Annotated in this window: 104 protein-coding genes and 2 riboswitches (2 of these 106 only partly in view); of the genes, 56 read left to right on the top strand and 48 right to left on the bottom strand. The window is 71.7% G+C overall.

Going from position 1 to position 114687, the window contains the following annotated elements:
* On the bottom strand, window positions 1-197 hold the start of the coding sequence (locus ACFZBU_RS08505) for a hypothetical protein (RefSeq protein WP_391582719.1). 505 nt of this gene lie to the left of the window's left edge; the window shows 197 of its 702 coding nt (coding positions 1-197); the start codon lies at window positions 195-197; its stop codon lies beyond the left edge, outside the window.
* Between the two features lie 388 nt (window positions 198-585).
* Between ACFZBU_RS08505 and ACFZBU_RS08500 the strand changes: the two genes are divergently transcribed.
* On the top strand, window positions 586-1956 hold the full coding sequence (locus ACFZBU_RS08500) for a regulator (RefSeq protein ID WP_391582718.1): 1371 nt from the start codon (window positions 586-588) through the stop codon (window positions 1954-1956).
* Between the two features lie 132 nt (window positions 1957-2088).
* Here the strand turns inward: ACFZBU_RS08500 and ACFZBU_RS08495 are convergent, their stop codons facing one another.
* Entirely contained in the window at window positions 2089-3333 is a 1245-nt protein-coding gene (locus ACFZBU_RS08495; RefSeq protein WP_391582717.1) for an NAD(P)/FAD-dependent oxidoreductase, read from the bottom strand.
* A gap of 320 nt (window positions 3334-3653) precedes the next feature.
* Between ACFZBU_RS08495 and ACFZBU_RS08490 the strand changes: the two genes are divergently transcribed.
* Complete coding sequence (locus ACFZBU_RS08490) at window positions 3654-4646, top strand: HNH endonuclease (protein ID WP_391582716.1); 993 nt, start codon at window positions 3654-3656, stop codon at window positions 4644-4646.
* Window positions 4647-4673: 27 nt separating this feature from the next.
* On the opposite strand, the gene ACFZBU_RS08485 is transcribed toward ACFZBU_RS08490, so the two are convergent.
* The 3 genes from ACFZBU_RS08485 to lpdA form a co-directional block, all read right to left on the bottom strand.
* Window positions 4674-5567: a TIGR01777 family oxidoreductase gene (locus ACFZBU_RS08485; RefSeq protein WP_391582715.1), complete on the bottom strand. Its 894-nt coding sequence runs from the start codon at window positions 5565-5567 to the stop codon at window positions 4674-4676.
* Between the two features lie 115 nt (window positions 5568-5682).
* Entirely contained in the window at window positions 5683-7533 is a 1851-nt protein-coding gene (sucB, locus tag ACFZBU_RS08480) for a 2-oxoglutarate dehydrogenase, E2 component, dihydrolipoamide succinyltransferase (RefSeq protein ID WP_391582714.1), read from the bottom strand.
* 71 nt (window positions 7534-7604) lie between these two features.
* Window positions 7605-8993: a dihydrolipoyl dehydrogenase gene (lpdA, locus tag ACFZBU_RS08475; protein WP_391582713.1), complete on the bottom strand. Its 1389-nt coding sequence runs from the start codon at window positions 8991-8993 to the stop codon at window positions 7605-7607.
* Window positions 8994-9269: 276 nt separating this feature from the next.
* Between lpdA and ACFZBU_RS08470 the strand changes: the two genes are divergently transcribed.
* Window positions 9270-9593, top strand: coding sequence for a hypothetical protein (locus ACFZBU_RS08470; protein ID WP_391582712.1), 324 nt, complete (start codon window positions 9270-9272; stop codon window positions 9591-9593).
* Between the two features lie 184 nt (window positions 9594-9777).
* Here ACFZBU_RS08470 and ACFZBU_RS08465 read toward each other — a convergent pair whose 3' ends face one another.
* From ACFZBU_RS08465 to ACFZBU_RS08450, 4 genes are all read right to left on the bottom strand, one after another.
* A complete protein-coding gene (locus ACFZBU_RS08465) occupies window positions 9778-11286 on the bottom strand; it encodes a leucyl aminopeptidase (protein ID WP_391582711.1) in 1509 nt (502 codons plus the stop codon).
* Between the two features lie 157 nt (window positions 11287-11443).
* Window positions 11444-12226, bottom strand: coding sequence for an adenosylcobinamide-GDP ribazoletransferase (locus ACFZBU_RS08460; protein WP_391582710.1), 783 nt, complete (start codon window positions 12224-12226; stop codon window positions 11444-11446).
* Window positions 12223-13263, bottom strand: a complete 1041-nt coding sequence (locus ACFZBU_RS08455; protein WP_391582709.1) for a nicotinate-nucleotide--dimethylbenzimidazole phosphoribosyltransferase — start codon at window positions 13261-13263, stop codon at window positions 12223-12225. The genes ACFZBU_RS08460 and ACFZBU_RS08455 overlap by 4 nt, the downstream gene beginning before the upstream one ends.
* Before the next feature lie 222 nt (window positions 13264-13485).
* Window positions 13486-14799: a bifunctional adenosylcobinamide kinase/adenosylcobinamide-phosphate guanylyltransferase gene (locus ACFZBU_RS08450; protein ID WP_391582708.1), complete on the bottom strand. Its 1314-nt coding sequence runs from the start codon at window positions 14797-14799 to the stop codon at window positions 13486-13488.
* 93 nt (window positions 14800-14892) lie between these two features.
* Between ACFZBU_RS08450 and ACFZBU_RS08445 the strand changes: the two genes are divergently transcribed.
* Window positions 14893-15099 carry a hypothetical protein gene (locus ACFZBU_RS08445; protein ID WP_391582707.1) on the top strand — a complete coding sequence of 69 codons (207 nt, stop codon included), beginning with the start codon at window positions 14893-14895 and terminating at the stop codon, window positions 15097-15099.
* 82 nt (window positions 15100-15181) lie between these two features.
* Here the strand turns inward: ACFZBU_RS08445 and ACFZBU_RS08440 are convergent, their stop codons facing one another.
* From ACFZBU_RS08440 to ACFZBU_RS08430, 3 genes are all read right to left on the bottom strand, one after another.
* Window positions 15182-16180 (bottom strand): aldo/keto reductase family protein, encoded by a 999-nt coding sequence (locus ACFZBU_RS08440; RefSeq protein ID WP_391582706.1) that lies wholly within the window; start codon window positions 16178-16180, stop codon window positions 15182-15184.
* A 119-nt stretch (window positions 16181-16299) separates the two neighbouring features.
* Complete coding sequence (locus ACFZBU_RS08435; protein WP_391582705.1) at window positions 16300-17070, bottom strand: class I SAM-dependent methyltransferase; 771 nt, start codon at window positions 17068-17070, stop codon at window positions 16300-16302.
* Window positions 17067-17672: a DUF3043 domain-containing protein gene (locus ACFZBU_RS08430; RefSeq protein ID WP_391582704.1), complete on the bottom strand. Its 606-nt coding sequence runs from the start codon at window positions 17670-17672 to the stop codon at window positions 17067-17069. Before ACFZBU_RS08430 ends, ACFZBU_RS08435 begins: the two co-directional genes overlap by 4 nt.
* A gap of 187 nt (window positions 17673-17859) precedes the next feature.
* Here ACFZBU_RS08430 and ACFZBU_RS08425 point away from each other — a divergent pair, with 187 nt between their 5' ends.
* Entirely contained in the window at window positions 17860-18633 is a 774-nt protein-coding gene (locus ACFZBU_RS08425) for a PspA/IM30 family protein (RefSeq protein ID WP_079026675.1), read from the top strand.
* Window positions 18630-18908 carry a hypothetical protein gene (locus tag ACFZBU_RS08420; protein WP_391582703.1) on the top strand — a complete coding sequence of 93 codons (279 nt, stop codon included), beginning with the start codon at window positions 18630-18632 and terminating at the stop codon, window positions 18906-18908. Before ACFZBU_RS08425 ends, ACFZBU_RS08420 begins: the two co-directional genes overlap by 4 nt.
* Window positions 18909-19008: 100 nt before the next feature.
* On the opposite strand, the gene nadA is transcribed toward ACFZBU_RS08420, so the two are convergent.
* The gene (gene nadA, locus ACFZBU_RS08415) at window positions 19009-20193 is read right to left on the bottom strand and encodes a quinolinate synthase NadA (protein WP_391582702.1); all 1185 of its coding nucleotides are present in this window, start codon (window positions 20191-20193) and stop codon (window positions 19009-19011) included.
* 195 nt (window positions 20194-20388) lie between these two features.
* Between nadA and ACFZBU_RS08410 the strand changes: the two genes are divergently transcribed.
* Window positions 20389-20742, top strand: a complete 354-nt coding sequence (locus tag ACFZBU_RS08410) for an iron-sulfur cluster assembly accessory protein (RefSeq protein WP_020553010.1) — start codon at window positions 20389-20391, stop codon at window positions 20740-20742.
* Window positions 20743-20836: 94 nt separating this feature from the next.
* On the opposite strand, the gene ACFZBU_RS08405 is transcribed toward ACFZBU_RS08410, so the two are convergent.
* Both ACFZBU_RS08405 and ACFZBU_RS08400 read right to left on the bottom strand, forming a co-directional pair.
* Window positions 20837-21445, bottom strand: a complete 609-nt coding sequence (locus tag ACFZBU_RS08405; RefSeq protein ID WP_391582701.1) for a hypothetical protein — start codon at window positions 21443-21445, stop codon at window positions 20837-20839.
* 46 nt (window positions 21446-21491) lie between these two features.
* Window positions 21492-21704: a hypothetical protein gene (locus ACFZBU_RS08400; protein WP_391582700.1), complete on the bottom strand. Its 213-nt coding sequence runs from the start codon at window positions 21702-21704 to the stop codon at window positions 21492-21494.
* Window positions 21705-21883: 179 nt separating this feature from the next.
* Here ACFZBU_RS08400 and ACFZBU_RS08395 point away from each other — a divergent pair, with 179 nt between their 5' ends.
* On the top strand, window positions 21884-22861 hold the full coding sequence (locus ACFZBU_RS08395; protein WP_391582699.1) for a carbohydrate kinase family protein: 978 nt from the start codon (window positions 21884-21886) through the stop codon (window positions 22859-22861).
* A gap of 90 nt (window positions 22862-22951) precedes the next feature.
* Here ACFZBU_RS08395 and ACFZBU_RS08390 read toward each other — a convergent pair whose 3' ends face one another.
* Window positions 22952-24349 carry a cysteine desulfurase/sulfurtransferase TusA family protein gene (locus tag ACFZBU_RS08390; RefSeq protein WP_391582698.1) on the bottom strand — a complete coding sequence of 466 codons (1398 nt, stop codon included), beginning with the start codon at window positions 24347-24349 and terminating at the stop codon, window positions 22952-22954.
* 235 nt (window positions 24350-24584) lie between these two features.
* On the opposite strand from ACFZBU_RS08390, the gene coxB reads away from it, so the two are divergent.
* The 5 genes from coxB to ACFZBU_RS08365 all read left to right on the top strand — a co-directional run bounded on the left by coxB (window position 24585) and on the right by ACFZBU_RS08365 (window position 30514).
* Window positions 24585-25448: a cytochrome c oxidase subunit II gene (coxB, locus tag ACFZBU_RS08385; RefSeq protein ID WP_360304925.1), complete on the top strand. Its 864-nt coding sequence runs from the start codon at window positions 24585-24587 to the stop codon at window positions 25446-25448.
* A 3-nt stretch (window positions 25449-25451) separates the two neighbouring features.
* Window positions 25452-27170 carry a cytochrome c oxidase subunit I gene (ctaD, locus tag ACFZBU_RS08380; protein WP_391582697.1) on the top strand — a complete coding sequence of 573 codons (1719 nt, stop codon included), beginning with the start codon at window positions 25452-25454 and terminating at the stop codon, window positions 27168-27170.
* Entirely contained in the window at window positions 27167-27565 is a 399-nt protein-coding gene (locus ACFZBU_RS08375; protein WP_020553003.1) for a cytochrome c oxidase subunit 4, read from the top strand. Before ctaD ends, ACFZBU_RS08375 begins: the two co-directional genes overlap by 4 nt.
* 281 nt (window positions 27566-27846) lie before the next feature.
* On the top strand, window positions 27847-29052 hold the full coding sequence (locus ACFZBU_RS08370) for an Ig-like domain-containing protein (protein ID WP_391582696.1): 1206 nt from the start codon (window positions 27847-27849) through the stop codon (window positions 29050-29052).
* Between the two features lie 235 nt (window positions 29053-29287).
* A complete protein-coding gene (locus ACFZBU_RS08365; protein WP_391582695.1) occupies window positions 29288-30514 on the top strand; it encodes an Ig-like domain-containing protein in 1227 nt (408 codons plus the stop codon).
* 154 nt (window positions 30515-30668) lie between these two features.
* On the opposite strand, the gene ACFZBU_RS08360 is transcribed toward ACFZBU_RS08365, so the two are convergent.
* The 4 genes from ACFZBU_RS08360 to ACFZBU_RS08345 are packed head-to-tail and all read right to left on the bottom strand — an operon-like array spanning window position 30669 to window position 34870.
* Complete coding sequence (locus ACFZBU_RS08360) at window positions 30669-32312, bottom strand: cytochrome bc complex cytochrome b subunit (RefSeq protein WP_391582694.1); 1644 nt, start codon at window positions 32310-32312, stop codon at window positions 30669-30671.
* The gene (locus ACFZBU_RS08355; RefSeq protein WP_391582693.1) at window positions 32312-33397 is read right to left on the bottom strand and encodes a Rieske 2Fe-2S domain-containing protein; all 1086 of its coding nucleotides are present in this window, start codon (window positions 33395-33397) and stop codon (window positions 32312-32314) included. The genes ACFZBU_RS08360 and ACFZBU_RS08355 overlap by 1 nt, the downstream gene beginning before the upstream one ends.
* Window positions 33394-34194 carry a cytochrome c gene (locus tag ACFZBU_RS08350; protein ID WP_355542237.1) on the bottom strand — a complete coding sequence of 267 codons (801 nt, stop codon included), beginning with the start codon at window positions 34192-34194 and terminating at the stop codon, window positions 33394-33396. Before ACFZBU_RS08350 ends, ACFZBU_RS08355 begins: the two co-directional genes overlap by 4 nt.
* Before the next feature lie 46 nt (window positions 34195-34240).
* A complete protein-coding gene (locus tag ACFZBU_RS08345) occupies window positions 34241-34870 on the bottom strand; it encodes a heme-copper oxidase subunit III (protein WP_391582692.1) in 630 nt (209 codons plus the stop codon).
* Window positions 34871-34945: 75 nt separating this feature from the next.
* Between ACFZBU_RS08345 and ACFZBU_RS08340 the strand changes: the two genes are divergently transcribed.
* From ACFZBU_RS08340 to ACFZBU_RS08320, 5 genes are all read left to right on the top strand, one after another.
* Window positions 34946-36061: a cytochrome c oxidase assembly protein gene (locus ACFZBU_RS08340; protein ID WP_391582691.1), complete on the top strand. Its 1116-nt coding sequence runs from the start codon at window positions 34946-34948 to the stop codon at window positions 36059-36061.
* A 57-nt stretch (window positions 36062-36118) separates the two neighbouring features.
* The gene (locus tag ACFZBU_RS08335) at window positions 36119-36481 is read left to right on the top strand and encodes a hypothetical protein (RefSeq protein ID WP_391582690.1); all 363 of its coding nucleotides are present in this window, start codon (window positions 36119-36121) and stop codon (window positions 36479-36481) included.
* Between the two features lie 194 nt (window positions 36482-36675).
* Entirely contained in the window at window positions 36676-37089 is a 414-nt protein-coding gene (locus tag ACFZBU_RS08330) for a response regulator transcription factor (RefSeq protein WP_020552994.1), read from the top strand.
* 85 nt (window positions 37090-37174) lie between these two features.
* A complete protein-coding gene (trpD, locus tag ACFZBU_RS08325; RefSeq protein ID WP_391583072.1) occupies window positions 37175-38257 on the top strand; it encodes an anthranilate phosphoribosyltransferase in 1083 nt (360 codons plus the stop codon).
* 208 nt (window positions 38258-38465) lie between these two features.
* A riboswitch (SAM riboswitch) is annotated at window positions 38466-38582 on the top strand.
* Between the two features lie 254 nt (window positions 38583-38836).
* Complete coding sequence (locus tag ACFZBU_RS08320; protein ID WP_391582689.1) at window positions 38837-40231, top strand: aminotransferase class V-fold PLP-dependent enzyme; 1395 nt, start codon at window positions 38837-38839, stop codon at window positions 40229-40231.
* Between the two features lie 370 nt (window positions 40232-40601).
* Here ACFZBU_RS08320 and ACFZBU_RS08315 read toward each other — a convergent pair whose 3' ends face one another.
* Window positions 40602-40880, bottom strand: a complete 279-nt coding sequence (locus tag ACFZBU_RS08315; RefSeq protein WP_360304948.1) for an Lrp/AsnC ligand binding domain-containing protein — start codon at window positions 40878-40880, stop codon at window positions 40602-40604.
* Between the two features lie 109 nt (window positions 40881-40989).
* Entirely contained in the window at window positions 40990-41586 is a 597-nt protein-coding gene (locus ACFZBU_RS08310; RefSeq protein WP_391582688.1) for an exonuclease domain-containing protein, read from the bottom strand.
* A 300-nt stretch (window positions 41587-41886) separates the two neighbouring features.
* On the opposite strand from ACFZBU_RS08310, the gene ACFZBU_RS08305 reads away from it, so the two are divergent.
* From ACFZBU_RS08305 to ACFZBU_RS08280, 6 genes are all read left to right on the top strand, one after another.
* Complete coding sequence (locus tag ACFZBU_RS08305) at window positions 41887-42123, top strand: hypothetical protein (RefSeq protein WP_020552989.1); 237 nt, start codon at window positions 41887-41889, stop codon at window positions 42121-42123.
* Window positions 42124-42710: 587 nt separating this feature from the next.
* Window positions 42711-44012, top strand: coding sequence for an NYN domain-containing protein (locus ACFZBU_RS08300; RefSeq protein ID WP_391583071.1), 1302 nt, complete (start codon window positions 42711-42713; stop codon window positions 44010-44012).
* 96 nt (window positions 44013-44108) lie between these two features.
* A complete protein-coding gene (locus tag ACFZBU_RS08295; RefSeq protein WP_391582687.1) occupies window positions 44109-44450 on the top strand; it encodes a hypothetical protein in 342 nt (113 codons plus the stop codon).
* A 154-nt stretch (window positions 44451-44604) separates the two neighbouring features.
* On the top strand, window positions 44605-45669 hold the full coding sequence (locus ACFZBU_RS08290) for an NlpC/P60 family protein (RefSeq protein WP_391582686.1): 1065 nt from the start codon (window positions 44605-44607) through the stop codon (window positions 45667-45669).
* Window positions 45670-45760: 91 nt separating this feature from the next.
* The gene (locus tag ACFZBU_RS08285) at window positions 45761-47149 is read left to right on the top strand and encodes a hypothetical protein (protein ID WP_391582685.1); all 1389 of its coding nucleotides are present in this window, start codon (window positions 45761-45763) and stop codon (window positions 47147-47149) included.
* Between the two features lie 16 nt (window positions 47150-47165).
* On the top strand, window positions 47166-48434 hold the full coding sequence (locus ACFZBU_RS08280) for a M48 family metallopeptidase (RefSeq protein WP_391582684.1): 1269 nt from the start codon (window positions 47166-47168) through the stop codon (window positions 48432-48434).
* A 25-nt stretch (window positions 48435-48459) separates the two neighbouring features.
* Here ACFZBU_RS08280 and ACFZBU_RS08275 read toward each other — a convergent pair whose 3' ends face one another.
* From ACFZBU_RS08275 to ACFZBU_RS08255, 5 genes are all read right to left on the bottom strand, one after another.
* Window positions 48460-48693: a hypothetical protein gene (locus ACFZBU_RS08275; protein ID WP_391582683.1), complete on the bottom strand. Its 234-nt coding sequence runs from the start codon at window positions 48691-48693 to the stop codon at window positions 48460-48462.
* Window positions 48656-49081: a hypothetical protein gene (locus ACFZBU_RS08270; RefSeq protein ID WP_391582682.1), complete on the bottom strand. Its 426-nt coding sequence runs from the start codon at window positions 49079-49081 to the stop codon at window positions 48656-48658. The genes ACFZBU_RS08275 and ACFZBU_RS08270 overlap by 38 nt, the downstream gene beginning before the upstream one ends.
* A gap of 295 nt (window positions 49082-49376) precedes the next feature.
* Window positions 49377-50561 (bottom strand): ArsA family ATPase, encoded by a 1185-nt coding sequence (locus ACFZBU_RS08265; RefSeq protein WP_391582681.1) that lies wholly within the window; start codon window positions 50559-50561, stop codon window positions 49377-49379.
* Window positions 50562-50568: 7 nt separating this feature from the next.
* Window positions 50569-51003 carry an SRPBCC family protein gene (locus ACFZBU_RS08260; RefSeq protein ID WP_391582680.1) on the bottom strand — a complete coding sequence of 145 codons (435 nt, stop codon included), beginning with the start codon at window positions 51001-51003 and terminating at the stop codon, window positions 50569-50571.
* Between the two features lie 126 nt (window positions 51004-51129).
* Entirely contained in the window at window positions 51130-51897 is a 768-nt protein-coding gene (locus tag ACFZBU_RS08255; RefSeq protein ID WP_391582679.1) for a metallophosphoesterase, read from the bottom strand.
* Between the two features lie 356 nt (window positions 51898-52253).
* Between ACFZBU_RS08255 and ACFZBU_RS08250 the strand changes: the two genes are divergently transcribed.
* Window positions 52254-54059 (top strand): AMP-dependent synthetase/ligase, encoded by a 1806-nt coding sequence (locus ACFZBU_RS08250; RefSeq protein WP_391582678.1) that lies wholly within the window; start codon window positions 52254-52256, stop codon window positions 54057-54059.
* Window positions 54060-54161: 102 nt separating this feature from the next.
* On the opposite strand, the gene ACFZBU_RS08245 is transcribed toward ACFZBU_RS08250, so the two are convergent.
* Window positions 54162-55310 carry a glycosyltransferase family 4 protein gene (locus tag ACFZBU_RS08245; RefSeq protein ID WP_391582677.1) on the bottom strand — a complete coding sequence of 383 codons (1149 nt, stop codon included), beginning with the start codon at window positions 55308-55310 and terminating at the stop codon, window positions 54162-54164.
* Between the two features lie 247 nt (window positions 55311-55557).
* Between ACFZBU_RS08245 and ACFZBU_RS08240 the strand changes: the two genes are divergently transcribed.
* From ACFZBU_RS08240 to ACFZBU_RS08225, 4 genes are all read left to right on the top strand, one after another.
* Window positions 55558-56859: a glycosyltransferase 87 family protein gene (locus tag ACFZBU_RS08240; protein WP_391582676.1), complete on the top strand. Its 1302-nt coding sequence runs from the start codon at window positions 55558-55560 to the stop codon at window positions 56857-56859.
* Window positions 56860-57006: 147 nt separating this feature from the next.
* Window positions 57007-57456: a DUF5304 family protein gene (locus ACFZBU_RS08235; RefSeq protein WP_391582675.1), complete on the top strand. Its 450-nt coding sequence runs from the start codon at window positions 57007-57009 to the stop codon at window positions 57454-57456.
* 203 nt (window positions 57457-57659) lie between these two features.
* Window positions 57660-58598, top strand: coding sequence for an ROK family glucokinase (locus ACFZBU_RS08230; protein ID WP_391582674.1), 939 nt, complete (start codon window positions 57660-57662; stop codon window positions 58596-58598).
* A 300-nt stretch (window positions 58599-58898) separates the two neighbouring features.
* Complete coding sequence (locus tag ACFZBU_RS08225; RefSeq protein WP_391582673.1) at window positions 58899-59609, top strand: endonuclease/exonuclease/phosphatase family protein; 711 nt, start codon at window positions 58899-58901, stop codon at window positions 59607-59609.
* A gap of 67 nt (window positions 59610-59676) precedes the next feature.
* Here ACFZBU_RS08225 and ACFZBU_RS08220 read toward each other — a convergent pair whose 3' ends face one another.
* From ACFZBU_RS08220 to ACFZBU_RS08210, 3 genes are all read right to left on the bottom strand, one after another.
* On the bottom strand, window positions 59677-61479 hold the full coding sequence (locus ACFZBU_RS08220; protein ID WP_391582672.1) for a protein kinase: 1803 nt from the start codon (window positions 61477-61479) through the stop codon (window positions 59677-59679).
* Window positions 61480-61563: 84 nt separating this feature from the next.
* Entirely contained in the window at window positions 61564-62406 is an 843-nt protein-coding gene (locus ACFZBU_RS08215; protein ID WP_391582671.1) for a hypothetical protein, read from the bottom strand.
* 7 nt (window positions 62407-62413) lie between these two features.
* Window positions 62414-63193 (bottom strand): alpha/beta hydrolase, encoded by a 780-nt coding sequence (locus ACFZBU_RS08210; RefSeq protein ID WP_391582670.1) that lies wholly within the window; start codon window positions 63191-63193, stop codon window positions 62414-62416.
* Between the two features lie 358 nt (window positions 63194-63551).
* On the opposite strand from ACFZBU_RS08210, the gene ACFZBU_RS08205 reads away from it, so the two are divergent.
* The 4 genes from ACFZBU_RS08205 (at window position 63552) to ACFZBU_RS08190 (ending at window position 67440) form a co-directional block, all read left to right on the top strand.
* Window positions 63552-64337 (top strand): lysophospholipid acyltransferase family protein, encoded by a 786-nt coding sequence (locus tag ACFZBU_RS08205; RefSeq protein ID WP_391582669.1) that lies wholly within the window; start codon window positions 63552-63554, stop codon window positions 64335-64337.
* Between the two features lie 32 nt (window positions 64338-64369).
* Window positions 64370-65518, top strand: coding sequence for a MacS family sensor histidine kinase (gene macS, locus ACFZBU_RS08200; protein ID WP_391582668.1), 1149 nt, complete (start codon window positions 64370-64372; stop codon window positions 65516-65518).
* Entirely contained in the window at window positions 65515-66219 is a 705-nt protein-coding gene (locus ACFZBU_RS08195) for a response regulator (protein WP_391582667.1), read from the top strand. Before macS ends, ACFZBU_RS08195 begins: the two co-directional genes overlap by 4 nt.
* Before the next feature lie 195 nt (window positions 66220-66414).
* Window positions 66415-67440 carry a 6-phosphofructokinase gene (locus ACFZBU_RS08190; protein WP_391582666.1) on the top strand — a complete coding sequence of 342 codons (1026 nt, stop codon included), beginning with the start codon at window positions 66415-66417 and terminating at the stop codon, window positions 67438-67440.
* Between the two features lie 24 nt (window positions 67441-67464).
* Here ACFZBU_RS08190 and ACFZBU_RS08185 read toward each other — a convergent pair whose 3' ends face one another.
* From ACFZBU_RS08185 to ACFZBU_RS08170, 4 genes are all read right to left on the bottom strand, one after another.
* Entirely contained in the window at window positions 67465-68817 is a 1353-nt protein-coding gene (locus tag ACFZBU_RS08185; RefSeq protein ID WP_391582665.1) for a hypothetical protein, read from the bottom strand.
* A gap of 122 nt (window positions 68818-68939) precedes the next feature.
* The gene (locus ACFZBU_RS08180; RefSeq protein WP_391582664.1) at window positions 68940-69389 is read right to left on the bottom strand and encodes a nitroreductase family deazaflavin-dependent oxidoreductase; all 450 of its coding nucleotides are present in this window, start codon (window positions 69387-69389) and stop codon (window positions 68940-68942) included.
* 33 nt (window positions 69390-69422) lie between these two features.
* Complete coding sequence (locus ACFZBU_RS08175) at window positions 69423-70316, bottom strand: phosphotransferase family protein (protein ID WP_391582663.1); 894 nt, start codon at window positions 70314-70316, stop codon at window positions 69423-69425.
* Between the two features lie 319 nt (window positions 70317-70635).
* On the bottom strand, window positions 70636-72498 hold the full coding sequence (locus tag ACFZBU_RS08170) for an anthranilate synthase family protein (protein ID WP_391582662.1): 1863 nt from the start codon (window positions 72496-72498) through the stop codon (window positions 70636-70638).
* Between the two features lie 295 nt (window positions 72499-72793).
* Here ACFZBU_RS08170 and ACFZBU_RS08165 point away from each other — a divergent pair, with 295 nt between their 5' ends.
* Entirely contained in the window at window positions 72794-74128 is a 1335-nt protein-coding gene (locus ACFZBU_RS08165) for a class II 3-deoxy-7-phosphoheptulonate synthase (protein WP_391582661.1), read from the top strand.
* Window positions 74129-74204: 76 nt separating this feature from the next.
* Complete coding sequence (locus ACFZBU_RS08160; protein WP_391582660.1) at window positions 74205-75230, top strand: threonine aldolase family protein; 1026 nt, start codon at window positions 74205-74207, stop codon at window positions 75228-75230.
* A gap of 78 nt (window positions 75231-75308) precedes the next feature.
* Here the strand turns inward: ACFZBU_RS08160 and ACFZBU_RS08155 are convergent, their stop codons facing one another.
* The gene (locus tag ACFZBU_RS08155) at window positions 75309-75635 is read right to left on the bottom strand and encodes a bacterioferritin-associated ferredoxin (RefSeq protein WP_391583070.1); all 327 of its coding nucleotides are present in this window, start codon (window positions 75633-75635) and stop codon (window positions 75309-75311) included.
* Window positions 75636-75815: 180 nt separating this feature from the next.
* On the bottom strand, window positions 75816-76298 hold the full coding sequence (gene bfr, locus ACFZBU_RS08150; protein WP_126638323.1) for a bacterioferritin: 483 nt from the start codon (window positions 76296-76298) through the stop codon (window positions 75816-75818).
* Between the two features lie 259 nt (window positions 76299-76557).
* On the opposite strand from bfr, the gene ACFZBU_RS08145 reads away from it, so the two are divergent.
* Window positions 76558-77202, top strand: a complete 645-nt coding sequence (locus ACFZBU_RS08145; protein ID WP_391582659.1) for a sulfite oxidase-like oxidoreductase — start codon at window positions 76558-76560, stop codon at window positions 77200-77202.
* Window positions 77203-77303: 101 nt separating this feature from the next.
* Here the strand turns inward: ACFZBU_RS08145 and pknB are convergent, their stop codons facing one another.
* The 4 genes from pknB to thiO all read right to left on the bottom strand — a co-directional run bounded on the left by pknB (window position 77304) and on the right by thiO (window position 81589).
* Window positions 77304-79340 (bottom strand): Stk1 family PASTA domain-containing Ser/Thr kinase, encoded by a 2037-nt coding sequence (gene pknB, locus ACFZBU_RS08140; RefSeq protein WP_391582658.1) that lies wholly within the window; start codon window positions 79338-79340, stop codon window positions 77304-77306.
* 80 nt (window positions 79341-79420) lie between these two features.
* Window positions 79421-80215: a thiazole synthase gene (locus tag ACFZBU_RS08135; RefSeq protein WP_391582657.1), complete on the bottom strand. Its 795-nt coding sequence runs from the start codon at window positions 80213-80215 to the stop codon at window positions 79421-79423.
* 4 nt (window positions 80216-80219) lie between these two features.
* A complete protein-coding gene (gene thiS, locus ACFZBU_RS08130) occupies window positions 80220-80429 on the bottom strand; it encodes a sulfur carrier protein ThiS (RefSeq protein WP_391582656.1) in 210 nt (69 codons plus the stop codon).
* On the bottom strand, window positions 80426-81589 hold the full coding sequence (gene thiO / locus ACFZBU_RS08125; protein WP_391583069.1) for a glycine oxidase ThiO: 1164 nt from the start codon (window positions 81587-81589) through the stop codon (window positions 80426-80428). The genes thiS and thiO overlap by 4 nt, the downstream gene beginning before the upstream one ends.
* Before the next feature lie 10 nt (window positions 81590-81599).
* A riboswitch (TPP riboswitch) is annotated at window positions 81600-81711 on the bottom strand.
* A gap of 116 nt (window positions 81712-81827) precedes the next feature.
* Here thiO and ACFZBU_RS08120 point away from each other — a divergent pair.
* From ACFZBU_RS08120 to thiE, 3 genes are all read left to right on the top strand, one after another.
* Complete coding sequence (locus tag ACFZBU_RS08120) at window positions 81828-83012, top strand: NAD(P)/FAD-dependent oxidoreductase (RefSeq protein WP_391582655.1); 1185 nt, start codon at window positions 81828-81830, stop codon at window positions 83010-83012.
* Window positions 83013-83080: 68 nt separating this feature from the next.
* Window positions 83081-83446, top strand: coding sequence for an Rv2175c family DNA-binding protein (locus ACFZBU_RS08115; RefSeq protein WP_391582654.1), 366 nt, complete (start codon window positions 83081-83083; stop codon window positions 83444-83446).
* Window positions 83447-83456: 10 nt separating this feature from the next.
* Window positions 83457-84101 carry a thiamine phosphate synthase gene (gene thiE, locus ACFZBU_RS08110; protein WP_391582653.1) on the top strand — a complete coding sequence of 215 codons (645 nt, stop codon included), beginning with the start codon at window positions 83457-83459 and terminating at the stop codon, window positions 84099-84101.
* A 667-nt stretch (window positions 84102-84768) separates the two neighbouring features.
* On the opposite strand, the gene ACFZBU_RS08105 is transcribed toward thiE, so the two are convergent.
* Window positions 84769-85860 carry a polyprenyl synthetase family protein gene (locus tag ACFZBU_RS08105; RefSeq protein ID WP_391582652.1) on the bottom strand — a complete coding sequence of 364 codons (1092 nt, stop codon included), beginning with the start codon at window positions 85858-85860 and terminating at the stop codon, window positions 84769-84771.
* 144 nt (window positions 85861-86004) lie between these two features.
* On the opposite strand from ACFZBU_RS08105, the gene metF reads away from it, so the two are divergent.
* Window positions 86005-86970, top strand: a complete 966-nt coding sequence (gene metF / locus ACFZBU_RS08100; RefSeq protein WP_391582651.1) for a methylenetetrahydrofolate reductase [NAD(P)H] — start codon at window positions 86005-86007, stop codon at window positions 86968-86970.
* 72 nt (window positions 86971-87042) lie between these two features.
* Complete coding sequence (locus tag ACFZBU_RS08095; protein WP_391582650.1) at window positions 87043-87336, top strand: hypothetical protein; 294 nt, start codon at window positions 87043-87045, stop codon at window positions 87334-87336.
* Window positions 87337-87421: 85 nt separating this feature from the next.
* Here ACFZBU_RS08095 and ACFZBU_RS08090 read toward each other — a convergent pair whose 3' ends face one another.
* Window positions 87422-88915 carry a phytoene desaturase family protein gene (locus ACFZBU_RS08090; RefSeq protein WP_391582649.1) on the bottom strand — a complete coding sequence of 498 codons (1494 nt, stop codon included), beginning with the start codon at window positions 88913-88915 and terminating at the stop codon, window positions 87422-87424.
* Window positions 88916-89481: 566 nt separating this feature from the next.
* On the bottom strand, window positions 89482-90348 hold the full coding sequence (locus ACFZBU_RS08085; protein ID WP_391582648.1) for a 1-aminocyclopropane-1-carboxylate deaminase/D-cysteine desulfhydrase: 867 nt from the start codon (window positions 90346-90348) through the stop codon (window positions 89482-89484).
* Window positions 90349-90675: 327 nt separating this feature from the next.
* Between ACFZBU_RS08085 and ACFZBU_RS08080 the strand changes: the two genes are divergently transcribed.
* The 5 genes from ACFZBU_RS08080 to ACFZBU_RS08060 all read left to right on the top strand — a co-directional run bounded on the left by ACFZBU_RS08080 (window position 90676) and on the right by ACFZBU_RS08060 (window position 94471).
* Window positions 90676-90963, top strand: a complete 288-nt coding sequence (locus tag ACFZBU_RS08080; RefSeq protein ID WP_355534641.1) for a DUF6504 family protein — start codon at window positions 90676-90678, stop codon at window positions 90961-90963.
* Between the two features lie 12 nt (window positions 90964-90975).
* Window positions 90976-91485, top strand: coding sequence for an SAV_6107 family HEPN domain-containing protein (locus ACFZBU_RS08075; protein WP_391582647.1), 510 nt, complete (start codon window positions 90976-90978; stop codon window positions 91483-91485).
* A gap of 306 nt (window positions 91486-91791) precedes the next feature.
* Window positions 91792-92550 (top strand): methyltransferase domain-containing protein, encoded by a 759-nt coding sequence (locus tag ACFZBU_RS08070; RefSeq protein WP_391582646.1) that lies wholly within the window; start codon window positions 91792-91794, stop codon window positions 92548-92550.
* A 39-nt stretch (window positions 92551-92589) separates the two neighbouring features.
* A complete protein-coding gene (gene dinB, locus ACFZBU_RS08065) occupies window positions 92590-93798 on the top strand; it encodes a DNA polymerase IV (protein WP_391582645.1) in 1209 nt (402 codons plus the stop codon).
* 280 nt (window positions 93799-94078) lie between these two features.
* The gene (locus ACFZBU_RS08060; RefSeq protein ID WP_026218737.1) at window positions 94079-94471 is read left to right on the top strand and encodes a DUF3040 domain-containing protein; all 393 of its coding nucleotides are present in this window, start codon (window positions 94079-94081) and stop codon (window positions 94469-94471) included.
* A gap of 193 nt (window positions 94472-94664) precedes the next feature.
* Here the strand turns inward: ACFZBU_RS08060 and ACFZBU_RS08055 are convergent, their stop codons facing one another.
* The 4 genes from ACFZBU_RS08055 to ACFZBU_RS08040 all read right to left on the bottom strand — a co-directional run bounded on the left by ACFZBU_RS08055 (window position 94665) and on the right by ACFZBU_RS08040 (window position 100453).
* On the bottom strand, window positions 94665-97097 hold the full coding sequence (locus ACFZBU_RS08055; protein WP_391582644.1) for a transglutaminaseTgpA domain-containing protein: 2433 nt from the start codon (window positions 97095-97097) through the stop codon (window positions 94665-94667).
* Complete coding sequence (locus tag ACFZBU_RS08050; protein WP_391582643.1) at window positions 97094-98497, bottom strand: DUF58 domain-containing protein; 1404 nt, start codon at window positions 98495-98497, stop codon at window positions 97094-97096. The genes ACFZBU_RS08055 and ACFZBU_RS08050 overlap by 4 nt, the downstream gene beginning before the upstream one ends.
* 1 nt (window position 98498) lies before the next feature.
* A complete protein-coding gene (locus ACFZBU_RS08045) occupies window positions 98499-99680 on the bottom strand; it encodes an AAA family ATPase (RefSeq protein WP_391582642.1) in 1182 nt (393 codons plus the stop codon).
* 248 nt (window positions 99681-99928) lie between these two features.
* Window positions 99929-100453: a beta-class carbonic anhydrase gene (locus ACFZBU_RS08040; protein ID WP_391582641.1), complete on the bottom strand. Its 525-nt coding sequence runs from the start codon at window positions 100451-100453 to the stop codon at window positions 99929-99931.
* Window positions 100454-100802: 349 nt separating this feature from the next.
* Between ACFZBU_RS08040 and mraZ the strand changes: the two genes are divergently transcribed.
* The 10 genes from mraZ to murG all read left to right on the top strand — a co-directional run.
* Window positions 100803-101243, top strand: coding sequence for a division/cell wall cluster transcriptional repressor MraZ (gene mraZ / locus ACFZBU_RS08035; RefSeq protein ID WP_391582640.1), 441 nt, complete (start codon window positions 100803-100805; stop codon window positions 101241-101243).
* A 300-nt stretch (window positions 101244-101543) separates the two neighbouring features.
* Window positions 101544-102497, top strand: a complete 954-nt coding sequence (gene rsmH, locus ACFZBU_RS08030) for a 16S rRNA (cytosine(1402)-N(4))-methyltransferase RsmH (protein WP_391582639.1) — start codon at window positions 101544-101546, stop codon at window positions 102495-102497.
* Between the two features lie 28 nt (window positions 102498-102525).
* Window positions 102526-103137 (top strand): hypothetical protein, encoded by a 612-nt coding sequence (locus ACFZBU_RS08025; RefSeq protein ID WP_391582638.1) that lies wholly within the window; start codon window positions 102526-102528, stop codon window positions 103135-103137.
* Window positions 103138-104769: 1632 nt separating this feature from the next.
* The gene (locus tag ACFZBU_RS08020) at window positions 104770-106533 is read left to right on the top strand and encodes a peptidoglycan D,D-transpeptidase FtsI family protein (protein ID WP_391582637.1); all 1764 of its coding nucleotides are present in this window, start codon (window positions 104770-104772) and stop codon (window positions 106531-106533) included.
* Between the two features lie 96 nt (window positions 106534-106629).
* The gene (locus ACFZBU_RS08015) at window positions 106630-108303 is read left to right on the top strand and encodes a UDP-N-acetylmuramoyl-L-alanyl-D-glutamate--2,6-diaminopimelate ligase (RefSeq protein ID WP_391582636.1); all 1674 of its coding nucleotides are present in this window, start codon (window positions 106630-106632) and stop codon (window positions 108301-108303) included.
* A complete protein-coding gene (gene murF / locus ACFZBU_RS08010; RefSeq protein WP_391582635.1) occupies window positions 108300-109721 on the top strand; it encodes a UDP-N-acetylmuramoyl-tripeptide--D-alanyl-D-alanine ligase in 1422 nt (473 codons plus the stop codon). Before ACFZBU_RS08015 ends, murF begins: the two co-directional genes overlap by 4 nt.
* A complete protein-coding gene (mraY, locus tag ACFZBU_RS08005; protein ID WP_355537423.1) occupies window positions 109718-110776 on the top strand; it encodes a phospho-N-acetylmuramoyl-pentapeptide-transferase in 1059 nt (352 codons plus the stop codon). Before murF ends, mraY begins: the two co-directional genes overlap by 4 nt.
* A 6-nt stretch (window positions 110777-110782) precedes the next feature.
* Window positions 110783-112282, top strand: coding sequence for a UDP-N-acetylmuramoyl-L-alanine--D-glutamate ligase (murD, locus tag ACFZBU_RS08000; RefSeq protein ID WP_391582634.1), 1500 nt, complete (start codon window positions 110783-110785; stop codon window positions 112280-112282).
* A gap of 11 nt (window positions 112283-112293) precedes the next feature.
* Entirely contained in the window at window positions 112294-113613 is a 1320-nt protein-coding gene (ftsW, locus tag ACFZBU_RS07995; RefSeq protein ID WP_391582633.1) for a putative lipid II flippase FtsW, read from the top strand.
* A gap of 5 nt (window positions 113614-113618) precedes the next feature.
* Window positions 113619-114687, top strand: partial view of an undecaprenyldiphospho-muramoylpentapeptide beta-N-acetylglucosaminyltransferase gene (gene murG / locus ACFZBU_RS07990; RefSeq protein ID WP_391583068.1) — the 5' portion only. 26 nt of this gene lie beyond the right edge of the window; the window shows 1069 of its 1095 coding nt (coding positions 1-1069); the start codon lies at window positions 113619-113621; its stop codon lies off the right edge, out of view.

Here is a 114687-nt window from a genome sequence, read left to right as displayed (position 1 = left end):
GAGCCGATGCCGGGCAGCGGGTACGCGGGTGCGGGCAGCGGCAGGTTCAGGTCGTTCGGGAGCGAGCGATGGCGGCTCTTGTCGTCGTCCGAGCCGGAGAACAGGAAGACCCCACTGGTGAGCAGCAGGCACACGAGCGCGACCACGGCCAGGGGGATCACGATCCCACGAGCGGTGTCGTCGGGCTGGCGGGTCACGCGTGCGTTTCCTTCGAGTCGGGGCGAGCCGCGGGGGGCGGGCGGGTCGGCCGTGTGGTGCGGTTCGGGTTCCGCCACGTGGGTGTTGATCACCCCATCGGGTGAACTGACTCGCGCATGTTCCACCACGGCTCCGCGCACCGCAAGCGACGCACCGGTGGTGACGCCGCATCGGATCGGTCCCGAGGGTTCGGCAGGTTCTGCCGAACTCGACCACCACGGACCGCCGTCGGGCCGGATTCGCCACTCGATTGGCCGGACTCGGGCCGGTAACTCGAAAGGGTCATTGTTGCGAGCGTTCGGGTTGTAGCGCTCCAGAAATCGCTAGATTCTCGCGCGATCACCCACCCACACCGAACCACCGCACCAGCGGGAGGCGTTCATCTCCATGGCAGCCAGGGTCGAGCGGCGCCCCAATCACCGGCTGGCGGCGCTTGTCGAGGAAGCCGGCTTCTCGCATGCCGGTCTGGCCCGACGCGTTGACCAACTCGGTGCGGAACAGGGCATCGATCTCCGGTACGACAAGACCTCCGTGGCGCGCTGGCTGCGTGGCCAACATCCGCGCGGGATCGTCCCGATACTGCTTGCCGAGGTCTTCACCCAGCGGCTCGGCCGCAAGCTCAGCGCCGAGGATCTGGGCATGGCCGGTTGCCGGCCGGACTATGCCGGGCTCGAATACGCGTCGGGGCCGCCCGAGGCGGTCGAGATCGTCACGGGCATGTGGCAGGCCGACTCGGCGCAGCGATCGGCGCTGGTGGAGGCCGCGTTCACGCCCGGGGCGCTGGTGGTGCCCAGCCGGGACTGGCTGATCGGCGCCGGCGACGAGCGGCCCGCCCGGCAGGACGGCGATCGGGTCGGGCTCGGCGACGTGGCCGCGGTGCGCGCGGTCGGCGAGGCGTTCCGGCGGTTGGACAACTCGTTCGGCGGCGGGCACGGCAGACAGGCGCTGGTGCGCTACCTCGACACGGAGGTGACCGCGATACTGCGCGGGACGTACGACTCGCGCACCGGCAGCGCGCTGTTCGGCGCGGCGGCCACGCTCACCCGGCTGGTCGGCTGGATGGCGTACGACGTGGGCGTGCACGGGATGGCGCAGCGCTACTTCGTCCAGGCGCTGCGGCTGGCCCAGGCGTCCGGGGATCGGGCGCTGGGCGGCTTCGTGTTGTCCACGATGAGCCGACAGGCGGTCTACCTCGGCCACGGGCGCGAGGCGGTGCAACTGGCGCGGGTGGCCCAGCAGGGCGCCTCGGTGGTGGCCACGCCCCGGGTCCGGGCGTTGTTCCACGCGGTCGAGGCGCGCGGCCACGGGCTGCTCGGGGACGCCCGGGCGTGCGGCGCGGCGCTGCTGCGTGCGGAGCAGGCGTTGGAGTGCGTCGCCCCGGGGGACCAGGAGCCGGAGTGGGTCGCGTTCATGGACGAGGCGCAGCTGACCGACGATCACGCGCACTGCTACCGGGACTTGGAGGACTACGACAAGGCCCGCGAGTATGCCGAGCGGTCGCTGCTGTTGCGCGGCAGCGAGTACACCCGCAGCCGGCTGTTCTGCCAGACGATCCTGGCCACCGCGTTGTTGGAGTTGGGCGAGGTCGAACAGGCGTGCCGGATCGAGGCGGAGGCGACGGAGCAGGCGGAGGGCCTGCGCTCGTCGCGGGCGGTGGACTACGTGCGCGAGTTCACGCATCGGTTGGCGCCGTATCGGGATGTGCCGGCGGTGCGCGAGTTCGAGGCGCGGTCGGGGTGCTTTGTCCACACGGCCTGAGGGCTTTCGGGCGGAACGCTCGAGCGCGAGCTGCGGCCGCGTCCCGGTCGGCTCGCGCTGTCGGCGCCCGCCCGTTGCCCAAGGCTCGGATGCCGCGGAATTCGGGCCTCGGGCGGGCGCGTTGGGGCCGTCCTAGGCCGCCAGGACGCCCAGGTCGGCGAGGGCGGAGCGGGCGGCTCGGCGGCCGGAGGCCAGGGCGCCCTGGATGGAGCTGGAGTCGCGATGGTCGCCGCAGACGTACAGGCCGCCGATCAGGCGGACCGGGCGGCGGAAGTTGTGGCCGGGTTCGACCACGGGGACGGCGCGGGCGATGTGACAGGTGGTCAGGTGCGCCCACTCGGTGGTGGGCGTGTCGTACACGACGGCCAGCCGTTCGCGGACTCGCAGTTCGAGCTTGGCCGGCTCCGTGCCGTCGTGGCCCAGGACGGTCGTGGCGATCAGGGCCCGGCGGTCCGGCGCGTAGGTGGGCGCGACCTGGCTGACCACCGTGGTGTGGGTGAAGGGGCTGCGGGGGTCGGCGTCCAGGAGCAGTGACGGGTCGGGCCGGGGGGCGCCGCGGGCCACGTGGTACAGCGTGGTCACCGGGTGGAACGCGGGCATCCGCAAGCCGGGCAGCAGCGCCACCGCCGTGGTCGGATCGGTGGCCACGATCACCGCGCCGGCGCGGATCTCACCCGCCACGTCGGTGAGTACCCGGTCGGCCGAGACGGACAACACCCGCACGCCGTGGCGCACCGCCCCGGCCGGCAGCCCGGCCGCGAGCTGCGCCGGCACGGCCGCCATGCCGCGGGCGGGCAGCGCCACCCGGCCGCGCAGGAACGAACGCAGCATCAACTCGGCGAAGCGGCTGGACGAACACAGCGCGGGATCGTGCAACAGCATGGTCAGCAGCGGGCGCAGCGTACGACGGGCCAACTCGGGCGGCAGCGCGCGCATCGTCGGCGCGTCGGCGACGGCCAGTTCCGGAGCGCTCATCACCCGGGCCACCGGAGCGGACGCGGTCCGGGCAAGCAACGCGGCCACCCGGGCCCGCTCGGTGCCGCTGCCGTTGCGCAGCCCGCCGATCGCGTCCCGCACCCGGCGGACGTCGCCCAGCCGATGGATGCGGCCGTCGTCGTGAAGCAGTACACCGGCCTGGAACGGCCGCAACCCGAGCGCGGCGACGTCCAGTTGCCGGCTCACCTGGGGCCACGAGGTGGTCAGCGACTGGAAGCCGTGGTCGACCCGGAACCCGTCCACGAGATCGGTGCGCACCCGCCCTCCGGGTCGCTCCGCAGCCTCCAGAACGGTCACCGGAACCCCCGCCGCGGCCACGCTCCGCGCCGCACTCAGACCGGCCAGACCGGCCCCCACCACGATCACCTCGGTTCGACGCACGTCGACCACGGTCGTCCTCCCGTCCCCCTGCCCACGGCCGCAGGCGCCGCGGAGTCGGTTTCGTCGCCTACAGGTCATACCCAGGGAAATTGCCGTAATCGCCCTGTCACGCACGGGAGTTGACCCAAAAGACCCCGATCACGAACCACCCGCCCCCGGCACCCCCGGCAACGCGATCCACACCGCCCGAAACCGAGCAACGCCCCATGGACCCGGGCGACCCCGAGGCCGCGTTTCGGGGCCGCCCGGTGTGGCGCGGGACCGTGAATCTCCGTCCACGGGTGTGGCACCCGAGCCTGCCCCGCTGTAAGACTCGGTCGATGAAGATCGGGGAACTGACTCGCGATGCCGTGCTGGATGCCTTGGCGGAATGCGATCGCCTCGGAACCGCGGAGTTTCTGAAGACATACGGCTTCAAACCGGCCGTGAAGTACGTGCTGGTGCACGAGGGCAAGGAGTACGACTCGAAGGCAATTGCGGGCGTGGCTCACTGGTACTGCCAGGGCAGGGCCTTGACGTCCGACGAGTTCAGTGGGGGCAAGGCTGCTGCGGCCGGTTGGTTGCTGAAGCTCGGATTCGACGTGCGGACGCCGAAACGGAATCCGGACTGGGTCTGGGACGAATTGGTGCTCGCGTGCGCTCTCCTGGCGGAGAACGGATGGGCGCAGCTCGATGCGGGCGACAAGCAGGTCGTCGAGCTGTCCCGGCTGTTGCAGAAACTTCCATTTCATGACAAGGCCACCCGAGGCGAGACGTTCCGCAATGCCAACGGCGTCGCTCGCAAGATCGTCGACATCCGGACCTGCCATCCGGACAACATCGGCAGGTTGACGCGAACCAACGGCAACAGGCTCGACTACGAGGTCCTGGCCGCTTTTCTGGCGGCACCCGCGCGGATGGCTGCGGCTGCGGCGCGCATCAAGGCCGGGCTGCGCTCGGGCGAACTGCTCAAGCTCCCCAAGGCGCCCCTGGAAGAACTCGAGGAATACAGCGCTCCCGAAGGTCGCATTCTCGCTCGACGACACCTCTATCGCGAGCGCAACCAGAGTTTGCGAGAACGCAAGCTCGCCGAGGTTCTCGGTGAGCGAGGGCATCTGGGCTGTGCGGTGTGCGACTTCGACTTCGAGGCGAAATACGGCGCGCACGGGGCCGGGTACATCGAGTGCCACCACGTCGTTCCGCTGCATGTGGCCGGAGAGGGTGAAACCAGGCTGTCCGATCTTGCGCTCGTTTGTGCCAACTGCCATCGCATGGTGCATCGCACGAATCCGTGGTTGACCATCGACGAACTTCGGGCCCTGCTGGCTCGGTAGTCGGCGCCGGGTCGGGTCGGGGTCGGGTCAGTGGGTCAGGGCGGCGGTGAGGGTGGATTCGATGGTGGGGTGTTCGAAGGTGAAGCCCGAGGTGAGGAGGGCCCGGGGGAGGACGCGTTGGCCGGTGAGGATCTCGTTGCCGAAGTCGCCGAGGACGGCGCGGAGGGCGAAGGCGGGGACGGGCAGGGCGGTGGGGCGGTGCAAGGCCTTGCCCAGGGCCCTGGTCGCCTCGGCGTTGGTGACCGGGTGCGGTGCGGTCAGGTTGATCGGGCCGGCGAGGTCGGGGTGGTCCAGGGCGTGCCGGATCGCGGCCACCTCGTCGGTGAGCGAGATGAAGCTCCAGTATTGCCGGCCCGAGCCGAGCCGGCCGCCCAGACCGGCCTTGACCAGCGGGATCATTCGGCGCAGCGTGCCGCCGGAGCGGTCCAGCACCAGGCCGGTGCGCAGGTGGGCGACCCGGATGCCGGCCTCCAGGGCGGGTGCGGTGGCGGCCTCCCACTCGGTGCACAGGTCGGCCAGGAAGCCGCGGCCGGGCGGGGCGGACTCGTCCACCTCGCGGTCGCCGGTGTCGCCGTAGAAACCCATCGCGGAACCGGACAGCAGTACCCGCGGCGCCGGTTCGAGGGCCGCCAGCGCGCGCGAGACGGCCGCGGTGCCCAGGACCCGGCTGTCGCGCAGTTCGCGCTTGTACGCGGCCGTCCAGCGCTTGTCGCCGATGCCCGCGCCGGCCAGGTGCACCGCCGCGTCCACCGGGCCGAGGGCGGCGGTGTCCACGGTGCCCGCGTGCGGGTCCCAGCGGACCTCGTCCGGTCTGCCGGGAGCCCGGCGGACCAGCCGGACCACCTCGTGGCCGTCGGCGGCCAGCGAACGGACGAGAGCGGAACCCACGAGGCCGGACGAACCGGTGACGGCGATGCGCATGCCGCCATCCTTGCCCACCGGACGCCGGACATGCCGAAGGCGGCCCGGACGAGGTGTCCGAACCGCCTTCGGGACGTGCCCACCGTTGCGGAACGAGTGTCCGCCGCGGCATGTCCTACAGGCCGAGGTCGCCTTCGAAGGCGCCTTCCTCCAGGCGGGTCTTCACCGTCTGCAGGAAGCGGGCCGCGTCCGCGCCGTCCACCAGACGGTGGTCGTAGGACAGGGCCAGGTACACCATCGAACGGACCGCGATGACCTCGCCGAGCGTCGGGTCGTTGACCACGACCGGGCGCTTGACGACCGCGCCCGTGCCGAGCATCGCGACCTGCGGCTGCGGGAAGATCGGCGTGTCGAACAGCGCGCCGCGCGAACCGGTGTTGGTCAGCGTGAACGTGCCGCCGGCCAGCTCGTCCGGGCTCACCTTGTTGGTGCGGGTGCGCTCGGCCAGGTCGGAGATCTTGCGCGAGAGGCCCGCGATGTTCAGGTCACCCGCGTTGTGGATGACCGGGACCATCAGGCCGCGGTCGGTGTCCACCGCGATCACCAGGTGCTCGGCGTCGTGGTAGGTCACGGTGCCGGCGGCCAGGTCCATCGACGCGTTCAGGACCGGGTGGATCTTGAGCGCCTCGACGGCCGCCTTCGCGAAGAACGGCATGAACGACAGCTTGACGCCCTCGCGCGCCACGAAGTCGTTCTTGGCCCGGTCGCGCAGGCGGGCGATGTTGGTGACGTCCACCTCCACGACCGTGGTCAGCTGGGCCGAGGTCTGCAGCGACTCGACCATGCGCTTGGCGATCACCGTGCGCATGCGCGAGAGCTTCTCGGTCCGACCGCGCAGCGGCGACGGCTCGACCGCGGCCGGGGCCTTGGCGGCGGACGCGGCCGGGGCGGCGGCCGGAGCCGATGCCGCGGCGGCGGCCTGGGCCGCCTGCTGCTTGCGGGCCGTCTCCAGGACGTCCTGCTTGCGGATCCGGCCACCGATGCCGGTGCCCGCGATCGAGCCCAGGTCCACGTTGTGCTCGGCGGCCAGCTTGCGTACGAGCGGCGTGACGTACGCGCCGTCCGCCTCGGCCGGCGGGGTGAGCTGCGGGGCGGCCGGGGCTGCCTGCTGCGCGGCCGGTGCCGGGGCAGGGGCGGGAGCGGGCGCCGGAGCGGGCTTGGGCGCAGGTGCCGGGGCCGGAGCCGCCGGTGCCTGCGGAGCCGGTGCGGGGGCCGCCGGAGCCGGTGCCTGCTGTGCCGGAGTCTGCTGCGCCGGAGCGGGAGCCGCCGGAGCGGGCGCCGCGGCCGGTGCGGAACCGGGCGCGCCGATGAGGGCCAGCTCGGCGCCGACCTCCACCGTCTCGTCCTCGGCGACGCTGATCTTCAGCAGCACGCCGCCGATCGGCGCCGGGATCTCGGTGTCGACCTTGTCGGTCGAGACCTCCAGGAGCGGCTCGTCGGCCTCGACCGTGTCACCCTCCTGCTTGAGCCAGCGGGTGATGGTGCCTTCCTGCACGCTCTCGCCGAGTGCGGGCAGCAGCACCGGGGTGCCCTGCACGTCGCCGGCGGGGGCGGCCGGAGCCGCGGCGGGCGCGGCCGGCTCGGCGGGGGCGGCCTGAGCGGCCTGGGCCTGCGCGGGCTCCGCCTGTGCGGGCTCCGCCTGCGCGGGCTCGGCCGGGGCGGCCTGAGCGGCCGGCGCGGCAGTCTCCTGCGCCGGCGAGCCGGCCGTGGCCGGCGCCTCGGCACCGGTGCCGTCGTCGATCACGGCCAGTTCGGCGCCGACGTCGACCGTGTCGTCTTCCTGGGCCTTGATGGACACCAGAATGCCGGCGGCGGGGGAGGGGATCTCGGTGTCGACCTTGTCGGTCGAGACCTCGAGCAGGGGCTCGTCCAGCTCGACGCGCTCACCCTCCTGCTTGAGCCAGCGGGTGATGGTGCCCTCCTGCACGCTCTCGCCGAGCGCGGGCAGTGTTACGGAGACCGGCATGGGTCAATGACTCCTTCTCAACGCTTCAAGGCGTGTGTCTTGGATGACGGGGCGCGATTGGGGGCGCGTCGTCAGTCGTGGACGTGCAGCGGCTTGCCCGCCAACGCGAGGTGGGCCTCGCCAAGCGCCTCGGACTGCGTCGGGTGCGGGTGGATGAGCTGGGCGACCTCGGCCGGGAGGGCCTCCCAGTTGTAGATCAGCTGGGCCTCCGAGGTCAGTTCACCCATGCGGGCGCCGACCATGTGGATGCCGACGACCGGGCCGTCCTTGACCGAGACGACCTTGACCTGGCCGGTCGTCTTGAGGATCTGGCTCTTGCCGTTGCCGCCGAGGCTGTAGCTGATCGTGGCGAGCTTGTCCGAGCCGTAGCGCTCGACCGCCTGCGCCTCGGTGAGGCCGACCGAGGCCACCTCCGGGTCGCAGTAGGTCACGCGCGGCACGCCCGCGTAGTCGATCGGCACCGGGTTCAGCCCGGCGATCCGCTCGGCGACCAGGATGCCCTCGCCGAAACCGACGTGGGCGAGCTGGAGGGTGGGGATGAGGTCGCCCACGGCCGAGATCGTCGGCACGTTGGTGGCGCAGTACTCGTCGACCAGGACGTAGCCGCGCTCCATCGCGACGCCGGCCTCCTCGTAGCCCAGTCCCGCCGAGACCGGGCCGCGACCGACGGCGACGAGCAGCAGCTCGGCCTCGATCTGCTTGCCGTTCTCCAGCGAGACCCGCACGCCCGCGTCGGTGTACTCGACACCGGCGAAGCGCGCACCGAGCTCGAACTTGATCCCGCGCCGGCGGAAGGCGCGCTCCAAAAGCTTGCTGGACGCCTCGTCCTCCAGGGCCACCAGGTGCGGCAGCGCCTCGACGATGGTCACGTCCACACCGAAGGACTTCCAGGCACTGGCGAACTCGACGCCGATCACGCCGCCGCCCAGGACCACCGCGGACTGCGGGACCCGGTCGAGCACGAGCGCGTGGTCGCTGTTGATCACCCGGTTGCCGTCGATCTCCAGGCCGGGGAGCGACTTGGGCACGGAGCCGGTCGCGAGCACCACGTGTCGACCCTCGTAGCGCTGCCCGTTCACCTCGACCGCGGTCGGCGACACGAGCTTGCCGGCGCCTTCGACGACGGTGATCTTCCGGCTGTTGATCAGCCCGGTCAGACCCTTGAACAGGCGCGAGATGACGCCGTCCTTGTATGCGTGCACGGCCGAGATGTCGATGCCGTCGAACGTCGACTTGACGCCGAACTGCTCGCTCTCACGAGTCTGGTCCGCGACCTCGCCCGCGTGGAGCAGCGCCTTGGTCGGGATGCAGCCGTTGTGCAGACACGTGCCGCCGAGCTTGCCCTTTTCGATGAGGACGACCCGCATACCGAGTTCGGCCGCGCGAAGGGCGCACGCATAGCCGCCGCTCCCGCCTCCGAGAATGACTACATCGAAAACGGCTCCGGCGTCGTTCGCCACGTCACGTCCTCCTGTGATTGCGATGCCCACCCGCGCGGGACGCGGCGGGTAGCACCCCCTTCTTGTGGAAGGTCTCAAGTGCCGGTACAACATCCTCCCACTTGTCGGGAGCGACCGAGCACTCCGCCCCGGTGTTGGCTGTCCCACAAGGGCCGCGCCGAAATGGCGGATCGGGGGCACAACGTGCCGTTGCGACTCGTTGTTCCGACACGATCACGACCTCCGCGCGGCGGACCGACGCGGATGACATGCGCGTATGACAGGAAGGAAATCCCCGTGGGGTTGTTCCGACGCAAACGCGGTGCCGGCGCGGATGCGCCCGATCGCAGGCAGGCCGCCGCCGCGGCGGCGCACCTGAGCGAGTTCGCGCGCAGCCGCAACGGAGTCGAGGCCTACATCGAACCGGTGACCACGCTGAGCGGGACAACGGTGGTGTTCATCGCCGATACCGGCGAGTGGACCCGCCGTCGGGTCGCCGATCCCGGTGCCGCGCGCACGCTCGCGCGCAAGCTGGGCATCCCGGTGTACGAGGCGGCCCTGGTGGGCTACCCCAAGCGCATGCGCGAGTGGACCCGCCGGCAGTCCGCCGACGGATCCTGACGCACCGCGGTCGAACGGGACCCGAGCGACCGGGTCGTACGGATTGCGACCGACCCGGGTGCAACCGCCGGCTCGGCCGGGGCGCGAGGGCGCCCCGGCCGAGCCGGACCGAACCGAGCCGGGCGGATACCGGGAATCGGGTCGGCAACCGCCCCGGTTCCCGACCGCGGCACCGGTCCGGGGATCAGATCCGGTTGTCCGCCACGTCCTGCGCGACCTGGAGCAGCGAGCGCACGGCCACACCGGTGCCGCCCTTGGGCCGGTAGCCGCCGGCCTCGCCCTCGTGGAACGCCGGGCCGGCGATGTCCAGGTGCGCCCAGCTGACGCCGTCGGCCACGAACTCCTGGAGGAAGATGCCGGCGAGCAGGCCGCCGCCCATCCGCGAGTTGCCCATGTTCTTCAGATCCGCGATCGGCGAGTCCATCTGCTTGCGCATGTCCGCCGGCAGCGGCATCGGCCAGGCCTGCTCGCCCGCCCGCGTCGCGGCGTCGTACACGGCGTCGCGGAAGGTGTCGTCGTTGGCCATGATCCCGTACATGTCGTTGCCCAGGGCGACCATCATCGCGCCGGTCAGCGTCGCGACGTCGATCAGCATCTGCGGCGACTCCTCGCACGCACGCGTGATCGCGTCGGCCAGGACCAGCCGGCCCTCGGCGTCGGTGTTGAGCACCTCGACCGTGCGGCCGCCGTACATCCGCAGCACGTCGCCGGGGCGGGTCGCGGTACCGGAGGGCATGTTCTCGGCCAGCGCGAGCCAGCCGGTCACGTTGACCTCCAGGCCCAGCCGGGCCACGGCCGCGACGGCGCCCAGGACGGCCGCCGCGCCGCCCATGTCCATCTTCATCGTCTCGTTGGCACCGGCCGGCTTGAGCGAGATGCCGCCCGAGTCGTAGGTGATGCCCTTGCCGACCAGCGCGATGGTGCGCTTGGCCTTGGGGTGCGTGTAGCCCAGCCGGACCAGGCGCGGCTTGCTGGCCGAGCCCTGGCCGACGCCCAGGATGCCGCCGAAGCCGCCCTTGGCGAGCGCCTTGTCGTCGAGCACCTCGACCTTGAAGCCGGCGTTCTTGCCGGTGTCCACCGCGATCGCGGCGAAGTCCTTCGGGTTCAGGTCGTTCGGCGGGGTGTTGACCAGGTCGCGGGCCTGGTTCACGCTCTGCGCGGTGATCGCGGCGCGCTCCACGGCGGCCTTGGCGGCCTTGTCCCGGCCCTTGATGCCGAGCAGCACGACGTCCTTGACCGCGTCCTTGCGGCCCTCGCGCGACTTCTCCCGGTAGGCCTCGAACGAGTACGCGCCGAGCAGTACGCCCTCCCCGAACGCACCCACCGCCTCCGCACCGGCCAGGGGCAGGGCGACGCCCGCCTTCTTGACGCCCGCGAGCGCCCGGGCCACGGTGCCGCCGGCCCGCCGCAGCGTCTCGTGCGTGAAGCCGTCGGCGGGCCGCTCGCCGAGGCCGATCACCAGCACGAGCGGGGCCTTGGCCGCGCCGAAGGTCGGGACGCGGTGTAGTTCGCCCTCGGCGCCCGTGGCGTCGAGCGCGGACAGAGTGTCGGTGAGTCGGCCGTCGAACGCCGCGGCGATGCTTTCGCTGCCCTCGGCGACGACGGCGCCGTTCTCACCCTTGACGGCGCCGATCACGAGAACGTCGGCGCGCAGGGAAAGGGCCGCGGTGGAGCCGATACTCAGTGTGGTCACGAGTGTCCTGTCTCTCATCTCTCGGGGGTGCTGAATGCCCGCACGATCGGTGGGGCACCGACGCGGCGATCCTTGCTCGGGATGCCTCGTCGAGCGGTGACGAGCCGTATGGAAGATACGTTCGCGGTCAGCATTTCACGCCTTCCCGGCAAACGTCTCAGCCAGTGGACACGACCAGCAGCGCGACGCACCCCGAGATCTCCACGACGGCGCCCAGCACGTCGCCGGTGATCCCGCCGAATCGGCGGACGGTGTGCCGCAACAGCAGGGCGCCGGCGGCGAGTCCGGCGGCTGCCGCGCCGAGTGCGCGCAGTCCTTCGGCCGGACCCTGGATCGCGCCGTACAGCCCGGCGGCCGCGAGCAGGACCAGCGACCAGGCCAGGAGCACACCGCGCCCGACGGTGCCGGCGACCATCGCGCCGAGCCCGTCCGGCCGGGCCGAGGGCACCCCCGGACCGCAGGCGAGCGACAGCGCGGTGCGGCCGGTCACCACGGCCAGCACCAGGCCCGCCGCGGCCGGGGCCGAGCCGTGCTGCTGGAGCCGGACCAGCGCACCGATCTCGATCGACACCAGGAACAACAGGCTCAGGACACCGAACGGGCCGATGTCGGACGCCTTCATGATCCGCAGCGCGTCCGGTGCGGGCTTGGCCGAGCCGAGGCCGTCGGCGGTGTCGGCCAGGCCGTCCAGGTGCAGCCCGCGGGTGAGCAGTGCCAGGGTGCCGACCGCGAGTGCCGCGGCGGTGAACGCGCCGGTGCCGGCCCACGCGGCGAGCGCCAGCACACCGGCCGCCAGGCCGCCCAGGACCAGGCCGACCAGCGGTGCGCAGGCCATCGCCCGGCCGGCCACCGGGCGGTCCACCCGATCGACCCGGACCGGGATCACCGACAGGATGCCGAACGCCAGGCGCAGACCGGCCGAGGTGGTACCCGCGCTCATGGGGCGGGGTGCACCCGGGCCACCAGGTCGACCGCGGCGCGCAGCACCGGCAGCGCGAGCAGTGCGCCGACCGCCTCGCCGCCCCTGACCCGGTAGTCCAGGACGGGTTCCAGGGCCAGCCGGTCCAGCGCCTTGACGTGCCCCGGCTCGGGGGTGACGTGGCCGGCCAGCCACCAGTCGGGGGAGCGGTACGAGATGCGCTGCGCGACCAGCGCGGACGCGGCGGTGGCCACGTCGTCCAGCAGCACGGGGGTACGCCGGATCGAGCACTGGAGCAGGAATCCGGTCATCGCCGCGAAGTCGGCCCCGCCGGAGACGCCGAGCAGCCGCATCGGGTCGCCCAGCACCGGCCGGGCCCGGCGCAGCGCGTCGCGGATGGTGGCGCACTTGCGGATCCAGGTCGCGTCGTCGATGCCGGAGCCGCGACCGATCACGGCCGCCGCGTCCATGCCGGTCAGCGCACCGATCAGGACGGCCGCCGGCGTGGTCGCGGCAGCGCCCAGCGAGCCGAGCAGCAACATGTCGGCGCCGGAGTCGATCTCCGCGTCGGCGGTGGCCATGCCGATCCCGAACGCCCGCTCGGCCTCGCCGGGGGCGAGCGCGTCGGCGGTGTCCACGGGCGCGGACGCGCGGCGGATCCGGTCCCGCGAGACATGTTCGGGGAACGCGTCGGGTTCGGCGTCGACGGCGATGTCGACGATCCGGACCGGCGCGCCGACGGTGGCCGCGAAGGTGGCCGCGGCCGAGGTGCCGTCGAGGGTGGCCAGGACCTCGCGCGCGGTCCAGCCCGGACGGCGGACCGACACGTCGTGGGCGGCGACGCCGTGGTCGGCGGCGAACAGCACCACGCGGGGTGCGCCGATGGGCGCGGTGGTCTTGCCGCCCTGGACCGAGGCGAACCAGATCGCGAGATCTTCGAGTCGGCCGTAGGCGTTCGGCGCGCCCGTCACGGCGATGAGGTGTTCGCGCACGCGGGCACGGGCGTCGTCGTCGGGGCGCTCCACCTGTGCGGCCAGGGAGTCGAGGTCGATTGTCACCCGGTCAGGGTAGTTGTGCGGTCGGGCGGGCGGCGACGGGTCCGGCGCCGCGGTCCCGGCTCGGCGGGTCCGGGTCGTGGCCCGGCCGCTCCGGCCGCTTCGGCGCCTTTGGTCCCTCGGCCCGTACCGCCCGCGGCGTGCGATGGGTGCGCAGGCGGCGGATGCGCCCGGCGGGGGAGCCGGCCGGGCCTTCGGGTCGGTCCCGACGAGGGTGCCTGCCGGCTACGACGCCGCGTGCCTTGCCCGGCGGGGGAGGCTGCGCAGGGTGAGGACCTGGCCGGCGACGACCAGCAGCACCTCGTCGGATTCGCCGGCGACGGTGGCGTTGAGTCGGCCGAGTTCGTCGCGGAAGCGGCGGCCGGCCGGAGTCGGGGGCACCACGCCGCTGCCGACCTCGTTGCTGACGCCGACCACCGGGACCCGGCAGGCCCGCCAGGCGGCGGCCAATGCGGTGATGTCGGCCCGTACCGCCTCGCGCGCCCCCGCCGCCCACCGGGCGTCGTCCCACGCGCCGTGCGCGTCCATCACCGCGGTCAGCCACAACGACAGGCAGTCCACCAGGAGCGGTTGTCGGGCCTCGGCGAGTAGCCGGGTCAACTCGACCGTCTCGGCGGTGCTCCAGGTGTCCGGGCGCCGATCGCGGTGCAGCGCGATCCGCTCGGCCCATTCGGAATCGCCCTCGCGGGTGCCGCCGGTGGCCACGTAGAGCACGTCCGGGCAGGCCGCCAGGCGGCGTTCGGCCTCCGCCGACTTGCCCGAGCGGGCGCCGCCCAGGACCAGGGTGCGATGCGGACGCGGCGCGGGCGAGGCGTCCGCGCCGACCCGGACCAGGCCGCCGTCGGGCACCGCGCGGGCCCCCCACGCGGCCAGCCGACGATGCAGTTCCTCGCCCGGCGGCGACTCGTGCGACAGGTGTATCGCCAGCACGTCGGTGTCCTCGGTGACCGCACCGTCGCGGCGCAGCGTGGCCAGTCGCTCCGGCCACGAGACCACGTCCAGGAGCACAACGTCGTAGTGCCCGCCCTCGCGCGTCCAGGCCCGGGTCGCCTCCGCCTCGGGCGGCAGCGCGGAGGGCGGCGCGTACAGCAGCCGGGTTCCGTCGGCGCCGGTCACCTCGTAGGCGACACGCCCGGGGGTACCACCCGGCAACACCCGTATGCGGTGCCCGTCCAGCTCGAACGTGTCCTCCTCGGCGACCTGTCGCCACTGCGGTCCGCCCGCCGGGGGCGCGGGCAGCCAGGCCGGCGGCCCGGACGGCGCGACCACCTCGACCAGCCCGGCCGCGGGCAGCCAGGCCAGCGGCGCGGACTCGGCCGGACCGCTCAGGAGCAGTCGCCGCACCCCGGTCAGCGGGTGTCCGGCCCGCGCGGCCGCGTGCGCGGGCTCGGGCCCGCAGTCGAGCAGCAGTGTGCCGTCGAGCAGCACGCAGGCGGGCCCGCGCACCACCGGACCGGTGCACCCCAGACAGGAGGCACAGGTGCAGAACGGCTGGGGCCAGCCCTTGGGACCGGCCGTGCCGAGCAGCGTCAGCTCCATGGGTGTCGTCGTGCTCCTGGCTATGAGGTGGTCGGGCTTGATCTACTGTGCAGGTCTTTTGACGGTCCGAGATCCCGAGGTGAGGAGCCCGACATGTCGTGGGTGTGGCGGTATGAGGACGCGGACGGTGCCCCGGTCGACGGACCGCAGGCGGAGGACTTCACGAACCAGTCGGACGCGGAGAGCTGGCTCGGCGAGACCTGGAAGGACCTGCTCGAGGCCGGCATCGAACAGGTGAGCCTGCTGGAGGACGATGCCGTGGTCTACGAGCACATGAGCCTGCGCGCCGCCGAGGGCTGACCCCTCACGCGACCGAGCATGCGAGAGGCGCGGCCGAGCCGTGTCCGGCGGAGGCCGCGCCTCTCATCATCCCAAGCGAGCGCTACGGGCGCGTCGTCGGGCTCAGGGTGAGCGCCGGGTCCCGGCTGACCACCGGGTCCAGGATCACGTCGATCTTGGTCAGCAGCCCCTCGTCGAGCGTGACGCCGGCCGCCTTGACGTTCTCGTGCACCTGCTCCGGACGGGACGCGCCGATGATCGCCGCGGACACGTTCGGGTTCTGCAGCACCCACGCGACGGCGAGCTGGGCGAGCGAGAGCCCGGCCTCGTCGGCCAGCGGGCGCAACTGCTGCACCCGGGTGAGCACGTCGTCGGTGAGCATCCGGGACACGAAGTCCTGGCCGCCCTTGTCGTCGGTGGCGCGCGATCCGGCCGGCGGCGGTCGGCCCGGCAGGTACTTGCCGGTGAGCACGCCCTGCGCGATCGGCGACCAGACGATCTGGCCCAGTCCCAGCTCCTCGGAGGTCGGCACCACCTCGGCCTCGATCACCCGCCACAACATCGAGTACTGCGGCTGGTTGGAGATCAGCGGCACCCGCAGCTCGCGGGCGAGTTCGGCGCCCGCGCGAATCTGCTCGGCATTCCACTCGGAGACGCCGATGTACAGCGCCTTGCCCGAGCGGACCACGTCGGCGAAGGCCGACATGGTCTCTTCCAGCGGCGTCGCGTAGTCGAAGCGGTGCGCCTGGTAGAGGTCGACGTAGTCGGTGCCGAGTCGGGACAGCGAACCGTCGATCGACTCCAGGATGTGCTTGCGCGACAGGCCCCGGTCATTGCGACCGGGGCCGGTGGGCCAGTAAACCTTGGTGAAGATCTCCAGGCCCTCGCGGCGCTCGCCCTTCAGCGCCCGTCCCAGCACCGATTCCGCGCGCGTCTCCGCGTACACGTCGGCGGTGTCGAACGTGGTGATCCCGCAGTCGAGCGCGGCCCGGACACAGGCGAGTGCCGCGTCCTCTTCCACCTGGGAGCCATGGGTGAGCCAGTTGCCGTAGGCGATCTCGCTGATTTCGAGACCGCTGCGGCCGAGGTGTCGGAATTCCATGCGAACACCCTATGTCGGGCCCCCCACGCGGCCACGGCCGCACCACCGCCCACAACACTCCCACCGACCCCGGGCGCCACCGGTCGACCCGGGGCACCGTCACCGGCGAGGACCCTTGCTCAGCGCACGGTCTTCTCGCCGACCAGGTGCAGGATCGGCGCGATCAGCCGATACGGATCGCGGCGGGACGCGTCCTCCTCGCAGGCGAGCAGGTTCGTCCAGGCCTTCTGGCCGCGCGGCGGCTCGGCGTCGTCCGGCTGGAGACCGCTGAAGACGCCCACTCCGTACCAGTCCAGCACCGGCGCGCCCAGGTCGGCGAGCACCGTACACAGGCCCTCGACGGTATCCGCCCGCAACGTGCCGCCGGCCGGGTTGGGGTACGTGGTCGCGGACAGGCCCTTGAGCGTCGCGGTCCACTGGGCCGCGGCGCCCGCGCGCATCGCCAACGAGCCGGCATTGCGCGAGGTGACCGAGATCAGCCCGCCCTGGGTCATCATCCGGGCCAGCGCGGCGAGCATGCCGTCCGGTTCGGGCTGGGCCTCCAGCACGTCGTGGCAGATGGCCAGGTCGAAGCTGCCCGGCGGGAAGTGCCGGCCGGCCTCGGCGCCGTCCCCCTCGACCAGGCGCATCCGGCCCTGGACGTCGGCGCCCTCGTGGACCAGGTCCTCGTGCAGCTGGGTGAGCACGTCGGTGTCGGTGTTCACCGACGTGACGATGTGTCCGGCGCGGGCGAGCAGGATGCCGGGCGAGGCCGGTCCGCAGCCGACGTCCAGGACCCGCAGCGGGCCCCGGTCGCGCAGTCGCGTCATGTGTTCGGCCAACTGGCGGGCCACCAATTCGCGACGGACCTGGGTGTGCAGGTCGCCGGTCAGCCCGGTGATCGTGGTCATGTGACCTTCTCGCCTCGTTTGACCTGCGGCTTGGGCAGCCGCAGCCGACGGAGCTGGAGACTGCGCATCAGTGCGTAGGGCGTGACGCCCTTGAGGTTCTCCTTGGGGAACTTCGCCCGCAGGGCCTTCTTCAAGCCCAGGTTGACCCGGATGGAGTCGAGGATGATCAGCAGGATCACCGCGATCCACAGGAAGAGCGAGAAGTTCTTCACCGCGAGGCTGGGCAGGATGCTCAGGATCAGGATGATCACGGCCGAGGGCAGGAAGAACTCGCCGACCGTGTAGCGCGCGTCGACGTAGTTGCGGGCGAACCGGCGCAGCGGTCCCCGGTCCCGAGCCGGCAGCGCCCGCTCGTCGCCGGTCAGCAGCGCCTGGCGCTGCGCCTCGCGCTCCTCGCGCATCCGCATCCGCGCCTGCTTGCGCGCCTGTTTGGGGTCCTTGGCGACGGACACCTTGGTCCTGCGGTTGGCCTGGGCGTCGCTGCGCTTGGGCGTGGGCCGGCCCTTGGGGGCCTGGGGGTCCCGGACGGCCTGCGAACCCTGGAGACGCTCCAGGGACTGCTCGGCGGTCTCGGGCTCTGCGTGGGAACGTCGTCGGAACACGCTCAAAGCCTACGTGTTGGAGCCGGCCGACATTTCAAGGCTCCCCGGATCCGGTGCGAGATGGATGCGGAACTCTCACGGGCGGGAACACGTCAAGTGAGGCAAAGCCCTGCTGCCACAAGGTCGCTTGGGCATTTAGGCTTCAGGGAGCAGCACGGGTTGCCTACGAAGGGGGCACGCGAGGCCCATGAGCGGTGTAATGAAGCGAATGGCGATGATCTTCCGTGCGAAGGCCAACAAGGCCCTCGACAAGGCCGAGGATCCACGCGAGATGCTCGACTACTCGTACCAGAAGCAACTTGAGCTGTTGCAGAAGGTGCGCCGGGGCGTGGCCGATGTGGCGACCTCCCGCAAGCGGCTCGAATTGCAGATGACCGGTCTGCAGCAGCAGTCGGGCAAGCTCGAGGACCAGGGCCGCAAGGCGCTGGCGCTCGGTCGCGAGGATCTGGCCCGCGAGGCGCTCATGCGCCGCTCGGGTGTGCAGCAGCAGATCTCGGACCTCGGTACCCAACACCAGAACCTCCAGGCGGAGGAGGAGAAGCTCGTCCTGGCCTCGCAGCGACTGCAGGCCAAGGTGGACGCGTTCCGTACCCGCAAGGAGACGATCAAGGCGACCTACACGGCCGCCGAGGCCCAGGCGCGGATCGGCGGCGCGGTCGCCGGCATCTCCGAGGAGATGGGCGACGTCGGGCTCGCGATCCAGCGGGCCGAGGACAAGACCGCGCAGATGCAGGCCCGGGCGGGCGCGATCGACGAGCTGCTCGCCTCCGGTGCGCTCGACGACCCGACCGGGATGGCGAAGGACGACATCACCGCGGAGCTGGAGCGTTTGTCCAGCACGTCGGACGTGGAACTGGAGCTGGAGCGGATGAAGGCCGAGCTCTCCGGTGGCACCCCGCCGCCGGCGATCGGCCCCGGACAGCCCCGGCCGCGTTTCGACAAGCAGGGAGACGGCACATGATCGTGCGGATCGTGGGTGAGGGCCAGCTCGACGTCGCGGCGGAGCACCTGGATGTGCTCAACCGGTTCGACGACGAGCTTCAGGTCGCGCTGGAGAGCGGCGAGGACGCCGCCTTCCGCGCGGCGTTGACCGCGCTCCTGTCCAAGGTCCGCGAGGTCGGCACCGCGGTGCCGGATGACGAGATCGTGCCCTCGGACCTGCTGTTGCCGGCCGAGGACGCACATGTGGACGAGGTCAGGAAGATGCTGAGCGCGGACGGTCTGATCCCGGGCTGACGCGACTACCGCTCCTCCGTGCTGCGTGTGGGCGGTGTGCCCCGGGAAGCTTCCCGGGGCACACCGCCCGCTCATGCGTCAGGGCAGCGCCGGCCGGCGGCTACGGCAGGGCCAGCATGCGGTCGAGCGCGACCTTGGCGAACTTCTCGGTCTCCGCGTCCACCCGGATCCGGTTGACCACGTTGCCCTCGACCAGCGACTCCAGCGCCCACACCAGGTGCGGCAGGTCGATCCGGTTCATCGTCGAGCAGAAGCACACCGTCTTGTCCAGGAAGACGACCTGCTTGTCGGGGTGCGCCGCGGCCACCCGGCGGACCAGGTTGAGCTCGGTGCCGATCGCCCACGCCGAACCCGGCTCGGCCGCGTCCAGCGTGTTGATGATGTATTCGGTCGAGCCGACGTAGTCGGCCGCGGTGACCACCTCGTGCCGGCACTCCGGGTGCACGAGCACGTTGACCCCGGGGATCCGGGCGCGCACCTCCTCTACGGAGCTCACGTCGAACCGCCCGTGCACCGAGCAGTGTCCGCGCCACAGGATCATCTTCGCCGCGCGCAGCTGCTCACGGGTGAGGCCGCCGCCCGGCTTGTGCGGGTTGTACAGCACGCAGTCGTCCAGGCTCAGCCCCATCTCCAGCACCGCGGTGTTGCGGCCCAGGTGCTGGTCGGGCAGGAAAAGCACCTTCTCGCCCTGCTCGAAGGCCCAGTCCAGGGCCCGCTTGGCATTGGAGGACGTGCATATCGTGCCGCCGTTGCGGCCGGTGAACGCCTTGATGTCGGCCGACGAGTTCATGTACGACACCGGCACGGTGACGTCGGCGATGCCCGCGTCGGCGAGCACGTCCCAGCACTCCTCGACCTGCTCCGAGGTGGCCATGTCGGCCATCGAGCAGCCCGCGGCCAGGTCCGGCAGGATCACCTGCTGCTCGTCGGAGGTCAGGATGTCGGCGCTCTCGGCCATGAAGTGCACACCGCAGAAGACGATGTACGGCGCGTCCGGACGGGCCGCCGCCTCGCGCGCGAGCTTGAAGGAGTCGCCGGTCACGTCGGCGAATTCGATCACCTCGTCGCGCTGGTAGTGGTGCCCCAGGATGAACACCTTGTCGCCGAGCCGCTCCTTCGCCGCCCGGGCCCGGGCCACCAGGTCCGGGTCGGAGGGCGAGGGCAGGTCGCCGGGACACTCGACGCCCCGTTCGCTGCGCGGGTCGGCGGCGCGCCCGAGCATCAGCAGCGCGAGCGGCGTCGGCTGCACCCCGGGCGGCAGGTCCAGATCGTGTGTCGCGGTCACGGCGCGCACCTCTTCTCGTCTAATTGACACTAATAATCCTATCCTGTTCGTGTCAGGCTGACGAGAGTGGGGGTGTGCGACCATGAGTAAAACGCGAGGGCCCGAAGCATGATGTGGGAATAGGGCCGAGCCACCGTCGGTTGCCGAGGGTGGAAGTGGCGTACGACTGACGAACCACCACGTGGGAGCTTGCAGATGACTGTCCAGGACGAGACCACCAAGACCGGTGGCATCCTCCTCAGCGATGAGGCGGCGGCCAAGGTCAAGACTCTGCTGGAGCAAGAGGGTCGCGACGATCTCGCGCTGCGCGTGGCCGTCCAGCCCGGCGGTTGTTCCGGCATGCGGTACCAGCTGTTCTTCGACGAGCGTTCGCTCGACGGCGACGTCGTGGCCGACTTCAACGGTGTCTCGGTCGTCACGGACCGGATGAGCTCGCCGTATCTGAGCGGCGCCACGATCGACTTCGTGGACACCATCGAGAAGCAGGGCTTCACGATCGACAACCCGAACGCGGCCGGCTCCTGCGCGTGTGGCGACTCGTTCCACTGATTCGCCGCCTCGCACCCCGCTGAACTCCGACGCCGCGTCGACCCGAAAGGGTCGGCGCGGCGTCGTCGTGCGCGGGCTCGGTCGGGCGCCGGTCTCAACCGGCCGAGAAGGGATTGCCGCCCGGTGTGATGCGGGCGCCGGTCTCGGCGTCGACGAGTGTGCGGGTGCCCAGGGGTGTGGGAAGCGTCACGTCGGCTTTGTTCTCCACGGCCATCTCCGTGCATACGTCGCCGGTGCGGGTGACCTCCACGCGGATGGCGACCTGCGTCGCCGACTCGCTCGCGACCAGGAGGCGGTCGGTCTCGCACTGACCGCCCCACAGCCAGGCGGTCAGCGTGCGGCCGTCCGGGGCCACCGTGTAGCGGCTGAACCGGGTGTCCTGCTGGGCGGGGTAATAGGTGTGCGGGGTGCCCGGCGACAGGTTCGGGGACGACGTCGAGGTGTCCGGGCCCGCGCCGTTGGCGGACGCGGGCGCACTCGGTCGGCCCTGCGCGGGGTCGGCGGATGGTGCGGCCGGCCGGGTCGCCGCGGAGCCGGCCCGGTCGGCGGTATCGGAACGAGGCGACCCGTCGTCGCCGAGCACCGCCCAGGTGCCGCCGCCGATGCCGAGCACCGCGACGATCGCGAGCCCGACGACCAACGGCCGCCGGCGTGCGGTGGGTTCGGGTCGAATTCCTTCGTCGTGCTCACCGTGGGTACGCATGACGATTCGACGCGGGTCGAGCCGGCGCGGTTCCCCCGGGCGGTGGTCAGTCGCCGTATTCGGACATGCCGGCCACGAGCGTCGCGCCGTGCGCGGGAACGTCGGTGGCGGGGGCGTGCGAACCGGCGGGCGCGGCCTTGGTGGGCATGCGTTCCGGGCCCGGAGTGGTCCACGACGCGTCGATGTGACGGCAGTCACCGCGCAGGTCGTCGAGCGTCTCGGGCTCGGCCTGGGACGGCATCACGGGCATCGGGGACATTTCACGACTCCTTGTACCGGGGATCTTCAGCGTAAGTCGCACGGAGCGTGACGGCACGGTCTACCGACCGGTAGTTTTCGAGGGAGACACGACCGAGGTGGGATAACGTGTGCGAGTTTTCCCTTTCTCGTACCTCCCGTACGCCACTCTCCCCGTCCTCCACATAGGAGACACGCGCCATGCGCATTGCCGTGACCGGGTCGATCGCCACCGACCACCTCATGACATTTCCCGGTCGGTTCTCCGACCAGCTCGTCTCGGACAAGCTGCACGTGGTCTCGTTGTCCTTCCTCGTCGACAAGCTGGACATCCGGCGTGGCGGTGTCGCGCCGAACATCTGCTTCGGGATGGGGTGCCTGGGGCTGTCGCCGATCCTGGTCGGCGCCGCCGGGGCGGACTTCGTCGACTATCGCTCGTGGTTGGATCGCCACCACGTGGACACCGAGTCCGTGCACATCTCGCCGACCCACCACACCGCTCGGTTCGTCTGCACGACGGACGAGGAGCACAACCAGATCGCGTCCTTCTATACCGGCGCGATGAGCGAGGCCCGCGAGATCGAACTGCGGCCGGTGGCCGACCGGGTCGGCGGCCTGGACCTGGTCGTGATCGGCGCGAACGACCCCGAGGCGATGTTGCGGCACAGCGACGAGTGCCGCGATCGCGGCTACCCGTTCGCGGCCGACCCCTCGCAGCAGCTCGCCCGGATGGAGGGCGAGGACATCCGTCGGCTCATCGACGGCGCCGCGTACCTGCTCACCAACGAGTACGAGAGCGCGCTGATCGTGCAGAAGACCGGCTGGTCCGAGGCCGACATCCTGAAGAAGGTCGGCGTGCGGGTCACCACGCTGGGCCCGAGCGGGGTCAAGGTCGAGCAGGAGGGCGCGGAGGCCATCGTCGTGCCGTGCCCCGCGGAGGACGCCAAGGTCGATCCGACGGGTGTGGGCGACGGGTTCCGGGCCGGGTTCCTGTCCGGGATCTCGTGGGGGCTGTCGCTGGAGCGGTCGGCGCAGGTCGGCAACATGCTGGCGACGCTGGTCATCGAGACGGTCGGGACGCAGGAGTATTCGCTGCGGCGGACCTCGTTCCTGGGGCGGTTTGCGCGCGCGTACGGGGATGCGGCGGCCTCCGAGGTTGCGGCGCACATTCCGACCTGACCTCGGGTCCGGCGGCACTCGGGCAGGTGGCGCGAGGTTGGCCACCAGCGCCGGCCGGGCCGGTGGTTCGGCCCGGCCGGCGCTCGGGGGTCAGGTTCGGCGGCGGACCACGTAGGCGTGGCCCTGGGGGTGGGGGTCGGTGCGGATGAACTCGTGGCCGGTCATTTCGCACCATGCGGGGATGTCGAGGGCCGAGGCTTCGTCGTCGGAGAGGACCGTGACCAGCGTGCCGTCCTCGACGTCGAGGATGCGTTTGGCCAATTCGATCACCGGGATCGGACAGCGGCGGCCGAGGGCGTCGACGATCACGCCGGTCCCGGTCGCCGTCGGCGCGGATGCGGGGGTGTGCGCGACCACCGCGCGGAGCCGGGCGACCAGGCCCGGGAGGAGGGCCAGGAAGCGGTCCACCTCGGCCTCGGCCGTGCCCCGCGGCAGCGACACGCGGATGTTGCCGTGGGACAACACGCCCATCGCCTCCAGGACATGGCTGGGGGTCAGCGTCGAGGACGTGCACGAGGAACCCGACGACACCGCGAAGCCCGCCTTGTCCAACTCGGCCAACAGGGCCTCGCCGTCGACGTACAGACAGGAGAACGTGACGATGTGCGGGAGTCGGTGGAGCGGATCGCCGACCACCTCGACATCGGGCACGGTCTCCCGAACGCGGGTGCGGATGCGATCGACCAGCGCGGACAACCGCCGATCCTCGTCGGCCGACTCGGTGCTCACCGCGCCCAGCGCGACCGCCGCCGCGACGATCGCCGGCACGTTCTCGAAGCCGGGCACCCGCCGCGCCTCGCGCTCGTCGTAGGGCAGCGCCGACGCGTAGCGGGTGCCCTTGCGCACCACGAGCAGGCCGACTCCCGGCGGACCGCCCCACTTGTGGGCACTCGCGGTCAACACCGACCAGCCGTCCGGCACCGACATCCGGCCCACCGACTGCGCGGCGTCCACGAGCAGGGGCACGCCCGCCTCCTGACACGCCGTCACCACCTCGGCGATCGGCTGCACCGTACCCACCTCGTGGTTGGCGCTTTGCACGCACGCGAGTGCGGTATCCGAACGAAGTGCCGAGGCGAACGCCGACATGTCGAGTCGGCCCGTACGGTCCACCCCCGTCCGGGTGATTTCCGCGACCGTTCCGCGCTGCTCCGAACGAGCCGCGTGGGCATCCGCGGTGTGCAGTACACAAGAGTGTTCGACCGCGCCGACGACCAGATGCGCGCCCACCCGGCGGCGGCCGGCGAGCACGCCGAGCATGCCCAACTGGACCGCCTGTGTCCCGGATGTGGTGAATGACACTTCGTCGGATCGGGCGCCCAACACGGAAGCCACGGTCTCCCGCGCGGCGTCGAGCAGCATTCGGGCTCGTCGACCGTCGTAATAGCCGCGTGCCGGATCGGCCCAGCCTTCGTCGAGGGTGCTCAGGAAGGCCGCTTTCGCAGCCGGGTGCAGTGGTTCGGTGGAGGCCGCGTCGAAATACGCCATGGGTCGGACGGTAGCCAATACCGGAATCCCGGGCTCGTTCGGGCCGTTCGCCCGAACGGACGCACCGCTACATCTACCCGGCCCGCCACACCAGACCTCCGCGCGCGACCCGAATAGGGCTGGAGTAGGGTTTGGCCCGCAGAAACATCCATACCTGTCCGCGCAACGGGTCGCCAGGGAAGAAAAGTTCCCCACCTTGACTCGCGCGCGGGCGAGACATTCGGGAAGGCGCTACGTGAGTCCCTACGGCTCCGACCGCTCGCCGCGGCGCTGGATGCGGCGCAGGGTGCCGCAGCTGCTGGCTCTGGGCCTCGTCATTGCGACCGCCACCGGCTGCTCCGTCGATTCCAAGGACCTGCCGAGACTCGGCCTGCCCAACCCTGTCACCGAGCAGGGTCCGCGAGTCCTGTCGCTCTGGCAGGGCGCCTGGATTGCAGCGCTGATCGTCGGGGCCGTGGTGTGGGGGCTCATCCTGTGGAGCGTCGCGTTCCACCGCCGGTCGCGCACCAAGATCGAGATCCCGCCGCAGACGCGGTACAACCTCCCCATCGAGGTTCTGTACACGGTCATCCCCGGCATCATGATCGCGGTCTTCTTCTACTTCACCGCGCGTGACGAGACCAAGCTCGAAGAACTCTCCAAGAACCCCGACAACGTGATCAACGTGGTCGGCGTGCAGTGGAGCTGGTCCTTCAACTACAAGGGCGACCCGGCCGACGGCACGGTCGACGTCTACGAGCAGGGCACGCCCGGCAAGCCGCCGACGCTCTACCTGCCCGTGAAGGAGTCCGTCCGGTTCGACCTGACCTCGCCGGACGTCATCCACTCGTTCTGGGTCCCGAACTTCCTGTACAAGAAGGACATCATCCCGGGCCGAACGAACAAGTTCGAGGTCGTCCCGACGAAGAAGGGCACGTACGGCGGCAAGTGCGCCGAACTGTGCGGTGTGGACCACTCGCGCATGCTCTTCAACGTGAAGATCGTGGACAAGGCCGAATACGTCCAGCACCTGAAGGAGCTGGCCGCGAAGGGCCAGACCGGCGAGCTGCGCAGCAAGATCAACGAGCCGGCCCCCGTTGAAGCGCACGGGAAGAAGTGACGAGTGACAATCCTCAGTGAGCCACAGACCGTGGCCCCGGACGGACCCCCGCCGGTCCGCCGCAAGGAGCCCGGGAACATCGTCATCAAGTGGATGACGACCACGGACCACAAGACGATCGGGTCGATGTACCTGATCACCTCCTTCGTCTTCTTCTGCATCGGTGGTGTGCTCGCGCTGCTCATGCGCGCGGAGCTGGCCCGCCCCGGTACGCAGTTCATGTCGAACGAGCAGTTCAACCAGTCGTTCACGATGCACGGCACGATCATGCTGCTGATGTTCGCGACGCCGCTGTTCGCGGGCTTCACGAACTGGATCATGCCGCTGCAGATCGGCGCGCCCGACGTCGCGTTCCCGCGCCTGAACATGTTCGCCTACTGGCTCTATCTGTTCGGCTCGATCATCGCGGTGGCCGGCTTCATCACCCCGCAGGGTGCCGCCGACTTCGGCTGGTTCGCGTACGCGCCGCTGTCCGACTCGGTCCGCTCGCCGGGCATCGGCGGCGACATGTGGATCATGGGTCTGGCGATGTCGGGCTTCGGCACCATCCTCGGCGCCGTCAACTTCATCACCACGATCATCTGCATGCGCGCGCCCGGTCTGACCATGTTCCGGATGTCGATCTTCTGCTGGAACGTGCTGCTGACCTCGGTCCTGGTCCTGATGGCGTTCCCGGTCCTGGCCGCGGCGCTGTTCGCGCTGGAGGCCGACCGCAAGTTCGGTACCCACATCTTCGATCCGGCCAACGGCGGACCGATCCTGTGGCAGCACCTCTTCTGGTTCTTCGGCCATCCCGAGGTGTACATCATCGCGTTGCCGTTCTTCGGCATCGTGTCGGAGATCATCCCGGTCTTCTCGCGCAAGCCGATGTTCGGTTACAAGAGCCTGATCGCCGCGACCATCTCGATCGCGGGCCTGTCGGTCACCGTGTGGGCGCACCACATGTTCCCGACCGGCGCGGTCATGTTGCCGTTCTTCTCCTTCATGACGTTCCTGATCGCCGTACCGACCGGCGTGAAGTTCTTCAACTGGATCGGCACCATGTGGCGCGGCTCGTTGTCCTTCGAGACACCGATGTTGTGGACCGTCGGCTTCCTGGTGACCTTCGCGTTCGGTGGCCTCACCGGCGTCATCCTGGCCTCGCCGCCGCTGGACTTCCACGTCTCCGACACCTACTTCGTGGTGGCGCACTTCCACTACGTGGTGTTCGGCACCGTGGTGTTCGCGATGTTCGCGGGCTTCCACTTCTGGTGGCCCAAGTTCACCGGCAAGATGCTCGACGAGCGGCTGGGCAAGATCACCTTCTGGACGCTGTTCATCGGCTTCCACACCACGTTCCTGGTGCAGCACTGGCTGGGTGCCGAGGGCATGGCCCGCCGGTACGCGGACTACCTGGACAAGGAAGGCTTCACCACGCTGAACACGATCTCGACCCTGGGCTCGTTCCTGCTGGGTCTGTCGATCCTGCCGTTCTTCTACAACATCTGGAAGACGCACAAGTACGGCAAGAAGATCACCGTGGACGACCCGTGGGGCTACGGCCGTTCGCTGGAGTGGGCGACCTCCTGTCCGCCGCCTCGGCACAACTTCACGAGCATTCCGCGGATCCGTTCCGAGGCCCCCGCGTTCGACCTCCACCACCCGGAGATCGCCGCGCTGGAGTACCTCACCGACGAGCGTTCCGAGGCATCGCCCGAGCTGGCGAAGGGAGCCGAGAAGTGAAGTTCAACGGTGTCCTGTTCGCCGTCCTGGCCGTGTTCCTGCTGCCGGTGACGATCATCTACTGGGTGCTCTCCGAGGACCCGACCGGCACCACCGCGCTGTCGCTGACCTTCGGTCTGTCGCTGATGATCGGGTTCTACCTGATCTTCACCGCGCGCCGGATGGACCTGCTCGCGCAGGACAACGAAGAGGGCGAGATCGCCGACGACGCCGGCGAGCTGGGCTTCTTCGCCCCGCACAGCTGGCAGCCGCTGATGCTGGGGGTCGGTTCGGCCCTGCTCTTCCTGGGCGTCATCTTCGGCTGGTGGCTGGCGATGTTCGCCGCGCCGATCGTCGCGATCGGTGTCTGGGGCTGGGTCTTCGAGTTCTACCGGGGTGCGGACCAGCGCTACTAGCGCTACCGATTCGCAACCTTCGCAATACGGTTTCGCCACAAGGCCGATCACCCGAATGGGTGATCGGCCTTGTGTGATATCTACAGAGGACTCCTCGACGACCCTCGATTGTCACCGGTGTGTGACCGTTCGCCGGTTGTGGCAACCCGGACCGGGGGTCGGCGCGTCAAATGGACGCAAGGGAGTTCCAGGACGAGGGAGGAACACGCGTGCCCCGGATACACGGAGCATCGCGCACGGGGGCAGCGGGCGGCGGCATACGCCTCTTCGCGGGACTCATGGTGGCGCCGCTCATATTCATCGCAGGCTGCTCGTCCGACGGCGGCAAGACCGGACCCGGCGGGACCGGAGGCAACTCCGGCGGTTCCGGCGGTGGTTCCAACAAGAAGGCGGCGGCCGCACCCGCCACCATCGCGATCACGCCCGCCGACGGCACCAAGAGCGTGGAGACGGACGGCGTCCTCAAGGTCGACGCGACCGGCGGCAAGCTCACCTCGGTCGTGGTCACCGACGCCAAGGGCAAGACGGTGGACGGGCAGATCAGCCCCGACGGCATCGGCTGGAAGCCGGCCGCACCGCTGGCCAACGGCGGTGCCTACACGGTGGCGGCCAAGGCCGCGAACGCCGACGGCGCCGAGGTCACCGCGCAGAGCAAGTTCAACACCAAGGCCGCCGACGACACGTTCGTGGCCGACTTCAACATCGAGCCGGACAGCACGTGGGGTGTCGGCGCGATCATCTCGCTCAAGTTCAACGAGCCGATCAAGGACAAGGCCGCGATCGAGCGCAACCTCAAGGTGGTCTCCGAGCCCGCGGTGCAGGGCTCCTGGTCCTGGCTCAAGGACCTCGACGGCAGCGACCGGATCGACTACCGCCCGGAGAAGTACTGGGCGAGTGGCACGAAGGTCAACCTCAAGGCGAACCTGACCGGCGCGAAGGCGGCGCCGGGCGTCTACGGCAAGCAGACCAAGGACATCAAGTTCACCATCGGGCGCTCGATGGTGGCCACCGCGGACCTCAAGTCCAAGCACATGGTGGTCACCAAGGACGGGGCCCAGGTCGAGGACCTGCCGATCTCGGCCGGCGGCCCCAACTACCCGACCTGGGGCGGCACGATGGTCGTCCTGGACAAGGTGGACGGCATCACGATGGACTCCGAGACCGTCGGTCTGGGCGACGCCTACAACATGAAGAACGTCCGCCACGCGGTGCACCTGACCGCGTCCGGCACGTACGCGCACGGCGCGCCCTGGAACGAGGGCAAGTTCGGTCGGCAGAACGACAGCCACGGCTGCATCGGGCTGGGCGCCTCGAACGCCAAGACCTTCTTCGATCTGGTCACCCAGGGTGACCCGGTCGAGGTGGTCAACAGCACCGACAAGACCGTCAAGCCCGGCAACGGACTCGGCGGCTGGAACGTCGACTGGGCGACCTGGGTCAAGGGCAGCGCGTTGGGCGCCGGGGCGACCGGCACTCCGGCCGGCTGAGGCTCCACACAAAAGGGTTCCGGTAAGAGGTTCCCCGCACGAAGTTTCACACGGTAGGGCGAATCGCCCGATCGCGCGATCCGACCGGTGGTCGGCATCACGCGATCGGGCGGTTTGTGCGTTTGTATGAATAAAGCGGGATGCTCCCGGCCACTCTCGATGCAACAACTCCGCGCCGCCCGTGCTCGACGAGCACGGGCAGACCGCGTTCGTTGAGCACGGCTGGAGGTCGAGAGTGAATCGGGACAGGACTGTTCGCCTCCGCTGGATCTGCTGGGCGCTCACACCGGCGCTGCCGCTCGCCTTCGTCACCGGATGCGGGACCTGGGAGAAGCAGCGGGGCGCCGAGATCGAGCGGCCCGCCAAGAGCGTGGCCCGGCTCGCGGTGGACGTGCGCCCGGACCGACCCGCACAGCCGGGCAGGCCGATCACCGTCACCGCGAGCGAGGGGCGGCTGTACGCGGTGAGCCTGACCGGCCCCGACGGGAAGCCGGTGGCCGGCGGCAACGCGGCCGGTGACGCGTCGTGGTCGAACTCCGAACCGCTGGCGTACAGCACCACCTACCGGTTGACCGCGCTGGCGGTCGACGCGTTCGGGCTGACCGCCACCCGCACCGAGACGTTCACCACGCTCGCGCCGGACGCCGAGCGGCGGGTGGACTCGGTGTTGCCGGAGGCCGACACCACGGTGGGGATCGGCATGCCGATCTCCGTCACGCTGGAGAAGCCGGTCACCGATCCCGCGCAGCGCGCCGAGGTGGAGAAGCGACTCCAGGTGTCCGCCTCCACGCCGGTCGAGGGCGCCTGGGGCTGGGTGGACGACAAGACCGTGCGCTATCGGCCCAGGGACTACTGGCCGGTGGGCACCAGGGTCTCGGTCACCACAAGCCTGCTCGGCGTCGACTTCGGCAACGGCGTGTTCGGCGGCCCGGGCGCGGCGGTCGGCTTCATGGTCGGCGACTCCGTGGTCGCGACCGTGGACGCCGCGGCGCACACGATGACGGTCAGGCGCAACGGCACCGACATCAAGACGGTGCCGGTGACCACCGGCAAGCCCGGCTTCACCACCCGCTCGGGCACCAAGGTGGTGCTCGGCAAGGCCCCGCACGTGCTGATGGACGGCACCACCGTGGGCATCTCCGCGGACAGCAGCGACGGCTACCGGCTGGACGTCTCGTGGGCCACCCGGGTCACCTGGAGCGGCGAGTTCCTGCACGCAGCGCCGTGGTCGGTGGGCGCGCAGGGCAGCGAGAACGTGAGCCACGGCTGCGTCGGGATGAGCGACCAGAACGCCAAGTGGTTCTACGACCAGGTCAAGGTCGGCGACGTGGTCACCGTGGTGAACACGGGGGATGCCAAGACCATGGAGCCGATCGGCAACGGCTACGGCGAGTGGAATCTGGACTGGGCGCAGTGGCTGACCCACAGCGCGGCCGGCCCGTCCACCGCCCGGCCGCTCTGAGCCCGCCGACCGTCGCCCTCACGAAAGCGCTGTACGGCCGTCTGCGGGGCGCAACGCGAAGGGCCCCACCGGGAGATCCGGTGGGGCCCTTCGGCGTTCCTGCGCGTCCTACGGGTCGTGCCGATGTGGCGTCAGCAGCCCGGCCCCGGTCGCGTCAGTGGTGACCGTGTCCGCTGGTCAGTTCCTTGTACTCCTCGGCCGTCGGCTTCTCGATCGGCTCGGCGAAGTACCAGTGCGACATCCTCGAACGCAGCTTCTGCGCACGCGTGACCTTGCGGGCCACGCCGTTCTCGTCCTCGGCCGGCTCCAGCTCGTACGGCTTCGGCTGCTCGTGGGCGGTGAGGGTGTGCCGCACCCCGGCGTCCAGCGGTTCGTGGATCTCGATGAACTCGCCGTGCGGGAGCTTCTTGATCACGCCGGTCTCGCGACCGTGCAGGACCTTGTCCCGGTCGCGCCGCTGCAGACCCTTGCAGATCCGCACCGTGGCCAGGTAGGCCAGCACGGGCGCGATGAAGAACGCGAAGCGGCCGACCCAGGTGATCGTGTTGATCGACAGGTGGAAGTGCGTCGCGATGATGTCGTTGCCACCGCAGACCCACAGCACGCCGTAGCACACGATCCAGGCGACGCCCAGGCCGGTGCGGACCGGCATGTTGCGCGGGCGGTCCAGCAGGTGGTGCTCGCGCTTGTCACCGGTGATCCAGCCTTCGATCCACGGGTACATCGCGAGGAACGTGAACAACACGCCCGGCACGATCAGGGACGGGATCAGCACGTTGAAGCTGAGCGTGTGGCCCCAGATGTTCCATTCCCAGTTCGGCATGATGCGCAGGGAACCTTCGAGGAACCCGATGTACCAGTCCGGTTGGGAACCCGCCGTGATCTGACCCGGGTTGTAGGGACCGTAGGCCCAGATCGGGTTGATCTGCACCATGCCGCCGAGGGCGGCGGTGATGCCGAACACGATGAAGAAGAAGCCACCGGCCTTGGCCGCGTAGACCGGCAGCAGCGGCAGGCCGACCACGTTCTTCTCGGTCTTGCCCGGGCCGGGGAACTGGGTGTGCTTCTGGTAGAAGACCAGGATCAGGTGCACGGTGACCAGGCCGACCATGATCGCCGGGACGAGCAGCACGTGGATGGTGAACAGGCGGGGCACGATGTCCTCGCCCGGGAACTCCCCGCCGAACAGGAAGAACTGCAGGTAGGTGCCGACCAGCGGGATGGCCAGGACGACACCCTCGGCGATCCGCAGACCGGTACCGGAGAGCAGGTCGTCCGGGAGCGAGTACCCGGTGAAGCCGTTCACCATGGCCAGCACCAGCAGCAGGAAGCCGAACAGCCAGTTCATCTCGCGCGGCTTGCGGAACGCTCCGGTGAAGAAGATCCGGAACATGTGCACGAACAGCGACGAGACGAAGATCAGCGCGGCCCAGTGGTGGATCTGGCGCATCGCCAGGCCACCGCGGATGTCGAAGCTGATGTCCAGCGTCGACGCGTACGCCTGGGACATGTGGATGCCCTGCAGCGGCACGTAGGAGCCGTCGTAGACGACCTCCTGCATGCTCGGCTTGAAGAACAGCGTCAGGAAGACACCGGTCAGCAGCAGGATGATGAAGCTGTACAGCGCCACTTCACCGAGCATGAAGGACCAGTGGTCCGGAAAGACCTTGCGCAGGTTCTTCTTCGCCGCGCCGTAGATGCCCAGCCGACCGTCCAGCGCGTCGGCCGCGCGCACGGCGGCGTTGTCGGGAATCGGGGTGCTCTTGTTCGCCCCGCCCTTGGGTTGTTCGCTCGACATCAGCCACGCTCCCAGAAGCTCGCGCCGACCGGTTCGGCGAAGTCCTGTGTCGCGGCGAGGTTACCCGCCTCGTTCACATGGATCTTCAGCTGCGGCAGCGAGCGCGCGGCCGGGCCGAACACGACCTTGCCGTCGTCCGCCAGGTCGAAGGTGGACTGGTGACACGGACACAGCAGGTGGTGCGTCTGCTGCTCGTACAGGCCGATCGGGCAACCCACGTGGGTGCAGATCTTCGAGTACGCCACGATGCCCTCGTAGCCCCAGTCCAGTTCCTTCTTGGACTTGATGTCCTCCGGCTCCAGCCGGACGACCAGGACCGCGGACATGCCCGCCTTCTCCAACCAGCCGTGCGAGAGTTCCTCCTTCTCGCCGGCCGGGCCGTACTTCTCGACCAGGCCGTCGGGCAGCACCATGGTCAGCGAGCCCTTGACGATGTCGTCCGGCTTGATCGGCAGGCCGGTCGCCTCGTTGATGAGCTCCACGCCCGGCTTCCACTCGGTGTGCCGCAGCTTGGTGCCGGGCATCGGACCGAGGTCGCGCAGCAGCACCACGCCGGACAGTGGCACCAGGGCCATCGCGCCGATCATCGTGCGCCGGATCAGCGGCCGGCGACCGATCACCGAGTCCGCGGCGCCCTGGGCGAACTCGCGGATCGCGTACTCGCGGACCTCGGGGTCCGAGGCCAGCTCGTGCCGCTCCTGGACGATCTCCTCGTCCGTCATCAGCGTGCGCGCCCAGTGGATCGCGCCGGCGCCGATGCAGAACAGCGCGAGGCCGAGGAAGCCGCCGAGCGCGAGGTTCTGGGCACCGATCTTCCCGAAGAAGAAGATGTCGATGATGCGGTGCTTGTCGATGCCGACGTACGCCCAGATGAAACCGATCGTGGACAACATCGAGATCACGAACAGGAACGCGACCTGACGTTCGGCACGCTTGGCGGCCCGCTCGTCGATGTCGGTGACGCGCGGCTCGTGAGCCGGCAGGCCGGGGTCGGCGAACGGGTCGCCTTCCGCCGGAACATGTGCCGAGGTGTGTACCTCGGGCAGGTGCTCTTCAGGCACTTCAGACTTGTCCTGGCTACTCATTTGGTCCTGGCCTTGGGGGTCCGGGCGGCAATCCAGATCGCGCATCCGATGAGCAGACCGAGCGCGATGATCCAGCCGAACAGGCCTTCGGAGACCGGGCCGAGGCGGCCGAGACCCAGGCCGCCGGGGTTCGGCTCCTTCTTGGTCGTCTCGTGGACGTACGTGACGATGTCCTTCTTCTGCTGCTCGGGCATCGTGCTGTCCGGGAACGAAGGCATGTTCTGCGGGCCGGAGAGCATGGCCTCGTAGATGTGCTTCGGGTCCACGTCCTTCAGCGGCGGGGCGTACTTGCCCTCGGTCAGGGCGCCGCCCTCACCGGAGAAGTTGTGGCACTGCGAGCAGTTCGTGCGGAACAGCTCGGCGCCGTTGACGATGTCGCCGTCGGGCGCGTACATGTTCGCCGTCGGGATCTTGGGCCCGACGCCGAGGGAGGCCACGTACGCGGACAGCTGTTGGATCTGCGCCGGGGTGTAGACCTCGGGCTTACGCGGCGCCTGCGCGCCGGGCTGCTGAAGCGGCATTCGACCCGTCGACACCTGGAAGTCGACGGCGGCCGCGCCGACGCCGATCAGGGAGGGACCGTCGGTGGAACCCTGGGCGTCCAGCCCATGGCACGTCGAACATCCGCTCAGGTAGAGCTTCTTGCCCGCCTCGACCGCGATGGAGGCGGAGTCGTCGGCCTCCGCCTTCTTGGCAGGCGCGAACGCGGCGTACAGCCCCCCGGTAGCCGCGAGCGCGAAGATGAGTACGACGATCGCCGCCAAGGGGTGGCGTCGCCGCGCGGAGAGCTTTTTCACGGAAAACCCCGGTCCAATGTCGTCTGCGTAGTGAGTGTCGGGACGTCTACCTGATGACGTAGATCGTGAAGAACAGACCGATCCAGACCACGTCGACGAAGTGCCAGTAGTACGAGACGACGATTGCGGCCGTGGCCTGCTCGTGTGTGAACCGTCGGGCCGCATAGGTGCGTCCGAGGACCAACAGGAAGGCGATCAGGCCACCTGTCACGTGCATGCCGTGGAAGCCGGTGGTCAGGTAGAAGACCGAACCGTAAGCCGACGACGAAAGCGTCGTTCCGTCCTTGACCAGGGCGGTGTACTCCATCACCTGGCCGCCGACGAAGACGGCGCCCATCACGAAGGTGATGACGAACCACATTCTGAGCTTCTTGACGTCACCGCGTTCGGCCGCGAAGACGCCGAGCTGGCAGGTGAGCGAGGACAGCACGAGGATCGTCGTGTTGCCCGTCGAGAACGGGATGTTCAGCTCACCGGCATGCTCACGCCAAGCGTCCGCCCCGGTGACGGAGCGGATCGTGAAATACATCGCGAACAGAGCCGCGAAGAACATCAGCTCGGACGCCAACCAGACGATCGTGCCGATGCTGACCAAGTTGGGACGGTTGAGTGTCCCGTGTGTCCCGTGTGAGGGGGGCCCGGTTTCTAGTGAAGTTGCTGTCGCCACGGCGGCCATTATTGCGGTCGCCGGATCTGCCCACACTTCGGGGGGTAACCCTTGTAGAACGTGTCGGGGTTAGGCTCTGGTTCCGTGAGTGGCTCTACAGGCGATGCCGGGATGTTTCTGGCACACGCGACCCCTGGGAACGTACCGCCGGAACTGACCCCCATTCGGCTCCTGACCGGGTGGGTGTTCGAGCCGATCCCGATTCTGGTCGCGATGCTCTTCGGCGGCCTCTATCTGTACGGGGTGCACAAGCTCAGGGCCCGCGGCGACTCGTGGTCGCGGTGGCGGAGCTTTTCCTTCCTGGGGCTGGGGCTGGGCACGTTCCTGCTGGCGACCGAGTCCGCGCTGGCCGCGTACGACACCGTGTTGCTGAGCGTGCACATGGTGCAGCACATGGTGCTGGCGATGATCACGCCGATCTTCCTGGCGCTCGGCGCACCGATCACCCTCGCTCTGCGCACGCTGCCGGCCAAGTGGCGCAATCGACTCAACGCCCTGCTGCACAGCAGATACGCGAAGGTGGTCACCTTCCCGGCGTTCGCCGGTTTCGTCTTCGTGCTCAATCCGTTCGCCCTGTACTTCACCCCCTGGTACGAGCTGACCTTGCGAAACACCTTCATGCACGACATGAATCACGTGCACTTCGTGATCATCGGCTGCATGTGGTTCTGGCCACTGCTGGGTCTGGATCCGATGCCGCGGGCGAGCTATCCGATGCGATTGCTCGCGGTGTTCGCGACGCTGCCGTTCCACGCGTGGCTGGGCATCGCGATCATGAGCTCGTCCAATGTCCTGGCCGGTGACTGGTACAACGACCTCGGTCGGGACTGGGGCGCGAGTCCGCTCTCGGACCAGGGCACGGCGGGCGGAATCCTGTGGGGCAGCGGCGACATCGTCGGACTGTTGGTCTTCCTGGTGCTGTTCGTGCAGTGGGCTCGCGCATCGGAGCGCGAGGCCGTGCGGGAGGACCGCCGGCTGGACCGGCTCGAACTGATCGAGGCGGGTCGCAAGGCGCGCGAGGAGCGACTGGCGCGCGAGGCGGCCGAGGCCGGCGGCGGTGTGGAGCCGGGCCTCGAAGCCGTCGGAAAATCCGTGCCGAAGAGCACTCTTCCGGGTGACTCTGCCCGAACGGAGGACGCCGACTCGGCTGTGCGAGTGGCCTCGGGTCCCGAACCGCGGTCGGCCGACGCGGCCGAGTAGCGTCGCGGCATGATCCTCGAACGTTTCCTCCGTCGCCGGCGATCGGAGCCTGTTCCCGTGCTCGTCGACGACGGCACGCTCACCGTCGTCGGTTCGTGCTTCGATCCGGCTCGGGCCGATTCGGCGGTGGTCGCGGAGATGCGGGCGGCCGGAGTGGCGGTGGAGACCGGTGTGTTCGTGATGCGGCACGTGCTCACGCTGCCGGACCTGGCGGCGGCCGACGAGGCGGCCCGGATTCTGACGCCGGACGGCTGGCGGGTGGTGGCGCCGGCCCCCGACGAGCGACCGATGCGGGTGCTGATTTCCCGTCAGCAGGTGCTCACCGGTCTGGAGCCGGCCCGGGAGCGGACCCGGATGGCGGGCCTGGCCCAGCGGCTGGGCGGGAACGCCGAGGGCTACGAGGTGCTCGCGCGCGAGTGAGCACGGGGCGCTCCCGCGGCGCCGGCTCGCCGGTCGATGGGCGGTCGGGACGGACCGGGGCGTGACGAGGCACACATATCGCTGCGGAAAAGCGCTAACATCCGGGGCGATCCGAGTGTTGCCCCGTACTTGCATACGCAGCCCTGAACATGCGCAGCCCCGAAGACACGCAGCCCAGACACAGGCAGGTGGACATGACGCGCGGCGAGACCATGACCGTCCTCGTGTACAGCGACGACCGCAACACCCGTCGGAAGGTCACCCTCGCGCTCGGGCGCAGGCCCGCCGTCGACGTGCCGTTCGTGGAATACCTGGAATGCGCCACCGAGCCCGCCGTGATCGAGGCGATGGACAAGGGCGGCATCGATCTGGTGATCCTGGACGGGGAGACCGCCCCCGCCGGCGGCATGGGCGTGTGCCGTCAGCTCAAGGACGAGATCTACAACTGCCCGCCGGTGCTGACCCTGGTCGGCCGGCCGCAGGACGCGTGGCTGGCCACGTGGTGTCGCGCGGACGCGGTGGTCGCCCACCCGCTGGACCCGCGCACGCTCGCGGACGCCGCCGCCGACCTGATTCGGGGCCGGATCGCGGGACGCCAGCCGGCCTGACCGCATCCCGGATAACCGCCCGGCCGGGACGGGTGCGGTGGGTACGCTGTCGCGGACTTATCCGATGACACAGCGGGAGCGGACCATGGGCGCCTCGACCTCTACGAACAAGAGCGGCGGCAACCCGGCGGCCCGTTCCTGGCGGGACCTCCTGGCGGCGCTCATGCGGGGCGACGACCTGCCTGCCGATGCGACCGCGTGGGCCATGGACCACATCATGACCGGCGAGGCGACGCCGGTGCAGGTGGCCGGGTTCGTGATCGCGCTGCGCGCCAAGGGCGAGACTGTGGACGAGGTCTCGGGCCTGGTGCAGGCGATGTACGCGCACGCGTCGACCATCGACGTGCCCGGCCGCACCGTCGACATCGTCGGCACCGGTGGGGACCTGGCCCGGACCGTGAACATCTCGACGATGTCCGCGATCGTGGTCGCGGGCACGGGCGAGACGGTGGTCAAGCACGGCAACCGGGCGGCGTCCTCGGCGAGTGGGGCCGCGGATGTACTCGAAGCGCTCGGCGTGGTGCTGGATCTGACTCCGGAGCAGGTGGCCCGCACGGCCGAGGAGGCGGGCATCACGCTGTGCTTCGCACAGCACTTCCACCCGTCGCTGCGGCATGCCGCGCAGGCGCGCCGTGAGCTGGGCGTGCCGACCACGTTCAACTTCCTCGGGCCGTTGACCAATCCGGCCCGGGTGCGGTTCCACGCGATCGGGGTCGCGGACCTGCGGATGGCGCCGATCGTGGCCGGTGTGCTGGCCGACCGCGGGGCGACCGCGCTGGTGTTCCGCGGCGACGACGGGCTGGACGAGTTGACCGTCACCACCACGTCGCAGGTGTGGATCGTGCGGGACGGCGACGTGCGCGAGGACCGGGTGGATCCGCGCGACCTGGGGATCGCGCTGAACGGGATCGAGTCGCTGCGCGGTGGTGACGCGGCGTTCAACGCGGAGGTCGCCCGCAGGCTCCTCGCGGGGGAGAAGGGCGCCGTGCGGGACGCGGTGCTGTTGAACTCGGCCGCGGCGCTGGCCGCGCTGGGCTCGGGTGAAGGGTCACTGACCCAACAGTTGGCGGCCGGCATCGATCGGGCCGCGGACGCCATCGACTCCGGGGCCGCGCAGGCCGCGCTCGATCGGTGGGTGGCCACGACGCGTTCGTTCGCGCGGGGGTAGTCGGGCTCTTGCGCCGGCGGGTCGGGCCGTCGTGCTCGACCCGCGCGGCGTGGTGCCGTCTGTGTCGGTCGTGTGGGTTGCCGCTGGTTGTTGCCGGGTGGGCTTGCCCGTGCCGGTCGGGCCGGTACTGCCGGTCGGGCCGTCCAGGATGTGGGAACCGTGGGGTGGTCGTTGCGCGTGACGTTCCATCCGGTAATAATTCTGCTCAGGTCACGAGTGACAGTGGAAAGCCCCGGCTTGCTGTCCGGCAACCCTCGCTCCGCGGTGGGGTGCCCCGGGTGATGACACGGTCAGGCGTCGTAAGGCGCCCTGGCAAGCGCGGACCCCTTGCATGACGGCAGTCGATGCTCCATGTGACCCGGGGGTCCTGTACCTGGGGAGCATGTGATGGCGTGAAATCTCTTTCTCGAAACGGGCGAATCGCCCTATTCCGTACGCGCTGAGTCCTCGCGCGTCGCCCCGGGCCGCCCGTAGCCGCGGCTTACGAGACCACATTTCACCAGCGGATCATTCGGTGCGTTTGGATGTCGATCAATCGACATCCGCGTCGATGTTCCGTGCCTGCCGAGGAGTTTCGCCATGACCGTTGACACCGCTTCCACCACCGCCCTCGACTGTGACGTCGCCATCGCCGCCCCGCTGCCCGTGGTCGGGCGGGACGTGCTCGTTCCGCTGGTGACCGGCGGGGAGGTCGAATACGCCGCGCTCGACTACGGGGCGAGTGCGCCGTGTCTGCAGCGGGTGTGGGACGACGTGTCCGCGTATCTGCCCTACTACGGCAGCGTGCACCGGGGCGCCGGTTACCTGTCCCAGCTGTCCACCGACCTGTACGAGCAGAGCCGGGCCACGGTCGCGAGCTTCCTGGGTCTGCGGACCGACGACACGCTGCTGTTCACCCGCGGGACCACGGACTCGCTCAACCTGCTCGCGTCCGTACTGCCGCGCGGTACCCGGGTGTTCGTCTTCGAGACCGAACACCACGCGGCGCTGTTGCCGTGGCGGCGGCATGCGGGGGTGACCCAACTGGCCGCGCCCGGATCGCCGGAGCAGGCGGTCGCGACGCTGGAGGCCGCACTCGCCGGGTCCGGCGACGGGCCTCGGCTGGTGTGCGTGACCGGAGCCTCGAACGTGACCGGCGAGCTCTTCCCGGTCGCCGAGCTGGCCGAGGTCGCGCATCGGCACGGCGCGCGGATCGTGCTGGACGCGGCGCAACTGGCGCCGCATCACCCGGTGTCGGTGGCCGACCTGGACGTGGACTGGATCGCGCTGTCGGCGCACAAGCTGTACGCGCCGTTCGGCTCGGGCGTGTTGGCGGGGCGGGGCGACTGGCTGGACGCGGCCGAGCCGTACTTGGCCGGGGGCGGGGCGAGCAAGACGGTCAGCCGGGACCACGTGGAGTGGCACGGCGGTGCGGCTCGGCACGAGGCGGGGTCGCCGAATGTGATCGGTGCCTATGCGTTGGCGTCCGCGTGCCGGGCGATCACCGAGGCGGGGCCGGCGGCGCTGGTCGCGCGCGAGGAGGCGCTGCTGACGCGCCTTCGGGCGAAGTTGGCGCAGATTCCGGCGGTGCGGACGCTGGAGCTGTTCGGGCCGGAGTCGGCGCGAGTGGGGGTGCTCTCGTTCGTGGTCGAGGGGTGGAACAGTTCGCGGTTCGCCGCGGTGTTGTCGGCGGAGTACGGGATCGGGGTGCGGGACGGGTTGTTCTGCGCTCATCCGCTGGTGCGGCACCTGTTGGGCGGGCGGGCCGATCAGCCGACCGAGTGTGGATCCCCGGACGCGCCCGAGGGTGAGCAGAACCTCAACGCGATCCGGGTCAGCTTCGGAGTGGGGACGCCCGTGGAGCACCTGGACCGCTTTGCGGCGGCGGTGCGGGAGTTGGTGGAGCGCGGGGCGGTGTGGAGCTACACGGTCGATGGGGGCCGGTGCGTTCCGGATGCGGATCCGCGGGGCGTGCGGGAATTGCCTGCGGCGTAGGGTTTTTTGGCCTTGCCGGCCGGGGGTGTCCTCAAGCGCCGGACGGGCTGGTTTGGGTTGCCCAGGTGGGGTGTTGCGGTGCATGGGCCCGGGCCGGCTGGGGGCGGCCTTGCCAAGGGTGTCCTCAAGCGCCGGACGGGCTGGTTTGGGTTGCCCGGGTGGGGTGTTGCGGTGCATGGGCCCGGGCCGGCTGGGGGCGGCCCTGCTGGGGGGTGTCCCCAAGCGCCGGACGGGCTGAGGTGGGTTGCTCGGGTGGGGGTGTAGCCGTGGTGCTTGGGGCCGGTCCGGGTGGGCTTGGCCGGGGGGTCCTCGAGTGGCTTGGTGGAGGGGTGGCCCTGCCGGGGGTTGGAGGTCCGGCAGGGCTGAGGGGTTACTCCAGGCCGATGGCGAAGGCCGCTTCGAGGTCGTGGTGGGAGTAGGTGCGGAAGGCGATGTGGGTCGTGGTGGCTTCCACGCCGGGGACCTTGTTGAGGCGGCCCGGGATGACGTCGGCCAGGTCGTCGTGGGCGCGGACGCGCACCATGGCGATCAGGTCGAACTCACCGGTCACCGAGTAGACCTCGCTCACGCCCTCGATCGCGGCGATCGCCTCCGCGATTTCCGGGGTCTGGTCCACACGCGTCTTGACCTGCACGATCGCGGTGATCACGGGGTAGTCCTCCGGCTCTCGACGACAAGATGCCCGAGCTTAGTCGGCGCGCGACCCGCGCGGGCAGCCGCAACGGGAGGAAGGCCCGCGCGGTCGACACTCCCGGACGTCACCCGATCGGGGTGGTTTGCCCCGGACAGACCCTGGGTGCCGGCGGTCGGCCGAGGGCGAGCAGGTCGGCCAGCTCGTGCCGTCCGCTCTCGTGCATCCGGCCGATGAACGCGCGCAGGACGTGTGCGGTGGCCCGGGCGTCGGCCAAGGCTCGGTGGGTCGGGTCGGTGGGCGCCTCGAAGTACCGTGCGAGGGTGCCCAGGCGCATGTTCGGCACCGTCCCCGGGGGCAGCAGCGCGCGGGCCAGCGCGAGTGTGTCCACCACCTGGAGGTCGGGCCAGGGCCGATCGCACGCGAGGCTCGCCGCACGCAGAAACCCCACGTCGAAGGGGGCGTTGTGGGCGACCAGGATGGCGTCCTCGGCGAAGCGGGTGAACGCCGGCAGCACCAGGTGCAGCGGCGGCGCGTCGGCCACCAGGTCGTCGGATATCCCGGTCAGGTCGGTGATGAACTCGGGGATCGGTACACCGGGCGCGACCAGGGTCGCGAACTCGCCCAACCGGTCCGATCCGCGCACCCGGACCGCGGCGATCTCGGTGATCCGCGCCTCCAGCGGATCCAGGCCGGTCGTCTCCAGATCGACGACCGTGAACACCTGTCGTTCCACCTCGTCACGAATCGCTCGTGACCCGGGCATGGTTCGCAACTCGTGGCCCGGGGCGATACTGTCCGGCGGGCGGGAACGCCGCGGCGAGTCGGCCGCCGGCAAGCCCTGATTCGCCGAACCTCGTGACCGGCAATCCCGGTGCGCGGTGCTGCTCATGTACCGGACGGTACGTTTCCGGCCCGACACGGCCGCGCCCAGGTACCTCTCGCCGCCCGGCATCATGGGTGTACGCGGACCCACTCGCGATCCGGAAAAGGCTCGCAAACGCGAAACAGGAAGGGAACACGCATGTCGATCCAGGCCCCCACCGAGGACACCCGGTGGCGTTGCTCGCTCTGCGGCAACCTGACCCGGTTCGACGTGACGCGGACCACCAAGGCGGTCGAGTTCACCCACCTCGACCTCGCGGGCGTCGCCCGGGTCGAGGAGCGGGAGATCGTTTCCGACGAGATCGAGTCGGTGCGGTGCCGCTGGTGCAACGCGACCGACTCCGTCGAACTTGTGGCGCGACCCGACGCGAGCTGAGTGCCGAGACCGTGCGGCGACAATGGGACTGTGCATCGTTTCGGCATCGGGGCGGCCCGGCGTGGCCGTCCCCGGTCCGGAACGCGCCATGATCAAGGCGTCGGCGTCCCGGCAACGGTGACGCGGGGAGGGGCCTCAAGGGAACGGGAAGGACCGGAGGAGCAGTGAGCGGACCGGATACCCGCGCGGACGCGGTCACGCCTGCGCACGCCACCGAAGCCGCCGAGGCGGTGCCGGCTGCCGAGCCCGACCCCGACCCGCAGTCCCGGACCGAGGCGGGGACCGACCTGCCCGGCGCTCTCGACGAGCCCGAGGCTCCCGTCGACCACGCGGTCGACCCGGAGCCGGACGGCCCCGGTCCCACCGATCCCGCGGCCCACGCGCACCCGGCCGGGCCGGCGGGTGCGGAGATCGAGGCGGAGTCCCGGGCCGCGGTCGCGGAATCCGATGCCGCCGCGGAATGCGACGCCCCCGCCGAGTCGGCGCCGGGGCCCGCATCGGACGCCGCCGAGCCTGTTGCCGACCCGGGAGCCGGTGCCCAGGCCGACCCGGAGCGGGAGGACCCGCCGCCCGCCGAGCCCGAGACCCTGTCCGGGCCGCTGCCCGAGGCGGTTCGGGTGCGGGTGATCTCGGTGGCCGCCGACGCGCTCGGCACGATGACCGCGGACGAGGTGCCCGGCCCGCTGCGCCGGTTCGCCCGCTTCACCCACCAGCGCCGGGCCAAGTTCGCCGCGACACCGCTGGCCGCCGCGCTGGAGAACGATCCGGTGTTCCGGCAGCGCATAGCGGAGCGCTTCCGCAAGGGCCTGCCGGAGATCTCCGAGGCGCTCGAAGCCGGCAAGGTGCCTGCGGCGGCCGACCCGCTCGACGTGGCCGCCGCCGCATACCTGCTGCGTCCGCGCGGCTGGGTCCGGCTGATCGAGACCGCCGGCGACGCGGCCAAGGAGGCCGCCGCCGACCGTGCCGAGGCCGAGGCCGCCGAGACGTTGTCCCGCCTGGAGCACGAGGTCGGTGTACTGCGCGCGGCCTCCAAGACCGAGCACGAACGGCTGCGCGCGGAGTTGGAGACGGCCCGCAAGGAGGCCGACCACCTGCGCCGCCAGGTGCGCGGGCTCCAGGGCAGCGCCAAGCACGAGGAGAAGGAGGCCCGCCGGGCCCGCTCCGAGCTGGACGCGGTGCGGGTCGAGGCGCAGGCCGCGATCGCCGCCGCGGAGAAGGAGGCCCGCCGGCTGCGCGGTCGGGTCGCCGAGGTCGAATCGGCCCTGGAGGCCAGCCGCCGGGCCGCCCGGGAGGGACGCAGCATGGAGGACACCCGGGTCCGGCTGCTCTTGGACACCGTTCTGGAGGCCGCGCAGGGGCTGCGCCGCGAACTCGCGCTGCCGCCGGTGGGCATCCGGCCCGCCGACATGGTGGACGCGGTGGTGCCGGGCGCGTCCGGGATAAAGGACATCGCCCAGCGCGCGTTGGAGGGCGACGACCCGGCCCTGCTCGACCAGCTGCTCGCGCTGCCGCAGGCGCACCTGGTGATCGACGGCTACAACGTGACCAAGACCGGCTATCCCACGCTCGCGCTGAACAAGCAGCGTGATCGGCTGGTCGGCGGTCTGACCGGGCTCGCCGCGCAGACCGGCTGCGAGGTGACTTGCGTGTTCGACGGCGCACAACTGGATGCGCCGGTGCTGTTGGCTCCCGCTCGTGGGGTGCGGGTGATGTTCAGCAAGCCGGGCGAGACGGCCGACGAGCTGATCCGCCGGCTGGTTCGGGCCGAGCCGCCGGGCCGCCCGGTTGTGGTGGTCTCCACCGACCGCGAGGTGGCCGAGGGTGTGCGCAAGGCCGGTGCGCGACCGGTGCCCTCCACCATGCTGCTGCGCCGGCTCACCCGCGGCTGAGCACAGGCGTCGAAGGCGCACGGGCGCCGTTCGCACCGTGTGTCGGTGCCGCTCCCTACCGTTGACGGGGAAAGTCGACGAAAGGGGAGAAGCCACATGCGCATCGCCTGTCGTACGCACCGAGGCCGCGGGCGCGCCGGCGCCGGCTGCGCGATACCGGCCTCGATCGGGCCGGCACTGATCAGCGCTCGATCGATCGACTCCGACATATCATCCGAATTATCCGGTGCCTCCTCGTATGCCGACTCCTCCTCGTATGCCGACTCCGGGGAATACGGCGAGCGCGCCGACCACCCCGACTACGCCGAGTTGGACGAGGAAACCCTGAGCGCGCTGCGGCTGTTCGCAGCCGAGGGCATGTTCGCGGCGGCCGGTGCGCAGCTGCGCGAAAACGGCGAAATGATGAGCGCCCGCCGATCGCTCGATCGTAAAACATGACCCTTTTCCACTGAATTGATGGCCCAAGCCATGAAATTCGCGGATTGATTTGAAGCGATCGTGTTTGGGTGGCTAGGGTCACCGGTCGAGCGCCCGCGCACTCGACCGTCCGATCCGGACGGCGGGTAGCCGGGCCCGGAGAAGGAGCCCGCCGGTGGCGTCCCATCGCAGGTCGAAAAGGGCCGGCAATACCCGGATCAGCGTGCTGACCGTCGCCGCCGTCACGGCGGTGGCGTTCGGGCCGAACGTCTCGCACGCCGACCCGGCGCCGACCGCGGAGCAGGTGCGGCAGCAGGTCGGCGAGCTGTACCGGCAGGCCGAGGTGACCACCGAGGAGTACAACGGCGTCGCCGAGCGGCAGTCCCGACTGCGCGAGCGGGTGGTCCGCGCGCAGGAGCGGATCGCCGACACGCAGGCCGAGCTGGTGGCATTGCAGGGCGGCATGGGTTCGATGGCCGCGGCCCACTACCGCGCCGGTGGCATCGACCCCACGCTCGCGCTGCTGATGTCGGAGAGTCCGGACGAGTACCTGTCCCGCGCCGTCACCCTGGACCGGCTGGCCGACCGGCAGCGGCACGTGGTGGCGCGCGTGCAGTCCACCCGGCGCGCGCTGGAGCAGGAGCGCCGCGAGGCCACCGACACGCTCGCCGCCCTGGAGGCCGGGCGCAGGGAGCTCGCCGCGGCGAAGGCCGCGGTCGAGACCAGGCTGTCCCGCGCCCGGGTACTGCTGAACACACTGGACGCGGCGGACCGCGCGGCGTTCCTGGCCGGGGACGGGCCCGCCCGGGACGGCACCGGCCCCGACCGCGCCGCACGCGAGGACGTCCGGTCGCCGGCGGCCGTCGTGGAAACCGCGAAGTCCTCGATCGGAGGCCGGGCGGCGATCGCCGTGGCCGCCGCGACGAAGGCGCTGGGCAAGCCGTACGTCTGGGGCGCCACCGGGCCCGACGCGTTCGACTGCTCCGGTCTCACCGGCTGGGCGTGGCGACAGGCCGGCGTCGCACTGCCGCGCACCTCGCAGGGGCAGGCCGGTGCGGGGCGGGCGGTCCCGCTCGCCGAGATCCAGCCGGGTGACCTGGTCGTCTACTACGGCGGCGCGGGGCATGTGGGCATCTACGTCGGTGCCGGACGCATCATCCACGCCCCCAAGCCGGGAACCAACGTGCGCTACGCGCCGCTGAAGTCGATGCCGATCGCCAAGGTCGTGCGACCCTCCTGACCGGCCCCGCCCCGATCGGCGGCCCCGGTCGGGGCGCCGGCCCGGTCCGGTTCGGCCGGCCGTTCGCCGCGCCCACGTTACGATCGACGACGTGGATGACCCGAATCGGGCCGCGCGCCGGATCCGCAGCCTGCTGCCCGTCCTGGTCGTGTTGTGCGCACTCGCCCAGCTCGGGGCCGTCCTCGGGGTCACCCGGCTCGTCTCGGACACGGTGACCGACGCGCCGTCGCGACCGCGCGCCGGCGTCTTTGCCGGTCCCGGCCGGCCGTCCGCGGACGGCGGCGAACAACACGCCAACGCGCGCCGGATAGCGGTCGGCGCACTCCTGGAGCGGCGCTCGGCCGCGTTCCTCTCCCGCGACCGCGACGCGTTCGGTGCCACCCTCGATCCGCAGGACGCCGCGTTCCGGCAGTCCCAGATCGGTGTTTTCGACAACATCGCCGAGGTGCCGTTCGCGGGGTGGGAGTACGAGATCGTCACCCCCGACGCGTTCGACCTCTCCGCCGCGCGCAAGAGCGCACTCGGCGCGCCCACCTTCACCGCGCAGGTCGACCTGCTCTACCGGATCACCGGACACGACGTGGCCCCGGTCCGGGTGCCGCAGTACCTGACCTTCGTGCTGCGCTCGGGCTCCTGGTACCTCGCGGCCGACACCGACGGCGCCGCGGCCGGGATGGGCACCCCCACCCAGGTGTGGGACCTGGGCCCGATCACCGTCGTACAGGGCACCCACAGCACGGTGCTCGGCATCGGCACCCGGGCCGCGCTGCGCGAGTTCGCCGACACGGCGGACAAGGCGGTACCCCAGGTCAGCGCGGTCTGGGGGGAGTCCTGGCCGGGGCGGGCGGTGGTCGTGGTGCCCGGCACCCAGGCGCAGATGGCCCGGCTGCTCGGCGCCGAACCGAGCAAATACCTCAAGATCGCGGCGGTGACCACCGGCGAACGCGGCGCGGCCTCGGACGCGGCCGCCGCCGACCGGGTGATCGTCAACCCGGACGCCTTCCGCGAACTGGGCGACCTGGAGCGGCGGGTGGTGATGGCACACGAGATCACCCACGTGGCGAGCCGGGCGTTCACCCGGGCCTGGACGCCGACCTGGCTGTCCGAGGGCTTCGCGGACTACATCGGCTACCTCGAATCGGCGCAGACGATGCGCACGGCCGCGCCCGAGCTGCGGCGGGACGTGAAGGCGGGCAAGGTGCCCACGCAGCTGCCGGCCGACCCGAGCTTCGAGACCACGCAGGACGACCTGCCCCAGGCGTACGAGATGGGCTGGCTGGCGTGCAAACTGATCGCCGAGCGGTGGGGGCAGGCCAAACTGGTCGAGCTGTACCGTACGGTCGGCGCCGAACGGCCGCCCGGCGTCAACGCGCCCGACGCGGCCTCGGCGCTTGCGTCGGCGATGGTGTCCGTCCTGGGCACCAACCCCGACGCCTTCACCAGGACCTGGCTCGACTACCTGCGGACGCAGGCCGGATGACGGGGGCACGGCGGGCATGTCGGTCCAGAGGTTGTTGCTGATCTGCCTGGTCTGCACGGGCGTGGTGCTGCTGGTCGCGATCGTGGTGACCACACCGTGGCGCCCACTGGCGGAGCCGCCCGGCGGCTTCACCCACCCGGATGCGGCCCGGGACTTCACCGCCGCCGAGATCGCCCGGGGCCGCTCGCTGGCCGAGGCCGCCCGGCCACCCGCGTACCTGTCCATGGCGCTCTCGCTGGTGGTCTCGCTCGTGCTCGGGCTCACGCCGGTCGGCGCGCGCCTGATCGAGGCGGTGGCCCGGCCGGTGGGCGGCGGATGGGTGTGGCGGATCCTGCTCGGCGGCCTGGCGCTGGCGCTGATCGGGCGGCTGGCCACGCTGCCGTTCGCGGCCCGCTCCGAGGTGGTTCGGCGACGGTACGGGTTGTCCGTGCAGTCGTGGGGGAGCTGGTGGCTGGACCTGGCCAAGACCTTCGCGATGTCCACCGGGCTGCTCCTGCTGGTCGTGCTCGGGCTGTACGCGCTGATCCGCGCCTTGCCCCGGGCCGGCTGGCTGATCGCGGCGGGCGCCGGCGCGCTGCTCGTGGTGGCGATCTCGTTCCTGTACCCGCTGGTGGTGGAACCCGCGTTCAACAAGTTCCACTCGATGCCGGAGGGGCAGCTGCGCACGTCGCTGATGGAGCTGGCCGAGCGGGACGGGGTGCCGGTACGGGACGTCCTGGTCGCGGACGCGTCCAAGCGGACCACCGCGCTGAACGCGTACGTGTCCGGGTTCGGCTCGACCCGGCGGATCGTGGTCTACGACACGACCGTGCGGGACGCGGACCCGCGCGAGGTGGAGCTGATCGCCGCGCACGAGTTGGGCCACGCCAAGCGCAACGACGTGCTGCACGGGACGCTGATCGGCGCGGCGGCGCTCGCGGCCGGCGTGTGTGCGCTGGGCCTGGTGATGACGTGCGCGCCGCTGCTGCGCCGGGTGGGCGCGGACGGTGCGGGCGACCCGCGCTCGCTGGCCCTGCTGCTCGCGGTCGTCGCGGTGATCGGCACGGTGGCCGGCCCCGGCGAGATGTTGATCAGCCGCCGCCTGGAGGCCCGCGCCGACGTGCACGCGCTCGACCTGACCCGCGACCCGGACGCCTTCATCCGGATGCAGCACAATCTGGCCGTGGCCAACCGCTCCAACGTCACCCCGAACCCGATCCTGCAAGTCCTGTTCGCCTCCCACCCGTCCGCTCCCGAACGCATCGCGCTGGCGCGCGACTGGGAGAAGCTGCACGGGAAGAGGTAGGGCGGTGTCGGCACTCGCCGAGGCGCTACGGAGACAGGACGTCCACCACGGTGACGAGCAGTTCTGCGGCGGTGATCTGGTAGACGACGAAGAGGCCGCCGCCGATCGTTGCTTCGCGTCGGTCCTTGGACCACGTGGCACTCGAACCGCTTCCGTACGGGTCCTGGGCGATGGCGGCCATGCCGGTGTCGAGGGCGGTCTGCTTGTGGCGTGGCAGGGTTTCACGGATCCGCTGTGCCCGTGGGGTGTACGTCACCATGTACCTCATCGGAGCCCCCCTCGACCGCGCGCCGTTCCGCAGCGAACTCCTCGCTCCGGAGCCTTTCCTCTTCCGCGTACTCCCGGTGCAATTCCTCGACGGTGACCTCGCCCAGGATCAGTCGCCGCTCGTTCGCCTCCGCGCGGGCCTCGGCCCACGCGAAGCCTTCCTCGATCCGCTCGTCGCGCCGGGTGTCCCTGAAGGCCCAGCGGACCAGAACGCCCACGAGGTCGCGGGCCTTGGTCTCGCCGACCTCCTTGTCGAACTGCTCTCGGTCCTCCGGCGGCAGAATCGCCCGGATGCCGTTGATGGTGGACGGCCGGGTCACCTCCTCGTCGTCGATCACCGTCCAGAAGTAACCACCGTCCTCCGAAGGCCCTGGGCCCACGTGATCGCCTCCATTCATCCGGTTGTTTCGTCTCAGTGTGCTTCGACGCCAACTGCTCGTACAGGAGCGCATCGGGTGCGCCGGGGGCTCACGTCGTCGTGGCGCGCTCCGCGGTGCGGCAATCGCACCCGCACGGCGGGTCGTTCGCCGGATGGGCCGGACGCTGGTCGTCGGCATGCACCCGGGCGGCTCTCGTCGCGTCGCCGAAGCGCCGCCGAGCCTGCCTGCCGGACAGGAAACGGCCCGGGGGCGCACGAGAGCGCTCCGGGCCGTTGTCGTGTCGTCGTCCGCCGCGCTACTGCGGCGGGCGCATCCATACTGCCGGGTCCGGGACGAATCGGATGCGGAGGACGCCGTCTCGCAGGCCCGCGCCCTCGATGACGCAGCGGCGCAGGGCCGACGGGAGTTTGAACAGGCGGCGGTTGGGGCCGACCGTTATCACCAGTTCGTCGCCGCGGCGCAGCAGGTCCAGGTCGTCGCGGTCGGTGCCCGGCAGGGGCAGCAGCAGCGACAGGCGCTTGCCGTCGCGTTCGATCAGGTGCTCGTCGTCGGTGCCGCCGCCCGGGCCGACCGGTGCGAAGTGGGCCGCCACGTCCGCGAGTTCGGCCGCGCCCAGGGGCTCGGCGGGCAGCATCGGGATCTGTGCCAGCGGCAGCCGCGGGAACAGTGCGCACAGCGCGTCCACCGTCTCCCGCGCCACCTCGGCCCGGGAACGCACCGCCGGATCGGGCGAGTCGGCCGCGCTCACCCCGTTCACGATCACGTCCTCGATCCGGTGGCCGTACAGCGCGAGCGCCGACGCGGCCCGCCGTGCCGCCGCCAGCGCGACCGTGCCGGGCCGGACCACCACGCGTACCGTCGTCGTCGGTGCGCTCACCAGCGACCGCAGCACCTCCAACTCGGTGCTCACCCGCCGGGCCGTGTCGTAGACCCAGTCCTCGGGCATCGGCACCCCCGCGACCGCGGCCAGCACCGGCCGCAGTGCCCGGGCCGCCTGGCGCTCGACCGGCAACAACCGATCCAGGTAACGCGCCAGCCCCTCCGGCAGCGCCAGCGCCGGCACCGCGCGTTCGACGGCGGGCAGATCGACCACGATCAACTCGTAGCGCCGCGCGTTCACCGCCCGCGCGAGCACCCGCAGCGCCAGCACGTCGCCGGCGCCGGGCAGTACGGTGATCTCCTCGGGATCCAACGGATCCACCCCGACCACCGCGAGCGCCGCGCCCAACTGGCCCTGGACCAGCAGGAACTCGCGTTCGAACTCGGCCCGCGCGGCGACCCGCTGCACGGTCAGGTCCGGCAGCGCGTCGAACGGGTCCGTGCCCACCGGCACATCGAGCACCGCGTCCACATCCCGCGTGCCGTCGGCCGCGAGCAGCAGCGTGCGCCGCCCGGCCCGTGCCGAGGCCACCGCCGTCGCCGCCGCGACGGTCGTACGGCCGGCCCCCGGAAGACCGGTGACCAGCAAAACCCGCGTCACCGCCGGATCAGCTCTCGACGCGCTTCTTGAGCCCGGTCAGGGCGCGGTCGATGATGACCTTCTCCGCCTTGCGCTTGAGCATGCCCAACATCGGGATCTTGACGTCCACGGTGAGTTCGTAGGTGACGTCGGTGCCGCCGCTGATCGGGCTCAGCGCGTAGCGTCCGTCGAGTGCCTTGAGCATCTGGCTGGTCACCAGGGTCCAGCGCACCTCGCGGTCGCCGTCCCACGTGTAACCCAGCACGTGCTCGTCGCTGATCACGCCGGCGTCCAGCTTGAACCGCACGCGCATCGCGCGTCCGGTCGCCTCGTCGACCTCGAGGACCTCGGTCTCCTTGACTTCGCCGGTCCACTCGGGATAGCCCTCGAACCCCGCGATGACGGCCATGACCTCGGCCGGCGTGGCGTCGATCGTGATGGTCGAGCTGGTCCGTTCAGCCATCGTGAGGAGTCCTCCGGAAGCTCGCGTAGCTGTTATGGCTGTCCTGGACAGACATCACCGGATGTCTGCGTACAACCGATCCGCTCGAAGGCTATCGTGCCCGACCTGCGCGTACGCGGCACCGGCTCACCAGCTGAGGACGTACGGTTTCCCGGTGGCCTGGAAATGCCCCACGTTGACGCATTCGGTGCGTCCGATCCGCATCCGGGCCCGCAGCGGCTGGTGCACGTGACCGAACAGCACCAGATCGGGTCGGGTCTCGTGGATGGCCCGCAACACCGCCTCGCTGCCGCGCTCGAACCGGCGGGCCACCACGTCGTAGGTCAGGTCCGGCACGGCGGGCGGGATGTGGCAGCACAGCACGTCGACCCGACCGACCGCGGCGACCTTGGCCGCGTACTCCTCGTCGGAGATCTCGTACGGCGTGTGCATCGGTGTGCGCAGCCCGCCGCCGACGAAGCCGAAGGTCCGGCCGCCGATCTCGACGACCTGGCCGTCGAGCACGGTGACCCCTTCACGCGCGTAGTCCGGCCACAGGTCGGGCACGTCGACGTTGCCGTAGGTGACGTAGGTCGGCGTCGGGAAGGCCGCGAACAGCGCGGCGTACTGCCGGCGCACCGCCTGCTCTATCGCCGCGCGGGCACCGCCCGGCACGCCCGCCCACAACGACCCGGAGAACGTCCGGGCCTCGGTGAACCGGCGGGCGTTGCGCAGCGCGAGCAGCCTGCGGGTGTTCTCCACCCCGAACAGATCGGTGAAGATGCCCCGGTCGAGGTCGTGGTAGTCGAGGAAGAGCACCAGATCGCCCAGGCACACCAGGGCATCGGCGCCGTCGCCGGCGTGGGCGAGCGCCTCGGCTGCGCCGTGGACGTCGCTCACCACGTGGACCCGCATGCCCGTCACTGTACTGACGGCCCGGAACCGAAACCGACCGCGCGTCGGGGTTGTCTCCGTCACACCCGTGTCTCACGGCGAATCGATACTCTCGACATGGACCACCGAATCGGGACGGACGGGCCGTCGGTCGGCGGACGGGTTCCGCGTGGATCCGGCCCTGCGGCGGTCCGTGGCGTGAGACGGGGCACAGGATCCGCGTGACCTCTGTCCCCCGGACCTACTTGCCAGTAACGTCTGGCCCCGTCAACGACACGCCGGCGACATCGACAGACGACACACAGACAGACACAGACACAGACAACGGCAAACGGCAGCGCCGAACCCCGGCGCCGAGACCGCAACGAGGAGCATCAGTGCGCGAGTGCAGCGTCCCGGCCCTGGCCGAGGTTCCCGCCGAGGGCAACCTGACCGACCTCATCAAGCGCAACGCCGCGGAGGCACCGGATGCCGCGGCGCTCGCCCGCAAGGTGGGCGGACGCTGGACCGATGTGACGTCGACCCGGTTCCTGGCCGAGGTGTACGAGGTCGCCAAGGGCCTGATCGCCGCGGGCATCGAGCCCGGCGACCGGATCGGCCTGATGTCGCGCACGCGCTACGAGTGGACGCTGCTCGACTTCGCCATCTGGTGCGCCGGCGCCATCTCGGTGCCGGTGTACGAGACCTCCTCGGCCGAGCAGCTCGAGTGGATCCTGTCCGACTCGGGCGCGCGTGCGGTGATCGTGGAGAACGCGGCGCACGAGGGCGCGGTCGAGCGGGCCCGGGAGCGCCTTCCCGAGCTCAAGCACGTGTGGCGGATCGACGAGGGCGACGGCGAGGCCGCGGTGGCCGCGCTCACCGCCGGCGGGCGCGACGTGGCCGACGCCGTGGTCGAGGAGCGCAGCGCGACCCTGCGCGCCGACTCGGTGGCGACGGTCATCTACACCTCCGGGACCACCGGGCGGCCCAAGGGCTGCATCCTCACGCACGGCAACTTCCAGGCCGAACTGGGCAACGTGGTCGCCCTCCTGGACCGGCTGTTCATCCCGGAGAAGTCGAGCTGCCTGCTGTTCCTGCCACTGGCGCACGTGCTCGGCCGGATCCTGGAGATCGGCTGCATCATGGCGCGCGTGCGCGTAGGGCACTGTCCGGATGTCAAGGACCTGACCAAGGAACTCGCGTCCTTCCAGCCGACCTTCGTGCTCGCGGTGCCCCGCGTGTTCGAGAAGGTCTACAACGCGGCCTCGGCCAAGGCGCAGGCCGACGGCAAGGGCAAAATCTTCGACATGGCCGCCGACACGGCGATCGCCTACAGCGAGGGCATGGACGCGGCGAGCATCAGCCTGGGCCTTCGGCTCAAGCACAAGGTGTTCGACAAGCTGGTCTACGGCAAGCTGCGCGCGGCGCTGGGCGGCCAGGCCACCCACGCGATCTCCGGCGGTGCGCCGCTGGGCACCCGGCTCGGCCACTTCTTCCGCGGCATCGGCTTCACCGTCCTTGAGGGCTATGGCCTGACCGAGACCTGTGCCGCACACACGGTCAACCCGGCGGTCGGGATCCGGATCGGCACCGTCGGGCGGCCGGTGCCCGGCTCGGCGGTACGCATCGCCGAGGACGGCGAGATCCTGGCCAAGGGTCCGAACGTGTTCACCGGCTACTGGAAGAACGAGGCGGCCACCGCCGAGGCGTTCGAGGACGGCTGGTTCCGCACCGGCGACATCGGCGTGCTGGACGACGACGGCTTCCTGACCGTGACCGGGCGCAAGAAGGAGATCCTGGTCACCGCGGGCGGCAAGAACATCGCACCGGCCGTGATCGAGGACCGCATCCGGGCCCACCCGCTGATCAGCGAGTGCATGGTGGTCGGCGATCGCCGCCCGTTCGTCGGCGCGCTGATCACCATCGACCCGGAGGCCTTCCCGACCTGGAAGGAGCAGCACGGCAAGCCCGCCGACGCGACGGTCGCCGACCTCGCGGACGACCCGGACCTGCTGGCCTCCGTCCAGGACGCGATCGACGAGGGCAACAAGGCCGTCTCGCGGGCCGAGGGCGTGCGCAGGTTCCGGGTGTTGACCATCAACTTCACCGAGGAGAGCGGCCACGTGACGCCGTCCCTCAAGCTCAAGCGCAATCTGGTGCTGCGGGACTTCGAGCAGGACATCGAGAAGATCTACGAGGGCTGAGCATCCGGGCCGAGCCCGAGCGGCGTCGTGCGCCGGCGTTCACCACACCGAAGGCGGCCGGTCCGGGGATTCCCGGGCCGGCCGCCTTCGGCACGTCGTGTGTCAGCCCGCCCACTCCGGATCCAGCAGCCCGCGCAGCCGCCCCGACAGCAGGTCCCAGCGCCACTCCCGCTCCACCCAGCGCCGCCCCGCCGCGCCCATCCGGGCGGCCTGCGCCGGGTCGGCCAGCAGGCCCGCCACCCGGTCGGCGACCGCGGCCGGCGAGCGGCCGTTCACCACGTACCCGGTCTCCCCGTCCAGGACCGCGTCCGGCGCACCGCCCGAGTCGCCCGCCACCACCGGTCGGCCCACCGCGGACGCCTCCAGGTAGACGATGCCCAGGCCCTCCACGTCCAGCCCCCTGCGCCGGGTCCGGCACGGCATCGCGAACACGTCGCCGGCCTCGTGGTGCGCGGGCAACTCGGCCCACGGCACGGCGCCGGTGAACACCACCGCATCACGCACGCCGACCTCGTCCACCATCGCCTCCAGCCGGTCCCGATACGGCCCGGCGCCGACGATCAGCAGCGCCGCACCCGGCACCCGGCGCCGAATCCGGGGCAGAGCCTGGATCAGTACGTCCTGGCCCTTGCGCGGGACCAGGCGCGACACGCACACCACCACCGGCCGATCGCCCAGCCCGTGCCGGGCGCGCACCTCGGCCCCGCCCACGTCCGGGCGGAACACCTTCTCGTCCACGCCGGGCGGCAGTTGCACCATCCGGGCGGCGGCGGCCGGGGTGAGCGCGGGGGCGATCCTGCTCCGGGTGTACTCGCCCAGGTAGGTGACGGTGTCCACCCCCTCGCCGATCCGCCGCAACAGCCGGCGCGCCCCCGGCAGCACCGCCCAGCCCGCCTCGTGTCCGTGGGTGGTGGCCACCAGCCGCTCGACGCCGACCGCGCGCAGCTGCGGCGCCATCAGGCCCAGCGGCGCCGCCGCGCCGAACCACGCGGTGTCGCAGCCCTCGGCGCGCGCGATCTCGCGGGCCCGGCGTACCGCACCGGGGGTGGGCACCAGCATCGGCGTGCGGTCCCGAACGACCGGGAAGGGCTGCTCCGCGTCGAACGCGGCCATCTCCGCCCGGTCCTTCCATGACGACGTGTAGACCACGACGCCGGCGGCCGGCAGCCGCAGGGCCATGGAGTGCACGAAGGACTGGATGCCGCCGGGGCGGGGCGGGAAGTCGTTGGTGACGATCAAGGTCTTCATCACGATCGAGGATCCCAGACCGGGGGGTCGGGGATCCCGCGGCGCCCGAGCGCGGTCCCGGACGGAGACGATGTCCAGCGATCTGGGCCCGAGGCGCGGACCCGGGCCCGACGCGCGGACCCGGCCGCGCCGCCGACGGGGCCGGCGGAGCCGAGGCAGCCGACAGTGCCGAGGCAGCCGAGGGAGCAAGACAGAGCCGACAGAGCCGACGGAACCGACCCACGGGTGTCTGCCTCGATACGATCCGTCGGTGAGCCCTCCCCAGTCGCACCGCATCCGGAACCCGTTTCGGACCCCGTCGGGTGCCCTGTGGACCATCGTGCTCGTCTGGGCGGCGACCCGGCTGGTGTTGCTGCTGATGGTCACCGAGGTGCTGCCGAATCCGTGGCCGTTCGTGACGGGCGACGTGCGGTTCATCTACCGCGAGTGGTACGACGTGCTGTGCTCGGGGACCTTCCCGGTGGACGACGTGCGCTGGCAGTACCCGCCGGGCGCGGCGGGAGTGCTGCTGCTGCCCGGGTTGTTGCCGTTCGACTACGCGACCTCGGTCTACCTGGTGATGATCGCCGCGGACGCGCTGGTGTTGTGGCTGCTGGCCCGGACCATCCCGCGCGGCGCCGCGCCCCACGGTGCGGCCCTGTGGGTGGTGGCGGTGCCGCTGCTCGGGCCGATGATCCTGGCCCGCTACGACCTCGCGGTGACCGCGCCGACGGTGGCCGCACTGCTGCTGATCGGCAGCCGGCGCACCGACCGCAACCTGTTCGCGGGCCTGCTCGCGGGTTTCGCGGCGGCGATCAAGGTGTGGCCGGTGCTGATCTTCGTGGGGCTGCGTGGGCGCGGCCGGATGGCCCGGGTGTACGGGTGGACCCTGCTCGGTGGCGCGGTCGTGGTGTTCGCTTTCGCCGCCGCGCTGCCCGGCGCGTTCGCGTTCCTGGGTTACCAGCGCGAACGCGGCATCGAGGTCGAGTCGGTGTTCGCGCTGCCCTTCCACGTCGCGACCCGGTTCGGCTGGAGCGGCCGGGTGCAGGAGAGCTACGGCTCGCTGGAGTTCCACGGCCCGTACGTTTCGGCGATCGGCCGGCTCAGCCTGATCGCCAGCGTGCTCGGTTTCGCCTGGCTGCTGCTGTGGCGGGTGCGGGCCCGCCGGTTCACCGGCGCGACGGCGTGCGACGCGGCGCTGTGCGCGCTACTGATCTTCGTGGTGACCAGCCGGGTGATCAGCCCGCAATACCTGGTCTGGCTGATCGGTCTGGCGGCGGTGTGCCTGCTGCGCCCGGACACCACGCAGCGTCCGGTGGCCGTGCTGCTGCTGTGTGCGATGCCGCTGACGTTGCTGGAATTCCCGATCTGGTTCGGCGAGTTGCTGGGCTCACAGGTCAAGGCGGTACTGGCCCTCGGATTGCGCAACGCACTGCTGGTGGCGGCCACGGTGGTCTCCGGGCGGCGATTGTGGCGGGCGAGTCGGGCCGTCGAGGATGTGGCCGAAGCCGAGGCGCCGGATCAGGCCGCGGCGGTCGGTGCCGCCCGGCGGCCGGCCGAGACCTCCGTATAGGAGAGCGGGGGAGCCTGCCCGAGGTCCGGCCCCGCGCGCTGCGCCGGTGTGTGGGCCGACCGAGGATCCTGCTTTCGCCGCCGGCTTCGGGTTGTTTGCGGGCGGTTGTGTTCGCGTTGGGGCGGGGGAACGCGGACAATGCGTCGGATGGGTCCTGATGAGCGGGTGACGGGTAAGGGTGCGGCCGAGGACGCTGCGGACGCGTGGGCGGACACTACCGACGAGGTGCCGCCTGCGGCTGCGGGTGCGGCGGAGGACGTGCGTACCGAGCGGGACGACGCCGAGCGGGCCGACCCGTGGGCGCGGCTCGGGGAGGAGGCGCGCAAGCTCGCCGAATCGTTGAGTGGGGCCGACAAGGGGGACGAGGCGCCCGCGGCGCGGTTGGCCGAGGAGGCGCGCAGGTTGGCCGAGACGCTCGTGGAGCAGGCCGGCGCGGTACGCGAGCAGGTCGTGCGCAGGCATCCCGAGGTGGCCGCGCACCTGGCCGCGGCCGGGGCCGAATTGGCGTCCGCGTACCGGGCCTTCGTGGGCGATCGGGAGCGTCGGTGGGCCGCGAAGCCGGCGGAGACCGAGCGGATTCGGCTCGACGACGAATAGCGGGACCGGGCGCTGCGGCGGCACGCCGTCCGGTCACCCGCGAACGGGCGTCCGCACGGGCCGCACCGCCGCCGGCCGCCCGTCCGGTCCGCCGGTGCCCGGGCATCCCCGCGGTGACCTGCGGGCGTACGGGTGGGGTGGACCCGGGGAAGGGACCAGTACGATCCGTTGCGGGCAATGCACGCGAACGAGCTTGGGACGACATGGGACTCACGATCGGTGTCGACATCGGTGGCACCAAAATCCTCGCGGGCGTGGTCGATGCCGACGGGGTGATCCTCGATCGGCTCAAGGTCGCCACCCCCAAGGATGCCGATGGCACCGCGCAGGTGATCGCCGAGGCGGTCGACACCCTGCGGCAGAACCACGTCGTGGAGGCGGTCGGGCTCGGTGCGGCCGGATTCATCGGCGCGGACCGGTCGACCGTGCTGTTCTCGGCCAACGTCGGCGCGTGGGTCGGCGAACCGCTGCGTGATCGCATGGAGGCGCTGATCGGCCTGCCGGTCGTGGTGGAGAACGACGCCAACGCCGCCGCGTGGGGCGAGGTGCGCTACGGAGCCGCCGCGGGCCACACGAACGTGATGTGCGTGACCGTCGGCACCGGCATCGGCGGCGCGATCGTGTTCGGCGGCGAGTTGTACCGGGGCGGCGGCGGGATAGCGGGCGAGCCCGGACACATGCGGGTGGTCCCCAACGGTATCGCCTGCCCGTGCGGCAACTACGGCTGCTGGGAGCAGTACGCCAGCGGCAGCGCGCTGACCCGCTACGCCCGCGACCGCGCGGCGGGCATGCCCGAGGCGGCGGAGAAGCTGCTCGCGCTCGGCAACGGCACGCCCGCCGGGATCCAGGGCCCGCACGTGACCCAGGCCGCCCTGCTCGGCGACCCGGTGGCGCTCGCCGCCTTCCGCGAACTCGGTACGTGGCTCGGCCAGGGCCTGGCCGACCTGTCGGCCGTGCTGGACCCCGCCGCGTTCGTGATCGGCGGCGGCGTCTCGGACGCGGGCGACCTGCTGCTGGTCCCCGCCCTGGAGACCTACCGCAGTGTGCTGCGCCGGGGCCACCGGCTCGGCGCCGAGGTCGTGGTGGCCACCCTGGGCAGCGACGCGGGCCTGGTCGGCGCGGCGGACCTGGCCCGGCACTGACCCGAACCGCGACTTCGCGCGGACAATCACCGCCCGCGGAACCGCGCAAGGACAACGGACAACCACCGCCCGCGGAAAGGCCCAAGGACAACGGACAACCACTGCCCGTGGGCCGGGTTCACGGGCAACTACCGTCCGTGGTCCGGGCGCACGGGCAACCACCGCCCGTGAACCAGGGGCACGGGCAACCACCGCCCGTGGAACGGGCACACGGACAACCGCCGCTCGTGGACCGGGCGGTCGTACAGCTGGTCGATCGTGGTTGGGGCCTGCCGGCCCGAACCGGGCAAGGGGGCTCCAGTGACTGTCGCTACCGGTGAGATCCGGGTCATGTCGTACAACGTGCGTTCGTTGCGCGACGACCGGGAAGCCCTCGTCCGCATCGTCCGTCACTGCGCGCCCGATCTGCTCTGCGTCCAGGAGGCGCCGCGGTTCCTGCGTTGGCGGCACTCGGTGGCCCGATTCGCGCGCGAGTGCGGTCTGGTGGTGATCACCGGCGGGGGCACCGCGTCCGGTCCGCTGCTGCTGGGCGACCTGCGGGTGCGGGTGCGCCGGGCGCACGACGTGTTGTTTCCGCGTACGCCCGGCCTGCACCAGCGTGGCATGGCCACCGCCGTGGTCGAGGTCGACGGCGCCGAATTCGCGGTGGCCGGCACGCACTTGAGCCTGGACGCCGCGGAGCGGTCGGCGCAGGCCGAGCTGGTGCTTCGTCGGCTGGCCGGGCTCGGCGTCGAACACCGGGTGCTGGCCGGGGACTTCAACGAATCGGCCGGCCGTCCGGCGTGGGACCGGCTGGCCGCGGAGATGCAGGACGGTTACGCGGTCGCGCCCTGGGGCTCGGAGTTCACCTCGCCGCGTCGGGATCCCGGCCGACGGTTGGACGGCGTGTTCGTGTCCCGGGGCATCGAGGTGCTCGCGTGCGGTGTGCCCGACGACGTCACGGACGCCGACTACACCGCCGCCTCCGACCACCGCCCGGTGCTGGCCACCCTGCGGGTGCCCGGCGCCTGACGGCGGGTCGGGAGGGTCGCACGGATCATCCGGAGCCGGGACACCCCGGGCCGCCGGCCGGGTCGGGTCAGGGCTGGAAGCTCGCCTTGAAGCCGGCCAGCAACTCCTGTGTGGCCGGGTCGTTCCAGACCGCCTCCGGGGTGTCCATGTACAACGAGTAGCCCCGCCCGGACGGGACCGTGAAGCCGAGGTTGAGCACGTGGTGCTTGGTGCCGCTGCCGTAGGTGAAGTGCCAGGCGGCGGCGGGGTAGTCGCGGTAGGTGGCCTTCTCGATGGTCAGCCTTTTGTAGTTGCTGAAATTGCCGCGCACTTGCGGTTCCAGCTCCTTCCAGTCCTCCACCGGATCGGTCGGTGAACTGGCCACGGTGTCCACGTTGAGCTTGAGTGTGCGGTCCGCGTTGGCGAAGAACTCCTGCGAGTCCACGGTGTTGACCTTGGTCCACCCCGGGGGCAGGCCGATCCGGTAGCCGGTGGTGTCACCCTTGTACAAAGTCCAGCCCGCCGGCAGGCCGTTCGCGTCGTTCGAGCCGGTCGCAGGCGGTTGGGTCTGCGCCGTGGTCTGCGCGGGCGGGTCGCTCGGGCTGTTCTGCGCCTGGCCCGTGCTCGGCGGCGGCTGGGTGAGTTGGCCCGCGGCCGGGGCCGTCTCGGCGGTGCTCGGCGATACCGGAGAAGAGGCTTGCGGGGCAGGCGAGTTGCTGTTGCCGGTGCCCTTCGCCGTGGGTTTCTTGTCGTCCCCGGGGGCGATCAGGAAGAGGATCAGGCCGACCACGACCCCGAAGACCACCAGCGCGGCGATCGCGGCGGGCCAGGGCAACCACGGGAAGGTGCGGGCCGGGCGGTCCTCCCGGACCGGTTCGGCGGGTTTCCGAGGCGATGGGACGACGGGCGATGCCATCTCCTCGGCGTCCCGGGGTATTTCGTCGGAGTCCGGTTCGACGGAGCGCACCGGGGGTATTGCCGCGGGTATGGGCTCCGCCTCGGGCGCGGGCGGGGGCGGCAGCGGCACGGGTATCGGCACCGCACGGGTGGCCGCGTTCTCCACCCGGATCTCGCGCAGCGCGTCGCGCAGCATGGCCTCGGCCTCCGCCGCGTCCGGCCGCTCCTGCGGATCCCGGGCCAACAGGGCGCGCAACACCGGGTCGAGCGCACCGGCGTGCTTGGCCGGCGCCGGGTCCTCGCTGACGATCGCGGTCAATGTGGCCAGCGGCGACGAGCGCTCGAACGGGGCCTTGCCCTCGACCGCCGCGTACAACGTCGCGCCGAGCGACCACAGATCCGAAGCCGCCGTCGGATTCAGGCCCTTGGCCCGTTCCGGCGGGATGTACGCCGGCGCGCCGAGCACCACGCCCGACTGGGTGACCGACGAGTCGCCCTCGACCACCGCGATGCCGAAGTCGCTGAGCACGGCCCGGTCGTCGAGCGTGATCAGCACGTTGCCGGGCTTGACGTCACGGTGCAGGATGCCGGCCGCATGCGCGGTACGCAGTGCGTCGATCATGGTCAGGCCGATCTCGGCGACCCGATCGGCGGTCATCGGGCCGTCCCCGCGGATCACCTCGGCCAGCGAGCGCGAGGGGACCAACTCCATGACGATCCACGGCCGATCGTCCTCCTCGACCACGTCGTAGACGCGGACCACCGAGGGGTGGCTCAGCCGGGCGGCGGCGCGGGCCTCCCGAGCGGCGCGCTCGCGCAGCCGGGCTCGCTCGGCGTCGTCCGCCCCCGGCTGCGGCAACATCTCCTTCACCGCGACCTCGCGGCCCAGGACCTGGTCCCGAGCCCGCCAGACCGCACCCATGCCGCCTCGCCCGAGTCGTTCGGCGAGCAGGTAGCGCCCGCCGATCAGGCGTCCCTCGTTATCCGCGTCCACGCAAGGAAGGTACCCGGACCCGGACCCGCAATGCGGCACGACGTCCCGTCGAAACCCGTCGTGATCCGACCGGATGACGTCCGGTCAGACCACCGCGCCGTCGTCCGGGTCGTCCTCGTCCCGATCTCGCCGCATCCGTGCCACCAGCGCGACGAATCCGCCGGTGAACGCGGTGAACGCGGCGAACGAGGTCCACGGCCCGACCGGGCGACCGAGCAGCACCGACACGAGCAGGTAGAGCGGACCGCCGACCAGTGCGATCCAGGCGATCTTGGTGGCCGCGTCGGTCTTGGGCAGCGGGGGCGGCGGAGGAGGTACGAAGTGTTCCTCCGGGTCCTCCTCCAACTCGTTTATCACCGGCGGTCCCGGTGGCGCGAGCGAGTAGTCGCGCGGTCCCGCGGCGGGCACCCCGACCTTGAACGACCCGTCGGTCGGCGGCTCGTCGCGCTCCGGGCGATCGCCGCCCAGGTCCTCGGCGACCGGCCAGCGCGGGACCGGGTCGGCCACGTCATGGTCGAAGGACGCGACGATCTGCGCCCACACCTCGTCGTCGCCCGGTCGTTCGGCGGGCGACTCGGGTTCGGCCCGCTCCGCGTGTTCCGCCCGATCGGCACCTTCCGCGCGCAGCGGATCCACCTTGGGGATGTCGGCGGGTCCGGCCGCCGCCTCCTTGGCCCGGGAGCGGGGCGAGGACGGCTCGGTCAGCGAGCGCAGGATCGCCCGGGCCCGCGACGTCGCCGCCGCGTCCACCCACAGGCGTTCGATCTGCTCGGGTTCCTCGTCCGGATCCCGGGGCTCCAACGTCGAGACGTATGCCGCGACCCCCGCGTCCCGCAGGGCGACCAGCATCACGTCCGCCGCCTCGGGATCGAGGTCGGTCAGGGGCTTGAAGGACTCCGCGTCGAGTCCGTTGCCACGTCCGCGCACCGTTCGTTCAGTCCCTCTCGGCCGTCTCCGGGGTCCGTGCGTCCGGCGCGAGCCGGCGGACGAACTCCAGACTGGATGCGAAGATCCGTTCCGCGTCGTGATCGAGCGTCGCCACGTGATAGCTGTCGTTCAGCAGGACGTCGGTGACGTCCGTGGAGGAGATCCGGGCCAGCACCGTCTCGGAGTTGGCCGGCGAGACCACGTGATCGTGCGGGCTGTGCAGAAGCAGCACCGGCTGGGTGACCTGCGGCAGGTCGGCGGAGACCACGCGCCACAGGCGGGACAGCGAATAGGCCGCCTTGACCGGTGTGCGCGGGTAGGCCAGCTCGACCGAGCCCTCCTTGCGGATGTCCGACGCGATGCCGGCCACCGACGGTATGACGTGGCGCAGCACCGGCAGCAGCCTGACCTTGGGGTCGTCGGCCTGCACGGACGGGTTGACCAGCACCAGGCCGGCCACCTTGTCGCCGTGCTGCTGGGCAAGTCGCAGGGCCAGTCCGCCGCCCATCGACAGACCCATCACGAACACCGTGTCGCAGCGCTCGCGCAACCGGTCGAACGCGCGGTCCACGGTCGCGTACCAGTCGTGCCACGTGGTCAGGTTCATGTCCTGCCAGCGAGTGCCGTGACCGGGCAGCAGCGGCAGCGACACGGAGAGGTCGGCCGCGGCGAGGTATCGGGCCCACGGCCGCAGCGACTGCGGCGTGCCGGTGAAGCCGTGGCACAGCAGGACGCCCACGGGCCCGCCGTCGTGGTGGTGGGGCTCGGCACCGGGCAGGATCGACACCAACGGGCTCCTTCGGGTGACGGGCTTGGCGGGACGAGCCGGCCGGTGGCCGCCACGAAGGTGTGGTGGCCGGCGGACGACGGCGATACAGGTTCCATAACGGGGTCGACAGGCGAGTGGTTCCGCCTGCTACTCCCAACACCTGGGCGCTCCGGAATCGTCCCACGGGGGTGCGCGATGCGTACAGCGGCGCGAGGCGGGTCCCACCCGCCCCGGGATCCCCGCCCCCGACCGGGGTCGCGAGCCGGGCGGACCGTTCTCGTGGCCGGTCCCGCGGGTCGGCCCGACGAGGCCGTACGGGGGTCCGGGCCGGAAGGGATGCTCTAGGGTTCGTCCTGTCCCGAGGAGGAGGTCAGGGTTGTTCTACCGGCTGATGAAGATGATCGTCGGCCCCATATTGAGGCTCTTCTTCCGCCCCTGGGTGGAGGGTGAGGAGCACATCCCGGACCGGGGCCCGGCGATTCTGGCGAGCAACCATCTCTCGTTCTCGGACTCGTTCTTCCTGCCCGTCGTGGTCCCGCGGCGGATCACCTTCCTGGCGAAGTCGGACTACTTCACCGGACGCGGCGTCAAGGGCCGGCTCACCGCCGCGTTCTTCAAGGGCGTGGGCCAACTCCCCGTGGACCGCACCGGCGGACGGGCGAGCGAGGCCGCGCTGAACGCCGGCCTCAAGGTGCTGCGCGAGGAGCACCTGTTCGGCATCTATCCCGAGGGCACCCGCTCGCCGGACGGCCGGCTGTACCGGGGCAAGACCGGGATCGCCCGGCTGGCGCTGGAGTCGCACGCGCCGGTGATCCCGGTGGCGATGATCGACACCGAGAAGATCCAGCCGCCCGGCAAGATCGTGCCCAAGGTGATGCGGGTGGGGATCAAGGTCGGCGAGCCGTTGGACTTCTCCCGCTACGAGGGCATGGAGGACGACCGCTTCATCCTGCGCGCGATCACCGACGAGATCATGTACGCGCTGATGGAGTTGTCCGGCCAGGAGTACGTCGACGTGTACGCGGCCGACGCCAAGAAGCGGATCGACGAGGCCCGCAAGCAGGCGGCCAAGGCGACCGACAAGTCGGCGGACGCCGTCGACCCGGACGCCGCGCCCACCCCGAACGACGAATCGGGCGGCCCCGGCCGACCCGCCGCCTGACCGGGCGCACTCGGCACATCCTGGGGGTTCACGTGGGGGTCGAACAGTCGCTGTGGCGGGCACTCACGGTCTTTCGGGTGCTCGCGCTGAGCTATGCGATCGTGCGCTTCGCCCAGGTCGCGGACGAGTACCGCTATCCGGTCGGCGGGTGGGCCATCATGGCGCTGCTCACCATCTGGACGGCGGCGACCGCGTACGGCTTCCGCAGCCCCACGTTCCGCGCACCGCCGCTGCTGATCATCGACGTGTGCGTGGCGGTCAGCTGCGTGCTGGCCACCCGCTGGCTGGACGATCCGGAGCGGGTCGCCCAGGGAACCATGACGCTGCCCACCGTATGGGCCTCGGCGCCGGTGCTGGCCTGCGCGATCAAGGGCGGCTGGCGGACCGGCGCACTGGCCGCGTTGGCGATCGGCGCCTCCAACGTGGCCGAACGCGGCGCGCTCACCGCCGACAACCAGCACAACACCGTGCTGTTGCTGCTCGCCGGCGGTGCGGTCGGCTACGTGGTGCAGATCGCCCGGGTCAGCGAGCAGGCGCTGGCCCGCGCGCTGCAACTGGAGGCGGCCACCCGCGAGCGGGAGCGGTTGGCCCGGGACATCCACGACAGCGTGCTCCAGGTGCTCGCCCTGGTCCAGCGCCGCGGGGCCGAGATCGGCGGTGACGCGGCCGGCCTGGGCAGGCTGGCCGGCGAGCAGGAGGTGGCGCTGCGGCAGCTGATCTCGGCGACGCCCGCCCGGGTCGAATCGGCCGACCTGCCCGGATCCGGCGCGGACGGCGACCCGGCCCGACAGGATCTGCGAGTGCTGCTGGGCGCCTTCGCCGGCGCCCGGGTGACCGTGTCCTCGCCGGGTACGCCGGTACTGCTGCCGACCCCGGCGGCGCGCGAGGTGACCGCGGCGGTGGCGGCGGCCCTGGACAACGTGCGTCGGCACGCCGGCGAACAGGCCAACGCGTGGATCCTGGTGGAGGACGAACCGGACGAGATCGTGATCAGCGTCCGGGACGACGGCCCGGGGATGGCCCCGGGGCGGCTGGAGGCGGCCCGGGCCCAGGGCCGGTTGGGCGTGGCCCAGTCGATCGAGGGCCGGGTGCGCGACCTCGGCGGCAGCGTGGTGTGGTCGTCGGTGACGGGAGAAGGCACCGAGTTGGAGTTCCGGGTGCCGAGGCAGGGGAGCGGATGAGCGACACGAATACACCCACACCGACGGCCGAACCGGCTCCGACGCCGCTCAAGGTCCTGGTCGTCGACGACCACCCGATGTGGCGCGAGGCGGTGGCCCGCGACCTCGCGGCGGCGGGCTACGACGTGGTCGCCACCGCCGGGGACGGCCCCGAGGCGGTACGCCGGGCCCGGGCCACCTCGCCGAACGTGGTGATCCTGGACCTGCACCTGCCCAAGCTGCCGGGCGTCGAGGTGGCCCGCGAACTGGTCCGGCACGACCGGTCGGTACGGATCCTGGTGTTGTCCGCCAGCGGCGAGCAGGAGGACGTGCTGGAGGCGGTCAAGGCGGGCGCGACCGGATACCTGGTCAAGTCCGCGAGCCGCGAGGAACTGGTCGACGCGGTGGGCCGCACCGCGATCGGGGATCCGGTGTTCACCCCCGGGCTGGCCGGGCTGGTGCTCGGCGAGTTCCGCCGGATGGCCACCGACCCGCCGCGCAAGGACGCGGACAGGGGCCCGGCCGCGCCGCGGCTGACCGACCGGGAGACCGAGGTGCTGCGGATGGTCGCCAAGGGCCTGTCCTACAAGCAGATCGCCCAGCGGTTGTTCCTGTCCCACCGCACGGTGCAGAACCACGTACAGAACACCTTGAACAAGCTGCAACTGCACAATCGGGTGGAACTCGTGCGCTATGCCATCGAGAAGGGTCTGGACGACTGATCCGGACAGCGCCCGGGTCGTGTCCGGTCCGCCGGACAGGCCCCGGGCGTGCGCGTCTTCGTCGGGACCGGATCCGGGCCGATCGATCCGATCAAGTCGGGTACCTCGAACGGGTGGTGGGAAGAGTCGAGGTGGCTTCTCGCACCGGTAGCGTGGGCCGCGAATCGTGCCGGACGGAAGAAATCGGAGATTTCGATGCGTGTCGGAGTACTGACCGGCGGCGGCGACTGCCCGGGACTGAACGCGGTGATCCGGGCGGTCGTCCGCAAGGGCGTCCAGGACTACGGGTACGACTTCATCGGCTTTCGGGACGGCTGGCGCGGCCCGCTCGAGGGCGACACCATGCCGCTGGACATCAAGGCCGTGCGTGGCATCCTGCCGCGCGGCGGAACCATCCTGGGCTCGTCCCGGACCAACCCGATCAAGGTCGATCGCGGCATCGAGCGGATCCGGGAGAACCTGGCCAAGCTCGAGGTGGACGCGCTCGTGGCGATCGGCGGTGAGGACACGCTCGGCGTGGCGACCCGCCTGCACGAGCACGACGTCAAGGTCGTCGGTGTGCCCAAGACCATCGACAACGACCTCAACGCGACCGACTACACCTTCGGTTTCGACACCGCGGTCAACATCGCCACCGAGGCGATCGACCGACTGCACACCACCGCCGAGTCGCACCGCCGGGTGCTGATCGTCGAGGTGATGGGCCGGCACGCGGGCTGGATCGCGATCCACTCCGGGATGGCCGGCGGCGCGAACGTGATCCTGATCCCCGAGCAGAACTTCGACGTCGAAGAGGTCTGCGGTTGGGTGGACAGCCGCTTCCGGACGAACTACGCGCCGATCATCGTGGTCGCCGAGGGTGCGATCCCGCTGGCCGGCCAGATGGTCACCAAGGACCGCACGCTGGACGCGTTCGGCCACGTCAAGCTGTCCGGCATCGGCGACTGGCTGGCCTCGGAGATCGAGAAGCGCACCGGCCACGAGGCGCGCACCACCGTGCTCGGCCACGTGCAGCGCGGCGGCACGCCCACCGCGTTCGACCGGTGGCTGGCCACCCGGTTCGGCTTCCACGCGATCGACGCGGTCAACGCGGGCGACTGGGGCAAGATGGTCGCGCTGCGCGGTACGGACGTGGTGACCGTGCCGCTGGAGGCGGCGACCCGCGAGCTCAAGACCGTGCCGGCCGCCCTGTACGACGAGGCGAAGGTGCTGTTCGGCTGATTCGCGAGCACGGATGACGCCGGGTCAGGCGTCGGGCCCGGGCACGGTCCCGACGCTCTCCCGACGGTTCTTGCGCGCGAAGTGGACGACCGTCCCGCCGATGCCCGCCAGCGCGATCCAGACCGCGACCGTGGCGAGGGTGAACGGGTCGTCGTCGTCCTCCCTGCGCTGTCCGGCCGCCGAGTCCGACGCGGTCGGCGGCAGTTCGGGCCGTAGTTTGGGGGTGCCGGTCGGCGCGCCGGGGTTGGCGACGTGGAACACCTGGAAGTCGCTGCGGGAGGCGAGCCGGGCCGGCACCTGCCCCGGCGGGCCGCCGCCCGCCAGCACCGCCAGGTCGCCGCCCGCCACCGGGGAGCCGGTCGGGATCGACACCCGGATCGCGATGGTGGCCAACTCGCCGGGCGGCAAAGGGCGTTGCTCGTCCCAGGGCTGGGGTGCCAGCGCTCCGGACAGGTGCGCGCTGCGGCCGTTCGCCGGATCGGTGAGCACCGTGAGCTCGACCGGGTTCCAACCGGGTCGGTAGGTGTCGTAGGCCTCGACCAGGAGTTGCCCCGGTGTGATCGGCGATTGTCCGGTGGTGAATATCAACTCCGGCCGCACCCCGGGGATGATCCGGTCGGTGTCGTTGGAGAGGGTGAGCCGGAACTCGGCGGCGCCACCACCCGCCCGCAGCCAGCCGGGCACGCCGGTCAGCGCGAACGTCACGCCGGCGCCGCGTCGTTCGGTCGGCAACACCTTCGCGCTACCGCCCATCCGGTCCGGCCCGGCGTCCGGCACGGACGGGGCGCGGCTCTCGCCGGGCCGCGGCGGGCGGGTGGGCAGGCCGCCGTCCGGTCCGAGCAGCATCGCCTCGACGGAGACGCCGTTGGTGAAGCGCGGCTCGCCGTCGGTGGAGGGAGCCGCGAGTCGGGGACCCACGCCGACGCTCACGAACTGCGCCGGGACGTTCGCCGCGATGGAGAACCGCACCCGGAACTCGACCGAGGCGCCCGGCGCCAGCAGACCCGAGGTCTCGCCGCGCCCGTCGGGGAACGGCAGCGGCGCCCGCGAGTCCGTGTCCAGGGGGGTGGGTACCCAGGTGCCCAGGGTCGGGTCGAGCACCTCCACCCGGGCCTGGTCGGGGGTGATCCGGCGATCCCCGGTGATCGACAACATCGGGGCCAGGGACAACGCGGTCGGCTCGGTGTTGCGCAGCTTCGCGGTGACCTCGACGGGGGTGGCCGGCCTGATCCGGTCCGGCAATCCGGTCAGCTCGACCGGTGGGACCTCGGCCGCCGCCCGGTCGGCGGACGGTTCGGGAACCGGCGCGGCGGTCGCGAGCGGGGAGCCGAGCAGCACGAGGAAGGCCGTCGAGGCGAGACAGCGGCGCAGGCGCATGCGGGGTACCCGTCGTAGGAAGGAGCGTGCTCGACCGTCGGTGCGAACGGCCGGAGCCTACCGGGCGGTACGCGCCGGCCCCCACCCATATACGGGTGCGGGCCGGCCGCCGGTTTCGCCGCTCAGGAGCCGTGCCGATCGCCCGCGCGGCGCAGTCGGATCACCGGGATGTCCCGCTCGGTCTTGTGCTGGTAGCTCTCGTAGGGCGGGTACACCTCGACCAGGTGCGGCCACACCCGCGCCTTCTCCTCGGGGGAGAGCGTCTCGGCGACCGCGGCGAACCGCTCGGTCTCCACGCGCAGCCGCACCTGCGGATTGGCGGTCAGGTTCAGATACCACAGCGGGTGGTGGTCCGAGCCGCCGAGCGAGGCCACGATCAGGTAGTCCTCGCCGTCGCGTCCGTAGATCAGCACGGTGCGGTGCCAGATGCCGCTCTTGCGGCCCAGGGTGTCCAGGAGCAGGCACGGCGAGCCCTGCATCGTGATGCCCTTGGTGCCGCCGGACTCCTCGTAGAGCTTGGCCTGGTCGGCAACCCACTTGCTCGGACTGGGCGTTGCGTCGAGCTCGGACATCCGTGCCTCCGGGGTGAATCGGGATGATCCGATTCACCCTAGTGTCGATCGGCCGGTCGATCGGGCAGGCCGGGGGGAACACGCGCGGCGGTGCGATCGGGCCGCGCGTGCCTCGGCCAGCGCGGTCAGGCGGGCGTTCCAGGGGGCCGCGTGGGTGGCGCCGATGCCGCGTGCGCACTGGTTGGTGGCGGCGAACACGAAGGTCTCCATCGCCTCCCCGGAGACCGTCCGCCAGCACGCGAACCGGTCCGCCCACGAGGCCGCCTGCTCGGCGGTGTGTCCCTCGTCCATCAGCCGGCTGGCCACGAGCGTCACCTCGATCCACGCCGGACCCCGAGCGGGCTGCGCCCAGTCGACCAGGTAGGCCCGGGGGCCCCGATCGCCGATCAGCACATTGTGCGGATGCAGATCGGTGTGCAACAGGCTCTCGCCGCGCAGGAGTTCCAGCTGGCGGCTGGTCAACAGCGAGCGCCAGCGCTCCTCGATCCGCGGGAGCGGCAGATCGCGGACGGGGACCCGGCCCAGCCGGCGCAGCGCGTCCGCGACCAGCGGCAGATCCGCGGTCCCGGGCGCGAAATCGGCATGCCGGCCGACGATGTGGTCGAAGCCCAGGAGCACCCAGTCGTCCAGCCGCACCTCCCAGCGCAGCCGCGGCGACACGGCGCCCACGTGCGGGGCGACCCGGGCCTCCACCCGCTGTTGCGGGACCGCGGGGTGATCGCGCGGGACACCCTTGACGAAGTAACGGGACCGTTCGGTGGTCACGATCGCGGCGAACTCGCAGTTGAATCCGGCCCACACCGTGGCGACGGCCAGCACGCGTCCCGCACACCGTTCGACCGCGGCACGCGCGTCCGTGGGCAGTTCGTCCCAGAGGATGCGCGGCGCCGTATGGAAGTGCGGCGGCGGGAGCGGCGAATCAGCCATCGGCTTCCGGTGGTGACGGTGGCAGCGGGCGCGGCCCGCCGAAGGTCACTCCGCACTTGCGGCAACGTTTGCGACCGCTCCAGTCGACGGGGTCGTGCGGCGGACAATCGGAGCCCACGGGAACCCCCTCCACTGGAACCGGTCAACGAACGGGGTCGAGCATCCTCCGTCGCACCGTGGCGAGCAACGCGATTATGGTCGCACGCCGGTGCGACGCCGGGGCAGGTCCCGGCCGATCGGCGGGCCGGTCCCGAGCGCCGCGGCCGCGGCGCGCCCGGCCGTTTCGGACCGGGCGCCGCCGCGTGTTCGGGAGCGGACCTCACAGTCCGGCGAGCAGCTCGCGGACGATGCCCAGGCCGTTGTGGGTGAGCACCGACTCCGGATGGAACTGCACACCCGCGAGCCGCATCCGGCTCGACCGCAGTGCGTGCACCTGGCCGCTCTCCGGGTCCGCGGCGAACTCGACGTTGGGCACCCCGGCGGCCGGCCGCACCGCCGCGAACGCGTTGTAGAAGCCGACCTGCTCCGGCCGGCCGAAGAAGTCGATCCCGACCTGCTTGCCCTGATACGGCCGCGCCTTGCGGATCAGGTCCAGGCCCAGTTCACGGGCCAGCAGCTGGTGTCCCAGGCAGACCGCGAGCAGCGGCCCGCTCGCGTCCAGGCGGGTCCGCAGCAGCGCGCCCATCAGCCGGATCTTGCGGTGCGCCGAGTCCCGGGGGTCGCCCGGTCCCGGGCCGAGCACGACCAGTTCGGCGGTGCGCACCCGGCGCGAGGTCACGTCGTCGTAGCTGCGGACCTCCACGTGCAGCCCGAGTGTGCGCAGCACGTGCGCGAGCATCGCGGTGAAGGTGTCCTCGCCGTCCACCACGAGCACCTGCCGGCCCGCCAGCTCCGGGGCACGCAGCGCGTTCTCGTCCCGCGGCCGGAGCCAGAACGGGGCGAGCGCGGTGTTGCGCGCGGCCAACAGCGCGGCCACCTCGGGGTCGGCGGCGAGCGTCGCGCTCGTGCCCTGCCCGGCGGCGGGCACCACGCCGAGCGCGGCCAGCACCCCGGCCGCCTTCGCGTGCGTCTCGGCCACCTCGTCCTCGGGGGTCGAGTGCCGGACCAAGGTGGCGCCGGCGGGCACCCGCAGACCGCCGTCGGGCGTGATGTACGCGGTCCGGATCAGGATCGGCGCGTCCAGCGTGCGCCGGCCCAGCTCGTCGCGCCCGATCAGCGCGAGCACGCCGGAGTAGTAGCCGCGCCCGGTCGGCTCGTGCCGGCGGATCACCCGGCACGCGTTCTCCAGCGGACTCCCGGTCACCGTCGGCGCGAACATGGTGCCGCGCAGCACCGCGGCGACGTCGTGCGAGGTGATCCCGCGCAGCAGGTACTCGGTGTGGGTGAGGTGGCCCATCGGCTTGAGGAAGGGGCCCTCGACCGCGCCGCCGAGGTCGCACACCTCGCTCATCATCTTGAGTTCCTCGTCGACGACCATGAACAGCTCGTCGATCTCCTTGGGGTCGCGCAGGAAGGCCAGCAGCCCCTCGCGCGAGGGGCCCTGGGCCGGATGCCGGTAGGTCCCGCTGATCGGGTTCATCACCACCTCGCCGCCCACCGAGCTGACGTGCCGCTCCGGGCTGGCGCCGACCAGGGTGAGGTCGCCGGTGTGGATCAGATACGTCCAGTAGGCGCCGCTCTCCCGGGTCAGCAGTCGGCGCAGCAGGGTGCCCGCCGAGGCCGGCGTGTATCCCTCGATGTGATCGCGGTAGTCGCGCCGGATGACGAAGTTGGCGCCCTCGCCGGTGCCGATCTCGTCCTCGATCACCCGCTTGACGATGGTGGCGTAGGTCTCGTCGTCCACGTCGAAGCCGCCGCCGCGCAGCTCGACCGGCACCTGCGGCAGCGCGGCGAGCACCTCGTCCAGCGGCAGGCGGCGTTGTTCGGTGACCTTCAGGCAGCGCAGCGGGGTGCCGTCCTCGCGGCACTCGAAGCCGCGCTCGCGGATCTGCGCGTACGGCACCAGGGCGAGCAATTCGTGGCCGGGGCCGCCTGCGGCGGGCAGCGGGAGGTCGGCGAGGTCGCGCACGTCGACGATCTCGCCGGTGAGCAGCTCGACCTCGGACGAGTGCTCGCGGCGGATCAACGCGAACGGCGGCGGTGCGTCGGAGAACAGCGGGGACAGGGCGTCGGCGGTGCGCATGGGTGCTCCTCGGTGGGGAAGAGACGCCCTCCCGACCGGGCGATCCGCCGGTTGTCCGTCTCGTCCGGGGAGGAGGTCCGCCCGGTCCGGGAAAAACAAAGGGCCGCCCTGCCGGGCGGCCGTCGGATCGTCAAGGTGATCGCGAAGTCAGCGGGCCGCCGCAGGGACGGGCCACCAGGAACTCCGATGGAAATCGATCGCGATCACGGCCGGAGTCTATCGGGCGGGCCGAGTCGGCGTCTCGTTCTCCGGGCGATGGACCCAAACGGGTTGCCACTCCGCTTAGTCTTGAGCGGTGACCCTGAACGACATCGAATCCTGGCGTACCCTCCCGGCGGCCCAACAGCCCGAGTGGCCGGACAACGAGGCCCTGGGCTCCGCCCTCGCGGACCTCCGCTCCTATCCGCCGCTCGTCTTCGCCGGTGAGTGCGACCAGCTTCGTGGTCGGCTCGCATCGGTGGCGAAGGGCGAAGCCTTCCTGCTCCAGGGCGGTGATTGCGCGGAGACCTTTGCCGGCAACACCGCCGACGCGATCAAGAACAAGCTCAAGACGCTGCTCCAGATGGCCGTCGTGCTGACCTACGCGGCCTCCGTGCCGGTGGTCAAGGTCGGTCGGATGGCCGGGCAGTACTCCAAGCCGCGCTCCAGCGGCATGGAGACGCGCGACGGGGTGACCCTGCCGTCCTACCGGGGCGACGCGGTCAACGAACTGGCCTTCACCGAGGCCGCGCGCACGCCGGACCCCGAGCGGCTCAAGCGCATGTACCACTCGTCCTCCGCGACGCTGAACCTGGTTCGCGCGTTCACCACGGGCGGCTACGCGGACCTGCGCCAGGTGCATGCCTGGAACCAGGACTTCGTCGCGCTGTCGCCCTCGGGCGAGCGCTACGAGCGGCTCGCGGCCGAGATCGACGGCGCGATGCGCTTCATGCACGCGTGCGGGACCGACCCCGAGGAATTCCGCACCGTGGAGTTCTACGCCAGCCACGAGGCGCTGATCCTGGACTACGAGGACGCGCTGACCCGGGTGGACTCGCGCACCGGCGACCTGTACGACGTGTCCGGCCACATGGTGTGGATCGGCGAGCGCACCCGGCAGCTGGACGGCGCGCACGTGGAGTTCGCGTCCCGGATCCGCAACCCGATCGGCGTCAAGCTCGGCCCGACCACCACGCCCGAGGACGCGCTCGCGCTGATCGACAAGCTGGACCCGAACCGCGATCCGGGCCGGTTGACCTTCATCGTGCGCATGGGCGCGGGCAAGGTCCGGGACAACCTCCCGGCGCTGGTGGAGAAGGTGGCCGCGGCCGGCGCCCAGCCGGTGTGGGTGTCCGACCCGATGCACGGCAACACGTTCGAGGCGTCCAGCGGGCACAAGACCCGCCGCTTCGACGACGTTCTGGACGAGGTCAAGGGCTTCTTCGAGGTGCACCGCGCGCTCGGCACCCACCCGGGCGGCATCCACGTCGAGCTCACCGGCGACGACGTCACCGAGTGCGTGGGCGGCGGCGACGAGATCTTCGTCGACGACCTGCACCAGCGCTACGAGACGGCGTGCGACCCGCGGCTCAACCGCAGCCAGTCGCTCGACCTCGCGTTCCTGGTCGCGGAGATGTACCGGAAGAGCTGACCCGGCGTCGGCCCCGATCGCCGAAGGGCGGACCCTGCCCGGGTCCGCCCTTCGGCGCGTCTGGAATGCTGCCGATATGACCTTCACCGACCTGCGCAGCGACACCGTCACCAAGCCCGGCCCCGCGATGCGCGCGGCGATGGCGAACGCCGAGGTCGGCGACGACGTGTACGCCGAGGATCCGACCGTGCGGGCGCTGGAGGAGTACGTCGCCGACCTGTTCGGGCACTCGTTCGCGCTGTTCACGCCGACCGGGGTGATGGCCAATCAACTCGCCGTGCGGCTGTCCGTGCCGGCGGGTGGTGAGCTGGTCCTGGACGCCGACGCGCACATCGTCGCGCACGAGGACGCCGCGGCGGCCTGGCACGGCGGCATCCAGACCCGGACCACGCTCAGCCCGCGCGGCCTGCTGGAGGTCGCCGACCTGGCCCGGCTGATCCGGGCGGACAACCCGTACACCGTGGGCACGCGGATGGTGGCGGTCGAGCAGACGCACAACCGGGGCGGCGGCTCGGTCTACCCGCTGAAGCAGCTCACCGCGATTCGCGACCTGGTGCACGGGCACGACCTGCCGCTGCACTGCGACGGCGCGCGGATCTGGAACGCGCACGTGGCCACCGGTACGCCGCTGCGGGCCTACGGCGCGCTGTTCGACACGCTCGGCGTGTGTCTGTCCAAGGGCCTGGGGGCACCGGCCGGCTCGGTGGTGCTGCTGCCCGCCGAGTACGAGGCCGAGGCGCGCCGGATGCGGCACCGGATGGGCGGCGGGCTGCGCCAGGCGGGCATCCTGGCGGCGGGCGGGCTGTACGCGCTGGAGCACCACGTCGAACGGCTGGCCGAGGACCACGAGCACGCGCGGAAGTTGGCCGACCTGCTGCGCGACGCGGGCTTCGCGGTGGTCGACCCGGAGACCAACATCGTGCTGGTCGAGCTGGGCGAGGGGCAGCCGGACGCGGCCACGGTGGTGGAGCGCTGCCGGGCGGAGGGGGTGCTGGTGTCGGCCTTCGGGCCTCGGCTGATCCGGCTGGTCACCCACATGGATGTGGACGCGGCCGGGTGCGTGCGCGCGGCGACGGCGATCGCGCAGGCGGCGAAGGGCTGAGGGAAGGGCCGAGCGAGGGGCCGATCGCGCGGCGGAGGTCGATCGGCGATCGGTCGGCGCTGGGCTCGGTCTCGAAGCTCAGGCGGCGCTGTGCCGGCGCAGCGGGATCACGTTGTCCGGCACGGCCGAGGCCGCGACGGCGGCGGTGACCGCGGGCATCGGCAGGGCGACCGGCTCGGCGGCGGCAGGGGTGCCGGCGCACGCGGTCGCGCAGGTCTCGGTCTCGGCGCACGACTCGCGACGCCGGCGGCGCGACTCGTCGCGCGGCAACATCGCGGTGATGCTCTTGACGCAGCGCCCGCAGTCGGTGCCGGCGCCGCCGCAGGACTGGGCTATCTCACGCATCGTGCGGGCGCCATCGGCTATCCGGTCGTTCACCTGTTTGTCGGTGACACCGAAACACATGCAGACGTACACGGAGATTTCCCCCCAGCGGCGAGGCTACTTAGGTAAGGGTAACCTCAGCGCTCGCCGGGGGGAATACCGGGTGATCGGTGACACAATCCGGTCGGTTGTCCGGGCCCGGGCCGCGGTGTCCGCAGCGTCCCGCCGTGTCCGTCCCGGGGGGTGCCCCGAGTCGCCCGGTCAGCTCTCGTTCGGCTGCTTGAGCAGGCCCGCGATGTAGAGCTGCTCGCCGACCTCGGAGAGCAGGCCGAGCTGCGTCTCCAGGTAGTCGACGTGCTCTTCCTCGTCGGCCAGGATCTCCTCGAAGATGTTGGCCGACGTCACGTCGCCCTTCTCGCGCATCAACGGGATGCCGCGCCGCAGCCGCTCGACGGCCTCCATCTCGACCGCCAGGTCGGCGCGGAACATCTCCTCCAGGTTCTGGCCGATCCGCAGCGCGTTCAGTCGCTGGTAGTTCGGCAGGCCCTCCAGCATCAGGATGCGGTCGGTCAGCCGCTCCGCGTGCTTCATCTCGTCGATGGATTCGTGGCGGGTCCAGGCCGCGAGCTTGATGTAGCCGCGGTGCTCCTGCATCTTCGCGTGCAGGAAGTACTGGTTGATCGCGGTGAGCTCCGCCGTGAGCTGTTCGTTCAGGAGCTCGATGATCTGCGGGTCACTGTGCATCGCGACGCACCTTCCGATGTGGGTGGGACACAGGGGAACTCCGAGCGCGCATGAGGCAGGAGTTTTCCCACGAATCCTGTCACTTTTGGTAGCGCTTCCGCCACGAAGGGCAGCCTTGCCTTGCAATGTCGAACATGTCCCGTCCCGCCGCCGACCTTCTCGCTCGGCGGCACGGGGAACACGCACGGTGACCGCCGGCGGTCGTGGGCGCGACAGGGGCGGTCGTGAGTCGGCCGGAGCGTCTGGGACCATGTGAGGTATGGGGCATACGGAAGCGGCACAAGGTGGGACCGAGGCTCCGGACCGCGATCCGCGACTTCCGCCGGGCCAGCGCATCCAGCGCGGATGGCCCGTGCTGCACTATGGACCGGTCCCGCGGTTCAAGCCCGAGATATGGGACTTTCGCGTCTTCGGCGCGACCGCCTCGGGGGACAAGCACTGCTGGAACTACGACGAGTTCTCGGCGCTGCCGCACGACACCGTGATCGCCGACTTCCACTGCGTGACCAAGTTCAGCATGCTCGGCAACGAGTGGAGCGGGCTGACCATAGCCAAGCTGCTGGAGATCGCCCCGCCCGCCCCCGAGGTCACCCACGCGATGGTGTGGGCGGAGTACGGCTTCAGTTCGAACCTGCGGATGTTCGACTTCACGAACGATCAGACCATCCTGGCCACCCACCACAACGGCGAGCCGCTGACCGCCGAGCACGGTTTCCCGGTCCGCTTGATCGTGCCGCACCTGTACGCCTGGAAGGGCCCCAAATGGGTGCGCGGGATCGAGTACATGGTGGCCGACAAGCGCGGCTTCTGGGAGGAGCGGGGCTACCACAACATCGGTGACCCGTGGCAGGAGCAGCGCTACTCGTACCAGGAGGAGAGCGGCGAGGGGCCGGCGCTGACCTGAGCCGCCGCCCCGGACACCCCGCCCCGGCACGTACGAAGGCCCCACCCGAGCGAATCGGAGTGGGGCCTTCGCAGGTGCCGCGCCGGAGTGGAACCCCGTGCCTAGAAGTTCGAGATGAACACCTCGCTGTTGCGCTTGACCATCGAGCCCGCCGGCGGGTCCTGCTTGCCGACGTTGGCCGGGATCAGCGGGATCATCCGGTTGTTCACCCGCAGTCCGGCGGCCTGCAGCGCGCGGCCCGCGTCGTCCGGGTTCATCCCGGTCACCGGCGGGACCTGGACCAGGTCCGGGCCCTTGGACAGCACCACGGTGATCTTGGTGCCGAAGGGCACGGTCGTGTTGGTGCCCGGAGTGGACGACATGATCCGGCCGGGCGGCACGGTGTCCGAGAACTGCGGGGTGGGATCCGCCTCGACGGTCACCCCGGTCGTGGGCAGGAACCTGGCCTTGGCCTCGTTGATCTCCAGCCCGGTCAGGTCCGGTACCACGGTGTCCGGGCCTCGGCTGACCACGAGGGAGACCACGCTGTCCCGCTGGAGCTGCTCGCCGACGGCGGGTTGGCTGCTCACCACGGTGCCGGGCGGCTTGGGGCTCGCCACCCGCGTCTCCGTGCCCGGTTTCAACGCCGCGTCGGACAGCGCCTTCTTGGCGTCCTCCAGCTTGAGGTTCACCAGCGCGGGCACCACGTGCCGCTCGGGACCCTTGGACAGTTTGACCTTCACCGTCGAGCCGCTGAGCACGTTCTTGCCGGGAGCCGGGTCGGTGGACATGACCGAGCCCTTGGCGATCGTCTCGCTGAACTCTCCGTCACCGACGTAGGAGACCTTGAGGTCGGCCGCCTTGAGCCGCTTCTCCGCCTCGGCCTGGGTCATGTTCAGCACGCCGGGCACGTCGGAGTAGCGACCCGAGCCGTACCACCACGCGCCGCCACCGATCGCGGCGGCGACCAGCAGCACGATGGCGAGCACGATCATCCCGCGCGAGGGCCCGCGTCGGCGCCGCCGGCCGGGCAGCCCGGGCTGCTGCGGATAGCCACCGCCGGTGGAGCCCGCCGGGGGGGCCTCGGCGGCCGGCGCGTACTCGTGGTGCTCCGCCGGATAGGCGTCCTGGTACGCCCCGCCGCCGTAGCGCGCCTGTTCGTCCTCGGTCGAGTCCACGCTCAGCCCCAGCGGCGCCAGGTGCGGCGGCAGCAGGACCTCGCCGGCCCGGAACACGCTCGTGGCGTTGTCGTGGATCGGCTCGGGCGGCGGCGGCAGTCGCAGCGCCGCGCCGAAGTCCAGCTCCGCGTCCGGCATCGCGTGCCGGGTCCGGCGGACCAGGGTGAGCAGCGTCTCGGCGTCGTTCGGCCGGTGTTCCGGGTCGCGCACGGTGGCCGCGCGCACCAGCGTGTCCAGCGAGTGCGACAGACCCGGCACCGCGAGCGAGGGCGGCGGCACGTCCGCGTGCACGTGCTTGTAGATCACCTCGACCGCGGTCGCACCGTGATGCGGCTGCCGGCCGGTGAGCATCTCGTAGAGCACCACGCCCGCCGCGTACACGTCCGAGCGTGGCGTGGACTCGCCGCGCTCGACCTGTTCGGGGGCGAGGTAGGCGACCGTGCCGACCAGGACCTTGCCGGTCGCGGCGGTGGCGGTCGTGGTGGTCGCGCGGGCGAGACCGAAGTCGCCGAGCTTGATCCCGCCGTCGTCGGAGATCAGCACGTTCTCCGGCTTGACGTCACGGTGCACGAAGCCCGCCCGGTGCGCGGCGGAGAGCGCGGCCAGCATCGGCTCCAACACCCCGAACGCCTCGCGCGGGGTCATGTTGCCCAGGTCCTGGAGCAGCTCGCGCAGCGTGCGGCCCTCGACGTACTCCATCGCCAGGTACGCGACGGAGCCGTCGGTGCCCTGGTCGAAGACGTTGACCACGTTGGGATGCGACAACCGCGCCGCGGCCTTCGCCTCCAGGATGAAGCGGCGGGTGAACTCGGGATCCTGGGCGAGCCCGGCATGCATCACCTTGAGGGCGACGGTGCGGTCGAGTCGGGTGTCGAGAGCCCGGTACACCGTGGCCATGCCACCCGCGGCAACTCGGGCATCGACCCGGTATCGACCGTCGAGCAGCCGCCCGACGAGCGGATCGTTCAAGGTCGTGTCCATGTTCTGGAGTGTAGGGTCCACTGCTTTGTGGACGCCGACGGTCTTCCCCACGGTTCCCCGCCGGCCGGCCTGTGTGCGGCTCAGAAGGCGGGGTGCTCGGGGCCGGCCTCCAGCATGCCGGCCATCGGTGACGACGCGTGCGCGTGGTGGCGCATCGGGATCCGCCCGGCGCGGTAGGCCAGCCGCCCGCCGTCCACCGCGTGCCGCATCGCCTCGGCCATCAACCGCGGCGACTGCGCGCGGGTGACCGCCGTCGCCAGCATCACCGCATCGCAGCCCAGCTCCATCGCCAGCGCCGCGTCGGAGGCGGTGCCCAGACCCGCGTCCAGCACCACCGGGACCTCGGCCTGCTCGGTGATCAGCCGGATGTTGTGCGGGTTGCGGATGCCCAGGCCCGACCCGATCGGCGAACCGAGCGGCATCACCGCCGCGCAGCCCACCTGTTCGAGTCGGCGGGCGAGCACCGGGTCGTCGTTGGTGTAGGCCAGCACCCGGAAACCGTCGTCGACCAGCCGTTCGGCGGCGTCCACGAGCTCGACCCCGTCGGGCAACAACGTGCGTTCGTCGGCCACCACTTCGAGCTTGATCCAGTCGGTTTCCAGCGCCTCGCGGGCCAACCGTGCGGTCAGCATCGCCTCGCCCGACGTGAAGCACCCGGCGGTGTTCGGCAACACCCGGATGCCCAATCGGCGCAGCACGTCCAGCACCGAGCCCGCGGTCCCCGGGTCCACCCGGCGCATCGCCACCGTGGTGATCTCGGTGCCCGACGCGATCAGCGCCTGCTCCAGGATCTCCAGGCTCGGCGCGCCGCCGGTCCCGGTGATCAGCCGCGAGGTGAAGGACTCGCCGGCGATCACCAACTTGTCGTCGGCCATGCCCTCAACCTCCCTGGACGGCGGTCAGCACCTCGACGCGGCTGCCCGCGTCGAGCACGGTCTCGGCCCACGCCCCGCGCGGCACCACCGACTCGTCCACCGCGACCGCGACGCCCTTGGCGGCGGTGGTCAGCGTGGCCACCAGTTCGGCGACGGTGGTACCGGTCGCGACCCGGCGCCGGTCGCCGTTGACGGAGACCTCGATGTCGTTCATGCCATCACCTTTCGGGCGGCGGTCGCGAACCGATCGGGCCCGAAGGGCGCGACGAGTTCGGGGGTGGTGCCCTGCGCGAGGACCTCGGCGACGGCGTCGGCGGTGATCGGGGTGAGCAGGATGCCGTGCCGGTAGTGGCCGGTCGCCACCACCAGGCCGGGCAGCGCCGAGCGACCCAGGATCGGCGCGTTGTCCGGGCTGCCGGGGCGCAGCCCGGCGAGCGTCTCCACCAGGGGCAGTTCGGTGATGCCGGGGACGAGTTCGTGGGCGTCGCGCAGGAGTTCGTACACGCCGCCCGCGGTCACCTCGGTGTCGTGGCCGAGTTCGTGTTCGGTCGCGCCGATCACCAGTTCGCCGTCCGCCCGCGGGACCAGGTACATGCTGCCGCCCTTGACCACGCCCCGGACGTTGCGGGACAGCAGCGGAAGCAGCGCCGGCGGCACCTTCAGCCGCAGGATCTCGCCCTTGACCGGCCGCACCGGCGGGACCACCTCGGGCGGCAGGCCCGGGATCAGCGCCGAGCGGCAGCCCGCCGCGAGCAACACCTGATCGGCGATCAGGTCGCGTCCGCCCGCCGTTCGCACGCCGTACGCGCGCTCGGCGGCGACCAGGACGCGTTCGACGCTCTCGCGCACGAAGACGACGCCGGCCCGCGCGCAGGCCGCGAGCAGCGCCGCGACCAGTCGGCGGTTGTCGATCTGGTGGTCGTCCTCGACGTGCAGGCCGCCGGTGATCGCGGGGGACAACATCGGTTCGAGCCGACGGCACTCGCGGCTGGTCAGCCAGGACGACTGCAGGCCCAGCCGCTGCTGGTAGGCGTGCAGGTCCTTGAGCACGGCCCGGTCGTCCGCGTCCAGGGCGACCGCGATCGTGCCGCAGGCGCGGTAGCCCGAGGGCAGGTCCGCGGCCTCGGCCAGTTCGGCGGCGAACTCGGGGTAGCGCCGGGCCGATTCGATGCTCAGCCGGAGCAGGCTCTCCTCGCCGTACTGGAGTTCGGAGACGGGGGTGAGCATGCCGGCCGCGGCGTGCGAGGCTCCCCTGCCCGGGGCCGGGTCGACGACGGTGACGGCGAGGCCGTACCGGGTGCGCGCACGCCACGCGACGGACAGTCCGACGACGCCCGCGCCGACCACGACGACGTCGGTGGGGTGCTCGGACATGGTGGGGCTCGACATGGTGAGGGGAACTCCCTTCGCCGGTATGACCCGGATCAGGTTCGGACGGTCGGGGGCTCGCAGCCCCCCTCTCAGCCCGGTCTCACCGGGCTCCCGTGACCTCTCCACACTACGACACCGGTTTCGGGTGCCCGGGAGCGCCCGAGTGTGCGCCGACGATGTCCTTGACTGAGTCAAGACCCTGCTCGTCGGCGGTGCCGGCCCGCGTCATAGGGTGCCCTGCATGGACAACGTGCTCGTCGTGGGTGCCGGCATGGCCGGCCTGCAAACCGTGGTGGCGCTGCGGGACCAGGGGTACACCGGTCGCGTCACCCTGCTCGGGGCCGAGGCGCACGCGCCGTACGACCGCCCGCCGCTGTCGAAGGAGGTGCTCGGCGGCAAGACCGACGACACGTCCTTCGAGGCGGACTGGGCCGCGCTGGAGACCGACGTGCTGTTCGGCCGGACCGCGACCGGACTGCGCCCGGGCGCGGTGGACACCGACGCCGGGCCGATCGCCTTCGACCGCCTGGTGATCGCGACCGGCTCGCGGGTGCTGAACCTGCCGGGCGCGGCCGAGGTCCCCGGCGTGCACGTGCTGCGCACCATCGACGACGCCCGCGCACTGCGCGCCGCACTCGTGCCCGGCGCCCACGTGGTGATCGTCGGCGCGGGCTGGATCGGCGCCGAGGTGGCCACCGCCGCGGCCGCCGCCGGTTGCCCGACCACCGTGGTCGAGGCCCTGCACACCCCGCTCGCCGGGCCCTTCCCGGACGCCATCGGCGAGCGGATCGTGCCGTGGTACGCCGAGGCGGGCGTGGAACTGCTGCTGGACGCGAGGGTGGACCGCCTGGAGGCGGGCGCGGTGCACCTGACCGACGGCCGCCGACTGCGCGCCGACGCGATCGTGGTCGGCATCGGGGTGCGCCCGGCCACCGAGTGGCTGGCCGACTCCGGCGTGGTCCGCAACGAGCGCGGCTTCGTCGAGGTGGACGACCACCTGGCCACCTCGATGCCCGGGGTGTACGCCGTCGGCGACTGCGTGGACTTCCCCTCCGCCCGGTACGACACCCGGATGAACGTCGAACACTGGGACAACGCGCTCCAGGCGCCGCGCGTGCTGGTGACCAACCTGCTCGGCGGCGACCAGGCGTACGACCCGGTCCCCTACTTCTGGTCCGACCAGTTCGGCCGCATGGTCCAGTACGTCGGCCGGCACGGCGCGAGCGACGAACTGGTCTTCCGGGGCGCGGACGAGGACGGCAAGTGGACCGCGGGCTGGTTCGCCGGCGACCGGCTGGTGGCGCTGCTCGCCGTCGCCCGACCGCGCGACCTGGCCCAGGGCCGCAAGCTCGTGCAACTGGGCACCCCGGTGGACCGGGAGCGGTTCGCCGACCCGGAGAACCCGCTCAAGTCGGTCGCGCTGTGACGGCCCGGCGCCCGGCCGACCGCCGGGCGCCGGCGGTCGGGACCGGGTGCGGAACCTAAACTGGCCGGGTGAGCGAGATCGACGCCAAAACAGAAGCCCTCGTCCCCGCCTGGGTGACACTCCCCGACATCGCCGAGATCCTCGGCGTGGACATCCTGAAGGTCCGCCAGCAGCTCAAGGAGCGCAAGTTCCTGGCCGTGCGCCGCGGCGAGCACCGGGCCCTCCAGGTGCCCGCCGACTTCTTCCAGGACGGCAACATCGTCAAGGGCCTGGTCGGCACGCTGACCCTGCTCGCGGACTCGGGCTTCTCCGACGAGGAGGCGCTGGAGTGGCTGTTCACTCCGGACGACACGCTCCCGGGCACGCCGGTGCAGGCGCTGCAGGAGAACCGGATGACCGAGGTGCGTCGCCGCGCCCAGGCCCTGGCGATCTGAGGCCGCGCGGATGACGAGCCGTCAGGAACGGTTGGCCGCCGCCCGTCTGTACCTGTGCACCGACGCCCGGGAGCGCCAGGGCGACCTGCCCGCGTTCCTGGACGCGGTGCTGGGCGCGGGCGTGGACATCGTGCAGTTGCGGCAGAAGGGCCTGGAGGCCCGCCTCGAACTCGCCTACCTGGAGGTGTTCGCGGACGCCTGCCGCCGGCACGGCACGCTGCTCGCGGTCAACGACCGCGCGGACGTCGCGCACACGATCGGCCCCGACGTGCTGCACCTGGGCCAGGACGACCTGCCGGTCCCGGCGGCGCGCGCGATCATCGGCGGCGACGTGCTGATCGGCCGCTCCACGCACGCCGAGGCCGAGGTGGACGCGGCGATCGTCGAACCGGGGGTGGACTACTTCTGCACCGGACCGGTCTGGCCGACCCCGACCAAGCCGGGCCGACCCGCACCGGGGCTGGACCTGGTCCGGTACACCGCCGCGCTGCGCCCGACCCGGCCGTGGTTCGCGATCGGCGGCATCGACCTCGGCAACCTCGACGAGGTGCTGGCCGCGGGCGCGGAGCGGGTGGTGGTCGTGCGCGCGATCACCGAGGCCGCGGACCCGGCCGAGGCGACGGCGGAATTCGTCCGGCGACTCGCCGCACGCTGAACCGGTCGCCGGCGATCGGCCGGAAACCGGGCGTGGGGTCCGGCGCGACCGCGGCGCCGCGCGCCGGCCGCGGCGGGCCGGCCGAGGTCTCGGCAGGTGCCGATCGTGGTCGGAGCGTCCCGTGCGGGCCGGTCGGGCACGTCGGTCGGGGGCACGGTCGTCGACGACCGTGTTCAAGCGGCCGGCCACGATCCGCCGGGTCGACGCGGCGGGTGTCGCCGCCGTGGGCCGATCGGGTGGTTGGCCTCGCGAATGGCGCTTTACGGCCGAACCGGGCGGAGCGAGCGGCCAGACTGCCGAGATGGACACGCCCGACGTTCGCCTCCGTCCGGGGTCCGCAGAGGATGCCCGCGACCACGACCTGCCGCACTCCGCGACGGAGCCGCTGATCCCCGGCCCCCGGTTCGCCGCCGCCGAACGCCCGATGCCTCGACCCGGGCGTACGAGCCCGACGCCGGACGGCGGCGGTGCGCTGCTGTTCCCGCTGCTCGTGCTCGCCGCGATGATCGGCGGGATCTACCTGGTCGGCCGCAATCCGCCCCAGGCGCTGCCGCACGCCGACCCGACGCACGGCCCTCGTCCCGCCCCGGGCCGGGTGGCCGAGTCGGAGCGTCCCCGGTTCGTGCCGGCCGCACCGTTCACCATCACCGAGCCGCGGGCCGCCCGACTAGACGCTGCGCACGGTGGCGGCGTCGGCCAACTCGCGCAGCACTTCGCGCGCGTCCTCGGCGATCGGCGCGACGGCCAGGGCCGCGAGGGCCCGCTCGGTCAGCTCGGTGATCATCGTCTCGACGTCGGCGAGCGCGCCGGTGTCCTCGATCACCACGCGCAGTTCCTTGACGCCGATGTCGCTCAGTCCGGGATCCCCGAGCAGCGTGTCCAGCACCTCGGCCTGGACGCGCGAGGCCCGCTCGCCGGCGAGCGCGAGCAGTACGGTGCGCTTGCCCTCCCGCAGGTCGTCCCCGGCCGGCTTGCCGGTCCGTTCGGGATCGCCGAAGACCCCGAGCACGTCGTCACGCAGCTGGAACGCCTCACCGAGCGGCAGCCCGTAGGCGGAGTAGGCGGCCAGCGCGGCCTCGTCGGCGCCGGCCAGCGCGGCACCCACGTGCAGGGGGCGCTCGATCGTGTACTTGGCGGACTTGAACCGCATCACGCGCCGTGAGCGCTCGACCGAGCCGCCGCCCATCGCCTGTTCCAGCACGTCGAGGTACTGGCCCGCCATCACCTCGGTGCGCATCACGTCGAACAACGGCTTGGCCGCCCGCAGCGCCCGGTCGTCCACCCCGCTCGCGCCGAACATCTCGTCACACCAGGACAGACACAGGTCGCCGAGCAGGATCGCCGCCGCGGAGCCGAACGACTCGCCCGAACCGACCCAGCCGTTCGCCCCGTGCAGGCCCTCGAACCGCCGGTGCACGGCGGGCTTGCCGCGCCGGGTGTCGCTGCTGTCCATCAGGTCGTCGTGGATCAGGGCGCTGGCCTGGAGCAGCTCCAGCGCGGTGGCCGCCCGTACGATCGCCTCGTCCGGTGCCGCCGGACCCGCGATGCCACGCCATCCCCAGTAGCAGAAGCCCGGCCGCAGCCGCTTGCCGCCGTCGAGCACGAAGTCGTTCAGTGCCTCGGTGACCGGGACCATGCCCTCGCCCACCTCGGCGAGCACCTCGGCCTGACGGTCCATGAACTCGCCGAGCGCGGCATTGATGCGCTGCCGCAGGCCGTCCCGGTCCAGGGGGTGTACGGGGAAGGAATCGGCAGCCATGGAGTCTTCCGTCGAGGGCGATGAAACGATGAGGAAATACGGGGAAGCCTAACTTGCGGCCCGCGCGGCCATCCCGAGCAGCCCGGCCGTCTCGCCCTGTGGGAAATCGTTCTCGCGGGCGCGACCGCCCGATAGCCTGCCTGCATGTCTCTCGGTGCCGCATCCACTCGCATCAGTCGAACCCCGGCCATTCGCGATCTGCTCGCGAACGGCAGCCGGTCGTTCTCGTTCGAGTTCATGCCACCCCGGACGGAGCAGGGCACCCGCACGCTGTGGGACGCCATCCGTCGGGTCGAGGCGCTGGCGCCGACCTTCGTCTCGGTCACCTACGGCGCGGGCGGCTCCAGCCGGGGCATGACCGTGGACACCACCGAGCGGATCGCCACCGAGACCACGCTCACCCCGGTGGGGCACCTCACTGCGGTCGGGCACTCGCGCGCCGAGCTGCGCAACATCATCGGGCAGTACGCCGACGCCGGCGTGCGCAACGTGCTCGCGCTGCGCGGTGACCCGCCGGGTGATGTGAAGGGCGAGTGGGTCGCCCACCCGGACGGCTTCACGTACGCGGTCGAGCTGGTCGAACTGCTGCGCGCGTCCGGCGACTTCTGCGTCGGCGTCGCCGCGTTCCCGGAGATGCACCCGCGCTCGACCGGCTGGGACGAGGACATCCGGCACTTCGTGGCCAAGTGCCGCGCGGGTGCCGACTACGCGATCACCCAGATGTTCTTCCGGGTCGAGGACTACCTGCGGCTGCGCGACCGGGTCGCGGCGGCCGGGTGCGACATCCCGATCATCCCCGAGGTGATGCCGGTCACCAGCCCGACCACGCTGGTGCGGGCGGACGAGCTGAGCGGCTGCTCGGTACCGGCCGACCTGGCGGCGGCGGTCGAGGCGGCCGGTGACGACCGGGCGGCGGTGCGCGCGATCGGGGTGGAGTTCGCGACCCGGATGTCCGAGCGGCTGCTTGCCGAGGGGGCGCCTGGGCTGCACTTCATCACCCTCAACCGGTCCACGGCGACCACCGAGATCTACCAGAACCTCGGACTGCACGAACGATCGGGCGACGGCTCGGGCGCGGCCGCGGGCGAGGGATTGGGTCAAGCCGGCTGATCCGGCACACCCCCCGACGACCGGTTCACCCTCTAGGGTGAGGCAACGCGCCGGTAACGAAGGGATCGACCCGTGCAGATCGGCCTGGTGGTGCTCTACATCCTGTTCGTGCCGATCGGGCTGTGGTTGCTGACCGAGGCGCTGTGGCAGCACGGCGCGCCGTTTCGCTACCGCGTGCTCGCCTTCGTCGGCTTCGTCGGCGTGGCCGTGGGCGTGGGCATCAAGAACCCGGTGCTGGTCGGCATCGGCGTGTTCTGCTTCGCGGTCGGCCAGTTCCTGACCACGCGCTACGTGCGCAAGGGCTTCCACCACGGCTGGACGGTCAGCGGCCGTCGCCCGAAGGGCCGCCGGGCCAAGGCCCGCTGAGGACGCCCCGGATCGGACCCGGGCCGCCGAGCGGTCCTTCGGCCGTTCCTCCGGCGCGGCCCCGGCAAGATCCGCCGGACACGCCCTACGCGCGCCCGATCAGCTCCGCCACCAGTGCCGCGGACATGCCGACCCGGGTCAGGCCGCCGCCCGGGTGGGCGCTCGCGCCGACCGAGAACAGGCCCGGTACGGCCGACCGGTTCGGCACCCGGCGCGGCGCGTTGCGCGGACCGTCGGCACCCGCGCCCGGCACCGCGCCGCCCGGGGCACCGGTCTGCCCGGCCAGGTCGGCGGGGGTGCGCAGGATCGACCACAGCACCCGCTCGCGCACGTCCAGGCCGCGGCGGGTCAGCAGGTCGAGCACGGTCGCCGAGTAGCCGTCCCGGACGGCGGCCGAGTCCCAGTCCACCGGGCCCTGTCGGGGCACGCGCAGCTGTACCGTCCACGCGCTGTGCCCCTCGGGGGCCGACGCCTCGTCGTCGGGAGCCAGTACGCACAGCGTGGGATCGCTCGGCGGGGTCGCGCGGTCGGCGAACAGCGCGTCCGGCTCGCGCCCGGGGTCGTCCGCGAACAGGTAGGTGCGGTGCGGCGTCCCGGGGGTGCGACCGCGCAGCGCGAGATGCAGTTCGAGCGTCGCCGAGGAGGCCGGCACCCGACCCGCCCCGGGAGCCTTCGGGCCCGGGCCCGGCAGCAGCCCGGCGGTCCCGGGATCGACCGGCAGGTCGGTGATCACGATGTCGGCATCGAGTCGGCCGCCGTCGGCGAGCAGCACCCCGGACACCCGGCCGCCCGCGCGTTCGATCGTGCTCACCTCGGTGTCGGTGCGCACCTTCACCTTCCGCTGCACACAGCGGGCGTGCAGCGCCTCGGTCATCCGGTGCAGGCCACCGCGTACCCACCACACCCCGAAGGTCTCCTCCAGGTACGGCAGTGTGGCCAGCGTCGCGGGCGCCTTGCCGGGGTGACAGCCGGCCTCGACGGCGAAGCGTTCGAGGTGGGCGCGCAGCCGGGGGTCGCTCAGGTGGGCCCGGCCGAGCGAGCGCAGCGAGCGCCAGGGCGCGGTGGTACGCAGGTCGGCCCGACCGCCCGCACTGCGCAGCCGTTCGGCCCGCCCGGCCGGGTCGGCCAGGAGCGGTGCCTCGAAGAAGGTCTTGCGGGTGATGCCCCACATCTCGCCTGCCCGGTGCAGCAGTCGCTGCCAGTCGTCGCCCGCCCCGGGCCCGAAGCCGGACTCGAACGCGTCGTGCGTCCCGGACCGGGACGCGTTGGGGATGTCGACGACGGTGCGCGGCCCGCCCGCGGCGGCGAAGGACTCCCGGGTGGGAGTGGCGATCGGGACCAGGTCCACGACGTCCTCGATCGCGGCGCCGGTCTTGAGGAACAGGTCGCGGTAGACGGCCGGCAAGGTGAGCAGCCCCGGGCCGGTGGTGAAGGTGAAGCCGTCCCGGACGATCGACCCGGACGCCCCGCCGGTCGAGGAGGACCGTTCGCAGATCGTCACCTCGTGCCGAAGCGTGGCCAGCCGAGCGGCCACCGCCAATCCACCCATACCTGCGCCGACAACCACGATGCGAGCCACGGTGGCACAGCGTATATGCAGGTGAGGGGGATCAGGCCCGCCCCCCGGGCCTGATCCCCCTCACCTTCCCGCGACCGCTCCCCACGGTCCACGGGCCCACCCCCCAGCGGGTCACGATTGATAAGACTCGCGACCCGGGCAGAGGGTTGTACGCGCGAGGAAAATTTCTTTTATCGAATGCGACCCGGGTCGGAAATCGTGATGAACACGGATATGGGCGCCGATACCCGGGCCCGCTTCTGAGTACCTGTACGGATGTTCCAGCCCCGGGCCGACCGGCAGAGTGGTCGGCACGGGGAAACGCCCACGGAAGTCTCGGGGGAGCGCCGTTCGGGGGGAACGGCGGGGCGTGACGACATCGGGATCGGCGCGGGGGGCGCCGGTCCCGATGGGAACGACCGGCCGGCCGGGGGGCGGCGGGTCGTTCGGGGCCGGCTCTGCCGATGGGACGGCGGAGCCGGCGCCTTCGGGACGGGGTCGGCCGACGACCCGCCAGAGGTCGGATCGGCCGGCGACCACAGCCATCGGCCGCCACCGCCACCGCCATCGGCCGGCGACGACCGCCGTCAGCCGGTGACCACCGCGATCAGCCGGGTGCCCGGGGCGAACGTGCCGCGCTCGGCGAGGGCGAACAGGCCGAACAACATCTTGCCGACGTAGATCGGTTCGGGCGCGAAGTCGTGCCGGGCCACGAAGTCGGCGAGGAACGTGTCCAGCTCCGGGCCGCGGCGGGCGTAGCCGCCGTGGTGGAAGTCGTGCTCCACGTGCCAGTTGTCGGTGGGCGCGCCGTATGTGCGCCGCTGGAGCTCGGCCACCTCGTCGGCGAGGAAGCCGCCCTTGAGCGCCGCGAAGCCGATCGCGCGCCGCCCCGGCGGCAGGCCCGCCGCGATGCCGGCCAGCGTGCCGCCGGTGCCCGCGGCGACGCAGACCACGTCGAAGTCGTCGCCGAGCTCGGCGGGCAGTTCCGCGCAGCCGCGCACGGCGGCCTCGTTGCTGCCGCCCTCCGGAAGCACGTAGGCGGGCCCGTGCGCCGCGAGCAGCCGATCGAGCACCTGCGGCGTGTGCTTGGCCCGGTAGGTCGCGCGGTCCACGAACACCAGCCGCATGCCGTGTTCGACGGCGAAGGCGAGCGACGGGTTGAGCGGGCGGTCGGCGAGCTCCTCGCCGCGCACCACGCCCACCGTGGCCGACCCGATGGCGCGGCCGGCCGCGGCGGTGGCCCGCAGGTGGTTGGAGTACGCGCCGCCGAAGGTCAACAGCGTGTGCTGCCCCTGTTCGCGGGCCGCCGTCAGGTTGTACTTCAGCTTGCGCCACTTGTTGCCCGACACCTCGGGGTGGATCAGGTCGTCCCGCTTGAGCGCGAGGCGCAGGCCGAGGGCGGTCAGCCGGGGATCGCACAGCTCGTGCAGCGGTGAGGGCAGACGTGGGCGCACCGGACAAGGGTGGCACGTCCGGTTGGTCCCGCGATGGTGTCGGTGTCGCCTGTCACGGTGGAAACACGTGGGGAGCGACCGCTCCCGACGACCGGGCCGGCCGACTCGAACATGCTCGAACATCACTCGAACACGCCGGTTCGCCCGGGACTGCGGCAATGACGTTGACGTGGGTGGGGGAGAGAGCTTTACTGGCAAACGAGGTCGAACCTTTGTTCGAGAGAAGAGTTCGATTCGAACGGCACGGGGCAAGCGGATGGGCAGCCTGGGGTTGCGGTGCGTGGGGAAGCGCATCGCGGCTCCCGGCCTCGGCAGAGGAGGAGCTGTATGACGCGTCTGCACACCGATCCGGTGGAGGTGCTGCGCAGTGGTGGGGACCCCGCGCGGTTCCTGTGGCACGACCGGCTCTACGTGGTCCGGGAGGTGCTCGGTCACTGGGTGGAGACCGGCGAGTGGTGGCAGCACGCGCGCTCGCGGACCGCCGTCGTGGCGACGGGGGAGCGCGAGGTGTGGCGCGTGGAGGCCGGAGCCGGCCGCAGCGCGCCGTTGGGTGTGTACGACCTCAGCCTGGACGCCGGCGCCGGGACCTGGACGCTGGCGCGGACCGCCGATTGAGGAGGTGACCGTGTGAGCGCGAGTGCGAGCCCGAGCGCGAGTTGGAACCAGTCCGCCCACATACCCGAACCGCCGCCGATCCGACGGGCGCCCGTGCGCTGGTCGTCCGCCCCGCGCGGGGCGCTCGATCTGCTGACCCAGGCCCGGCGCGGGCTCACCGAGGCCGCCGTCAACCGCGACGCCGCGGAGCGGTACGCCACCGCTCACCTGGCCGCATTGCGGGTGGCGGCGGCCGTGCTCGCCGCCCGGGCGCAGGCCGAGGACGAGCGCGCGAATCGCCGCAGGCGGGCCCCGCGCAGCGCCTGGGAACTGCTGCCGAAGGTGGCGCCCGAGCTGACCGAGTGGGCGGCCTTCTTCGCATCCGGCGCTCGCAAGCGTGCCGCCGCCGAGGCGGGACTGCCCGGCGCGGTCACCGGCCGCGAGGCGGACGACCTGATCCGCGACGTGGAGACCTTCTTCCGCCTGGTGGTGCGACTGCTCGCACTGCCCCCGATCCCGGCCCCACCCCCTCCTGTCGATTGAACGCACCACCCATGAACCGACCGAGCCGATCGAACCGTCCGTTCGCCCACCTGCACGTCGCGTCCGGGCACCCGGCCGTACCCGAACCGATGGCCGCGGCAGGCCCCACCGCGCCCGCACCCGGCACGCGCCGGGTCCCGGTGCACACGAGCGGCTTCGAGATCTCCCCGTACGCCGACCCGCGCCCGGCCGGCGGCCCCACCAGGCAGCCTCCGCGCAGGCTCCGGCACGCAGGCCCCGGGAGCGCGGGATGACTCCCGACAACGCCCTAAGGTGGAACCCGACCAGTTCCGGAGGAGGGTGTCCGTGTCCGACCAGACGCGCAGGCGCAGCTCGATGCGTACGGCCGTCGTGTGGCAGGTGCTGCGCGAGGCGTTGGACCGACGGGTCGAGGCGGCCGGGCGGAGCGTGCTCGACGTGCTCGACGCCGGCGGCGGCACCGGCAACCTGGCCGTGCCCATCGCCCGACTCGGCCACCGGGTCACCGTCGTCGATCCCAGCCCGGACGCGCTCGCCGCGTTCGAACGCCGGGCCGCCGAGGCCGGCGTCACCGACCTGGTCCGGGCCTACCAGGGCGACACGCACGGCCTGTTCGACGTGGTCGAGCCGGACGCCGCCGACGTGGTGCTGTGCCACGGCGTGCTGGAGGTGGTCGACGACCCCTCGGCCGACCTCGCGCACATCGTCCGCGCCCTGCGCTCCGGCGGCACGCTCAGCCTGCTCGCGGCCAACCGCACCGGTGCGGTCCTGGCCCGTGCCCTCGCCGGGCACTTCGACCAGGCCCGCGACCTGCTCGCCGACCCCGAGGGGCGCTACGGCCCGGCCGATCCGCTGCCGCGCCGGTTCACCGTCGCCGACCTCGTCGAGCTGGTCGCCAAGGCCGGCCTGGAGGCCGGCCCGGTGCACGCGATCCGGGTCTTCGCCGACCTGGTCCCGGGCGTCCTGGTCGACGACCCGAATTCGTTCGACGCGCTGCTGGACCTGGAGCGGGCCGCGGCCGAACAGCCCGAGTACCGCGCCCTGGCCACCCAACTGCACCTGCTCGCGAGCAAGCCGGCGGGCTGACCTCCACGCCGGTCGGGGCCCTCGGACGGGCGGTGCCGGATGAGTACCGCCCGATCCGGCTCGCCGGCGATCATGCACGTGGACATGGACGCCTTCTACGCGTCCGTCGAGATCCGCCGCAATCCCGAACTGCGGAACACCCCCCTGGTGGTGGCCGGCCACGGCCCGCGCGGGGTGGTGCTCTCCGCCACCTACGACGTGCGCGCGCTGGGCGTACACGCCGGCCAGGCCACCTCCCGGGCCCGCCGGCTCGCCCCGCACGCGGTGTTCCTGGCGCCGGACCACGACGACTACGGGCTGGTCTCCGGCGGCGTGATGGAGGTGCTCCGCTCGATCACCCCGCGGGTGGAGCCGCTGTCCCTGGACGAGGCGTTCCTGGACCTGGCGGGCGTCACCCGCCGGCTCGGCCCGCCGGAGACGGTCGGCGAGCACATCCGCGCCCGGATCCTCGACGAGCAGGGCATCACCTGCTCGGTCGGGATCGCCGACAACAAGTTCACCGCCAAGCTGGCCGGCGCGCTGGCCAAACCGGACGGGCTGCGCGTGATCCGCCCCGAGGAGGTGGTGGACTTCCTGCACCCGCTCCCGGTGGACCGACTGTGGGGCGTCGGCGAACGCACCGGTGCGCTGCTGAGCGATCTGGGCCTGGCCACCATCGGCGATGTCGCCCACACCTCGGTCGAGACGCTGAGCCGCGCGCTCGGCCCGGCCGCGGGTCGCGGGCTGCACGAACTCGCGTGGGGTCGGGACCGGCGTCCGGTGATCCCCTGGGAACCCGAACGCAGTATCGGTGCCGAGGAGACTTTCCCCACCGATGTGGACGACCCGGATGTGATCCGCCGCACCCTGCTCGACCTCGCCCACCGCACCGCGACCCGGCTGCGGCGGGCGAAGGCGGCCGGGCGCACCGTCACGATCAAGATCCGATTCGCCGACTTCAGCACCCTCACCCGGGCCAGGACCTTGCGCGAGGCCACCGACGTGGGCCACGAGATCTACGGCGTGGCCTGCCTGTTGCACGGCGCACTGGGTCTGGAACGGGCCCGACTGCGGCTGGTGGGCATCCGGGTGGAGGGCCTGGTCGGCGGCGTCTACCCGCGCCAACTGGCGCTGGGGGAACGGGTTCTGGGCCGGCGCGAGGCGGAACGCGCGGCCGACGCGGTGCGCGGCCGGTTCGGCGACGCGGCGCTGACCTCGGCCACGCTGCTCACCCCCGGGCCCCGGTCGCGCGGGCGTTCCGGGCGCTGAGACCGAGCGCGCCGACCGCGGCCGGCCCACGGCCGTGACCCGCGCGGCCCCGCCCCTCAGCGCGAACCCGCTCCGGCCGCATATCATCGAAGCCCTGACCGGGGGACATGAGCGTGCGCCGGACAGGGCAGGAGTGTCGACAGGGGCGGGAATCGACGTGGTGACCCATCATCTTGGAGCAGGCTTCGAGCCCGTGCCGAGGGTGGCTTTCACGACAGCGATTACCTGCCTATCCTGAAAGGGCCGCAAGGTCGCGTCGCGGCCGACGAAGGAGGACGCCGTGCCGCTCTCAGAGCACGAGCAGCGCATGCTTGAGCAGATGGAGCGAGCGCTCTACGCCGAAGATCCCAAATTCGCGACAGCGCTCGAAGCAGCCGGTATGCGCCGGCACACTCGGCGACGCACCGTTCAGGCAATCCTCGGATTCCTGCTCGGCATCGTCCTGTTGATGACCGGCATGATGGTCCAACAGATCTGGGTGAGCGTCATCGGCTTTCTGGCGATGCTCGGTGGGGCGCTCCTCGCGGTCACCGGCTGGCGCCGGGGACCCGCGACGGCCAACGCGGGCGAAGGCGGCGGCGCTCCCGGGCGCGCACCGCGCCGGCGCAAGGCCAAGGTGATGAACCGCATCGAGGACCGCTGGCGCCGTCGGCGCGAGGAAAACGGCGGCTGACCCTTCGGGGTGATCCGGACGACACGGCGGGGGAGACCCCGTCGCCGCCCGGCCGACGCGGGCGGACCCGGGCACGACATGTCCGACCGGCCGGGTGAGTCGACCGGGTGTACGTACGAACGCCGGTGGCGGTGACTTCCGAGGATCTCGGGAGTCACCGCCACCGGCGTTTCGGCGTTTCGCGCCGTCGCGCTCAGCCGATGTCGACCGGCTTCGCGGTGGGCCCGGGGCCGTCGCTCCGGCGCCGGCGCGGTCGGAATCGCTCGACGAACGCGTATCGGCGCTCGGCCGGGCTCGGTCGGCCCCGGCGGCGCAGCGACGACGGGAGCAGCGTGGCGCGCAGGCGCCGGCCGCGACCGGCCTGGGCGAGCAGGCCCGTGCGGACCGCCCGTACGTCCTCGCCCAGGCCCGGTTCCCGGGTCGGCGGGGTCTGGGCGTACAACAACCGCTCGGTGGCCAGGGCGATGCGCGGCAGTGCCTCGCGGGCCGCGAGCAGGGCGGCGGACTCCGGGTGCGCGGCGTCGCCGTCCGCCGCCCCGGGCCGTTCGGAGAGCACCCGCAGCAGCCGTTCGGTCGCCTGCCGCGGGGTCTCCGCGTCCGGCGCCGGATGCCCCAGGTCGCGGGCGGTGTCCAGGACCTCGGTCCAGCCGCCGAGCACCGGCCCGGCCCGGTCGCCGGGTTCGTCCGCACCATCCGCCGCCACGTTTCGGGTCAGCGCGGCCAGGCGGCGGGCCCTGACCCGGCCCCGGGTCAACATCGGTGCCGCCGCGAGCAGCACGAACAGCGCGATCCCGGAGCCGATCAGCAGCGCCCGGCCGGAGAGCCAGGGCCCGTCCGAGGAGCCGCCGGCGGTGACCGGCGCGGTGCTCGCGGACACCGAGGGCGCCGCGCTCGGTGCGGTCTGCGGCTGCTTCGTGGGCAGTTCGCCCGCGCTGCCCGCCGATGCGGACGGCACGACCGGTGCGATGTCCTGTTGCGCGTAGGAGGGCGAGTTGCCCCGCGAGGGGGTCGGCTCGAACCGGATCCAGCCCGCTCCGGAGAAGTACAGCTCCGGCCACGCGTGTGCGTCGTGGCTGCTGACCTTGTAGGTCAGGTCGGTCTGCAGGGTGCCGGGGATGAAGCCGACCGCGACCCGGGCCGGGATGCCCAGGGTGCGGGCCATCACCGCCATCGCCGACGAAAACTGTTCGCAGTAGCCGACCTTCTGCTCCAGGAAGTTCTCCAGGGCGGAGGCGCCGTTGCCCTGCGGGACCTTGGTGTCGTAGCGGAACTGGTTGGACCGGGCGAACCACTCCTCCAGATTGCGGGCCCGGTCGTAGGAGGTGCCGTTCCCGCCGATCCGCAGTGCCTGCTGGCGGATCCGGTTCACCATGTCGGTCGGCAGCGGCAGCGACACGTACGGCGCGAGCGAGGGCGGCGGCGGTGCGGCGGCCTTGAGCTGGGCCGGGGTCGGCTCGACGTCGAGGCTGGTCACCGTCCAGCCCAGGCTGCGGGTGTCCTGCTTGTTGTCGCCGAGCAGCAGCCGTCCCTCGGGCTCGAACCGCCAATTGCCCTTCACCTGGACCTGCGAGGCCGGGTAGGGCATCGGCAGCGAACCCTGCCGGTAGCTGTTGTTGGCCTCGATCCGGGTGGTCACCTCGGTGGTGCGCACCGCCGCGTCCAGTCCCGCAGGCTTGGGAAACTCGCGCGGCACGTCGGTCAGTTGCCGCTCCGAGGGTTGCCAGGTGCGGCCGTCGAACCGGTCCAGCGAGGAGATCCGCAGGTAGATCGAGCCCGGCGTGGCCGCGTTGGTGCGGTAGCGCATCAACTCGACGTTCTCCGCCCGGTTCAACTCGTCGGAGAGCTTGACCACGGGGTTGATCGTGGTCAGCCGGTGCGATTTGGGGCCGTTGTCGTTCTTGTCGATCAGGCGGTTGGCACTGAGCGGGATCAGCGCCGGGACCGCCACGGCCACCGCGAGGGCGGTCAGGCCGATCCGGCCGCCGCCGCGTGCGGGTGGGCGGTACTGGCGCAGCGGCGGGTAGCCGGGCGGCATCGGCGGGGTCAGCGGGCGGCCCCAGCGCAGCAGGCGCTCCCGGCCCTCCGCGAGCAGCAGCAGCACGTAGGCCAGCGCCGCGATCAGGAAGATCGCCCAGCCCAGTCCGGACCGGGACAGCGCCGCGGGCACGCTGTAGAGCGCGAGCAGCGGCAGGCCCGCCGGAGCGGCCTGGGCGTAGGTGACCGCGATCATGTCCACGAGCACGGCCATGCCGCCCATCACCAACAGCAGGATCGCGACGATCCCGGGTGAGGCGGGTGCGGGGGTGGTGAACTCGCGGATGTCCTGTCCGCCCACCCGCAGCAGGTTCACGAACGCGTCGATGCTGCTCGGCGTGGGGATCGGGCCGCTGGCGTCCGGTACGCAGACCAGCAGCAGGTAGGGCACCAGGGCGGCGAGTTGGCACAGGCCCACGATCGGGCGTGGTACCCGGATGCGTCGGGCGCCCTCGCCGACCAGGGCGACCAGCAGGATCGCGCCCAGGCCCTGGGCGATCCAGCCGCCCGAGTCGACCAGCGGGAGCAGCGAGGACGACGTCAGCGCGGTCGCGAGTCCCGCGACCAGGGCCAGGCGCAGCCGACCGGTCATGACCTTCCCCCTCCATCGACGGTGCCGCCCCCGACCGTGGGCGCCGAGCGCGGGCGCGGCGGCGGGGTCGAGGAGGCGGTGTTCGCCGCGGGTGCGGCGGGAGCACTCGCGCGCGAGGTGCCGGCGAAGGACACCGAACCCGCGGCGGCGGGGTCGCCCACCCGGCCGGCCGAGCGCCACAGTTCGGACAACCGCGAACCGGCCCGGGCCGACAACACCCGCCAGCCGGCCTGACGCAGCAGGGCCACCGCGCTGTCGTGCGGCAGCGCGCCGGGCACCCGGCCCCACGTGCTCACGTCCAGCACGACCGCGACCCCGCGGCCGGAGCGGTGCCGGGCCCGGCCCAGCCGCTTGACGTCGTCCTCGGTCAGCGCACCGAGCACGGCGACGGTCAGGCCGCCGCCGTTCGGGTCGCGCAGCGCGGGTTCGGCCCGGTCGAGCGCGGCCACCGGCACGGTCTCCACCACGGCCAACGCATCCAGCAGGAAACCCTCCAGGTCGCCGGGCGCGGCCCGGATCCCCTCCAGGTCACCGGCCAGTGCGTCGCCCTCGGAGTCGAGCAGCCGGGTGGTGTAGCCGCGGCGGCACAGATGCACACCCACCGAGGCGGCGGCCGAGACGACCCACTCGAAGGACGACGCCGGCCCGTCGCCCACGTGCACACCCTCGCGGGTGTCGATCAGTACGGTGGCCCGGTTCTGCCAGGCCTGCTCCTCACGGCGCACCATGAGTTCGCCGCGGCGGGCCGTGGAGCGCCAGTGCACCCGGCGCACGTCGTCGCCGTGTCGGTACTCGCGCGGGACCACGTCCTCCTCGCCGGACGCGGACACGTTGCGGGCGTGGCTGTCGCCGTATCCGGTCCACTCGCCGCCCAGGTCCACCGCGGGCAGCGGCTGCACCGCCGGGGTGACCACCAGGGTGTCCCGCGCGGCGAAGGAACGGGTCAACTCGCACATCCCGAACGGGTCGGCCATCCGCAGCCGCAGCGGCCCGACCGGGAAGCGGCCGCGCAGGTCCGAGCGGACCCGGTAGGACACGTGCCGGCTGCCGTGCGGCTCGATCCGGTCGAGCACGAACCGGGGCCGCGAGCCGAGCACGTACGGCACGTGGTCCTCCAGCATCAGCAGACCGGTGGGGATGCGCGAGACGTTGTCCACGCGCAGCCGTACCTGCGACTCGTGACCGGCCGCCACCCGGGGCGGCTCCAGCGCCCGGGCGCTGGTGACCAGGTGCCGGGTGCGGGCGACGATCAGCACCGACACCAGGGGCAGCGCGGTGAGCAGGAAACCGACCCGCAACAGGTCGCGTTGGCCCAGGATCACCGCGCAGATGCTCGCGGCGACCCCCGCCGCGAGGAAGGACCGCCCCCGCGTCGTCAGGCCGGACAGGGCGGTACGCACGTCAGCGCGCCGCCCCGGAACCCGTGCCGCCGAGGCGACCGTCGGACGGCACCGGCGCGTAGCCCTGGTGCGCGGTGGGTGCCTGGGTCGGGTACGGCCGGCCGCCGTTGTGCTGCGGGACGCCGCCGGGGTACGGCATGTGCGCGGGCGGCGCGGGCGGGGGCTGCACGGTCTGCGGTGCGCCGACCCGACCCTGGGCCGGCGGGACCTGGCCGGTCGGGGAGCCGGGGACCGGGACCTGGCGGACGATGTCGGTGACGATCTGTTCCGGGGTGCGCCGGGCCATCTGCGCGTCGGCGGTCGGCAGCAGCCGGTGTGCGAGCACCGCGACGGCCAGCGTCTGCAGGTCGTCCGGGAGCACGTAGTCGCGGTTGTCCAGCGCCGCCGCCGCGCGGGAGGCGCGGACCAGGTGCAGGGTCGCCCGCGGCGAGGCGCCCAGGCGCAGTTCGGGGGAGCGGCGGGTGGCGTTGACCAGGTCGACCGCGTAGCGCGCGACGGCCGGGGACACGTGCACCCGGCGCACGGCGTCCGCGAGCCGGACCAGGTCCGCGGCGTCGGCGACCGGGGTCAGGTCGGTCAGCGGCGAGCCCGCGCTGTGGCCGCCGATCATCCGCAGCTCGGCGTCCGCGGCGGGGTAGCCCATCGAGACGCGCGCCATGAACCGGTCCCGCTGCGCCTCGGGGAGAGGATACGTTCCCTCCATCTCCACCGGGTTCTGCGTCGCGATCACCATGAACGGCGCCTGGAGCTCGTATGTGGTGCCGTCGACGGTGACCTGACGCTCGGCCATGCACTCCAGGAGCGCGGACTGGGTCTTGGGCGAGGCCCGGTTGATCTCGTCGCCGACCACGATGTTCGCGAAGATCGCGCCGGGCTTGAATTCGAACTCGCGCTTCTCCTGGTCGAAGACGCTGACTCCGGTGATGTCCGAGGGAAGCAGGTCCGGGGTGAACTGCACCCGGCGCATCTCGCAGTCGACCGAGCGCGCGAGCGCCTTGGCCAGCATCGTCTTGCCGACTCCCGGAACGTCCTCGACGAGCAGGTGGCCCTCGGCCAGCAATACGGTCAAGGCGAGGCGGACGACCTCGGGCTTGCCCTCGATCACGGTCTCCATGGCCCCGCGGATCCGATCGGTGGTGACCGTCAGATCCCCCAGACCGGCCTGATCGTTGAACGTCGACACCCGTGCCCCTCCCTGGAACCGCGTTGTGCACGCCCTGGGTCAGGGCCACAGGCCGATTCTCCCGGTAGCGTGCGCTGCCGTCACCCCGTTGGACGGCCCGGACGACGCACGATGCGACTCCGGAGGGTAGTCGACGCGCCGTGGGGACGGTCCGGTCGGCAGAAAATGGCTCGGCCGAGACGGGTCGGTCTCCTCGATAGTGCGGTGCCGAGTCGGAAAACGGGTCGGCAAGATCGGGGCGACGGACCCTAGGACTGCTCGGGGGCGCCTTCCGGTTGCACGTCCGGGAGGGGGAAAACCTCGCGCAACAGGCCGGTGGTGACGTCGTATACGAATCCGCGCACCGTGTCGTTGTGCAACAGGAACGGGGACCTGCGCACGCGGTTCATCGACTGACGCACATCGCCGTCGAGATCGACGAACGCCTCGACCGCCCACTGCGGGCGCAGGCCGGTGTCGGCCTCCAGTTCGCGGCGGAAATCCTCGGTCACCGTGAGCATGCCGCACTGGGTGTGGTGGATCAGCACGACCTGCGTGGTGCCCAGGTGGCGCTGACTGATCGTCAGCGAACGCACCACGTCGTCGGTCACCACGCCGCCCGCGTTGCGGATCACGTGCGTGTCGCCCAACTCGAGCCCGAGCATCGCGTGCACGTCCAGGCGGGCGTCCATGCACGTGACGACGGCGGTATGCCGGACCGGCATCGCGGACATGCCGGGGTCGCGGTACTTCTCCGCGTAGTGCCGGTTGGCGGCGACAAGACGATCGACCATGGTCAGGACGTTAGCGACCCGCACCGCGTTTCGCCTCGTGGGGGGAGTCACACTCTGGAGGAAAGGGATGGCTCGTCACTATTTCGGGTCTATGGGTGCTAATCCCCGAATGAGAGATTCGTACCGGGATCCCAATGGTGTGGAGGTGGAAACCCGCGCCCGAGGCGGGGGAGTGGCGTGCGGGGGGCGCGCAATCGGGTGGTTCTTCGGATGCACCCCTTCTGACCTGGGCTTTTGTCGGTGCTGTGAACAGAGTGACGCGCCCGAAAAGGGTTGACCGTGGGGTTTGGTGGAGTAGAGTGGCGGGAAATGGAGCTGCGAAGCTCCACGTGGCGGCCGGAGGTGCTCGGTGTTCCTGGGCACATACGAGCCCCGGTTGGACGAAAAAGGCCGGCTGATCCTGCCGGCTCGGTTCCGGGACGAGTTGGCGGAGGGCCTAGTGATCACAAAGGGGCAGGAACGCTGCCTCTATGTGTGGCCCATCGCGGAATTCACCCGGATCGCCGAGCAGTTGGGCAAGGCACCGGTGACCTCGAAGGCCGCCCGGGACTACATGCGGGTCTTCTATGCGGGCGCATCCGACGCGGTGCCGGACAAGCAGGGGCGGGTGCTGGTGCCGCAACCGCTGCGCGACTACGCCGGGCTCGACCGGGACAGCCGCGACTGCGTCGTGATCGGGACCAACACCCGGGTCGAGCTGTGGGCGGCGCGGACCTGGCACGACTACCTCGCGGAGCAGGAGCAGTCCTTCGCCGAGCTGTCCGAGGAGGTGCTGCCCGGCCTGCTGTGACCGAGGCGCGACGCTCGATGTCGCACCTCTCCCCGCATCCCTCCCGAACGCGATCTCGACCGTGACGCACGTGCGGCGAGGCCTCCACCCGCTCCGAGCTTTCTGGCACTCCTTCCCCGGTGCCAGAGGTCACTTCCCCAGACGAGCGGGCGGGGACCTGACGGCATGTTCTCCCGGCACCTCGCGACGCGGCCTCCGGGGCCGCCTCCCCGATCCACCGGGATCCGCCGGACACGGCCTAGACTGCGGGTTTCCGCACGACGAAGGGCCCGGAGTGAACGCGACGATGGTGGAGGGGCCGTGACGGCGCCCGCCCACATTCCGGTCCTGCTGGAACGGTGCGTCGAGCTGCTCGCCCCCGCGCTGCGCGCGCCCGGAGCGGTCGTGGTGGACGCGACGCTCGGCATGGGCGGGCACAGCGAAGCCCTGCTGACGGCCTTTCCCGAGGCACGGCTGATCGGCTTGGACCGCGACCCGGAGGCACTGGAGCGCTCCGGCGCCCGACTGGCCGGCTTCGGCGAGCGCGCCACGCTGGTGCACGCGGTCTACGACGAACTGCCGCAGGTGTTGGCGCGGCTCGGTATCGCGCGGATCGACGGCATCCTGTTCGACCTGGGTGTCTCCTCGCTGCAACTGGACCGGGCCGACCGCGGCTTCGCCTACGCGCAGGACGCGCCGCTGGACATGCGGATGGACCCGACGGTGGGCATCACCGCGGCCGACATCCTCAACAGCTACACCGCGGGCGACCTGGCCCGGATCCTGCGCGACTTCGGCGAGGAGCGGTTCGCCCGCCGGGTCGCCGACGCGATCGTGCGCGAGCGGGAGAAGGAGCCGTTCACCAACAGCGCGCGCCTGGTCGACATCGTGCGCACCGCGATCCCGGCCGCCACGCGACGTACCGGCGGCAATCCGTCCAAGCGCACGTTCCAGGCGCTGCGGATCGAGGTCAACGGCGAACTCGCGGTGCTCGAGCGCGCGTTGCCCGCGGCGGTCCGGGCGCTGGCGCTGCACGGGCGGATCGTGGTGATGTCCTACCACTCGCTGGAGGACCGGATGACCAAGCGCGTGCTCGCGGCCGGTGCCGAGAGCAAGGCACCGCCGGATCTGCCGGTGGTCCCGGAGGACCTCCAGCCCCGGCTCAAGCTGCTCACCCGCGGCTCGGAGAAGGCGAGCGAACAGGAGAACGCGGACAACCCGCGCGCGGCCTCGGTGCGGCTGCGAGCGGCGGAGCGGGTGCGGGAAGACCTGTGAATCGACGCGGCGGACGGGGGAGCCGGGGATGAGCGGCGCGGCAAGGACGATGACCCGCATCCGGCTGGTCGCGCACCAGGCCAAGGGTTCGACGCGGACCCCGTTCGTGGTGCTCGTGGTCGCCCTGCTCGGCGGCGGCCTGCTGTCCCTGCTGCTGCTCAACACCGCGCTCAACCAGGGCTCGTTCGAACTCGGCCGGCTGCAGAAGCGGCAGGACCAGCTCACCGACGACCGGGAGGCGCTCCAGCGCGAACTGGACGCCAAGGCCGCGCCGGGCGAACTCGCGCGACGCGCCCAGGAACTGGGCATGGTCCCGGGCGGCAGCCCGGTGTTCATCGACCCGGCGACCGGGCGCGTGCTCGGCGTCCCGAAGGCGGCCACGTCCAAGCCGCCGCTGGTGCCCGAGGTGCCCGCGACCCCCGTGTCGCCCGCATCCGCGGCGCCGCCCGCGGCCGGTGGCGGTCCGGGCGCACCGGCTCCGGCCGGCCCTGCCCCGGCGGCTCCGGCCGACCCCGGCACGCCCGGTGCATCCGGTGCATCCGGCGCGCCCGAGAGCACCGCCTCGGCGACCCCGGCCCCGCCGGCTTCCACCGCGCCGGCCGGCGCGGTCGGCGCCACGCCGCCGGAAGCGACCCGTTGACGGTGCTCGCCGCCGATCGGTTCGCCCACCCCGGCGGCCGATCCACTCGGCTCGGCGGGTCGGCCGGCTTCGGGCCCGGCTGCCCGACCTCCCCGGGCCACGGCACCCGCCGTCGCGGCTCGGCGGGCGAGACGACCGGCTGGGCTGTGCGGTCCTTCGGGCCGCCCCGGGCGTCGTCGGTGGTGCCGGAGGCTCGGGTTCGGGCGGTGTCGCCCCTCGGATCGGCCCCGACGGCGCCGCCGAACGGGCGGATCCGCGGTTCGGGGCGGGGCGGGGGCGATCGCATCGGCGCCGCTCGCCCGTTCGCTCGTTGTACGTATACGCCGCCCGGTGCGGCATGCCGCCGAGTTCGGGTGCTGCCCAGTCCAGGTGAAGGGACCTCGCGTGACCGACGGACGCCGTGACCCCCGTGATCCGCGTGATCCCGACGAGCCGCGTTCGGCCGGGCGGGCCCGCCGGGAGCGTGGCGCCGACCCGGCCGCGTCCTCGGACCGCCGGTCCCGCCCGCGTCCGGCCGACGGCTCGGGTGCGGCGGACGGGCGGCGCCCGCGCGCCGGTGCGCAGGACGACCCGCCCGCGCCGCGTGCCGCGCGTCCGCGCGCGGGCACGGGGGAGCGGGCCGAGCCGGGCGCGGGCCGCCCCCGGGCAGCCGGCGGGGAGCGGGCCGAGTCGGGTGCGCGCACCCCGCGTCCGGACCGTCCGCGCCGACCCGCCGGCGAGGAGGCACCTCCGGCGCGTCGGGGCAGCCGGCCCGACGCTCCCGGGGCGGCTCGCCCCCGGGCGGGCGAGGCCACATCCGGCGCAGGTCCGACCGCGGCGCGCGGCGACGGGGCCGGGCGCCCGGCGCGACCCCGGACGGGCGATGCCGGATCCGGCGGCGCGGGCTCGCCCCGGTCGCGTTCCGGTGCGGGCGCATCCGGTGGGCGGTGGGGTCGCCCGGGTGCGGGTGACGCGGCGTCCGGTGAGCGGACGGGCCGGCCGCGTGGTGGTGACGCGGGGTCCGGTGAGCGTTCGGCGCGTTCCGGTGCGGGCGGCTCGGCGTCCGGTGGGCGGCCCGGTCGGCCGCGTTCCGGTGCCGGCGCCTCGGGTGGGCTCTGGTCCCGGCTGCGGGCGGGTGCCGCCGCCTCCGGCGAGCGTTCGGCCGGCGCCGGCGCCGGTGACGCGGCGTCCGGTGGGCGTCCGGCGCGCCCGCGGGGCGGTGCGGCGGCGGCCGGTGAGCGGTCGCGTCGGTCGGGCGCCGGGGATGCCGGTGCGGGTTCGGCCGGGGCCGGGCGGCGGGCGGGCGCGGGTGAGCGGTCTCGCGACGAGCGTTCGGCCGCGCGTGGGCCGCGGCCGAGGTCGACGGAGGCACCGGCCGAGGGTGGTGCGGCCGCGGGCGCGCGTCCCGGGCCGCGCCCGCGGCCGCGACCCGATGCGCGGGGAGCCGATCTGCCCGGCCGGCCGGAACGGCCGCGGCGCCCGCGCCCGGTCGCCGGCGACGGCGCCGCGCGCGGCGCCCGGGACGACCACGCCGGCGCTCGGCCGGTGCGCCCGGCCCGACCGCGTCCGGGGACGGCCCGGCCCGGTCGCACCCGCGACGCGCACCCGGCCGGAAGGCCTCGACCCGCCCGCCGGCCGCGGGCGGGCGCGCGGATGGGCGATCCGCGCAAGCGGCTGCGGATCGGGCTGATCGCGCTCGGCGTGGTGCTGACCCTGTTCGCGGGCCGGCTGCTCCAGCTGCAGGCCCTGGACGCGCCCGCGTACGCCGCGCAGGCCGCCGCCAAGCGCACCCAGACCGTCAACGTCCCGGCCGAACGCGGCTCGCTCACCGACGCCTCCGGGGTGAGCCTGGCCAAGTCGGTGGACGCGTACGACGTCACCGCCGACCCCACCCAGGTGCAGAAGTACGACCCGCATGCCACCGCGGTGGCGTTGGCCCCGCTCGTCAACGGCGACCCGGTCGCCATCGAGGAGAAGCTGCGCACCCCCAAGTCGCGCTACGTGGTGCTCGCCGCACAGGTCGAGCCGGCGGTGTGGAACCACATCCACCAGGTGCAGAAGGACCTGGGCAAGGTGCGCCGCAACGACCTGGTCGGCATCTACTCGACCAAGCACAGCAAGCGGGTCTACCCGGCCGGACCGGTCGGTGCGAACCTGGTCGGCTTCGTCAACGCCACCGGACACGGCGGCGGCGGTCTGGAGATGACCCTGGACGGCCAACTGGCGGGCAAGGACGGCCGGACCACCCAGGAGATGGTCTACGGCCGTCGGGTGCCCACCTCCGACCTCACCGGCAAGGAGGCGGTGCCCGGAGCCGACGTGCAGTTGACCGTCTCGCGCGACCTCCAGTGGTACGCCGAGCAGTTGATCGCCGCGAAGGTCACCGAGACCAAGTCCGAGTCGGGCACGGTGGTGGTCCAGGACGTGCGAACCGGCCACATTCTGGCGATGGCCACCGCGCCCGGCTACGACCCCAACCACATCGGCCCCGGCGACGTGCACAACCTCGGCAACCGGGCCGTCGAGGAGGCCTACGAGCCGGGCAGCACCGGCAAGGTGATGACCATGGCCGCGGTCATCCAGGAGGGCCGGGCCACCCCGGGCACGCACGTGACCGTGCCGAACCGACTCGCCCGGGCCGACCAGTTGTTCAAGGACGAGCACGACCACCCGACCCAGCAGCTCACGCTGGCCGGCGTGCTGGCCAAGTCCAGCAACATCGGCACGATCCTGGCCTCGGAGCAACTCTCGCCCGACCGCGCCGAGGCCAACGCCAAGCTGCACGACTACCTCACCCGGTTCGGCGTCGGACAACCCTCCGGGCTGAAGTTCCCCGGCGAGACCCCCGGCATCCTGGCCCCGCCGCAGAAGTGGAACGGCTCCCAGCAGTACACGATCCCGTTCGGCCAGGGCCTGTCGGTCAACTCGGTCCAGGCCACCTCGGTGTTCCAGACCATCGCCAACGGCGGAGTGCGGATCGAACCGAGCCTGGTCAAGGGCAGCACCGGCCCGGACGGGAAGTTCAAGTCCGCCGCCGCACCCAAGTCGACCGTGGTGGTCAGCCCGGAGACCGCCCGCCAGGTGAGCGACATGCTGGAGACGGTGGTCGCCGACGAGGGCGGCACCGGCAAGAACGGCCGGATCCCCGGCTACCGGGTCGCGGGCAAGACCGGCACCGCGAACCGGGTCGACCCCAAGACCGGCCGCTACAACGGCTACACGACGTCGTTCATCGGCTTCGCCCCGGCGGACGATCCACAGGTCGTGGTGTCCGTCACGCTCCAGGCGCCGGGCATCGACGGCGGTGGCGGCAGCCTGTGCGCACCGGTGTTCCAGCAGGTGATGACGTTCGCCCTGCAGAGCCGCCGGATCGCCCCGAGCGGCACCGCGGCGCAGGACCTGCCGATCGAGTGGTGAGCGATGCCGCGACCGGCGGCGCCCGTCCCGTCGGCGCCGGTCGCGGCACCGGGCCGAGGACGAGCCGACGGCCCAAAGCGCGGTAGCCTGCCCGCCGTGCCCAACCGTGATCTGCGCCGCCCAGCCGAGGTGCGCCCCCAACCGCTGACCGGCCTGGCCGGGTTCGTCTCCGTCCCCCTCACCGGGGCCGCGAGCGACCCGGAGGCGACGCTGACGGGCGTCACCCACGACTCGCGGGCCGTGCGCCCGGGGGATCTGTACGCCGGGCTGCCCGGTGAGAACTTCCACGGTGCCGCGTTCGCCGGGCAGGCCGCGGCGGCGGGCGCGGTGGCCCTGCTGACCGACCCGGCGGGCGCCGAACTGGCCGCCGACAGCGGCCTGCCGACCCTGGTGGTGGACGATCCGCGCGGCCGACTGGGTGAGATCGCGGCCTGGGTCTACGGGCGGCCCGCCGAGGACCTGGTGATGTTCGGCGTCACCGGCACCAACGGCAAGACCACCACCGCCTACCTGCTCGACGGCGGATTGCGTGCCGGCGGCGGTACCACCGGGGTGATCGGCACGGTCGAGACCCGGATCGGCGAGGAGGTGGTGCCCAGCGTGCGCACCACCCCCGAGGCCACCGACGTACAGGCGCTGCTCGCGTCGATGCTGGAGAACGGCGTCACCGCCGCGGTGATGGAGGTCTCCAGCCACGCGCTCGCGCTCGGCCGGGTCGACGGCACCGTGTACGACGTCGCGCTGTTCACCAACCTGTCCCAGGACCACCTGGACTTCCACGCGTCCATGGAGGAGTACTTCGAGACCAAGGCCGAACTGTTCACCCCGCGCCGCTCGCGGATCGGCGTGATCGACGTGGACGACGCCTACGGGCGTCGGCTCGCGAAGATGGCGAGCGTGCCGGTGCTGACCGTGTCGGCGGCGGGCGCCGCGGACGCCGACTGGCGGGCCGAGAACGTGGACCTCGGCCCGGACGGCAGCCGCTTCACCGTGGTGGGCCCGGACGGGCACAAGGCCGACGCGAGCGTGCGGCTGGCCGGCCCGTTCAACGTGTCCAACGCGTTGCTGGCGATCGTCGCACTGACCGCGGGCGGCGTCTCGCTCGCGGACGCGGTCGAGGGCGTGGGCCGCACCCCGGGCGTGCCCGGGCGGATGGAGCGGGTGGACGCGGGGCAGTCGTTCCTGGCCCTGGTCGACTTCGCACACACCCCGGACGCGGTGGAGACGCTGCTCGCCGCGCTGCGCCCGGTGACCGCCGGGGCGCTGACCATCGTGCTCGGCGCGGGCGGCGACCGGGACCGGGCCAAGCGCCCGCTGATGGCCGCCGCCGCCGCCCGACTCGCCGACCGGGTCGTGCTCACCAGCGACAACCCGCGCTCGGAGGATCCCTCGGCGATCCTGGACGAGATGCTCGCCGGCATTCCGGGACTCGCCGACCCGCACGGCACCGTGGTGGTCGAGCCGGACCGGGCCGCGGCCGTCCTGCTCGCGGTGCGGCAGGCCGGGCCGGGCGACACGGTCGTGGTCGCGGGCAAGGGACACGAGCAGGGCCAGGAGTTCGCGAACGGGGTCAAACACCCCTTCGACGACCGGGTCGAGCTGCGCCGCGCGGTGGCCAGAACCATGGACGGCGGCCCCGCGTCCCCGAAGCAGTCCGACGATGCGAGGATCGTGGCTCCCGCACCATCAACGCACACCCCGACGTCCGAGACCCCGACCCCAGGCGTCCCGGCGACCGGCACTTCGGGTGCCGAGGAGACGAACCAGTGATTTCCACCACTCTTGCCGAGATTGCCACCGCTCTCGGAGGGCGGCTTTCGGGCGGCGCGGATCCGCACGCGCGCATCACCGCCGAGATGGTCGTGGACTCCCGCAAGGTCGGCCCCGGCACGCTGTTCGTGGCCGTGCGCGGCGAGCACGTCGACGGGCACGACTACGCGCGCGCCGCGATCGAGGCGGGTGCCGTCGCGGTCCTCGCCGAGCGCGACACCGACACGCCGGCGATCCTCGTCGAGGACGTGGTCCGGGCGCTCGGCCGCCTCGCCCGCTCGATCACCGACCGGCATCCCGACACCACGGTGATCGCGCTGACCGGGTCCTCCGGCAAGACGAGCACCAAGGACCTGCTCGGCCAGGTGCTCGCCCACGCCGGCCCGACGATCGCCCCGAGCGGCAACTTCAACACCGACATCGGCCTGCCGATGACCGTCCTCGGCGTGACCGAGGAAACCCGGTACCTGGTCGCCGAGATGGGCGCGCGCCACGTCGGCGACATCGCCTACCTGTGCGAGATCGCCCCGCCGCGGATCGGCCTGGTCCTCAACGTCGGCTCCGCGCACATGGGCGAGTTCGGCGGGCGCGAGGGCATCGCCCGGGCCAAGGGCGAACTCGTCGAGGCGCTGCCGGCCGACGGCGTGGCCGTGCTCAACCAGGACGACCCGTTCGTGCGGGCGATGGCCGAACGCACCAAGGCCCGCGTGGTCACCTTCGGCGAGAGCGCCAAGGCGGACGTACGGGCCGAGAACGTGACACTCGACGAGCAGGGCCGTGCCTCCTTCACGCTGTGCGTGCCGGAGGGCAGTGCGCCGGTGATCTTGCGCCTGTACGGTGAGCACCACGTGGCGAACGCTTTGGCGTGTGCCGCCGTGGCACGCGAAGTGGGCATGACCGTCGAGGACATCGCGGCGGCCCTCGGCGCTGCCGGTACGATCTCCCGCTGGCGGATGGAAGTGACCCGCAGGGGCGACGGGGTGACCGTCGTGAACGACGCGTACAACGCCAACCCCGAGTCGATGCGAGCCGCGCTCAAGGCCCTCGTCGCGATGGCGGGCGGCAATCGTACGTTCGCCGTGCTGGGCGAGATGCGGGAGTTGGGCGAGGCGTCGCTGACCGAGCACGACGCGATCGGGCGGCTCGCGGTACGCCTGAACATCCACCGGCTGGTGGCCGTGGGCGGCAGGGAGGCCGCCTGGATCGACATGGGCGCGAAGAACGAGGGTTCGTGGGGTGAGGAGTCGGTGCTGGTGCCCGACGTAGAGGCGGCCGTCGAACTACTCCGGGGCGAACTGGCCCCGGGCGACGTCGTACTGGTGAAGGCGTCCCGAGGGGTGGCCCTGGAACGGCTCGCGGCCGCGCTGTTGGCGGACGCCGCCGGGGACGACGTGAGCAACGCGGAGGTGCACGGGTGAGGGCCATCCTCATCGCCGGCGGCATCGCCCTGGTGCTGTCGCTGATCGGTACGCCGCTCGCGATCCGGATCCTGGTCAAGCGTGGCTACGGCCAGCTGATCCGGGACGACGGTCCGGCCGGACACCACAGCAAGCGCGGTACGCCCACCATGGGCGGCGCGGTGATCATCCTGGCGGCGCTGGCGGGTTACGGCGGGGCCAAGGCGATCACGTTGGAGACACCGAGCGCGTCCGCGCTGCTGGTGCTGTATCTGATGGCGGGCCTGGGCCTGGTCGGCTTCGTCGACGACTTCATCAAGATCGTCAAGCAGCGCAGCCTGGGTCTGCGGGCCAAGGCCAAGCTGGCCGGACAGTCCTTCGTGGGCATCTCGTTCGCGCTCCTGGCGATCCAGTTCAAGGACGCGCGCGGGTTCACGCCGGCGTCGACGCACCTGTCCTTCGTGCAGGACACCGCGCTGGACCTGACGCCGGTGTTCTTCGTGATCTGGGCCTACATCCTGATCGCCGGGCACTCCAACGGCGTCAACCTCACCGACGGCCTGGACGGTCTCGCGACCGGCGCCTCGGTGATCGTCTTCGGCGCGTACACCTTCATCGGGGTCTGGCAGTACGGCCAGTCCTGCCTGAACGCGCCCGGCGTGGGCTGCTACGACGTGCGCGATCCGCTGGATCTGGCGATCGTGTCCGCGGCGATGATGGGTTCGTGTTTCGGCTTCCTGTGGTGGAACACGTCGCCGGCCAAGATCTTCATGGGCGACACCGGTTCGCTCGCGCTCGGCGGCGCGCTCGCCGGGCTGGCCATCCTCACCCGCACCGAGTTGTTGTCCGCGCTCATCGGCGGCCTGTTCCTGATCATCTCGCTGTCGGTGATCATCCAGGTGGGCTACTTCAAGATGACCGGCAAACGGGTGTTCAAAATGGCGCCGCTCCAGCACCATTTCGAACTCAAGGGGTGGACCGAAGTACTCATCGTGGTTCGGTTCTGGATCATCGCCGGCCTGTGCGCCATTCTCGGGATCGGCATCTTCTACGCGGGCTGGGTTACGGGAACGTAAAGAGACGTGAGTACGAAAGACCTGAGCACCTTCACCCATCACGGTGCGCCGTGGGCCGAGTTGTCGTTCTGTGTCGCGGGCACCGGGGTCACCGGCGCGTCCGCGGCCCGGGCGCTGCACGGCCTGGGCGCACGCGTCGTGGCCATCGACGGCTCCGACGACGACAACGCCCGGCGGCGCGCCGAGGAGTTGCGCGCCCTGGGCATCGACGTGCGCCTGGGCGACGACGAGAACCTGCCGGCGCGGGTGGACGTGCTGATCGCCTCACCCGGACTCCGGCCCACCAAGCCGCTGTTCGCCGCCGCGCGTGCGGCCGGCGTGCCGGTGTGGGGTGACGTGGAGCTGGCGTGGCGGCTGCGTCCGCGGGAGAACCCCGCGCCGTGGCTGGCGATCACCGGCACCAACGGCAAGACCACGACCGTGCGCATGCTCGCCTCGATCCTGGAGGCGTCCGGCAAGCGGGTCGCGGCGGCCGGCAACGTGGGCACCCCCGTGGTGGACGCGGTGCTCGCCCGCGACGGGGACGGCGAACCCGCCTACGACGTGCTCGCGTTGGAGTTGTCCAGCTTCCAACTGCACTGGCTGCCGACCTGGGAGGAAAGCCCCAAGGACGACGCCGGCGCGCCGCGGATGCTGGCCGCGGCGGTGCTCAACATCGCGCCGGACCACCTGGACTGGCACGGCTCGCCGGAGGCGTACGCGGCGGACAAGGGCCGGATCTACGGCGGTTGCCAGATCGCCTGCGTGTACAACCTGGCCGACCCGCAGACCGAGCAGCTCGTGCACGAGGCCGAGGTCGAGGAGGGTTGCCGCGCGGTCGGCTTCGGACTCGGCCCGCCGGGGCTGTCGAACTTCGGCGTGGTCGACGACCTGCTCGCCGACCGGGCGTTCGTGCCCGACCGGCACAGCACGGCGGCCGAACTCGCCACGGTGGGCGATGTGAACCCGCCGGCGCCGCACAACGTGGCGAACGCGCTGGCCGCCGCCGCCCTGGCCCGGGCCTACGGCGTGCCGCCGGTGGCGGTGCGCAACGGGCTGCGCGCGTTCCGACCGGACGCGCACCGGATCGCGCACGTGGCCACCGTGGCCGGCGTCGACTACGTGGACGACTCCAAGGCCACCAACGGGCATGCCGCGGCGGCCTCGCTGGCCGCCTACCGCGACATCGTGTGGATCGCGGGCGGCCTGGCCAAGGGCGCCTCGTTCGACGACCTGGTCTCCGGCGCGAAGAACCGGCTGCGCGCAGTGGTGCTGATGGGCGCCGACCGCGCGGTGATCAGGGACGCGCTCGCGCGACACGCCCCCGATGTCCCCGTGGTCGAGGTGGCCGCGACCGACACTGGGGCCATGGAACTGGTCGTGGGCGAGGCGGCGGCGCTGGCGCGGCCCGGGGACACCGTGCTGCTCGCGCCCGCGTGCGCGTCGATGGACATGTACGCCAACTACGGAAAGCGCGGCGACGCCTTCGCCGACGCGGTCCGCGGACTCGACACAGCGGCCGGCTGACCGGGCGAGCGATGGCCGCCGGTCCGCAGACTCGCGAGGCACGCCCCACGCCCACCGCCGACAAGCGGCGGCCGTGGGGCGGTTCGCGGTTGCCCAAACCGCGGCCCGGCGCGTCGCGTCCGGCCGGATCGGCGCGCCGCGAACTGCGCCGTGCGCTGGACAGTCCGCTCACCGCCTACTACCTGCTGCTCGGCTCGGGTCTGCTGCTCACCGTGCTGGGCCTGGTGATGGTGCTGTCCGCGTCGCAGATCACCTCCCGGACGATCTACGGCTCCTTCGACGAGATCTTCACCAAGCAGCTGATCGCGGTCGCGATGGGCTTCCCGCTGATGTGGATCGCGTCACGTCTGCCGCTGCGCTGGTATCGCCGGCTGGCCTACCCGTTCCTGATCGGCTGTGTCGGTGCGCTGTGCCTGGTCCTGGTGCCCGGGCTGGGCATCGAGGTGAACGGCAACCGGAACTGGATCGGTTTCGGCTCGTTCCAGATCCAGCCCTCCGAGTTCGCCAAGCTGGGCCTGGTGTTGTGGGGGGCCGACGTGCTCACCCGCAAGCGCCGGCTGCTCGGCCGATGGCGGCACATGTTCGTCCCGCTGCTGCCCGGTGCGCTGGTGATCCTGTTCTTGGTGCTGCTCGGCGGCGACATGGGCACCGCGATGATCATCACCGTGCTGGTGCTCGCCCTGTTGTGGATCGCCGGTGCGCCGGGCCGGCTGTTCGCCATGGCGATCGCCGTGGTCTCCGTGCTGGCCACCGTGCTGATCGTGCTCAAGCCGCACCGGGCCGCCCGGTTCGCCGGATTCCTCGACCCGTTCTCCGACCCCAACGGCAGCACGCTCCAGGCCGCCCAGGGCATCTACTCGCTCGCCACCGGTGGCTGGTTCGGCAGCGGAATCGGGACGAGCTATGGCAAATGGGGCACTTTGCCCGAGGCGCATACAGACTTCATCTTCGCCGTCATCGGCGAGGAATTGGGTCTCGTGGGGACGCTGTCCGTACTCACCCTCTTCGCGGCCCTAGGCTATGCAGGTATCCGCGTCGCGAGTCGCACGAAAGACCAGTTCGTACGGCTCGCCGCGGGTGGCGCGACCGCGTGGATCATGGCCCAGGTCATGATCAACGTCGGGGCGGTGCTCGGCCTGCTGCCGATCGCCGGAGTGCCGTTGCCATTGGTGTCCTACGGAGGTTCCGCCCTGCTTCCGACCATGTTCGCCGTGGGCATGCTGTTGTCCTTCGCCCGAGGTGAACCAAAGGCCGAGGCGGCGCTCGCCGCACGCGGGCCCGGGGCGGTTCGTCGAGCGTTCGCGCGGATCCTGCCGCGCAGGGATGGGTGAATCAGGTGCATGTCGTCCTTGCCGGCGGAGGAACCGCCGGGCACATCGAGCCCGCTCTGGCATTGGCGGACGCGCTGCGCCGCCAGAACCCCGATGTGGGCATCACGGCGCTCGGCACGGCCAAGGGCCTGGAGACCAAGCTCGTTCCCGCTCGCGGCTACGAACTCGCGTTGATCCCGGCCGTGCCGTTGCCGCGCAAGCCCACGCCCGAACTGATGACCGTCCCCGGGCGACTGCGCGGCACCATCCGCGAGGCCGCGGCCGTGCTGGAGCGCACCAACGCGTCCTGCCTGGTCGGCTTCGGCGGCTACGTCGCGCTGCCGGGCTACCTCGCGGCCAAGCGCCAGGGTGTGCCCACGGTGGTGCACGAGGCCAACGCCCGGCCGGGCCTGGCCAACAAGATCGGCGCCCGCTACACCCGATTCGTCGCGGTGAGCACGCCGGACAGCAAGCTGCGCGGGGCGCGCTACATCGGCATCCCGCTGCGCCGGGCGATCGCCACCCTGGACCGCAACGCGCTGCGCGACGAGGCCCGCGCGATGTTCGGCCTGGACCCGATGCGGCCCACCCTGCTGGTGTTCGGCGGCTCGCAGGGTGCCCGGCGGCTGAACGAGACCCTCGCCGCCACCGCCCAGCAGCTGCTCGCCGAGGGTGTCCAGGTGTTGCACGCGGCCGGGCCCAACAACGAACTCACGATCAGCTCGCCGCCCGGCGGCCCGGCCTACGTCGTGGTGCCCTACCTCGACCGGATGGACCTGGCCTACGCGGCGGCCGACATGGTGCTGTGCCGGGCGGGCGCGATGACCTGCGCCGAGTTGGCCGCGGTCGGCCTGCCCGCGGCCTACGTCCCGCTGCCGATCGGCAACGGCGAGCAACGGCTGAACGCGCAGCCCGTGGTCAAGGCGGGTGGCGGCCTGCTGGTCGACGACGCCGACCTGACCCCGGACTGGATCCGCTCGTCCGTGTTGCCGGTGCTCACCGACGCACGCAAGCTGCACGACATGGGCAAGGCGGCGGCCGAGTTCGGTCGGCGCGACGCCGACGAGGAACTGGTCCGGATGGTCCACGAGGCGA

Origin of the sequence: Embleya sp. NPDC008237 (assembly GCF_042956465.1) — a bacterium.
Classification (GTDB): Bacteria; Actinomycetota; Actinomycetes; order Streptomycetales; family Streptomycetaceae; genus Embleya.
The sequence above is the reverse complement of the archived record's forward strand: the minus strand, read 5'-3'. Positions and strand labels throughout refer to the sequence as shown.

Coding starts and splice junctions, on each gene's coding strand:
- ACFZBU_RS08175 (WP_391582663.1), bottom strand. CDS start 70,316: ATGGCTGATTCGCCGCTCCCGCCGCCGCACTTCCATACGGCGCCGCGC.
- thiO (WP_391583069.1), bottom strand. CDS start 81,589: ATGTCCGAGCACCCCACCGACGTCGTCGTGGTCGGCGCGGGCGTCGTC.
- ACFZBU_RS08170 (WP_391582662.1), bottom strand. CDS start 72,498: ATGCGCACCGCCGACGCCCTGTCCCCGCTGTTCTCCGACGCACCGCCG.
- bfr (WP_126638323.1), bottom strand. CDS start 76,298: ATGCACAGTGACCCGCAGATCATCGAGCTCCTGAACGAACAGCTCACG.
- ACFZBU_RS08490 (WP_391582716.1), top strand. CDS start 3,654: ATGAAGATCGGGGAACTGACTCGCGATGCCGTGCTGGATGCCTTGGCG.
- sucB (WP_391582714.1), bottom strand. CDS start 7,533: ATGCCGGTCTCCGTAACACTGCCCGCGCTCGGCGAGAGCGTGCAGGAG.
- ACFZBU_RS08145 (WP_391582659.1), top strand. CDS start 76,558: ATGGGGCATACGGAAGCGGCACAAGGTGGGACCGAGGCTCCGGACCGC.
- ACFZBU_RS08135 (WP_391582657.1), bottom strand. CDS start 80,215: ATGGCCGACGACAAGTTGGTGATCGCCGGCGAGTCCTTCACCTCGCGG.
- pknB (WP_391582658.1), bottom strand. CDS start 79,340: ATGGACACGACCTTGAACGATCCGCTCGTCGGGCGGCTGCTCGACGGT.
- ACFZBU_RS08275 (WP_391582683.1), bottom strand. CDS start 48,693: ATGGTGACGTACACCCCACGGGCACAGCGGATCCGTGAAACCCTGCCA.
- ACFZBU_RS08450 (WP_391582708.1), bottom strand. CDS start 14,799: ATGGAGCTGACGCTGCTCGGCACGGCCGGTCCCAAGGGCTGGCCCCAG.
- ACFZBU_RS08345 (WP_391582692.1), bottom strand. CDS start 34,870: ATGGCCGCCGTGGCGACAGCAACTTCACTAGAAACCGGGCCCCCCTCA.
- ACFZBU_RS08360 (WP_391582694.1), bottom strand. CDS start 32,312: ATGTCGAGCGAACAACCCAAGGGCGGGGCGAACAAGAGCACCCCGATT.
- metF (WP_391582651.1), top strand. CDS start 86,005: ATGTCTCTCGGTGCCGCATCCACTCGCATCAGTCGAACCCCGGCCATT.
- ACFZBU_RS08195 (WP_391582667.1), top strand. CDS start 65,515: ATGAGCGACACGAATACACCCACACCGACGGCCGAACCGGCTCCGACG.
- ACFZBU_RS08400 (WP_391582700.1), bottom strand. CDS start 21,704: ATGTCCCCGATGCCCGTGATGCCGTCCCAGGCCGAGCCCGAGACGCTC.
- ACFZBU_RS08080 (WP_355534641.1), top strand. CDS start 90,676: ATGACGCGTCTGCACACCGATCCGGTGGAGGTGCTGCGCAGTGGTGGG.
- ACFZBU_RS08320 (WP_391582689.1), top strand. CDS start 38,837: ATGACCGTTGACACCGCTTCCACCACCGCCCTCGACTGTGACGTCGCC.
- ACFZBU_RS08160 (WP_391582660.1), top strand. CDS start 74,205: ATGACCTTCACCGACCTGCGCAGCGACACCGTCACCAAGCCCGGCCCC.
- ACFZBU_RS08410 (WP_020553010.1), top strand. CDS start 20,389: ATGACTGTCCAGGACGAGACCACCAAGACCGGTGGCATCCTCCTCAGC.
- dinB (WP_391582645.1), top strand. CDS start 92,590: ATGAGTACCGCCCGATCCGGCTCGCCGGCGATCATGCACGTGGACATG.
- ACFZBU_RS08305 (WP_020552989.1), top strand. CDS start 41,887: ATGTCGATCCAGGCCCCCACCGAGGACACCCGGTGGCGTTGCTCGCTC.
- ACFZBU_RS08105 (WP_391582652.1), bottom strand. CDS start 85,860: ATGGCTGCCGATTCCTTCCCCGTACACCCCCTGGACCGGGACGGCCTG.
- ACFZBU_RS08390 (WP_391582698.1), bottom strand. CDS start 24,349: ATGGCGTATTTCGACGCGGCCTCCACCGAACCACTGCACCCGGCTGCG.
- ACFZBU_RS08025 (WP_391582638.1), top strand. CDS start 102,526: ATGAGCGGCGCGGCAAGGACGATGACCCGCATCCGGCTGGTCGCGCAC.
- ACFZBU_RS08185 (WP_391582665.1), bottom strand. CDS start 68,817: ATGCGCCTGCGCCGCTGTCTCGCCTCGACGGCCTTCCTCGTGCTGCTC.
- ACFZBU_RS08230 (WP_391582674.1), top strand. CDS start 57,660: ATGGGACTCACGATCGGTGTCGACATCGGTGGCACCAAAATCCTCGCG.
- ACFZBU_RS08420 (WP_391582703.1), top strand. CDS start 18,630: ATGATCGTGCGGATCGTGGGTGAGGGCCAGCTCGACGTCGCGGCGGAG.
- ACFZBU_RS08255 (WP_391582679.1), bottom strand. CDS start 51,897: ATGCGGGTCCACGTGGTGAGCGACGTCCACGGCGCAGCCGAGGCGCTC.
- thiE (WP_391582653.1), top strand. CDS start 83,457: ATGACGAGCCGTCAGGAACGGTTGGCCGCCGCCCGTCTGTACCTGTGC.
- ACFZBU_RS08405 (WP_391582701.1), bottom strand. CDS start 21,445: ATGCGTACCCACGGTGAGCACGACGAAGGAATTCGACCCGAACCCACC.
- ACFZBU_RS08395 (WP_391582699.1), top strand. CDS start 21,884: ATGCGCATTGCCGTGACCGGGTCGATCGCCACCGACCACCTCATGACA.
- ACFZBU_RS08440 (WP_391582706.1), bottom strand. CDS start 16,180: ATGGAATTCCGACACCTCGGCCGCAGCGGTCTCGAAATCAGCGAGATC.
- ACFZBU_RS08280 (WP_391582684.1), top strand. CDS start 47,166: ATGTCGGTCCAGAGGTTGTTGCTGATCTGCCTGGTCTGCACGGGCGTG.
- ACFZBU_RS08435 (WP_391582705.1), bottom strand. CDS start 17,070: ATGACCACGATCACCGGGCTGACCGGCGACCTGCACACCCAGGTCCGT.
- ACFZBU_RS08445 (WP_391582707.1), top strand. CDS start 14,893: ATGTCGTGGGTGTGGCGGTATGAGGACGCGGACGGTGCCCCGGTCGAC.
- ACFZBU_RS08180 (WP_391582664.1), bottom strand. CDS start 69,389: ATGTCCGAGCTCGACGCAACGCCCAGTCCGAGCAAGTGGGTTGCCGAC.
- ACFZBU_RS08020 (WP_391582637.1), top strand. CDS start 104,770: ATGGGCGATCCGCGCAAGCGGCTGCGGATCGGGCTGATCGCGCTCGGC.
- ACFZBU_RS08500 (WP_391582718.1), top strand. CDS start 586: ATGGCAGCCAGGGTCGAGCGGCGCCCCAATCACCGGCTGGCGGCGCTT.
- ACFZBU_RS08485 (WP_391582715.1), bottom strand. CDS start 5,567: ATGCGCATCGCCGTCACCGGTTCGTCCGGCCTCGTGGGTTCCGCTCTC.
- ACFZBU_RS08260 (WP_391582680.1), bottom strand. CDS start 51,003: ATGGCTGAACGGACCAGCTCGACCATCACGATCGACGCCACGCCGGCC.
- ftsW (WP_391582633.1), top strand. CDS start 112,294: ATGGCCGCCGGTCCGCAGACTCGCGAGGCACGCCCCACGCCCACCGCC.
- ACFZBU_RS08425 (WP_079026675.1), top strand. CDS start 17,860: ATGAGCGGTGTAATGAAGCGAATGGCGATGATCTTCCGTGCGAAGGCC.
- ACFZBU_RS08055 (WP_391582644.1), bottom strand. CDS start 97,097: ATGACCGGTCGGCTGCGCCTGGCCCTGGTCGCGGGACTCGCGACCGCG.
- ACFZBU_RS08330 (WP_020552994.1), top strand. CDS start 36,676: ATGACGCGCGGCGAGACCATGACCGTCCTCGTGTACAGCGACGACCGC.
- ACFZBU_RS08040 (WP_391582641.1), bottom strand. CDS start 100,453: ATGGTCGATCGTCTTGTCGCCGCCAACCGGCACTACGCGGAGAAGTAC.
- ACFZBU_RS08355 (WP_391582693.1), bottom strand. CDS start 33,397: ATGAGTAGCCAGGACAAGTCTGAAGTGCCTGAAGAGCACCTGCCCGAG.
- ACFZBU_RS08120 (WP_391582655.1), top strand. CDS start 81,828: ATGGACAACGTGCTCGTCGTGGGTGCCGGCATGGCCGGCCTGCAAACC.
- ACFZBU_RS08460 (WP_391582710.1), bottom strand. CDS start 12,226: ATGAGCGCGGGTACCACCTCGGCCGGTCTGCGCCTGGCGTTCGGCATC.
- ACFZBU_RS08235 (WP_391582675.1), top strand. CDS start 57,007: ATGGGTCCTGATGAGCGGGTGACGGGTAAGGGTGCGGCCGAGGACGCT.
- ACFZBU_RS08190 (WP_391582666.1), top strand. CDS start 66,415: ATGCGTGTCGGAGTACTGACCGGCGGCGGCGACTGCCCGGGACTGAAC.
- thiS (WP_391582656.1), bottom strand. CDS start 80,429: ATGAACGACATCGAGGTCTCCGTCAACGGCGACCGGCGCCGGGTCGCG.
- trpD (WP_391583072.1), top strand. CDS start 37,175: ATGGGCGCCTCGACCTCTACGAACAAGAGCGGCGGCAACCCGGCGGCC.
- ACFZBU_RS08155 (WP_391583070.1), bottom strand. CDS start 75,635: ATGTGTTTCGGTGTCACCGACAAACAGGTGAACGACCGGATAGCCGAT.
- ACFZBU_RS08295 (WP_391582687.1), top strand. CDS start 44,109: ATGCGCATCGCCTGTCGTACGCACCGAGGCCGCGGGCGCGCCGGCGCC.